This window comes from Campylobacterota bacterium, assembly GCA_040752835.1.
GTDB lineage: Bacteria > Campylobacterota > Campylobacteria > Campylobacterales > Sulfurimonadaceae > Sulfuricurvum.
The window spans coordinates 112,780-224,895 of the sequence record JBFMGG010000003.1; the positions used below are offsets into that span (position 1 = coordinate 112,780).

Genomic DNA, 112,116 nt, shown 5'->3' on the forward strand with positions numbered 1-112,116 from the left:
TCGGCCTTGCCGAAACGGTCTTCGACCTCTTCGAGGATGTCGTACACTTCGGCCATCTCCTCGCAGTGGCTGAGACGGCGGTAAAGTTCGAGGCGAAGGCGGTCTTCGTGGACCACCTCGTCGCTGATGAAGGCGCTGACGGTGAGTTTGATGTCCACTTTGGCGCGGGTCTCGGTCGTCTGGTTGGTGAGGAGTTTGATCGCATCTTCGAGCATTCTCAGATAGAGCGAATAGCCGATGTTTTTGATATGGCCGCTCTGGGCATCGCCCACGAGGTTCCCCCCGCCGCGGATTTCGAGGTCGTGGTAGGCCAGCATCGATCCGCTCCCCAGAAACGAGTTCGATTCGAGCGCCACAAGCCGTTTTTTCGCCTCTTCGGTGAGGCTCTCCTTGTCATCGACGATGAAATAGGCATACCCCTCGATGTGTCCCCGTCCCACGCGCCCGCGCAGCTGGTGGAGATCGGCCATTCCGAAACGGTCGGCCCCGTCGATGATCATCGTGTTGACGGTGGGCATGTGGATCCCCGATTCGATGATCGAGGTCGCCAGCAGCACGTCGTACTCTTTTGCGGCAAATTTGGCGATCTCCTCCTCGGTCTCGGCGGCCCCGACTTTCGAATGGAGGATCAGGATCCTCAGATCGGGGAGGATCGCTTTGAGTTCTCCCGCCTTGATCACCATCGAATCGATCGAGTTGTGGACGTAAAATACCTGTCCGCCGCGGCGAAGCTCGCGCAGGATCACTTCCTTGATAAGCTTCTCGTCGTAGTTTTTCACAAAGGTCCGCACCCCCAGCCGCTCGCTCGGCGGGGTGAGAAGTTCGGAGAGGGTCTTGATCGAGCTGAGCGCCTGGTTAAGACTGCGCGGGATCGGGGTGGCGCTCATGCTGAGGAGATGGACGTTCTCGTAGAGAGTTTTGAGCTTCTCTTTTTGCTTCACTCCGAATTTGTGCTCCTCGTCGATGATGACGAGCCCCAGCTTGGCGCAGCTGACCCCCAGCAGGGCGTGGGTTCCGACGACGCAGTCGATCTCGCCGCTCCCCAATGCGCGCAGAATCGCGTTTTTCTCCTTGGTGCTCACGAAGCGGTCGAGTTTGCCGACCCGTATCCCGAACTCACCCAGACGCTCTTTGAGCGAGCGGTAATGCTGCGAGGAGAGCAGCGTTGTCGGAACGACGAGAAGCGTCTGGTAGCCTCCCCGCACGGCGGCGAAAATCGCGTTCATCGCCACCTCCGTTTTCCCGAATCCGACGTCCCCGCTAAGCAGCCGGTCCATGATCTTGCCCGAGGAGAGGTCGGCGACGATCGCGTCGACGGCGCTTTTCTGGTCGGGAGTATAATCGAATCCCGCGTGGGCCTGAAAACGTTTGAGTTCCCCCGCATCGCATTCGATGGCCGGGGCCTTGACCAGGGCTCGGCTCGCGGCGATCCCCACGATCTCCGAAGCGATCTCGAACAACCGCGCCTTGACCGTCTCTTTGAGTTTACCGAAGCTCCCTTTCCCCAGACGGTCGAGGACGGGAAGCGAGCCCGAGGCGATGTAGCGGTCGATCGCATCGAGGTTTTCGACGGGGAGGAGCAGTTTGTCGTCCCCCATGTACTTGATGACGACGAGGTCTTTCACGCCGCCGAGGATTTCGGCCTGCTCGATCCCCTCGAAGATCCCCACCCCGTACTCTTCGTGGACGACGTAGTCGCCCACTTTGAGGTCGTCGAGCAGAATCGAGGTACGGCGACGGCGCCGTTTCTTCTCGCGGCGGTTGAGCGACACGATCACCTCATCGGGGCCGATCAGGTTGAGTACCAGCCCCGAAGTGCGTAATTCGATCCCCTTGGTATCGAATATCCCCGCCGCTTTGAGCTGGGTGTCGCTTGCGGCGATCAGAATGAATTTTTTGTTTTTGTGGACGCTGCGGAGCGTGTCGAGGGAGGGGGCGACGAGCGGCGCGTAACGGCTTGCTTCGGGGATCACCTCTACCTCAAAACGTTCCCGCGCAAGAACGGGCTGATTGAGACCGTACGCCTCGTCGATGACGCTTTTCATCTCGCGGATGCGGAGAACCTTTTTCCCTTCGCACAGGTCGTATCCCGCGTCCCCAAGCACCCAGTAGCCCAGCGAAGCGATGTCCTTGACGAAACTGTCGCTGATTGCGTTCTCCACCTCACGGGTAAACCGTTTGTACTGCTGGGCATCCAGCGAGAAAAAGGTACTGGTCACACGAATCTGGGCGACCTCTTCTTTGTACGTGCGCTGGGTCTCGACATCGAAAAACCGGATCTCTTCCACCTCGTCGTCAAAAAGGCTGATACGGCAGGGATTTTCACTCCCCGGAACGTAGATATCGAGGATGTCGCCGCGATGCGACACCTCCCCTTCCATTTCGACCATGTCGACGAAGGTGTATCCCCAGTGCAGCAGTTTCTCTTTGAGCGCGCCCAGGTCGAGCCGGGAAGCGAATTCGATCTCGAAACTTTGCAGCAGCTCCTCTTTGGGGACGGGAAAAAGAAGGGTCTTGAGCGGCGAAATTACCAGTGGTTTGCGCGAGGCGGCATAATAGGCGCGCAGCGCGGAAAAAAGGGCGAAAAGTTCTTCGCCAAAGGGGCGGAGGTCGTCCATATAGGCGGCGCGGAAATCGGGGAGCACCGCCGTCTCGATCCCGAGGAACGCGCAGACGTCGGCAAGTTCCCCCGCTTCTTTGGCATCTTCGCACAGGAGAATGTCGGGGCGTTTTTTGGGATCGGTTTTGAGATACTCGTACAGTCGTGCCTGTGCCATCAGGGGTTCATCCTTTTCAAAAACGTCTCGGCCACGCTGAACGAGCCGAAGACCAGATACTCTTTTTCCTCATCCGTCCGCTCGAAAGGAACGAAGGGGATCTGCAGTTCACCCAGCGCCGATTCGAGGTCGCTGCGCTCCGCGATCCGGGGTTCGTTTACGTCGATAATCTCGACACGTTCGACGATCGGCCTCAGAATCCGCAGGATCTCGCGGTAATCCTTGTCGCGGTAGGTGTTGTAGACAAGGTTTACCTTTTTCCCGGCGTAAGCCCGCACGATTTCACGGGCGGCAAGCGGGTTGTGGCCGACGTCGAGAGTGACGTTGTGGGAAATTTTGCTCAGCCTCCCGAACAACGCGTGCTGATCGAAGAGCTCGGCGTGCGCCTCGAATCCCAGCAGTTCGAATGCGGCCATAGAGAGGAGCAGATTATCGCGCAGATAGTCGCTGAGGCCGTTTTTCGTGGCAATATGCCATGCGTTCTCCTCCATCGCCGGAGTCACCCGTTCCCCAAGGGTATAGAGCCTCGTCCCCTTGTCGTGCGCGATCTTTCGCGCGATCGTCTCGACTTCGGAATGTTTTTGCCATCCCAGCAGCGCGAGGCGGGTCATGCTGCGCAGTTTGGTCTGCGCGACCGCTTCGATCGTCGTCCCCAAAAAGGCGGCATGGTCCAGATCGATCGGGGTAAAAACGCTCAACGCTTTCTCAAAGACGTTCGTCGCGTCGTGTTCCCCCCCAAGTCCCGCTTCGAGAACGACCCAGTCACACCCCTCAAACGCCAGCATAGAGAGCAGCGTCGTGTATTCGAAATAGCTCAACGACTCGGAAACGCCCGCGGGAAGGAGCTTCATAAGTCGGCGGTGGACCGCTTCGAGCGCCGCGTCGCCAATCTCTTCGCCCCCGATCCAGATGCGCTCGTTGAACCGGAGGATGTGCGGCGACGTGTAGTGTCCGGTCCGTTTTCCGCTGCGGCGGAGCGCTTCGGCGAGAAAACGCCCCGTGCTCCCTTTTCCGTTCGTCCCCACGATGTGGACGATGGCGGGTTTGGGGAGGCAATCGGCGATCATGGCGTACGCGCGCGGAAAGCGCTCGTAATCGATGACGTCGTAAAACAGAGGTTTGGCGGAGAGGAATTCGTCTAGGTTCATGCGGGCTCGACGCGGTTTCGCCCTTTGTGTTTGGCATCGTAGAGCCGGGCATCGGCCCCTTTGAGGAGCGCTTTTTCGCTGTCAAATTCGCTTCGCTCGGCCACGCCGATGCTGACGCTGACGTCGATACGATGATTCTGGTACATAAAATGGGCCTGCTCGACGTGGGAACGGATCTTTTCGCCGAAAATTTTCGCCCCCGCGATGTCGGTATCCAGAATCGCGATAAACTCCTCGCCGCCGTAGCGCCCGACGGTGTCGGTTCCGCGCGCCTCTTCCTTGAGGATTTTGGCAAACGCGATGAGCACCGCATCCCCCGCTTCATGGCCGTAGGTGTCGTTGATCTGCTTGAAATGGTCCAGATCGAGCATGGCGATGCTGTAACTTCGGTCGTGGCGTTCGTATTCCGCCTCTTTAAGGCTTAAAAATTCGCTCACCGCCCGTTTGTTGAACAGCTTGGTGAGAAAATCCTCCCGCGATGCCTGCTGCGCTTCGGCCAGTTCGGCTTCCAGCACGGCGATTTTTTTGCCCATCCGCTCCACTTTGTCGTTGTGGATCTTGAGGTCCTTGCCGAGCACTTCGACTTTTTCCTCCAGCGCCGTGGCAATCGTGTAGAGCCGTTTATGAGCCGTTTTGAAATCGGCGGGTTTGTCCGCTTCGAGTGCTTCAAGATCGCGTTTGACGTCGCGGATCTCGGCAGTGGAGTTTTCGCTCCGCTCGATCAGCTCGATCAGCTGTGCGGAGAGTTTCCCCAACAGACGGTCAAGCGTATGGACCATCTCCTCGACGCTCCGTTTGTCCAGGGCGATCCGCATCGCGATGGCCGTTTTGATCTCTTTTTCACACTCCGACGAGGCGAGGTATTGGGGCGAATTTTTGAGTTTTTGGGAGAGCTTGAGGGTCGCATCGTCCATTTTGGGAGCGATTGAGGGGACCAGTGACGCGACGACGAGCTGCGCGGCGCTCGCATAGTCGCCCGTACCCCCCTCTTTCGCCCGCGCAAAACGGAGCCCCTCGATCGTCCGGCGCAGATTCGCCGTATCGACGGGTCCGAATTCGGCAAGCTTCATCAGATAGGTATCGTCGTAGATCGAGAGAAAATTGCTCCACGCCTGTTTGAGCAGGTCGATCTGGGTCGCCCCGCCCCGTTCGTCGAGAACGGCGACGGTTTTTCGCGCCAGCGCGGAGGCTTCGGCGTTGTGCAGCAGCTCGACGCTTTTGGCCATCTGTTTGGCCAGCGAACTGAGCATCTCCACGAGCGCGGACGCTTCGGTGGGATTGAGACGGCTCATTTTCGAAATCAGGAAACGGATCAGTTCGGCGGTCGTTTTGACCCGGTAAAGTTTGATCTCTTCGGCCGTCTTCTTGTCCAGCAATGCGGTGTATCGCTCCACACCGCCGCAGTCTTCGACCGCAACGCCCGCTTTTTTCGCCTCCGCGCAGAAAACTTCGGCGTAGACGTCCGGCGTCCAGGTTTTTCCCTCGTTTTTAAGCCGCTCTACCGTATTGCGGACGATCTGATGTATGGTCATCGCGACTCCTCTTTCGGCGGTTTCGCCCCCTCGGCGGCGAGCTTGGCGATAAATGCGTCGATCGCTTTTTCGGCCCCTTGCGAAATCGCTTCGAAACGGGCCTGGTCGGTAATGATCGCATTGGGTTCGATGGCAAAGTCGTATACACCGGTCGTTGCGTACGAAGCCGTTTTGCTTTCCGTAACGCGGGATATGTTCATTGTCACCGTCGCGCGGTACGTAATGATGTAGCCGTTCGTGTCGTATTGCAGGGGCGAGAACCCGACGCCGCCGATGGAGATGGTGAGGTGGGTTTTAGCACTGTGCTTGGGGCGCAGCGCGGTTCGGAATTTGGTGATGACCGCTTTGTCCACGGCGTCTTTGATGATGACCGTATTCTGCGGGTCTTCCATCGAAATGATCACTTCGGTGCTGACGCTCTCCCCGACGACGTTTTTGGCATAATGCGCTGCCGGGGCATAGCCGCATCCGGCCAATGCAAGGCTCAACACGACCGATGCGACCGTTTTTTTCATCATTTATCCCTTGATAACCAGATTGACAAGCTTGCCGGGAACGACGATCTCTTTGAGGATCTCTTTGCCTTCGAGCCATTTTTCCACCGCCGCTTTCGCTGCGGCAAGGATTGCTTCGTTCGAATCACCCACTCCCACTTCGATCGTTGCACGGTTTTTGCCGTTAACCGAAACCCCCAGGGCGATGTGATCGACTTCAAATACCTCGTCGAGCACTTTTTGGGGGCCGAAATTTTTACCTCCGAAGAGCGTCCGGGAGAGTTCCCAGCACAGGTGCGGAACGATCGGCTCCATAATGGAGCTCAGGATCCAGTACCCTTCGCTCCAGACGTCGGCGTTGTTCTGCTCGTTCAGCGCGTTCATCGCTTCCATTACCCCGGCGATGAGGGTGTTGAAGGTGTGGCGTTCGGTATAGACGTCCTGGGCGCGTTTGAGCGCTTCGTACACTTTTTTGCGCGCCGCTTTCTCCTCTTTGGAGAGTGCCGCGTGATCGATCGCCGGGATCGTTTGGGTCGGGGTCACCTTTTGGCTCCGGTCGGCGAAACGCTTGAGGAAACGGAATGCCCCTTCTACCGCGCTGTCGTTCCATTCGAGTTCCTGCGTCGGCGGTGCGGCGAACAGGATGAAAAGGCGTGCCGTATCGGCTCCGTATTTGGCGACGAGTTCCCCAGGATCGACGGTGTTCCCTTTGGATTTGGACATCTTGGCCCCGTCTTTGAGGACCATCCCCTGGGTAAGGAGGTGGTCGAAAGGCTCGTCCGAACGGACGTATCCCAGATCGCGAAGCATTTTCGTAAAGAACCGCGCATAGAGCAGGTGCAAAATCGCGTGCTCGATCCCCCCGATGTAGTGGTCGACGTTCATCCAGTACGCAAGCGCCTCGGGGTCAAACGCCTCTTTGTAATCGTTTTTGACCGTATAACGGAGGAAATACCACGACGACTGGATAAAGGTATCCATCGTATCGGTCTCCCGTACTGCCGCCTTGCCGCATTTTGGGCAGGCGCAGTGTTTCCACGTCGGGTGATGGTCCAGCGGGTTCCCCTCGCCGGTGATCTCCACGTCTTCGGGAAGTGCGACGGGAAGGTTCTCTTTTTTCTCCGGTACGATGCCGCAACTCTCGCAGTGGATGAGGGGAATCGGAGCGCCCCAGTAGCGCTGACGACTGATCCCCCAGTCTTTGAGACGGAAATTGACCACTTTTTTGCCCAGTTTATTGGCCTCGAAATAGTCCATGATCGCGGCTTTCGCACTGACGTTGTCCATGCCGCTGAATTCTCCGCTCTCTCTCAAGAGCCCCGTTTCGGTGTAGGCACAGCCGCTGGGGAGTTCACCCTCGGCGGGAAAGATGACCGGGTTGAGCGGAAGGTTGTATTTGGAGGCGAATTCGTAATCGCGCTCATCGTGCGCGGGAACCGCCATGACCGCACCCGAGCCGTAATCGGTCAAAACGAAGTTGGCGACCCATACGGGGACTTTCGCGCCCGTCAGCGGATGGATCACGTCGATTCCCAGCGCCACCCCCGCTTTGGGCTGTGTGGCGCGTTCGCGCGCACCGACGCGTTGCATGGCGCGGATCGCTTCCGCGCTCGTCTCATCCAGCAGTCCGAACGAGAGCATGTGGCGAACGATTTCGTGTTCGGGGGCGAGTGCCGCGTAGCTGACACCGTAGATCGTGTCGGGACGGGTCGTAAAGACTTCGAACCCGTCATACACGGCCCCAAGCTTCGCTTCGCTTGCCTCGTCGAGCCTGAATCTAAACTCCAGCCCGTACGATTTGCCGATCCAGTTCTCCTGCATCGTCAACACCTGCTTGGGCCATTTCCCCTCGAGGGTTTTCAGCGATTCCAGGAGCTCTTCGGCGTAATCGCTGATTTTGAGATAGTACTGGTACATCTCTTTTTGCTCGATCGGAGTGCCGCAGCGCCAGCATCCCCCCTCCACGACCTGTTCGTTGGCCAGAACCGTCTGGTCATGCGGACACCAGTTCAAAAATCCCTGTTTCCGGTACAAAAGCCCCTTTTCAAACATATCGATGATAAAGGCCTGCTCGAACGCCGTGTATTCCGGGTTGGAAGTGGCGAACTCACGTTCCTCGGAAAACGACAGTCCAAGCCCGGCAAGCTCTCCGCGCATCGTCGCGATGTTTTCATAGGTCCATTTTTTGGGATGGACACCGTGTTTGATCGCGGCGTTCTCCGCCGGCATCCCGAAACTGTCCCAGCCGATCGGATGGAGGACGTTGAACCCCTGCTGGCGGTAGTAGCGCGCAAATGCGTCACCGATGGTGTAGTTGCGCACGTGCCCCATGTGGATCCGCCCCGAAGGGTAGGGAAACATGCTGAGGACGTATTTTTTCGGTTTGGAAAAATCGTTTGAAGGTTCGTAGGCTTTGGTTTCGCTCCAGAAGCGCTGCCATTTGGCTTCAATCTCTGCGGGGGAATAATTCAAAAAAGGCTCCTGTTATTCGTAATTCTCTTTGGATTTGGCACTCTCGATAAAGACCATGATAATCGAAAAAAGGTTGGCGATCAGTGCGCCGATGGCCAGTGCGACGGCCCACTGGATGCTGCCGACGACCTCCATGTAGATGAACGCGGGGATCAGGTGCAAATCGGCCACGAGCGATCCGGCGAGCAGTTCGGCGGCCAACAGGTTGCGGACACCGAGCTTGAGAATCGTCGAAATGATGTTCAGGCTCGCCGCCACGAACAGCATCATCGACGTATGATCGTACAAAAACGCCGCCGTCGACGTCAAACTCATCAGCGTGAAAAAAACGTATACTACTTTACCCCAATCCATCGTTCACTCCTTATTTAGACTACGCCCTGCTCGAATTGCGCGCGCATTTTCTCTTTTTCCGCCTCGCGGGCCGCCTTTTCGGACAGTTTCGCCCGATAACGCTTGATGTCGAAACCTAAAATTCCCAGCAGCGGGGAAGCGACGAAAATCGAACTGTACGTCCCCACTACAACCCCTACGAGCAACGTAGTCGCGAATGTGTTGATGATCTCTCCTCCGAAAAGGAAAAGAGTCACCAGAACCATCAGTACCGTCAAAGACGTCAGGGTTGTCCGGGACATGGTACGGGTAACCGAATCGTCAATGATCTCATGCAGCGTTTTCGCCGCCCCGTCGGGAATCTCTTCACGTATGCGGTCAAAAACGATAATCGTATCGTTGATCGAATACCCCAGAATCGTCAACAATGCGGCAATGACGTCGAGATTGACCTCCAGCTGCAGCAAGGAGATCGCGCCGACGGCGATTGTAAGGTCATGCGCCAAAGCCAATACCGATGCGACCGCGAAGCGCCATTCGAAACGGACCGCGACGTAGATCAAAATACCGGCAACCGCCAAAGCAAGGGCCATGATCCCCTTCTCACGCAGCTCGCCGCCGACTTTGGCCCCGACAATATCAACCCGACGAATTTCGAACTTTCCGGTTCCCTCCAGCTGCTCACGCGTCACGTCCCCGATGTCTTTCGTCATGCTCTCGGAAGTGTTTTTCAACCGGATCACCACCTCATCGGGTGAACCGAACTCGTTGATCGATGCACCTTCGTACATCGGGTTGCCCGAGAGTTTCTGGCGCATCGTATCGATCGGAGCCGCTCCGTCGTATTTCACCTGGATGATCGTTCCTCCGGCAAAATCGATCCCGAAATTGAGCCCTTTTGTAACGATCGTAAAAATCGATGCGATCACAAGCAATGCGGAAAGCCCGATCGCCCATTTCGATTTGCCCATCAGTCCTATCGGTCTGGTGTAACGAAATACTTCCATTATTTTCTCCGTTTCACGCCGAACCACAACGCGTAGTTGTTCGATTTGGCGATCCGATCCTGAATCATCAGGTAAATACCGTGGGTCCCGAGAATCGCCGTCAACATGGAGGCGAGAATTCCGATACTGATCGTAATGGCGAACCCTTTGATCGCCCCGGTCCCGTATACGTAGAGGACAACCGCCGCGATCAGCGTCGTAATGTTCGAATCGGTGATCGCGCGCATAGCGTTTTGATATCCGACTTCAATCGCCCGCTTGACCGATGAGCCCTCGGCGAGAATTTCCCGTATCCGTTCGTTGATGATGACGTTCGAGTCGACCGCCATCCCCACGGTGAGGACGATTCCGGCCATCCCCGGCAACGTCAGCGTCGCCCCGAACATCGCCATAACCGCGACGATCAGGAGGATATTGACAACCAGCGCGATGTTGGCGATAACCCCGGCAATACCGTAGTACACCATCATGAATATGACGACGGCGCCGAATCCCGATATCAATGCGATCATGCTTGCCTGAATACTGTCGGCTCCGAGGCTCGGACCGACGGAGCGTTTTTCCATCATGTAAATGGGTGCCAAAAGGGCTCCCGAGCGCAGGGCGATCGCCAGGTCATTCGCTTCGGCGGTCGTATAGTTCCCGCTGATCTGGCCGCTTCCGCCCCCGATCCGTTCGTTGATGACCGGAGCCGAATAGACTTTGCCGTCCAGAACGATTGCGAGACGTTTCCCGACGCTCTTGCCGGTAAAGTCGCCGAAAATCTGCGCCCCTTCGGAATTGAGGGTAAAATTGATGACGGGGCGGTTGTTCTGGTCGTACCCTACCTGAGCATCGGTCAGCATCGAACCGTCCAGAATGGGGATTTCGTTGACGAGGTGCTTGGTGCCCGGCTGGATCGCGTCTTCGAGGATTTGGTCGCCGTAACTCGCCGCCTCGGCGTCGCTCATGTCGCCGACGCGCATCGCGCGGTCTTCGTCCACGGCCATGAGTTCGAGTTTGGCGGCACGCGAAATCAGCTCGCGCGCCCGCTGTTCCTCTTCAGGGGTTTTGATCCCCGGAAGCTCGACGAGGATTTTATCGACCCCCTGTCGCGCGACCGTAGGTTCGGCAAGTCCGAACTGGTCAAGCCGGTTTCGGATGGTTTCGATCGCCTGCTCAACCGCCTGCTGTTTCAGTTTTTCAACCGCTTCGGGGGCGAGGGTAACCGCGTAGCGTTCGCCGGATGCACTGACCGATGCCCCTTCTACGCTTTTGAGATGTTCTTTGACCGTCGCCGCGTCATCCGCGTCAAGCAGTTCGAATACGACTTTCCCCTCCGAAACGGCAATCCCGTCGAGGAGAATATCGTTTCGCTCGCCGAAATGTTTCAGCCCGGACGCGATCGATTTGAGCTGCGAATTGACCGCTTCTTCGGTTTTGACCCCCAAAAGCATGTGCAATCCGCCCTGCAGGTCAAGCCCCAAGGTGATCTTTTTCCCCTCCTCGCTTTGCGTGAAAGAGGGAACGGAGTAGATTAATCCGAAAACGGTGGCGACGATCAGAATGATGACGCGGTAATTAAGCTTCATCCTCGTACTTTCTGGCTACCGCGTCTTTGACGAGGCGCCCTTCGGTCTCATTGTTGAATTTGACGGCAAAAAAGTTCTCTTCGACTTTTTTGATTTCGACGATCAACCCGCCGCTGGTAACGACTTTATCCCCTTTTTCAAGCGATTCGACCATCTCTTTATGGCGTTTGGCCTGCTGGTTCTGGGGACGAATGATCACAAAGTACATAATGGCGATCAGAAATACAAACGGGAGGATTTGAACGAGAAATTCCATGCGGTTCCTTCATTAATGAAAATTAGCGCATTATACTCAAAAGACATTAACAGCGCTATAATTCTCCCATGAAATTACGATCCCCCGCCTCTGTCGAGCTCTTATACCTTCCGCTTGCGATCGCCGTGTCGTTCAGCGCCTTCATCTACTTCGAACACTTCGGCCTTACGTCCAGGTTCATCAATACCCTCGCGGGGCTGGCCGCACTGTACGGAATGCTTCACGCTCCGCGCCGGAGCCTCCCCGCGGCAGGCTTTTTCATCGGCCTGGCATGGTGTTACTGGATCGGGTTTAGCTTCCAGTATTACGGGCTGGGATGGGCGCGTGAGCTCGTCGCGCTGGGTTTTGGGATCGTCTATCTCCTCTTTTTCGGTATTCTGGGGCTGAGCTCCCACCCTTTCGTTCGCGCGGCACTCCTTTTCGGCCTCACGTTCGTCTGGCCGATGGATTTCAACTGGATGCAGCCCGAACTGATCTTCGTGGAGAGCTACGTCGGCATTCACAAATGGCAGTTCGCCCTCGTCCTTGCAGCCCTCGCCGCGACGCGGTATTTCGCAAACGCGCGAAAAGCCCTCCCCCTTTTGCTGATCCTCCCCGCGCTTCAGTGGAACTATCCGCGTCCCCCGTTGCCGGAGCTGAAAATCAAACTCGTCTCTACCGACATCCCGCAGGACTTCAAATGGCAGAACGAACGCCTCTACACGACGGTACAGGAAAACTTCGACGCCATCGACGAAGCGATCGCGCAAGGATACGATCTCGTCGTCTTGCCCGAATCGGCTTTTCCCCTCTATCTCAACCACCAGGCCGAACTGATCGAAATGCTGCGGGAGCGTTCCCGCCGTATCGCCATTTTAACGGGGACCCTGCACGAAGAAGACGGCCTCAATTACAACGTCGCCTATTTCTTCGATCAGGGTACGGTACGGGTTGCGAAGAAAACGATCCTCGTCCCCTTCGGCGAATACATCCCTCTTCCGGGATTCCTGCGCGAATGGGTCAACCGGGAAATTTTCGGGGGAGGAAGCGATTTCGTCACCGCCGACAAACCGAGCGATTTTACCCTCAAAGGGGTCCGTTTCCGCAGCGCGATCTGCTACGAAGCGACCCGAGAGGAACTCTATACCCCCGAAACACGCTATCTCATCGGCATCAGCAACAACGGCTGGTTCAAACCTTCGATCGAACCGACGCTTCAGAATCTGCTGATCCGTTTTTACGCCCGTAAAAATACGACGGTGGTCTTTCATGCGGCGAACGGCGGGGGAAGCGGGATAGTTTACTGATAGAACATGCTTTCCGGGTAAACCCTTGTAAAGCGGCAGGGGCAAATCCCCCTGCCGCCCCTGTAAGGGAACCGGGGTCAGTGGTTTAGTGGCGGACGTTGAGATTGTTGGCTTTGATGACGTTGATGATTCCCTGGATCTGTTTCATCTTCGCCTCTTCGTCGTCCATGTTGTGGATCGCTTCGAGGTTGAAGGTGCTTAGTTTCGTATCGAGATACCCCGTGTCGAGTTTTCCCTCGACGAAATCCTGGTCCCGAACGATCTGACGATGCAGCGGGATGTTGGTCGGTACCCCTTCGATCAAAAATTCATCCAGCGCACGCTGCGCTTTGCGCACCGTGTCTTCCCACGTCAGTCCCGAGACAATCAGTTTTCCGATCATCGAATCGTAATTGGCGGGGATCTGATAATTGGTGTACGCCATCGAATCGAGACGAACCCCCGGTCCCCCCGGAGAAAGGTAGTTCGTAATCAGTCCGGGTGAGGGGACGAAATTGTGTTTCGGGTTCTCCGCGTTGATCCGGAATTCAATCGCGTAGCCGCGGAACTTGATCTCTTCTTGCAAGAATTTGAGTGGATCGCCCTCGGCGATCTGGATCATCCGCTGAATCAGGTCGATCCCGGAGATCGCCTCGGTGACCGGGTGTTCGACCTGAATCCGGGTATTCATCTCGATGAAATAGAAATTGTCTTCGGCATCGACGAGATATTCGATCGTCCCGACGCTCTCATACCCCAGCTTGAACATCGCCTTGGTGGAGACGCGGTAGAGCTCGCGGCGCACTTTCTCGCTCAAACGCGGAGAAGGGGCGATTTCGATCACTTTCTGGTGACGGCGCTGAATCGAGCAGTCCCGCTCTCCCAGATGAACGACGTTGCCGTATTTGTCGGCCACGATCTGGATCTCGATATGGCGGGGATTTTTGAGATACTTTTCGATGAACACTTCGCCGCGTCCGAAAAAGCGCTGCGCTTCCTTGGTCGCCGATTCGTACATCTCTTTGAAATCGGAAGCTTTTTCGACGATACGCATCCCGCGTCCGCCGCCGCCGAATGCCGCTTTGATAATGACCGGGAATCCGATGTCGGCTGCGATTTTTTCCGCATCGTTGATGTTGTCGATCGGTTCATCCGTACCCGGGAGCATCGGGACCCCCACTTCGCGCATCGCGACTTTGGACGCCATTTTGTCCCCGAACAGGGCTACGTGCTCGGGTTTCGGACCGATGAAAACGATCCCGTTGTCAATACACGCCTGGGCGAACTCGGCACTTTCGGAAAGAAAACCGTAACCGGGATGAATCGCATCGCATTCGGCTTTCTTGGCCAGCGAAATGATCCGCTCGTAATCGAGATAGGCGGCGACCGGGTCTCCGAGAATCGGGTAACATTCGTCCGCTTTGCGAACCCATACGCCGTTGAGGTCGGACTCGGAAAAGACGACAACGCTTTTGATCCCCAGTTCCTTACACGCACGGATAATGCGAAGAGCGATTTCACCGCGGTTGGCGATCAGGATCTTGTTGATTTTTTTGGTACTCACGGAATACTCCCGGTTAAAAATTTTGGACGTGACATGGTAAGGCAAAGTACATCAAAAATGCATCAAAAAATACCGTCGCTTTACCCCATTTTCAACAATCGGATATACAATGACGTTACCATTCCGCCAAAGTGACTTTATGATGAACCTACTCTACCCGTACCGGCACTATCTGGTCGTCATCGTCCTTTTCGCCGTTATCACCGCAGTGTCAAGAATCTTTACCGAACAATTGGAGATGATCAATATTGTCCTGATCCATCTTCTCCCCGTCATTGTCATCGCACTCCGCGGCAGCATGGCAGCGACGATCGCCGTTACAACTCTTTCGGTCGCGCTCCTGGCACTCTACATTCCGCCGACGCTTAGTTTCGTCGTCCACGACTTCATCTATCTCTGGAGCTTCGCCATCTTTTATGCCGTAGGTTACATTATCACGGTACAGGCCAGACGGATCCATATCAACAGTATCAAGGAGATCCTTCTCGATACCCTTTCACATGATTTGAAAACCCCTCTCGCTTCGATTATGGGAAACGCGACTTTTCTTGTCGAAACCCACACCACCGACCCGGCGGTTCGCTACAAAGCCCTCTCGCAGATCATCGAGTCCAGCCGTCGGATGAACCGCCTTATCAGCAATCTTCTCGACAGTGCCCGGCTGCAGCATTCCCGTTCACCGCTCAAAAAAGAGTGGTGCGACATGGAAGATCTGGTTGCCATTGCAGTCCGCGAATTCCGCAAAGACGCATGGTTCGAGCGGCTCCGGTGCCGTTTCGACGCCGATCTGCCCCTTTTTTACGGCGATGCGGGGCTTTTGGTCCGGCTCTTCGTCAACCTGATGGACAACGCGCTCAAATATTCCGACGAAGACAAACCGATTGCGATCGACATCAAAGCGACTTCCCGGGCGTTTTACATCGCTTTTTCCAACGAATGTCCCCCCATCAACGAAGAACATCTCCATCACCTGTTCGATAAGTTTTACCGTGCGGGCAACAGTGCCGATATTTCGGGAAGCGGAATCGGCCTTTCGATATGTCGGGACATTGCCTTGGCCCATCAGGGGCGTATCCGGGCCTATAACACTCCTAACGGCGTCAGTTTTGAAGTGACGTTGCCGATACTGCGCCACCCCGAACCTTTCGAAGCGGAGGTTGCATGAATCACCAGCCCCTTGTACTCATCATCGAAGACGACGACGCCATCAGCCGTCTGCTTTCCGACTCCCTCCGTCAGAACGGCTACAAAACACTCCTGGCAAAAGACAGGCATACCGCATTGCGCGAATTGCAAACCCGCAGTCCGGAACTGATACTTTTGGATCTCGGCCTTCCCGACGGAGACGGCAAAGAACTCATTTCCCTCATCCGTAAACACCTTCTTGTCCCCATTATCGTGGTCTCCGCCCGCAGTGACGAAAAAGAGATCATCGCTTCTCTCGACGCCGGGGCGGACGATTACGTGATCAAGCCTTTTTCCACCCACGAGCTCCTCGCCCGGGTCCGTTCCACCCAGCGCCGCTTTTTGGGCCTGCACAAATCAGGCAACATCCTGACCTGCAACGAGATCGTCATCGATCTCGAACAGTTCACCGTTTCAAAAGCGGGTGTGGCGCTCAAACTCACCCGCACCGAATTCAGTCTCCTCAAATATTTCATGCTGCACCCCAATGAAGTGCTTCCCCACACGAAAATTCTCAAAGAAGTCTGGGGGGTCGGATATCAGCACGAAATGCAATACCTGCGGACCTATGTGAACGCGCTGAGAAAAAAAATAGAAACCGATACGACCGCTCCGGCGTACATTCAGACCGAACTGGGAATCGGTTACCGTTTCATCTGCGCCTCCGCCTGATTCCACACCATCCGAATTAAATTACTAAGGATACTTTGGATTTCAGGATTTTTATGATTATAATAGGCAAAAAAACGGGGTTATACGATCATGAACATCGCCGCCAATATCACTGAACTCATCGGCAATACGCCGCTCGTACGTCTCAACAGCCTCTCCTCGCCCGAGGGGGCGAGCGTGCTCGGCAAATGCGAATTTATGAACCCGACCAGCTCGGTCAAAGACCGTATCGGCTACAACATGATCAAAACAGCCATGGAAGCGGGCAAAATCGATGCCGACACCCTCATCATCGAACCCACCAGCGGCAACACGGGGATTGCGCTCGCGTCGATCTGCGCGGCGCTGGGACTCAAACTCACCCTGACCATGCCCGAGTCGATGTCGATCGAACGGCGGAACCTCCTGCGCGCGCTGGGTGCAAACCTTGTCCTCACCCCGGCGGCGCAGGGGATGAAAGGGGCGATCGACGAAGCCGACCGCCTCGTCGCCGAAACGGGGAACGCGATCATTTTACAACAGTTCGCCAACCCCGCCAACCCGGCGATTCACCGTATCACGACGGCTCAGGAGATCTTGCGCGACACTGAGGGAAAAATCGATATTTTCGTCGCGGCGGTCGGCACCGGCGGGACGCTGACGGGAACGGGCGAAGCGCTGCGCGAACACCTCCCCAACCTGCAGATCATCGCGGTCGAGCCCCAAGATTCCCCCGTCCTCTCGGGAGGACGCCCCGGACCCCACAAAATTCAGGGGATCGGAGCGGGATTTGTCCCCGAAGTGCTCAACACCTCCCTCTACGGTGAAGTGATCCGCGTCAGCAACGAAGACGCGATCGCCGCGTCAAAAGCGCTGGCACGGAACGAGGGGCTTTTGGTAGGGATCTCGGCGGGGGCGAACGTCCATGCCGCATCGCTTGTCGCCGCACGCCCCGAAAACCGGGGCAAAACGATCGTGACGGTCTTGTGCGATACCGCCGAACGCTATCTCTCCACCCCTCTTTTCGAGGCATAAGACGTGCTGTTGGAGACGATACGGTGCGAAGGGGGGGGCGCACTGCATCTTCCCTACCATCAGCATCGGCTCGATACGACCCTGAAAAGCCTCGGGATCGAAGCTTCCTACGATCTTTCGGCTCTGATTTCGCCTCCGGATGAGCGTGTGTACCGGTGCCGTTTTCTGTACGATGCCGCCTCCGCTTCGATAGAGTTTCATCCATACGCCCTGCGTACGTTCCGATCGCTAAGACTCATTCATGCCGATACCCTCGAATATCCTTTCAAATACGCCGAACGGAGCTCTCTGGACAAGCTTTTCGAAGAACGCAAAGAGTGCGATGACATCCTGATCGCCCAAAAAGGGCTCCTTCGGGATACGACAATCGCCAACATAGCGCTCTTCATCGGGGGAAAATGGTTCACCCCGGCACAACCTCTTCTGGAGGGGACAACCCGTGCGCGCCTGATTGAGCAGGGCTTTCTCATTCCCGCCGAATTGAACGTTGAGGACATCGCAAAGGCAGATAAAATCGCCCTTATGAACGCGATGATGGGGTTCGTTGAAGTGGAAAATGGTATAATTGCCTAAAAAAACAGGTCCGTAGTCATGCTGTTCGACATCATCAAAAGCCCATCGTTCGCCCGTCTCATGGAGACCCATGTACGGGACATGCTCATTTACCTTTTCGAAAACGAGCAGAATTTCGGGATCTTGTGCAAAATCGAACACATCACGTTCGATCCGCCGCTTCCCAAACACATCAGCGAAGAATTTCGCGCCATGACGCTGTTTTTTCTGGCGGGTTACACGTTTGAAAGCGCGCGGATCGATAACGACGCCCTGATTTTCGAAGCCGGGTTCGGCCATGAAAACGTCGGCAGTTTCGTCACCGTCCCGCTTCTCTCGATCGTGCAGATCATCATCGACGATACTCCGGCGTTTGTCAACCTGTCCCTCCCCTACGAGCAGCAGCCTCTTCCCGAAATCGAGAAAAGCGAAGGGATCCAAAACTCGATGAGCGCGTTTCTCTCCAACCCCGAAAATCAGAGATTCATCAAGAAAAAATAGTCTTTAAACGCGTTATTGTGCAGAGGATGAAGTGCGTTTTACCGCCCGCGTACTTCCCGCAGGGGCAAAACGCGGAAGTTTTCGCAGCGTTACAGTTTTAATCCCAGGAGATACGTAACGACGTTGTCGATAAACGCGTCGTGCTTACGCTCTTTGCTGTAGGCAATGTAGAATTTGCGCTTGATCTTGTAGTTTTTGATCCGGGCTTCGAACAGCTTGCCCGCTTCGACCTCATCGGCGATCACGTGACGGGAAATCACCGAAACGACCGGACGCGGAGTATCTTTGGGCGAGCGCATGATCGTCTCTTTGATCGCGGTCGAGCTGGCGACGACGCCGATGACACTGAAACTCGAACACTCCACACCGATCTCTTCGAAGACTTCGGAAGTCAGTTTGCGGGTATGTGAATTTTCGTCGCGGCAGATCCAGTCGAACTTGTACATGTCTTCTTTGCGCAGCTGTTTGGGAATCGGCTGGTTCGAGAAAATGACCAGTTCGTCCTCTTCCCATTCGCGGTAGATCAACCCGTCGCGGAAGACGGGAGATTCGATCAGGGCGATATCGATCTTTTTATCCAGAAGCTGCTCGATGATCTCGTTCGAAAAGCCGACGCGGATATGGACTTCGTTGTTGATCTTCTCTTTGAGCTGTCCAAGGTAGGAAGGGAGGACGTAGTTACCGATCGCATACGATGCTCCCACCACGAACGTAAACTCTTTGTTGATGATTTTGAGTACCTCTTTTTCGGAGGTCTGAATCGCTTTTTCGAGTTTGATGGCGATCCGGTAGAGGTCTTCTCCCTCTTTGGTGAGCTTGATGCCGTTCTTTTTCCGTTCGACGATCCGGGTATCGAGGTAATCTTCGATGAACTTGATCTGCTGCGTGACAGCAGGCTGCGAAATCCCCAGTTTGGCCGATGCTTTTGAAAAACTTTTTTCCCGTACCACGGTCAGGAAAGTCATGAGTTTTGCAAAATCTTTTAACATGTAATAATTCCCATAAGTTGAATGAATAGCAGTATTATAACCCATTATTATAACTATTGCAAGGGGTTTTGTCCCATATTCCCCTCCCAGTCATTCAAAAGTCAAATAGTAGGAATTTTGGGCTATAATTAAAATAACTTAAACACAAGGGTAACCCTCGGCATGGAGAAAATTTTCTCGGATCTCAACGAAGCGCAACGCCAAGCGGTCGAGCAGATTGACGGTCCGCTGCTGATTTTAGCGGGGGCCGGAAGCGGCAAAACCAAAACGATCACCTCCCGTCTGGCCTACCTGCTCGATTGCGTAGGCATCCCTGCGGCCAACACGCTGACTCTCACCTTTACCAACAAAGCGGCCAAAGAGATGCGCGAGAGGGCGATGAACCTCATCACCCAGAATTCCTATCCTCCCCTGCTGTGTACGTTCCACAAATTCGGCCTCCTGTTTTTGAAATTCCACATCCACCTGCTTGGACGGGCCAACAACTTCGTCGTGATCGATACCGACGACAAGAAAAAAATCATCAAAAAAATCAACGCCGACCTCCCCACCGCGCTGATCGCCAGTGAAATCTCCCGCTATAAAAACTCCCTCATCGATCCGGCCGAAGCCTACGCACAGGCCGAGCTGACCAATTACAAACACATCGCCAAAATCTACGAGGAGTACGAAGCCTACCTCCTCGAAAACAATCTCGTCGATTTCGACGACCTGCTGTGCCTGACCTATCGGCTTCTCGACGAGCATCCCGAACTCTGCCGCCAGACGTCGGAAAAGTACCGCTACATCATGATCGACGAATACCAGGATACCAACGAACTGCAGCTGCGCATTCTCCAGAAGCTCTGTACGACCCACAACAACCTGTGCGTCGTGGGCGACGACGACCAGAGCATCTACGGCTGGCGCGGCGCCCATGTGCGCAACATCCTCGAATTCGACCAGGATTTCGAAAACGCGACGGTCATCAAACTGGAACACAACTACCGTTCGACGCAGCCGATTCTCACCGTCGCCAACGCCCTGATCGAACACAACCGTTCCCGTCTGGGAAAAACCCTCATCGCGACCAAAAGCGGCGGCGATGAGGTGCAAACCATCACCTCTGGGGATGAGAGCGAAGAGTCCCAGAAAATCGCCAAGGCGATCAAAAAACTGATCGAGGAGGGGGCACGCCCCAGCGAAATCGCCGTACTCTACCGGATCAACGCGCTGAGCCGTTCGCTCGAAGAGGGGCTTAACCGGGCCGGAATCGCCTACAAGCTCGTCGGCGGCCTGCGCTTCTACGACCGCGCCGAGATCAAAGACCTCATCAGCTACCTGCGCGTCGTCACGAACGTCCACGACAACTTTTCGCTGAAACGGATCATCAACAAACCCAAGCGCGGCCTGGGCAAAGCGACGATCGACAAGATCGAGCTCTCCGCGATGGAAGCGGGCAAATCGATGTTCGAATTCATCGCCACCCTTCCCGATGATCAGCTTGAAGCCCTCGTACGGAAAAAAAGCGCGCAGGAACTGCGCGATTTCGTTGCCGAGATTACCGAATTGCGCAGGGTGGCCGACGAAGCGATCTACCGTTTCATCGATCTGCTTGAAGAACGTTTCAAGATCAAAGAAACTCTCAAGGGGCTCCCCGACGAAGCCGACAAAGTCTCCAACGTCGACGAGTTTTACGGTCTTTTCCGCGATTACGTCAAACAAAATCCCGAAGCCAGCCTGTCGGAATTTCTCAACGACATTACCCTGCAAAGCGAACAGGATCAGGTGGAGGGAGAGAGCATCTACATCATGAGCATCCACGCCTCCAAGGGGCTGGAGTTCGAGCATCTCTTCGTCATCGGCCTCGAAGAGGGATTCCTTCCCCTCATCGGAGACGGCAGCGACCTTGAAGAGGAACGGCGGCTGGGCTACGTCGCCCTCACCCGCGCCAAAAGCGCGCTGACCCTCTCGAGCGTCAACAGCCGTTTTTACAAAGGCCGCCGAACCGAGCTGCAGCGCAGCCGTTTCATTAACGAAGCGGGCCTGTGCGAAGGCTCCCTCATCCTCGAAAAAAACACCTCCTACAAAAAAGGGGATCTCGTCCGTCACAAAATCTTCGGTGCCGGACGGGTCGAAGGGGTGAGCAAATCGGGACGGGAATTCAAGCTGCTCATCAACTTTGGCGGAAACAAACGCGAAATCCTCGCTTCGTTCGTGGAGAAGCTCTGACGTGAACCGCCTCTTCGTCGCCTACAAGCCCTCCGGGATCAGTTCCAATCAGCTTCTGGGAAGGATCAAACGCCGCTATAAAGTCAAAAAAGCGGGCTATTCCGGTACCCTTGACCCGTTTGCCAAAGGGGTCCTGATCGTCGCGCTGGGAAATCACGGGCGGCTTTTCCGCTTCCTCAATAAAACCCCAAAACGCTATCGGGCCACACTGTGGCTGGGGGCGTCCTCCCCGACGCTCGATATCGAAGGGATCGAAACAATCCGCGAAGTCTCCCCGTTGGACGAGTCCAGGGTCCGCGACGTTCTGCGCTCCATGATCGGGGAACTCACTTATACTCCGCCCAGCTATAGCGCCAAACACGTCGACGGGAAAAGGGCTTACGAGTGGGCCCGCGAGGGGAAAGAGGTCCGCCTGGATGCCGTCACATCGACGATCCACGACATCAGCCTCGTGCACTATACCCACCCGTTCGTGACGTTCGAAGCGACCGTTTCGGAAGGGACCTATATCCGCTCGCTCGGCCTTCTGGTTGCCCGCTCACTCGGATGCGACGGCGCCCTAAGCGCCCTCGAACGCCTTAACGAAGGGCAATTTGTCTTTGAAGGTGAAAAACCTCTGGATATCAAAACCTCCCTCTCTCTTCCGAAAAACCGCTATAATGGCGATACGACTGCCGTTGCCCTGGGCCAGAAACTCTCTCGGAACGATTTTGAATGTCCCGAGAACGGCACCTACTGGATCGACAACGGCGATACGATTTCGGTCATCGCAATCGACGACGACGGTGTCCATTACATTCTAAACAAGGTTGAAGCATGCTGATCCTTTCCCGCAAAGCCGATGAATCCGTCATAATCGCCGATACCATCACCGTTAAAGTCGTCTCGATCGAAAAAGGGGTCGTCAAACTCGGCATCGACGCCCCCCATAACATCCGGATTCTCCGCAGCGAACTGGTCAAAGCGGTCGAACATTCCAACAAAGAGGCTTCCTCTGCCGGCAGTGACGAATCGCTGCTTCAGCAACTGGTGCACAAACTCAAATTATGATCCGCTATCCCGCTTACGCCAAAGTCAACGTTTTTCTCAAAATCACCGGAACGAGAGGAGAATACCATACCCTCACATCCCGTTTCGTCCTCGTCAAAGAGCTTTACGATCTTTTGTGGTTCGAACCCAAAACGACCCCCGAATTTGAAATCCGGGGAGATTTCGACTGCGACGTCGGCTCGAATACGATCTACAAAGCCTACAAACACCTTCAGAGCGCCACCCGATCCAACGCCCTCGGCGTTTTCTTCGAAACGCACGCCGTCCGCGTCGACAAAAGAATCCCCTCGTTCGCAGGCCTCGGCGGAGGGAGTTCCGATGCCGCCACGTTCCTGCGCATGTGCAACGATGCCCTGGAGCTGGGGTTATCCAAAGACGAGCTCGCCGAAATCGGAGCCAATGTCGGGGCCGATGTTCCGTTTTTTGTCTACGGCTACGAAAGCGCCAATGTCAAGGGGATCGGTGAAATCGTCGAGCGCTACGAGGAAGCCGCAATGGCGTTCGACGTCGTCACCCCGGATATCCGCATCAGCACCCCGGCCGTGTACCGTTACTACCGGGAGCATCTCTATGCGCCGATCACCCCGGAAGAGGCGCAGCGGCTCGAATCGACCCCTTCGCGCGATATTCTCGCGTCCGTGAAGCCCAAAGAGGCCAACGATCTCTACCCCGCCGCACTCGGTTGTTATCCCGAGCTGAGTGAAAAAGAGGGATGGTTCTTTTCGGGGAGCGGAAGCAGTTTTTTTAAAATCAAGGATGAGTAACCATGGGTGAAACGATCGCCACCAATAAAAAAGCTTTTTTTGACTACCACATCGAAGAGAAGTTCGAAGCGGGACTCGAACTGATGGGGAGCGAAGTCAAAGCGATCCGTGCGGGGCGCGTCAACCTCAAAGACGGCTTTGTGAAAATCGTCAAAGGGGAAGCCTTCGTTTTCAACGTTCACATCGGCCACCTCGAAACGACCCACCGCCATTACGGCCACGAAGAGCGCCGGGCACGCAAACTTCTCCTGCACAAAAAACAGATCGACAAAATGTTTAAAGCGGTTGAGAAAGAGGGATTTACCCTGGTTCCGCTCAGCCTCTACTTCAACGACCGCAACATCGCCAAAATGCAGGTGGCGATCGTCAAAGGGAAAAAACTTTACGACAAACGCGAAGACCTCAAACAAAAAGACATCAAACGCGATATCGAAAGAGCCCTGAAGGGGGAATGACGCTCGGCACGAAACGCTCGTAGAATGGGCGTTCAAACAAAGAATGAAACGGAAGTTTTTCGAAGGAAGAAGAGAAAAGGTGCCGCCGAAGAAGCGGCGGAAAATTATTTGCGGAGTTCTTTAATACGTGCTGCTTTACCGGCAAGGTCACGGAGATAGAACAATTTGGCGCGGCGTACGCGGCCACGGCGAAGAACTTCGATTTTCTCGAGGCTGTCGCTGTAGATCGGGAAGATACGCTCGATACCGACGCCGTTGGCACCGATTTTACGTACAGTGATGGTTTTGCTGACGCCTTCGCCGCGGACAGCAATACATACACCTTCGTAGTTTTGAACGCGAGATTTTTCACCTTCTGTAATGGTTACGGCCAAACGAAGGGTATCACCTGCGCGAAAGTCAGGAATTTCTTTACCGGCGATTTGCGCTTGCTCGAAGCTAGCGATGTACTTATTTTTCATAAGATGTCCTTATTTTATGCTTTAGAAGCTGCTCCGGCCTGAAGAATTTTGTTTTGCATTCAGACAGAGACGATTTTAGTGCATGAATTTTACTATGGTTTCCCTTTAAATATTCTGATGGGACAGCCATATTCTCATAAACAGCGGGTTTTCCAAACGTCGGTGCTTCCAAAAGTGGCGTTTCGAAGCTTTCGTAATCGAGCGATTCGCTGTTTCCGAGTACCCCTTCGAGATTTCGTACGATCGCATCGGTCATCACGAGGGAGGGCAGTTCACCCCCTGTGAGGACATAATCGCCTATGCTGAAGATTTCGTCGGCAAAGGTTTCGATCACCCGCTCGTCGATCCCTTCGTAGCGCCCGCTGACGAAAACGACGTGTCTTTTGGTCGCGAGACGCTTGGCGTCGTTCTGGGTAAACTGCTTTCCGACGGGTGCGGCAAAGATGACATGAGCATCCGAGGGCAGCGTACGCAGCGCATCAAAAAGCGGCTGCGGAACCATCACCATCCCCGCGCCGCCTCCGGCAGCCGTGTCGTCGACTTTGGCATGCTTGGACGTGCTGAAATCCCTCGGATTGAGATAGTCCACATCAAACCGTCCCGCCTCGATCGCCCGCTTGAGGATCGAATCCTGGAAGTATCCCTCGATCAGGTTGGAAAAGAGCGTAACGTAAGTGAAGCGCATCAGGAGGCTTCCAGGAGGTCCAGTCCGCCCCGGACGCGAACCGTTTTGGCCTCCGTGTCGCATGCGATGACGTAATGATCGATGTAGGGGATCAGAAACGTCGGGGGAAGCCCCCGTGCCGCGAGCGCCGCATCGGTCGCTACGAGAAGATAGTCCTGCGCGCCGATCCGCTCGATTTCACGGATCGTGCCCAGGCTCACCTCCCCCTCCGTGACGCTGAGGCCGATCAGGTCGAACCAGAAGAACTCCCCTTCCTCCAGGCCGCACCGCTCACGGGTTGCTTCTTTGGTCGTAAAAAGCTTCGCGTTGGTCAGGGCTTTGGCCGCTTCGGGAGTGGTGTACCCCTCAAGACGTACGATTTCACGCTCCGGATTGTACGATTCGAGCGTAATAACGGTACCGTTTTCAAGGGTAAACGTGGAACCGGCACGGAACTGTTCGGGGAAGTCGGTGTGGAGGTTGAGTTTCATGTCGCCCTTGAGGCCGACGGTACGGCCCAGGGTGGCGACGTGCAGCCAATCGGAAGAGAGGGTGTTACGAAAGCGGTTCGACATTGATGCGGTAACTTTTTCCGTCTTTGGCCTTGCAGCCCGAGATGACCGTTTTGATCGCGCCGATCATCTTCCCTTCTTTGCCGATGAGTTTGCCCACATCCGCCTGGTTGGCGTAAAGGACGATCTCGGTTACTTCGTCGCCTTCAAACGACTCTACTCTGATATCTTCAGGATAGGCGGCGATCAGCTTTGCGAATCCCGCGACGAAGTCGGCTACCATGCTTATTTACCGGTAATTTTTTTAACGCGGTCAGACATTTGAGCGCCGACGCTCAGCCAGTAGTTCAGACGCTCTTCGTCGATTTTCGTCGTGATAGGATCGGTCATCGGGTTGTAGTATCCGATCAGTTCGATCCATCCGCCGTCACGGCGTTTGCGGCTGTCAGTTACCGCGATACGGTAGAAAGGTTGTTTTTTACGTCCCATACGGGTCAAGCGAATGACGGTTGCCATGTGTGTTTCCTTGGTGTTAATTTTCACGCTAAAAGTAGCTTAGAAGAGTGTTTTGCCCACAAAAGCAAAAGAAAAACCTCTAAACCGCTTTGAACGCTAAGCGAGAGGCTTTTCCAAGCCCTTCGCTTAACGTTCCCATCGGGGATCAGCGCGGAAGCTGCATCCCTTTCATCTGCCCCATCATGCTCTGCAGATTCTTCATCCCCTCTTTGCCCGAAAACTTTTTCGCCATTTTCGATGCGTTTTTGAACTGTTTGAGGATCCGGTTGACTTCGATGATCGACAACCCCGCCCCTTTGGCAAGACGGGCTTTGCGGCTGTTGTTGAGCAGCTCAGGGTCTTCGCGCTCTTTCATCGTCATCGACGAAACGAGGGCCTTGATCTTTTTGAGCTCGCCGGAGTTTTCCAGATCAAAATCCTTGAGCGCGGAAGCCATGTTCCCCATCCCCGGGATCATCCCGATCAGCGATTTCATGCTCCCCATTTTTTTGAGGCTCTCCATCTGCTCGAGGAAGTCATTAAAGTTGAACTCCCCCTTTTTGATCTTTTTGGTCAGCTGTTTGGCTTTCTTTTCATCGATCACCGAAGCGGTCTTCTCGGCCAGCCCTTCGATGTCTCCCAAGCCCATCAGACGGTTGACGATGCGGTCGGGAAGGAAAATCTCGAGATCTTCCATCTTCTCCCCGGCACCGATAAAGCGCAGGGGGACCTGGATCTGCGACGCGATGCCCAGGGCCACGCCTCCTCTGGAGTCGCCGTCGTACTTGGTGAGGATGACACCGTCGATCCCGATTTTCTCGTTGAACGTCGCGGCGGTACGGACGGCATCCTGCCCCGCCAAAGAGTCGGCAACGTAGAAAATTTCGTGCGGGTTGGCCGCCGCTTTGACTTCGGCAAGTTCCTCCATCAGCGCCTCGTCGATCGCAAGGCGTCCGGCGGTATCGATGAGTACGACGTCAACAAGCCCTTTACGGGCGTGTTCCATCGCCCCTTTGACCACTTCGACGGGATTTTTCGTCGCATCGTCGGCGTAGAGTTCGACGTCGATCGCGCCGCACACCTGCCGCAGCTGCTCGACCGCCGCCAGACGCTGGAGGTCGGCCGCGACGACGAGGACTTTTTTCTTCTGGCGCACTTTGAGCCAGTTCGCCAGCTTCCCGGTCGTCGTCGTTTTTCCCGATCCTTGCAGACCGGTCATCAAAATGACCGTCGGAGAGACGGGGGCGTAGACGAAACCGCTTTTCCCCGGTACTTCGAGCAGCGCATGCAGCGACGTACGCAAAGCGTCCAGGAACTGGTCCTTGCCGATTCCGTTTTGCTTGGTCTGGAGTTCGACGGAGTCAATCAGTTCTTTGACGACTTTGTGGTGAACATCCGCTTTGAGAAGCGCTTTTTTCAGCTCGCCCAGCGCTTTGGTAAGCGCCTTTTCATCGTCGTGGAAACGGATTTTGCGTATGGCCGATGTAAACGATTCTGTCAGCGTGTCGAACACCAAAAACTCCTGAATGTGACCTCAATAGGGTGTAAAAAGTTTCGAATTATACTTAATTTTTGCTTGATTTAGACTTTAGAGTCTTATCAACTCCCGAAATGGGCGAAAATCGTCGGCTCGGGCGCTTCGAACGTCTGCCCGAGCAGGGTCACCTTTTTCGCATGAAGCATCACCCGTTTGGAAGGGCGTCCGCCGTAGCTCTCGTCCCCGATGATAGGGTGTTGCGCAAATTTCATGTGCGCGCGTATCTGGTGGGTTCGGCCGTGATGGATCACGAGCTGTACCTTCGTTTTTTTCGCCGAGACTTCCAGCGGGGTCACCTCGGTGATCGCGGGTTTCCCTTTTTTCGAAACTTTGGTGTAGGCCTTGTTCCCTTTTTTCTCGGTAAAAAGCGGCTGATCGATCACGAACGGTTCGCTGACGATGCCGTCCACCCAGGCGACGTACTCTTTGTAGACGCGGTCGCGTTTGAACTCTTGAATCGCTTTGAGGCGGAACTCTTCGTTTTTGACGAGCATGAGCACCCCGCTCGTTTCACGGTCGAGCCGGTGGAGCAGCTGGCTTCCTTTGAACTGCCGCTCAATTTCATCGGAGTTCATAAACGCCGGTTTGTCGACGACGATCAGATTCCCGTCTTCGAAAATCGGCCGGATTTTTTCGACTTTCTGGACGATGAAAACGGTTTTTGGGCTGATCTCGCCGCGTGCGATCATTACTTTGGAATTGCCGACGTACACGAGTCCGCGGTCGATGAGCGATTTGGCTTCGGAGTTCGAGATCCCCTCTTGCTGGGCTAATAGTTTATACGCTTTTTCTTTCATGATTCTTTCTCCGTTTTTAAAAACTCTGTAATCCGCGCCAGATCGACGCTCCCTTCCACCTGCGAGGGGGGAAGCCTCTCGGCCCGGGTCAATGCCGGGGCGATCTCATCGCGCTCGACGAACTGGACGTGGGAGACGTATTTGAACAGCTCGCGCTGGTGAAAAATCTCTTTACCCGTAATAATTTTACACCCGAAATATGCGGGTTCGAGCGGGTTATGCCCGCCGATGGGCTCAAACGCGCCGCCCAGGATCGCCACGTCGCCGATCGCGTACAGGTTGTTCAGTTCCCCCATCGCGTCGACGAGGGTAACGTCCGGGCCGACCGTTTGGGACCGGCTCCATCGGTTCAACTCCATCTGCGGCAGCCGCTGCGCGATCAGTTCGGCCACTTTGGCGAACCGTTCGGGATGACGCGGAACGACGATAAGCTTCGCGTCAGGATTGCGGCGGCGGTATTCGGCGAACGCATCGAGAATCGCCTCTTCTTCCCCTTCATGGGTACTCCCCGCGACGATTACCGTCCCCTGCGGCTTCGGATAAACGGTGGCGGCTTCGATCTTCTGCGCCAGTTTGATGTTCCCGGCCACTTCGACGTTACGCGCGCCCAGGGCGATGAAACGGGCCATGTCCTCGGTGCTCTGGCAAAAGATCCGGTCGCATTCCCCCAGCAGGCGGCGATAAAACCACCGCATCTTGTAATACTTCGGGAAACTCCGCTCGCTGATGCGCGCGTTCAGCGCGATCACCCTTGCCCCCCGCTTGTGGGCCAGCCGGAAGAGGAGATACCAGAATTCGGCTTCGAGTACGACAAGCGTTTTGGGGCGTTCGATCCAGAACCACAGCCAGAGTTCAAAAGGGAGATAGCGCACCTGGACGGGGTATTTCGATGCCGCCTCGTACCCCGTATGGGTAATGACGCTGATCGCGAGACGTTTTTCCCCCAGCCGTTCCACCAGCGGGGCGATCGCTTTGGCTTCGCCCAGCGAACAGACGTGGAACCAGATATCGTGCGGTCCGAACGGAGGATTTTTCACGCCGAAAAACCGTGCCGGAAGCGAATGACGATATTTTTTCTTGAAGGAAAAGAGGATCAGGACCGGAAGGGTGACAGCGTATGCAAACGCTGCCAGCAGGGTATAGGCTAAATCAAAAAATAGCTTACGCACCGAGAGCGTCGGAAGTCGGTTCAAGGTAAAGGATACGTCCGCAGTGAGGGCACGTCGTAATCTCTTCGCCTTTGATGACGTCGGCGTAGATTTTGTCGCTGACCGCCATGAAACATCCCATACACGCCTGGTTGCGTACCGGAACCGCCGTCGTATTTTTCGCCCAGCGGCGGATTTTCTGGTAGAACGACAACCCTTTTTGGTTCATCGAAGAAACAAGGGTCTGTTTGCGCGCGAAAACTTCCTTGCGCTCTTCGTCGATCTGGGCCAGCTTGACGTCGACGTCGGCTTTGACGGTAGCGAGGTTCCCCTCGATCTCGACCGCTTTGGCTTCGAGCTCGTCGATTTTACCCTGTTTGTGATCAATCAGTTTTTCGAGACGTTCGATCTCCTCGTTGGCAAACGCGACCTGCTCTTTGGCAATCTCTTCTTCGAGCTGGAGCGATTTCATCTCGCGCTCGGTTTTGACTTCGGCGCTTTTCTTGCCGTTTTCGTCGAGTTTGGCGGAGAGTTCGGCCAGGTGGAGCTCGTTTTTCTGTTTTTTGAGCTGCTCGTCTTTGATCTCTTGTTTCAGTGCCGAAATCTCGTTGATAATGCCGTTTTTCGTCGCCGTCAGCGCGTCGTACTGAAGGTTGGCTTCTTCGATTTGCGGTTCAAACGCATCGATCTCTTTATCGATCTGAGACAATTCAATCAGCTGTTCAAGGTGTTTGTTCATAAGGTTCCTTTTTGGAATTACACGATTACCTAATATGGGTTACAGATAGGTGAAGGGGTTTTTCGATGGCGAAATTATAACACTCAATCCTAATTTTTCCAAATGGGGGGCCAAAACCTCCCCGAAATAGCGCTCGCTCTCGTAGTGCCCGATATCGAGCATCGAAAGCCCCAGCGTTTTGGCTTCCATCGCGTCGTGGTACTTGATGTCGCCGGTGAGAAAACAATCGGCCTGTATATTGCGCATCAGTGAAGCCCCCGATCCCGTCACCAGAGCGCAGGTCGTGATACGGTCGTGGCACCGGACTCCCCGGATGTGCGGCAGCCCCAGCGCCGTTTTGACTTTCTGGGCGAACGTGTCGTACGCTTCGTCGATTCCGAGGTAGGCGACGAAGCCCTCTTTGGCGATGATGGGATACCCCAGCACCTGCGTCGCGACGTAATCGTTGAGATGCGTCTGGTCGAAATTGGTGTGCATCGCGATGTTGGCGATGTTTTTGCGGATCATCGGGGCGAGAATCTTGGCCGGGTACTGATTGAACTGCAGCTGTTTGAGTCCCCCGAAGATCAGCGGATGATGGGTGATGAGCAGCGTGTTGTGCGGGATCGTCTCAAGAAGCTCTTCGTCGATGTCGATGGAGAGGACCACCGTCGACACCTCCTGCGAAAAATCGCCGACGAGAAGCCCCGAGTTGTCCCATCCTTCCTGCATGACGAAAGGGGAAAGCGCATCGAGGCTGGCGTAAATATCGCGTACCGTCATTTTTTGGGGTTCCTTTCGGGCCGCTTGACGCGGATGTAGATCTGGGATTTGGAAAACGGGTCGGACGCTTTGAATTCGAAAATTTTGAGTCCGATGATCAGGTCCACCAGTTTTTTGTAGCCGTACGTCCGGGGATCGAATTCGGGCGATTTGTTGATGAGTTTTTGCCCCACGCTCCCCAGATTCGACCATCCCGCTTCGTCGGCGGTATCTTCCACCGCGTTGCGCACCAGTGAGAGAAGCGCTTTATCGTCGGTCTTGATTTTCGGGACGGAGGGCTCTTTGTGGTTTTGGGCACGGCGAAGGTTTTCGGTGAAAATAAACTTGTCGCATACCCCGATAAATGCTTTGGGTGTTTTCTGTTCCCCGAAACCGTACACTTTGACACCCGATTCGCGGATGCGGCTGGCAAGACGGGTGAAATCGCTGTCGCTGGAGACGATGCAAAAGCCGTCGAAATTTTTCGTGTACAGTAGATCCATGGCGTCAATGATCATCGCACTGTCGGTCGCGTTTTTGCCGCTGGTGTAGGCAAACTGCTGAATCGGCTGCAAGCCGTATTCGAGCAGCGCGCTTTTCCAGCTTTTGAGCTGGCTGTCGGTCCAGTCGCCGTAAATCCGCTTGACGCTCGCGATACCCAGCGCGGCAATCTCATCGAGCAGCCCCTCGATCGTCGAGGGTTGGGAGTTGTCGGCGTCGATGAGAACGGCAAGCCGAGGCTGATGGTCGGTCATGACTGACGCTCCAGTTCCGCCAACGCCTCACGGGCCTGTGGGAGATCGCCGCCAAGTTCCAACGCCTTTTCGTAGTGGGCGCGGGCCTCGTCGATGCGGTTCATGTCCACCAGGAGATTGGCATAGTTATAGTGGGTCTGCGCGTAATCGGGATCGATCGCGAGCGCTTTTCGGTAATGCTCTTCGGAGCGTTCGTACACCCCTTCACCGCGGTAAAGCGACGCGATCGCGTTGTGGGTCAAATCGTCGTTGCCGTCGATTTCGAGCGAACGCTCGTAAAGCCGGATCCCGCGATGGACATCCCCGCTTTTGGCGGTGACGAAAGCGAGCTTGTTGATCGTTTCGACGTTCCCTCCCTCCAGTGCGTAGGCCTCTTCGAGGAGGCGTTTGGCCTTTTCGACGTCCCCCGCTTCGTAAGCCGCATCGGCTTCATCGACGAGGGCGGCGGGGGAAGGAGCCACGGGGGTAGGCGCAGAAGGGTTCCCCGCCGAAGGGGCGGCGGAATCCAGTTCGTGCACGTGGCGGTAGATCTGGTATGCGAAAAAAAGTGTCGCCGCCAACATTAAAATCTGAAATAAACTCATAGACGTTCCTCGTTTGTAACCATAAGTGTATTATAATCCTGGTAAACTTAACACTATAACGGTAAAAACATGCCTAGCAACTTTAAAGACCCATCGCTTTATATCAACCGCGAGCTTTCGTGGCTGCAGTTCAACACCCGCGTCCTCAAACAGGCGCAGGACGAATCGCTCCCGTTGCTTGAGCGGCTTAAATTTCTCGCCATCTACGGCACCAATCTCGACGAATTCTACATGATCCGCGTCGCGGGTCTGAAAAAACTTTTCAGCGCCGGGGTCAACGTTTCGGGAGCCGACCGGCTCACCCCGCTGCAACAGCTGCGCGAAATCCGCACCTACCTTCACGAAGAGCAAAAAGTGGTCGAACACTGCCTGCAGGGGATCATGAAAGAGCTCGAAAAAGAGGGGATTTTTTTCAAACCTTACAAAGAGCTCACCCCGGAGCAGCGCAAGTATCTCGACAAATATTTTCACGAAAACATCTATCCCGTTGTTATCCCCATCGCAATCGACGCAACCCACCCCTTCCCCCATCTCAACAACCTGGGCTTCGGGCAGATCGTCAAGCTGCGCGACAAGGATGACCCGAGCATCGAGCGCTACGGCCTGATCCGTATTCCCCGCGTACTGCCGCGCTTCGTCGATATCAACAACCGGATCTACGTTCCGATCGGGAGCATCACCGCCGAACACATCGAAGACCTTTTCCCCGGTTACGAGCTGATCAAATTCGCCGCGTTCCGCGTCACCCGCAACGCCGACATCGCGATCGAGGAAGAGGAAGCCGACGACATCATGGAGATCCTCGAAGAGGGGCTCAAACTCCGTAAAAAAGGGGAACTGGTCCGGCTGGAACTGAGCGTTCACGCCGATGATGACCTGCAAAACTTTTTCAACCGTCACGCCAACGTCTACAAAGACGACATCTACCGTTTCCAGACCTATCTCAATCTCGCCAGCTTCTGGCAGGTCGTCGGAAACAAGGATTTCGCCCACCTCACCGCGCCGACCTTCAAGCCGCGCAACCTCCCGCCGCTCGATACCGACGAAAGCCTCTACGCGACGCTGGACAAACAAGACCTGCTCCTTTTTCACCCTTTCGAGAGTTTCGAGCCGGTCGTTCGCCTGATCCAGACGGCGGCTAAAGATCCCGACGTCGTCTCGATCAAAATGACCCTCTACCGTTCGGGGTCCAATTCCCCGATCGTCAACGCCCTTATCGGTGCGGCCGAATCGGGCAAACAGGTCACCGTCATGGTCGAGCTCAAAGCCCGTTTCGACGAAGAGAACAACCTCCACTGGGCCAAAGCGCTCGAAAATGCCGGAGCCCACGTCATTTACGGGATTACAGGATTCAAGGTACACGCCAAAGCAGCCCTCATCACCCGCCGCATCGACGGCAAACTCAAGCAGTACGCCCATATCGGCACCGGAAACTACAACCCCTCCACGGCGACGATCTACACCGACATCAGCTACATGACCAGCAACGATGCGATCACTCACGACATGACGCGGTTTTTCCACTTTCTGACCGGGTTCAGCAAAAAAGGGAAATTGAGCGAACTCTACATGGCGCCGACGCAGATCAAACCGAAAATCCTCTCGCTCATCCAAAACGAAACACGGATGGGGAGCGAAGGGGTCATCATCGCAAAAATGAACGCCCTCGTCGACGAAGACATCATCAAAGCCCTTTACAAAGCCTCTCAGGCAGGGGTAAAAATCGATCTCATCATCCGGGGGATCTGTTGTCTGCGTCCGGGGATACCCGGGGTCAGCGACAACATCCGTGTCACCTCCATCATCGGAAAATACCTCGAACACGCCCGAATCTATTACTTCAAACACTCGACGCCGCAAACCTATATCGCCAGTGCCGATTGGATGCCGCGCAACCTGCTGCGCCGTATCGAGCTGCTCACCCCGATCCAGGGCGAAGAGCTCTCGGCGAAGCTGATCCAGATCCTGCAGCTGCAGAGTTCGGACAACATGCTCTCGCACGAACTCCAGACCGACGGAAACTACATCAAAGTCAAACACGAGCCCCACAACGCGATCGACAGCCATAAAATCGTCGAAAACCACACCAGCAAAGTTCACAGTTCGGTCAAAAAACATACGCCCAATTTCGTCCAGCAGTTGACGACCCGTTTGTTCAAAGAGAGTTAAAGGATATTTTCATGATCAGCAATTATCTCCATTACACCCCCGCGATGAAAGAACGGGTATGGATCGCCCCTTCCGCCGACGTGATCGGCCGCGTCGAGATGGGCGAAGACGTCAGTATCTGGTTCGGATGCGTCGTGCGCGGCGACGTCCACTACATCAAAATCGGGGACCGGAGCAACATCCAGGACCTGAGCATGGTCCACGTTACCCATCACAAAAAAGAGGATGCCTCAGACGGCTATCCGACCATTATCGGCAACGACGTCACGGTCGGGCACCGCGTCATGCTGCACGGCTGTACGATCGAAGACGCCTGCCTCATCGGGATGAGCGCTACGATTCTCGACGGTGCGGTAATCGGTAAGGAATCGATCGTCGGCGCGGGGGCACTGGTGACCAAAAACAAAGTGTTCCCTCCCCGCTCGCTCATCATGGGCAGCCCCGCCAAAGTGGTGCGGGAACTAAGCGACGAGGAGGTCGCCGAGCTCTACGCGTCGGCCCGCCGCTACGTCAGTTTCAAAGAAAACTACCGCGCGCCGAATGTCTGATTTCAATCTGGTCGTCGCCGCCGACATCCTGGGGATCACGGCATTTGCCCTCAGCGGTTTTCTCGTCGGAGTCCGGAACAACCTCGATCTGCTGGGGATCATCATTGCCGCTTCACTCACCGCACTGGGGGGCGGAGTGGTACGCGACGTCATCCTCGACCGCACCCCGTTCGCATTCAACGAATACTATCCGGCCATCACGGTCATCGCGACGATCGCGTTTGCGTTTGTCTTCCGCCTCTATCACCGCGAGCAGATCGAACGCCAATGGCTCTTCGTCATCAGCGATACGATCGGTCTGGTGGCGTTCAGCATTACCGGAGCCCTGCTGGCGATCCAGGCCGACTTCAACTTTTTCGGGGTGATGATCCTCAGCTTCCTCACGGCCGTGGGGGGAGGCGTACTGCGCGATACGATGATCAACCAGGTCCCTTCCGTCCTTATCAGCGATTTTTACGGCTCCATCGCCCTGATCGTCTCGATCCTGCTGCTACTGCTCGCAGCGTTCGATGCACTCAATACGCCCGGTGTTGCGGTCGTCGCGACGGTGGCGGTAGGGCTGCGCCTGCTGGCCTATACCAAACAATGGCATCTTCCGACACTGGAGCGACGATGAACAAAAACCTCCTCAAAAAAGTTCTGCTGCTGCTGGCAGCGGGCGGTATCATCGATATCGGACGCTACGCCTTTTATCCCGACGTTTCGGACCTCAAAGAGGAGCGTCCCGTTCCGACGGCGTTCATGGAGTACCGTCAGGACAAGTGGGCCGAAGAGAACCGAGACCGGGAGCTGCAACACAAATGGGTCAGCCTTTCACAGATCTCTCCCAACGTGCTCAAAGCGGTTCTGATCGCCGAAGACGATAAATTCTGGAACCATGACGGATTCGATGTAGGAGGGATGGAGCAGGCGATTGAACGGAGTCTTGAAAAAGGGACCATTGCGGGGGGCAGCACCATCAGCCAGCAGCTCTCGAAAAACCTCTATCTCTCTCCCAGCAAAAATCCGGTTCGCAAACTCAAAGAGGCGATCCTCACGTGGCGGATCGAAAACACCCTCTCCAAACGCCGCATCCTTGAAATCTATCTCAACGTCGCCGAATGGGGAGACGGCATATTCGGGATCGAAGCGGCGGCGCGCCATTATTACGGCAAAAGCGCCAAACACCTCAGCGGACGGGAGGCGGCGCGGTTGGCCGCAGTACTCCCCAACCCGCTCAAATACGATCCAACGGGGAACCAGAAATACGTCAAAAACCGCGCCCGCATCATCTACAAGATCATGCAGCGCCGGGGCGTCGTGATCCCCGCATACGAGGAAGTGATGACTCCGCCCAAAGAAGCCTCCGAACCGCTCATGGAATCGCGCGAGGATAACGGCAGCGTCCTTGAACTGTTCGGAACTCCCGGGCAAAACGTACCCGAAACCCCCGATCAGCCCTCCGCTTCAGAGCAAACCGGCGAATCGAACGCCTCTTCTCCCTTCTAAAGGGTTAAGCGTTTCGGGAACGGATGACGCGCCGTAAAAACGCGTACCCCAAAACGCCCGAGAAAAACGATCCGAGCAAAATCCCCAGCCGTTCGTCGCATACTCCCGCGCCGCAGGCTCTGGCGTCTTCGAATGCCAAAGAACCGATAAACAGCGACATCGTAAAACCAATCCCGCTCAAAATCGATACCCCGTACAGCCGCTTCCAGTCGACGCCCGCGGGCAAACTCCCAAAACCCATCCGTACCGCCAGATAACTGAAGAGAAAAACACCGATCTGTTTACCGAAAAAAAGCCCCAATGCGATCCCCAGCGTCACTTCATCGAAAAAATCGCTTGCCGACACTCCCGCAAAAGCGATACCCGTATTCGCAAACGCAAAGAGCGGAAGGATGACAAAACTCACCGGGACGTGCAGCGAATGTTCCAACGCATGAAAAGACGCCTGGTTGTTTTTCAAAGGGATCAGCAGCCCCAGGATTACCCCCGCGAGGGTCGCATGGACCCCCGACTTCAGCACGGCGATCCACAAAACGGTTCCAACTAAAATATACGCGGCATTATTCACGACTCCCCGGACGTTCATCGTGATCAGAACGGCAATCATCGCTGCAGCGATGAACAGGGAAATCGCCGAAAGATCGGACGTATAAAAAAGGGCGATGATAACAATAGCTCCCAAATCGTCGATGATTGCCAGCGCAAGCAAAAACAGTTTCAGCCCTTTGGGAACGCGGTTTCCCAACAACGTGAGAATCCCCAGCGCAAACGCGATATCGGTCGCCGAAGGGATCGCCCACCCCTGCAACGCCGTGGGATTGTCCCAGTTGAACCACGCATAAATGGCCGAAGGGACCATCATCCCTCCCAGCGCCGCGAAAGCCGGGACGGCTATCGCTTTTGGATCGCGCAGCGAGCCCTCGAGGGTTTCCCGTTTGATCTCCAGCCCCACCATAAAGAAAAATACGGCCATCAGACCGTCGTTGATCCACAACAATAACGGTTTGGCAATGACGAAAGAACCGACACTCACAACGACCGGAAGAGATGTAAGGGAGGAATAAAGCGAGTGCATCGGACTGTTGGCCATCATCATCGCCAATGCGGTGGCAACCACCAGCAAAATACCCGTCGCCGAATCGAGTTTCAAAAAATTCAATAACGGTGAACGGAGCATATCTTTCCTTTGTAGCAAAAGCGTTTTTTTCAGGATTGTTATAAAAATGAAGAAAACCGGAACCGTGCTGCTTTCGGACCGGTCAGGAGAACGATACGGCTGAAATACCGCTGCTTTGTTCTTAAGCCTTATGATAAATCAGTTTGGTAAACCGACGGACAACCGACCCTCATTCCTGCGGCTTTGCGATACGCCCAAGGACCCACCAGCCGAGCGCCGAAGCGATCGCGATCAGGTAAGATGGGGCATAGGGATCGGCACTGAATTCGCTGATCGACGTCATCACCGCCGGCGTGATCCCCCCGACGATTCCCGCCGCGCTTCCGAGGATCACGGCCGTAAAGGAGGCCCGGTACCCGTGGTGCGGAAGGGCTTTGACGGTGGCGGCGAAAATGGGTGCCTGGAACGCGCACAGCAATGCGACCAGCAGCGTGGTCCCCGCCATCGCTCCCCAGTACCCTCCGACGCTCATCGCATAAAAAAGCGGGAAAACGCCCAGCGCGAGCCCCAGCGCCGCGTAACGCATCACCCGCAGCGAACCGAAACGGTCGGCTACCATCGCCATGAGCGGGATAAAAACCACCCCGATCACGATGGAGAGGGTATTGATCTCGCCCGATTGTGCTTTACTGAGGCCGGCGCTTTTCTCCAGCCAAATCGGAAGGTAGACGAAAACGGTGTAATAAAAAACCCAGATTGCCGACGCGACGGAGAGAAACTGCCAGAATTCACGCCGGTGATGACGTACGATGGCAACGATCGGAACCGCTTTGTCGTGGGGCGGTTCGTAGTCGTCGGTCAGATTGCGGCGAAGATAAAGCCCCGCCGCGGCAATTACGATGCTGACCCAAAACGGGACTCTCCATCCCCATTCCATCATCGTCTCTTCGCCCAGTTGCCACAGTAGCAACCCGCAAAAACCCGATCCCAGCGCCATTCCGATTTTCGCCCCGACCGAAACGAAAGAGCCGTAAAGGTTCTGCCGCCCGGGGGAAGACTGTTCGACAAGGTAGACGATGGAGCTGGCGTATTCGCCCCCTACCGAGAGGCCCTGGATCATCCGAAGCGCCACAAGCAGGATCGGCGCGGCGATCCCGATCTGGGCATACGTGGGGAGAAATCCGATCAAAAAGGTGGGAAGCGCCATCAGGGCGAGCGAACTCATCAGTGCAAAACGCCGTCCGATTCGGTCCCCGATATGGCCGAAAACCAAGGCCCCCGCCGGACGCATCACCATCCCCGCCGCGAAAGCGCCGAACGATCCCAACAGTGACAAAAACGGATCGCTCGAAGGGAAAAAAAGCTGCCCCATCATCACGGCCAGAAAACCGATCAACGCGAAGTCGTAGTATTCGATGACGTTGCCGATGATCCCCGCGGCAATGATTTTGTGCTTGGGCCGGATCAAACGATCCACCCGCCGCCGAGCAGTTTGTCGCCGTCGTAAAAGACCCCTGCCTGTCCCGAAGCGACCCCCAGAACCGGTTCGGCCAGTTCGACTTTGGCACGGTTTCCTTCCACTTTCACGTGGCAGGGAACCGATTTGGTACGGTAGCGGAGCTTGACTTCGCAGTCAAATTCCCGGCGTTCGTCAAAAAGATTGACGTTTTCAAGCTCCACGTAACGGCATTCGAGCGCTTCGCGCGGCCCGACGACGATCTGGTTGGTTTCAGGACGGATCGCAACCACAAAATGGGGATCGTGGGCGCCGTGGACGGTGAAACCCTTGCGCTTGCCGATCGTGTAGTGCATGTACCCTTTGTGTTTGCCCACGACGTTACCCGAGAGGTCCAGCACCTCCCCCTCGCGGTCGACCTCCACGTACGGTTTCAACACGTCCATATAGGTGGTTTCGACGAAGCATATCTCGCTCGATTCCCCCTGAGCGGCGAAGGATTCAAGCCCCGGAACCGATGCGGCGTACGCTTTGATGTCGGCTTTGTGGCGTTCTCCCAGCGGAAATAAAAGCCTCGGCACCAGCGCAGGATCGATGTAGAAAAGAAAATAGCTCTGGTCTTTGGTATCGTCGCTCGCCTGAAGCAGGTATTTTCCGTCATGGCGAATGTAATGGCCCGTCGCGACGTAGTCGGCTCCGACCTCATCGGCAAACGCCACCATGGCGCCAAATTTGATATTGCGGTTGCATAGCGCGCAGGGGTTGGGCGTTTTCCCCTCTTTATAAGTTTCGATAAAAGGGGTAAACACTTTTTCGTTGAATTTCTCCTGCAAATCGAGAATATGCAGTTTCACCCCCGCAAAATCGGCCGCTTTCTGCGCGCGTGCCTGGTGAATCTCGTGATAGCCGGGTTTGGAGTGCAGCTTCATGTACACTCCTTCCACTTCATACCCCTGCTCTTTGAGCAAAAGGGTCGAAACGGTTGAATCGACGCCGCCGCTCATCCCGATCAGCACTTTTTTGCGTTTCATCAGAATTCTGTCTCCTCGATCGGATGTTTGTCGGTCATGTACGACGAAAGGGTCTCGTAGTATTTGGTGTGGTCAAGCCCCTGCTCTTCGAGCGATATCATCTGGGCGATCATCGATTTTTCGATTTCGGTCACGACGTAGTGCAGATCGTCGGTAAGGGTGAAAAATCCCAGGTCGGCCTCGTCGATCATCCCCTCGGCCAGCAGGCGTGTGCGGATGAATTCCATCAGCGGCGCGTAAAAGTCGGTCCCGATCACGAAAAGTTTGACTCCCGTCACCTTACGGGTCTGAATCAGGGTCAACGCCTCGAACATCTCATCGAGCGTTCCGAATCCCCCCGGAAAGATGACGTATGCCATCGAGTATTTGACGAGCATCACCTTGCGGGAGAAAAAATAATCGAATTGCCGCCCTTTTGTGATGTAGGGATTGGGCTGCTGCTCTTCGGGGAGTTCGATGTTCAATCCGATCGATTCGACCTCTTCGTAATCGTACGCACCGCGATTCGCCGCTTCCATGACGCCCGGACCGCCCCCGGTAATGACGTTGTAGCCGCGGGAACCGAGCATACCGGAGAGCTGAACCGCCTGCCGGTAATAGGGGTGATTCTCGTCCACCCGCGCACTCCCGAAAATCGTTACCGAGGGGCCAAGGTCTCCGAGCTCGTCGAACCCCTGCACGAAATCGGCGATAATTTTAAAGACGCTCCAGACGTCGGCGGACTTGATGTCCTGGACGTATTTTCGGCACGCCTCTTTTTTTCCGTTTCTTCTGCGGCCCATATCACCCTTTCAATTTGTTCAGACGGTCCCGTTTGGTTCCGATCGACGTTACCTGGACGCCGAAGTTTCCGTCCACGATCACCACTTCCCCCTGTGCGATGACGTTGTCATCGACCAGGATATCGAGAGGGTCATTGGCGAGCTGGTTGAGTTCGATGACCGAACCGATGTCCATGCTCAAAACGTCTTTAAGCAGCATTTTCTTCTTTCCGATCCGCACCCGTACCGGGAGTTTGACGTCCATGATGAGCGAAATGTTTTTCATTTCGTTCTCTTCGAGCTTGACCGCACGCTCTTCGGCGGGGGCATCAAAAATTCCGGCGCCTTTGGATGACGAGGCCGATCCGGGCGCACTGCTCTGTGCCGGTGCGGAAGGGCCGCTGAGAGCATCGTTGATCGCCGAATCGATCGCGAACATCATCAACGATTCGATGGTTCCCAGCGAAAACGTAAAGACGAACATTTTGGCGTAGCGGTCCAGGTGCACTTCCCCGTTTTCGGGGATGAATTCCGCTTTTTCCGGCTTGATCGTAAACTTGGGAAGCTCTTTTTGCGATCCCAACGTCGTACTCATCGCCCCGACGATGTTGGAAACGATCTCTTTGACCGCATCCATATCCTCGTCCGACATCGTGTCCTGCCCCTCGCCGTCGCCGCCGAGCATCATGTCCCCCAGCGCCGTCGCCAGCTGCGGCGGCATCATAACGATCCCTTTTCCTGACGCGTCGCCGGTGAAACTGACGTGCACCAATGCGATCGGAGGGATGACGTTGGAGACGATCGAAATGTCTTCGGCCTCTTTGAGGGCGATTCTGGGTGTCTGCCCCGTCAGCCCCTCGATCGTCGCAACCGCTTCCTGGGCATATATTCCGGCAAAATCACTCATCTTCTTCCTCCTCATCCTCTAATGGCCCGCGGATAATGTCCTTGACCCCGCTGATCCGTTCTTTGCGTTTGACTTCAAACTCTTTAAGCGCCCGTTTAACGGCATCTTTTTCGGTGTCGATGACCGAGGTGACCTGAACCGATTTTCGGAACCGGCGAAGCCCCATCTGTCCCGTGAAACGCTCTTTGCCGTCCACGCTCACCTGAACCATGTCGTCGGCGGGGACGTTGAGACGAATAATGTCCCCTTCTTTGAGATCGAGCAGTTCGTTCAGGCTCAGTTCCGCCGTCCCGAGATTGACGTCCACATTGACGTGCGCCCCCCCAAGCAGCACCTGCAGCTCCTGGTTCCGGCTTTTTTTCGAACTGGTCTCGTTGAGCATCAGGTCGCGGCTGGCGAGTTTGGGGAGAATCGGTTCAAGTGCGATGACCGGATAACAGATGTTCATCATCCCCGAACTGTGCCCGATAATGATCTCCATGACGACCATGACGACGATTTCGTTCTGCGCGACGATCTGGACGACATTGGGACTCGATTCTTTCGATTCCACCTGAGGGTAGAGATCGGTGACCGGTCCCCACGCTTCGCGCAGGGTTCCCATCATCACCCGCAAAATCGTCTCGAACAAGGAGAGCTCGATGTCGGAAAACTCGCGGTTCGTCTCGAACGGTTCCCCTTTTCCCCCCAGGATGCGGTCGAGCATCGGGAACGCAATCGAAGGGTTGATCTCCAAAACCCCGTTTCCTTCCAGCGGCTTCATCGAAAAGACGTTGAAGCTCGTGGGGTTGGGAAGCGACATCAAAAACTCCCCGTACGTCATCTGGTCGACCGAATGGAGCTGAATCTCGACGATCGAACGCATGATCGCCGAAATCTGCGATGCGATGGAGCGGGCCATCTTGTCATGGATACCCCGGAAGGCGCGCAGCTGCTCTTTCGAAACCCGGTTGGGACGTTTGAAATCGTACAGGGTGATCTGGCGCTGGGGGAAAAGGGTCTCTTCCCCCGCGTCCAGCGCCGCATCCCCCTCGTCGTCGACAACGTCGAGGAGGGCGTCGATCTCTTCTTGCGACAGAATGTCAGCCATTATCGTCCTCCTACCGCGTCTTTGATCCGTCGGATCACCGATTTATGAATCTGCGAAATGCGCGATTCGGTGATGTTGACGATCTCACTGATCTCTTTGAGGGTCAGTTCCTCGAAATAATAGAGCTGGATGATCATCTGCTCGCGTTCGTCAAAGCCCATCAAAACCTCTTTAATCGCCTCGATCAGATCCTCATGCTCGATCCGTTCCAGCACCCCTTCTTGCTCGGGAGTCCCCAGCTGGTCGTCCAGCGGCAGGACCGTATAAATGTCCGAAGCGATACGGGCTTCGTGAATTTTTTCCTCCTCGACGCCGAGCATACGGGAGAGTTCCGCATCGCTGGGCTCTTCGTCGTGATCAGCCAGATACAATTCTATCGCATTATCGATGTCTTTGATCAGGCGACGGCTGGATCGGCTCACCATATCGAGCGATCGGAGGTAGTCGAGCATCGCCCCGTACACCCGCGTTTTGGCGTATCCCCAGAACGAATCGTTCTGCGAATCGTCGTAGCGACGGGCGAGTTTTACAAGCTCTTCGGTCCCGATCGCGCACAGGTCCATGTAATCGATCGAACTGGGGAGCCGTTCTTTGAGCCGGAACGACATTGCCTTCACCGCCGGAAGATACTGGATTGCCAGCTGGTCTTCCTTGTGTTTGAGATTTTCGGTGTAGGCGTTGGCTCCGCTCATGAGGAACTCCGGGGGTTCTCGTCGAGCAGTTCGGCTTTATTGGCGTAGAACGCGTCGATAAACTGTTCGCGCTTATTGATCTCGCGGACGAAGAAATCGAGGTTGTGCTCGTGCGAATGTTTGGGGAACGAGCTGGGCTTGATCCCCAGCGCCTGGAAATAAAGTCCGACGACCAGGTGGGCGAACAGGTAGAAAAAGAGGCTCACCATGATTACGAATCCCAAAAACTCTTCCGCGTTTTCTGATTTGATGATCCCAAAAACAATGCCGATAAAAAAGCCCTGTGCCGTTATGAAAGAGACAAAATTCGAGCCCCGCATTTCTTTTTATCCTTGCTTCGGTATCTGTTCAAAAGAGACGGCCGCAACCGACGTGCGCCCCGTGGATTAAAAATGGTCCATAAGCCGTTTGAACAACCCGCCCAAACCGCTCTCTTTGGGGTCAACTAGCACATTCCGTTCCAATTTTCTCGCAATCCGCTTGACGATCATCTCCAGTTCACCCGTCGGGGTCGCCGTCGGAAAATCGCGGGCGAATAGAGCCCGTTTTTTGACGCTCGTCGAAATCTTCGGATCGTTCGACACCTGCCCCAGGTAGTTGAGCCGGAGCGAAGGTCCGATGTTGGCCTGTGCGACCTTGTTGATCTTCTCGAACAGCGCCTCGGCCTCTTTGGCGCTGCGCACCTGGTTCATGATCACGTTGATCTCCTCGCGCAGGCGCGAGGTGACCTTGATCGTCGCGTACGCGTCGGTAATCGCCGCCGGATCGGGGACCGTGACAACGATGACATCGTCGCACGCCCGCAAAAAGAGCTGGATGTGTTCGCCGATCCCCGCCCCCGTATCGATGATCATAACGTCGAGGTCCTCCAGCACTTCGGCTTCGTCCATGAAACGCTCGAACAGCCCGCCCGAAGCGTACTTGAAAATCTCTTCGCCGCTTTCGCCGGGGATCAGAACCAGATTTTTCTCGATCGGGACGAGGATATCGGCAACCCCCGCTTCTCCTTTGAGAACATGGAGAATGTTCTTCTGGATTTTGACGTTGAACATCACGTCCAGGTTCGCCAACCCGATATCGGCGTCGAAAATCCCGACTTTGAGACCGTATTTGGCCATTAGATAGGCCATGTTCGAGCTGATCGTACTTTTTCCGACCCCGCCCTTGCCGCTGGTGATCGCGATGAAACGGGTTTTTTTGGCGGTGGGCCTGCGGTTCTGACTCACCAGCGCTTCGAGTTTCGCGGCCTGATGGATCATGCGGTCGCCCCTTTACGGAAGCCGTGCAGCAGGCAATCGACCAAAAAGTCGCTGGTCGCGACCACAAGGTCTTCGGGAACTTCCTGTCCGACCGAAAAATAGCTTACCGGCACCTTCGTCTCATACACCAGCGAAAAGATGTTCCCGAAACCGCGCGTTTCATCCAGCTTGGTGAACATCATCGTATCGATCCCCAGCGGCGCGAAATTGTCGTACGTCGCTTTGAGGTCTTCGTATTTGATCGAACTGGGCATGACCAGCACGACGTCGACGCTGTATTCGGTGTCGTTGGCGCGGAGGCACTCGTAGATCTTTTCGATTTTTCCCTTGTCGTAGGGCGACGAGCCCATCGTGTCGATCAGGATGTAATCGCTGTAACGGAGCGCGTTGAGCGCATTCGAAAACTCCGGCGGGTCCACGACCGTTTCGATCCCCAGTTTCATCATCCGGGCGTACTGCATCAGCTGCTCGACCGCCCCGATCCGGTAGGTATCGAGGACCACCAGCCCCACTTTGTACTTTTTCTCGAGCAGATACGAAAAACGGGCGGCAAGCTTCGCGATCGACGTGGTTTTTCCCACCCCGGTGGGGCCCACGAGCATAATCACTTTTTTCGCTCCGCTTTTGGGGGCGCTTTCCAACCGAACCGGGACCATTTTGCGCAGCAGTACCTGGAAATAGCGTTTCACCGTTTCGGAGCTCTCCCGCATTTTGGAGGGCATATGCTCGAGGGTGAGCTGCATAATCTGGTCAAGGTGATTCTGGTCCATCCCGCTCTCGCGGGCGAGACGATAGATTTCGGCGAACTCGGGGGGAATGGCGTTCTGCAGCCGCGGTGCTTTCTCATCCCAGAACATGTTCTGGATCAGCTTCACCTTGTCGCCGAGTTTTTCGATCTCGTCCTTGATCCGCCGGATGTCTTCGGTCTCCACGGCGGGCGCTTTGCGGGCGGCCGGTTTCTCTTCTTCGGTCACTTCGGCAATTTTCGAAATCTGCTTGGCCGCTTCGGAGATGTTGTAGAGAACGTCGCTGCTTTTTTGGGCAAGAGGACGCTGCTTGGTGAGCGGTTCTTCGATTTTGGGCTTGGCTTTGGGAACGTTGCCCTCCTCGACACCGACGACAATCTCGTACAGCGCGCTCTTGCCGAGCGACTTTTTCTGTATTTCACGGGTCTCGATGAGCATCGCCTCTTCGCCCACTTCCAACTGCGCTTTTTTAAGCGCCTCGGCAGGGGTGGAACCGCTAAATGTCAAGATTTTCATATCGTCTCCGTAGAGTTTTTCCTGGCGAAGGCAGGCTTCGCAAAGGGATCAGCACGCTCAATCGTTCACTCCAGTGGGGGTGGGGAATAATCAACTCTTTGTATTGTACCACCCGATCCTCAAAAAACAGAATATCCAGATCGAGCGTCCGGGGCGCGTTGGGAAAACTGCGCGTCCTCCCGAACCGTTTTTCGAACCGCCACACGAGCCGCAGCAGCGCCCGGGGCTGCAACGACGTCGCGATCTCGATGACGGTATTGTCAAAATCGCGCTGTTGCGCGTACCCGAAGGGCGGATTACGCAAAATTGCTCCCGTCCGCGTTACCCGCACCTGCGGGGAGCGTCCCAGCGCCACGCGCAGCCGCTCGATCCGCCGGAGGGTGTCTCCGATGTTGCCGCCGACCCCGATCAGGGCGCGGTGGCGATACCCCCCGCCATTCCCGAAACGCCGGGGAAACGTGGGGGTCACATAGACGGAGTGACGGGAATCAAGCCGACGGCACAGGCGCATCAGGCTTCTGCCGTCTCCTGCGGTTGCTGCTGTGCCTGACGCAGCGCGTTGATTTCACCGAGGATCTGCATCATCCCCACCATCGCGAGATGGTATCCGAACGGGCCGAAACCGATCACCGACGAGGTGCAAACCGGCGCCGTCATGCTTTTCTGGCGGAACTCCTCGCGGCGATAGATGTTGCTGATGTGCACTTCGATCGTCGGCAGGTTCACCGCGGCGATGGCGTCACGGATCGCGATCGACGTGTGGGTGTAGGCGGCGGGGTTGATAATGATTCCGTCCGCATCCCCGTAACATTCCTGAATACGGTCGACCAGCTCGCCCTCGAGATTGCTTTGATAAAATTCGATCTCGATCCCGTTTTGCACGGCAACCTCTTTCATCTGCGCATGGATCTGTTCCAGACGCATCGGACCGTAGACCGACTGTTCCCGAACTCCCAGCATATTGAGGTTTGGCCCCTGGATTACGACTATTTTCATTGACTGACCTTTTGTTCTCTTTTTTTAGGGGTAGATTATAAAGGGTTCTACTTTATAAGCAACTAAATCGCCGGGGAGTCCGCGTATTCGACCCGGTTTCGTCCGTTTGCCTTGGCCCGGTAAAGCGCTTCGTCGGCACGGTGCAAAAGGCTCTCCTGGGTGTCTCCGGGAGCGAAGAGCGCCACCCCGAACGATCCGCTTACCCGCCCCACTTCGGCGATCGGACTTTGTTCGATGACGCCGCGCAGTTTTTCGGCGGTGTAGAGCGCACTCTCGCGGTCGACGTCGGGGAGAAGGCAGACGAATTCCTCGCCTCCCCAACGTGCCAGGATGTCGCCGGTGCGGACCGTATCGGAGAGGAGGTGGGCAATCTCGACGAGCACGCGGTCTCCGGCGGGATGACCGTAGGTATCGTTGATCCGTTTGAAATGGTCGATGTCGGCGATAATCAGCGCGAACGAGTGTTTCTCGTTCCAGCAACGGCGCTGGATCATGTTCTCGATCACTTCGTTGAACTTGTTACGGTTGAACAGTTTGGTCAACGGGTCGGTGATGGAGAGGAGCTCGATCCGTTTTTTGTCGCTAATGTCGTGGAAAATAACCGTGTGGCGCAGCGGTTCCTCATCGAGGATGGGGGTGAGCACCGCATCAAGCCACACCGTCTCTCCCCCCTTGCGGGTCGCATTGATCTCGCCCGACCACCGTTTCTGAGCGTCCACCGCCTTGCGGAACATCTGCGGATCGGAATCGGCAACCCCGTCGCTGAAGATCCGGTTGAGTGCTTTTCCGACCACCTCCTCTTCGGTGCAGCCGAAAAACTCCAAGAATGCCGACGTCGCCTCGAGTACGGTGCAGTTTTCATCGATTTTGACGATCAGCAGGTTCGCGTCGATGATCATCTGGTCGCGGTGGAGCTCGGCGTTGAGCTCGGCGATCTGACGCATCTGGGACTGGAGTGTCAGTTTCAGTTCGTGCAGGTCGCTGATGTCGTAGATCGACACCATGACCGACGATTCGGCGGGAATGTAGGGGGAGATGGTCACCTGCAGCTGCATGTTCCGCAGCAGGGAGGTCGTGATCTTCGTGCGGGGAATCTCGATAAAGCGGTTCTGAAGCGACGCGTCGTAAAACGTGGGCGACTCGAGCCGCAACGTCGTGCGGATCTTGCGGGAGAGAACCTTGTAATCGATCTGGGGGTAAAAATCACGGAGGTTCTTGCCGACGATCTCGGACGCGGGGATCGAAGTATTGATCTCGAGCCATTTGTTCCAGTAGCGGACGTCGTAGTTTTCGTCGATGATGAAAACACCGATTTCGAGCGCATCGAGAAGGACGTTCGGGTAGGGGATCACTTGCATCAGGCAAACAGCTCCTCGAGTTTACGGTCGATCAGCTCTTTGAGACGGAGAATCATCTCCCCTTTGGTGAGGATGAAAATATGGCCGCTGATCTGCTGGTTCTCAAATTCCATCTGGGTACTGATGATGATAATGCGGTGATAATTGAGGCGGTCTTCGGGGCTGATCAGATCGTTGCCTTCGACCACTTCAGTGGAAGGGACGAAAAACTGTACCCGGGTGTTGAGTTCCTCGGTCAGGCGGCTGATCATGGTCGCGCTGAGAATGTTGGTCAATTCGATCACCGCATCGAGGATATCTCCCTGCGAGGGGGTACCGATGTCATAGAGATGATGGCCCAGGTTGAGGGCCGAGGATTCGGAAATGACAAACAAAAACTCGCCGCTGAACGTCCCTCCGAAAAGCTGTTTGGTAACATAGCTGCGCTGGTCGGCGGGAACGGTCCGGTGGAGGTAGCCGTGCAGCCCTTCCATATCGCTGATCATGATGTCGGGGATATGCATTTTCCCGAATGCCTGCAATAAATCGGCGATGCTGGCGGTGGCATTCCCCATCGCGATGTTCATCAACTCCCGAAGGATGTCGAGGTGATCTTCTGAAAATCCGTTTTGGTCCATGCGTCCTCTTTTAAATGGAGAGCTGTTCGAAAATTGACGTCATTTTGTCGCTCGTAATGGGTTTGGGCACCATCGCCTTGGCCCCGAGTTCCATGACCAGAGCCTGTGCCTGGCTTTGGATATCGGCCGAAACGATCACGACCTGTGCTTTCGGATTGAGCGCCATGATCTCGCGTAGTGCCTGGTATCCGTCCATCACGGGCATCGTGAGATCGAGGAAAACGATATCGGGGGCATGCTCTTTGAACAGTTCCAGAGCCACCAAACCGTTTTCCGCCTCGAGGATCTGGGCCCCGGGTTCCACCTCTTTGAGGGTTTTGATCAGGAACAATCGGGCTACTTTGGAATCATCGACGGCCAGTATTTTCACGTTTCCTCTTTTCGTTGCATCGCCACCGTCTCCCTTTCGTCGCATCGGACGATTAAGTTCTGCGTCGGCGGTATTTGATACGATTATAGCGCAGAACCCTTTAAACCATTTTGCTTTATACTTTTCGCGTTCATACCATTCCCGAAAAGGCCTTACGTGCACATTTTACTCTGCGATGCCGTTTTCACCGACGGAACCCTTTACCGCGACCACGGGGTCGTTTTTGAGCAGAGCGTTATCGCGCTCAAACCCAACAGCGAACTCCGCAGCGAATACGGCGCGGCATGCACCGAACTCGGGGAGGGATCGGTTCTCCTTCCGGGACTTGTCAACCCCCACGTCCACCTGGAGTTTTCCGCCAACCGCTCGACGCTGACCTACGGGGGGTTCATGCCCTGGCTTCAAAGCGTGATCGCCAATCGCGACGAACTGATCGGCGACTGCGGCGAAGCGTGCATGGACGAGGCGGTAGCGCTGATGCTGCGCAACGGTATCACGGCCTTCGGAGCGGTCAGTTCGTACGGTTTCGATCTGGATGCGTGTGTGCGCGCCCCGCAAAAGGTCGTCTACTTCAACGAACTGATCGGTTCGGACCCCGCAATGGCGGATGCCCTTTATGCGAATTTTCAGGAACGTCTTTTCGCTTCGCAATCGACGGCAAGAAGAGGTTTTTTCCCCTCCGTGGCGATCCATTCTCCCTATTCCGTTCACCCCGTCCTGATCCGCAAAGCGCTCGATTATGCCAGAGCCCACCGCCTGCGGGTCACGGCCCATTTCATGGAAAGCCCCGCCGAACGCGAATGGCTCGATCAAAATGACGGCGATTTCAAGCCTTTTTTCGAAAACTTCCTCCGCCAGAGCCGCGCGGCCAACACTCCCGAGGCGTTCTTGGAATGTTTTGAGGGCTGCCCCACCCTCTTTACCCATGCGGTTCAGGCCAACGATGCCGAGCTCTCCCGGATCGCCGCGGGCAGGCACACCCTGATCCACTGCCCGGTCTCCAACCGCCTTCTGGGCAACGGGGCGCTCGATCTGGAGCGGCTGGAGCGGCTGGGGATACGGTGGGTGTGCGGAACCGACGGGTTGAGTTCGAACTACACCCTCGATCTGTTCGAAGAGATGAAAACGGCACTCTTCATGCACCCGCAGCGCGACCTGCTCGATCTGGCCTACCGTCTGTGGGACGCGTCGACACGGAACGCCGCCGATGCGCTGGGGCTCAAATGTGGTACAATCTCCGAAGGTTACGATGCCGATCTGCTCGTCGCGCGGATCGACTACCCGGTGAACGATCAGCTCCCGCTGCATCTGCTGCTGCGCCGCCCGACGATCGAATCGGTCTACATCGAAGGAAATAAAGTCAAAGGATAACGCGAATGGAACGGATCAAAACCGTCATCGAAAAAATCGGCGCACTGATCGTCTTTATCCAGAACCATTTCAAGGCGACCCTGCTGGTCCTCTTCGTCGTATGGCTTCTGATCCCCTCGGACGAGGAGACAATCGCCGCGCACAACCTCGAAAAAATCGTCCTCACCGGCCCCATCCTCGAAGCGGCTCCCATCCTTGAACAGCTCGAAGAGGTGCAGGAAAACCCCGACGTGCGTGGAGTACTGTTTTGCATCGATTCTCCCGGCGGCGCGGTTGCCCCTTCGGTCGAAATCGCCTACGCGATCAAACGCCTGCGCTCAGCCAAACCCGTCGTCGTCTACGCCTCGGGGATGATGGCCAGCGGAGGGTATTACGCGGGGATCTGGGGAAATGAGATCATCGCCAATCCCGGCAGTATGATCGGCTCGATCGGGGTGATCATCGAAGGGGCCGACATCTCGGGGCTGATGGAAAAAGTGGGAGTCAAAACCCAGGTGGTCCACGCGGGAAGCTACAAGCAGGTCGGAACGTTCGACCGGGCGTGGAAACCCCACGAAAAAGCCGAACTCGACAAAGTCATCACCGGGACGTACGATATGTTCGTGCGCGACGTCGCCCGCGCACGCCGCCTTGACCCGCACCAAAGCGGAACTTACGCCGACGCCCACATTTTCACCGCGGCACAGGCGCAGAAAGTGGGGCTCGTCGATAAGCTGGGCGTGGAGTACGACGCCAAGAAACGGCTCGCCGAACTGGCCAAAGTAAGCGATCCCGTCTGGAACCGCGAAGACCCGATGGAGAAATTTTTCAAACGGTTTGCCGTCGAGGGTGCCGCGACGGCGTACACGTGGTTTCCCGCTCTTACCCTGAAATAGGGCGCGATTCGATCACCTCGGCGCGGACAACGCGCCGGTCGTTCATCGCCTCGAAACGCTCACCGATGCCCAGGGCGTCGAGATCGACCACTTTTCCTTCCCGTGTGATCTGGGCAAAACCGCTTTTGTTTTTGTGTTTGGGATGCTGAGCCTCGTAGGCGTTTGTCATCTGAACGATCATACTCTGCTTTTCCCGCAGGCGCTGAAGGATTTCGCGCTCGAACCGTTCTTTGAGCGTCGGCAGTTCCTGAACCCCCGATCGCAGTTTTTGCGCGATCTGCATCCCGAAACGTTTTGTCAGTTCGGCGACGGCCTCTTTTTGGAGCGCCAGACGGTGCTCGATCCCGTGGCGTTTAAATGCCTCTTGCATCATGTGCAGTTGCTCACGTTTGCGTTCGAGCCGCTGGGAGATCAGATGGAAAGCGCCGTAGCGCATTTCGTCGATCGTCTGAAAGAGTTCGTTTCGATCGGGCAGCAGCATCTGCATCGCCGCGCTTGGGGTCGGCGCGCGCAGGTCCGCGACATAGTCGCTGATGACCCAGTCGATCTCGTGTCCGACCGCGGAAACGACGGGAGTCTGCATCGCGTAGATCGCGTCGGCGACAATCTCTTCGTTAAACGGCCACAAATCTTCGATACTCCCGCCTCCGCGCGCGGCAACGACGGCATCGGCTCCCAGCGTATCGGCGTACCGCAGCGCTCCGGCAATCTGGGCCGCGGCACGCTCCCCCTGTACCAGAACGTCCAGGACGATAAGCCGTACCAGCGGCCAGCGATGGACGCTCACCCGCTGCATGTCCTGAAGCGCGGCTCCGGTTGCGGAGGTGACCAAAACAATCGTCCGGGGAAATTTGGGAAAACTTTTTTTCCGTTCGGTGTCGAAATACCCCTTGGCCTCGAGACGCTGTTTGAGCTGCTCGAACGCGACCGAGAGCGCACCCTGCCCGTAAGGTTCCGCACCGAAGCAGTTGATCTGGTATTCTCCCCGGGGCTTGTAAAGCGACAGGGCACCGTGGATCACGACCCGCGCCCCCTCTTCGAGGCGGAATTTGAGCCGAGAGGCGTTGCCCCGGAACATCACGCATTTGATGGAGGATTCGGCGTCTTTGAGGGTGAAATAGATGTGTCCGCTGCCGTGGTGGGTGATGCGGGAGAGTTCCCCTTCCACGCTAACGTATTCGAACGAGGTTTCGAGCAGCGTTTTGATCTGTTCGTTGAGCGAAGAGACGCTGAGGGCGGGGGTCATTTTTTGCGGGCGATCAGCAGTGTGGAGATGTCCATCGAGAAGCTTTTGGCGTAGAGCATCTCGAACCCCGCCGCTTCCAGTTCCTGCGTCATTTTGCCGACGGTGAGAAACCCTTCGATCGAGTCGGGAAGGTAGCGGTACGCTTCGTAGTTCTTCGAGATCAGCCCGCCGACTCGCGGGAGGACGTTGTTCATGTACCAGTCACGGATTTTTCCCAGTACCGAAGGGTTCTCGTTTTTCATGAATTCCAGAATCACGACGAGCCCCCCCGGCTTGAGGACGCGGTTGAATTCATCCAGTGCTTTTTCACGCTCGACGACGTTTCGGATGCCGTAAGAGATACTGATGATGTCGGCCGAAGTGTCGTTTCGCGGAATGGCGGTCGCCGGGGCGATCGTAAACGCCAGATCGGGAAACTTTTCCCGTCCGACACCGACCATCCCCTCGCTCGGATCGACGCCGACGATTTCACCGACACCGACGCCCGCTTTTTGGGCGCGGCGTTGCCAGTATCCCATCATGTCCCCCGTGCCGCAGGCGACGTCGACGATCGCGTCGAGACGCTTGGAGGGGCAATACCCGTATGCCAGATCGCATGCCTTGCGCCGCCAGAATGTATCGACTCCCATGCTGAGGACGCGGTTCGCGGTATCGTACGTGGGCGCGATGTCATTGAACATCGAGACAATTTTTTCTTGCTTGGTCATCACTCAGGCTTCTTTCGTATGGTTTTCATCCAAAGGCGTATATCGTCAGGGATTGTAGCGTGCAGTACCTCAAACTCCTCTGTAACGCTTCGCATTCCGACCGATCCGCCCCCCGATCTTGGGGCAATGTAACTCAGATACCAGTCACAATGCGGTGCACACGCGGCCATCATACCCGCGCCCCCCTCGATCATCACGAGGCGGTAGTCGCGGATCCTCTCCAGCGTAGACTCGATGTAAACCTTCCGGCCACTGACGCTAAACAGGGGGATCGAGGGGTCAAAATCGCCCCCGCGCGAGTAGATCAGTACATCCGGGGCGCGGCCGCCGACCATCCGGGCATCGAGGGTCGGTCGGTCACAGCGTACCGTGTTGCCGCCGATGACCAGCAGATCGCATTTGTCTCGAAGATCGTGTACGTGGGTACGTGAACCATAGGAGCTGATGATGCCGCCGTCTACGGTACCGTCGAGTCTCTGGGCCCATTTGAAAAATGCAAACGTCCCGTTCTGCCACCGCGAAAACGGTTCCAGCAACGCTTTGCCTTCCTCTTCCATCACCCCCGCAGTGCATGCGATTCCCGAATCCGTCAGTATCCGGGCTCCCCCCGCGGCTGCGGGGTTGGGATCCTTGCAGGCGATGTCGACGCGTTTGATCCCCAGGTCGCGGATCAGCATCGCGCACGAAGGGGTTTTACCGCTGTGGGAACACGGCTCGAGCGTCACGGCCATGGAAACGTCGTGAAAAATACCGTTGTGGTGCGTCCGGAGGTAATCGTGGAGGAGATGCGCGTCGTCGCACTCCGCGATGTCCGTATCGCCGCTGAGGCGGGTATACGCATCGCGCAGGGCGTAGACTTCCGCATGGGGGCCGCCCGCTTTTTTGTGGGCACCGACCGAGAGGATCTCGCCCGAGGGGCCGATACAGACGGCACCGACGGCGGGGTTGGGAAAAGTGAGCAACTGATATTCCCACGCCGCATCGAGCGCGAGTCGCATCGGGTGGGCGGGGAGTGAGCGTTCCATTACCACTCGAAGTAGGTTTTGGCCTTGCTGATGGAGCGGAAAGGGATCTTTTTCTCCCCTTCAGCGGTCTGAAGAAGAATCTCTTCGCCTTCGACGGCGGAGAGTTCCCCTTCGTACTTCTCTTTTTCCATGGTCGAGAGGACTACTTTTTCGCCGATCGAACGTTTGAAGTGTTCCAGCGTCTTGAGTTTACGCTCAATCCCCGGAGAACTCACTTCAAGGCGGTACTCTCCGCCGACCGGAGGCGTGACGTCGAGCAGGGGCGAAATCAGGTGGGTCGCTTCGACGCACTGATCGAGGTTGACCCCGCCGGGCGCCGTGACGCTGACGCGGAAAATCGTGTGTCCGTTTTCATTCAGGATCGCCGTATCGTACAGGGAAAGCCCGATCGATTCGACCATTTTTTGGATATCGGTTTCGAGACTCATTCTTTCTTCTCCTTGGCGATCTGGGCGAACAGCGCTTCGATTTTTTTGCTTCTTTCGAGCGTATCGTCAAAGACGAACGCCAGCTTCGGCGAACGGAACCACCCCTGCTCGCGCATGCAGTACTCTTCGATCAGGGGGCGTGCTTTTTCGAGGAGCTTGAGGAAAACACGCTGCTCTTCGGGAGAAAAAACGCTCGGGTCAAGATAGACCTTGGCGTCACTTCGCCCTTTGGAACACTGAACGTCGACGACGTCGACTTCGCGCAGCCGCTCGTCGGAGAGTTGCGAAATCGCCTCGGGAATCAGCTCTTTGAGAACCGATTCGGTCCGTTTGAGTTTGATTTCTGCGGGTGTCACAGCGTTACTTTCGTCTCAATTTTCGTGAAAGTTTCGATAACGTCGCCAACGCGGACGTCGGTGTATCCGTCAAGTACGACACCGCAGTCGAATCCTTTGGCGACCTCTTTGACGTCGTCTTTGAAACGTTTGAGCGACGTCAGGTCGCCTTCGTGGATCACGACGCCTTCGCGGATTACGCGGACCATTCCGCCGCGTACGAGTTTACCGTCCACAACGACACAACCCGCGACGGTGCCCCCTTTGGGCAGCGGGAACGTATCACGCACTTCGGCCTGACCGGTATTCTCTTCGCGGAATTTCGGAGCCATCATGCCCGTCAGCATCGCCGTAATGTCGTCGATCAGCTGATAAATGATCGAATAGGTCTTGATGTTGACGCCCATCTGTTTGGCCATCGCGTTCACGTTTCCGGTCGGTCGTACATTGAATCCGATCAGGACGCAGTTTTCACTGTTGTTGACCAGCGCGACGTCGTTTTCGGTGATACCGCCCACGCCGCTGGAAATGACGTCGACTTTGACCTCTTCGTTACGCAGTTCGGCGAGCGAGTTCTTGATCGCTTCGAGTGAGCCGTGAACGTCGGTTTTGAGGACCACCTTAAGCGCTTTGAGGCGCCCTTCGGCGATCAGCGAGGTGAGTTCGTCCAGCGTCGTTTTCGTACTGTGCGAGAGTTCGCGGTGACGGTCGTATTCGTAGCGTTTCTGAGCGTATTCGCGCGCTTCTTTGTCGCTTGGCATCGCCAGCATGATCTCGCCTGAAGGGGGAACTTCGTTGAGACCGACGACAACGGCCGTTTCGCTCGGTCCGATTTTTTTGAGCTGCGCCTTGCGGTCGTTGATCAGGGCCCGTACCCGTCCGAATGCACTTCCGCAGACGATGTTGTCTCCGACGCTGAGGGTACCGTTTTGGACGATGACCGTCGCGACCGGACCGCGTCCTTTTTCGAGGGTACTTTCGACGACGACCGCTTTGGCCATCGCTTTGGGGTTGGCGCGCAGTTCCATCACTTCGGCCTGCAGCAAAATCGCTTCGAGCAGCTCGTCGATCCCCGTCATCGCTTTGGCCGATACGCCGACAAATTCAACGTCTCCGCCCCACTCGACGGGATTCAGTCCCAGTTCGGCCATCTGTGCTTTGACCATGTCGGGGTTGGCGCCGGGTTTGTCCATTTTGTTGACCGCTACGATCACCGGAACGTTTGCCTCTTTGGCGTGTTTGACCGATTCGCGCGTCTGCGGTTTCACCCCGTCATCCGCCGCAACGACGATGACGATGATGTCGGTCAGCTGCGCCCCGCGTGAACGCATCGCGCTGAACGCTTCGTGCCCCGGGGTATCGAGGAACGTGATAAGCTTGCCGTGCTGCTCGACCGAGTAAGCCCCGATGTGCTGCGTAATCCCTCCCGCTTCGCCGGCGGCGACGCGGGCGTTGCGGATCGCGTCGAGGAGTGAGGTTTTACCGTGGTCGACATGCCCCATGATGGTAATGACCGGCGGGCGTTCTTCCATTCCCGCTTCGTCTTCGGCCGCGATCTCTTCGTACGCCTCTTCGAGGTTGAAAGCGTCCTTGGGATCGATCGTCGTCACTTCGACGCCGAATTCGCTGGCAAGGATCTCGATCTCGTCTTTTCCGAGGAAGTCGTTTTTCGTGACCATCATTCCGAGGTTGAAAAGAATTTTGATCACTTCGGCCAGAGGCTGCCGGATCTTTTCGGCGAACTCGTATACACGGATGTCTTCGGGGATTTCGACGTGCGTGACCGCTTCTTCTTCTTTGCTCTCTTTGGTGTATTTTTTACGGGCTTCCCGCGCTACCTGGCGGGGTCTGTTTTTGTTCGCACCCTGTTTTTTGCCCGAATTGCGCCCGATCGGTTTTTTCTCTTTGGGTTTTTGCGGCTCTTCTTCGGGTTCGACTTTCGCGTTCAGGTCGCTGAAATCGAGCAATACGACCTGCTCGTCCTCGTAGTCCATCGACACGTCGGAGATATCGCCGCCGAAGATGTCGAGCTTGACACCCTGCTCTTTTTTCTGCACGGGGGCCGCGCTTTGGGCTTTTTTGGCACGTTTGGCCTCAAGCTCGCGCTGGGCTTCGGGGCTCAGCTTGCCGTACTGCGAAACGGCGGCCGCGCGCTCTTCACGCTGGATGGCCTGGATCTCTTCTTCACTGGGACGCTTTTTCTTGACGATTTTGAGGCCCGAACGTTTCTGAGGCTCGGCTTCTTCCGCCGGAGCCGATTCGGCGGCCGTTTCTTCAACCGTCTTGGGTGCCGGGGTCTCTTCTGCTACCGCAGCCGCCGGCGCTTCTTCGGCCGGAGTCGGTTTCGCCGGGGATTTGGATGCGGCGCTCTCCGCAGACGCCCCGCTCATGATATAGTTCATGATCTGCTCGGCCTCTTCGATCGAAACCGAACTCGAAGCGGTTTTGACGTTCAACCCCATTGCGGCGGCTTTGTCCACGACCTCCTTGGAATTGATACCAAGTTCCTTGGCGATTTCATGAACTCTGACTTTATCCATCATTAACGATGATCTCCTTTAACCGATTCATTAGCATCTCCGTTCCGCCGTGTTTGCACTGGCGGGCCAGCTGGCCCGGAGTTTTTTTATGGTGGGTGCACGAAGGGCAGAGGTAAAAACTTCTCCCTTCACCGCCGTAGGGTTCGAGCGAACCTTCCCGGCATTGTAGACGCAAGAGAGCCGACTGCGCGAAACGTTCGCGGCACACTACGCACATACGTACGGGCTGATGTAACTTTTGCGCCATTATAGCCAATACTTTCTTTATTAACGCTCGACGATCAGTCCGTCGTTGTCAAAGCTGAGAATTTTCACCTCAAAATCGGTAAATTCGGCTTTGAATTTCTGGGCCAGGGATTCTGCGTCCTGATCGTAGACCATATTGAAAAAGGTCGAACCGCTCCCCGAAAGGGTCGACATCAGCGCCCCGTTGTCGTACGCCATCTTCTGTACCGCGAACAGCTCGGGGAGCATCTTCATCCGTACTTTCTGATGAAACCGGTCCTGGGTCGCAAGACGGAGCATTTCCCAGTCCTCGTTGAAAAACGCCCCCACCGTCACGGCCGTATGGGAGAGGTTGAAAACGGCGTTTTCCTTGCTGTACGAACGGGGCAGCGTGGTACGGGACTTGGCCGTCGAGATCGGTTTGTTGGGGATGACGACGACCGCTTTGAGATAGTCGGGGAGATGTTTTTGCTGCGAAAAGACTTTCTGTTTTTCGACCATCGCCGCATTGAAGCCCCCCATCACGGCGGGAGTGATGTTGTCGGGATGGCTTTCGTACACAAGGGCGTGGTTGAGGATGCGGCGTTTGGAGACTTTCACTCCGGCCGCCTCGTGGGCGCAGCTGATCGCGCTGACGATCACGGCCGAAGAGCTACCCAGCCCGCGCGACATCGGAATCTGGTTGTAAAACGTGAATTTGAAATTCTGCCGTTTCTGGGTAAGACGGCGGTAGTGTTCGTTAAAAATGCTCACGAACAGATTGTTCCCTTTGAGACGGGGGTTGTTCTCCCCTTCCCCTTTGATCGAAACGGCGAAAAAGCGGGAAGGGACGAGTTCGACCTGGTTACGCAGATCGACGGCAAGTCCCAGCGAATCGAATCCGGGTCCAAGGTTGGCACTGGTGGCAGGTACGCTGACGAACAAATACTTTCCTTATCCTACGGCATCAATCCCGTAATAGGGGAGATTGTCCGTGTCAAAATTTTTTGCGTCGATCCGCTTCGGTAGGGAAAAAACTCCGCAATCGGGAGATTCGAGCGGTTCTAGCGTAATCGTTGAGCTATTTTTAACAAAATAGAGCTTTCCAACTGCTTTGATGGGGCGGTTTTCGTTGAAAAAAAACGCATCCGTCGCCAAAAGGGGGATATTTTTGACGATGCTGAGGGTTTTGAGGAACAGATAGCTCACCTTGATCCCCATGAAACTCCCCGGTCCTTTGGCGTAGATGAGGGTGCGAAAACGGTAGCGTTCCAGCAGCGGCTCGAAAATCTCGGCCAACACCTCCGAACTCATCCCCTCGCTGCGGATCTCCTCGACCAGGACACCGTTTTCATAGATGCCGACGAGAACGGGCGAAGAGAGCGCGACGATCAGCGCATCATGCATACGCTTTGGCCAGCTCTTTCGATTCGACCGACGAGAGTTCGACGATCTCGTAGTTGGCAGGATCTTTGAGCAGCGCCAGGGTGAGTTTGTGGTTGAGATCGTGGCTCCCCGCAAACGCTTCGTAGTTCCCGATAAAATTCATCCCGATCAGCGACATGTCGCCGATCGCGTCGAGGATCTTGTGACGGACGAATTCGTCCCCGAAGCGGAGCCCTTCGGGGTTGAGCACTTTTTTGTCGTCGAGAACGACGGCGTTCTCCAAACTTCCCCCCAGCGCCAGACCGACCGAGCGGAGGTACTGCACCTCGTGAACGAAGCCGAATGTCCGGGCCCGCGCGATCTCGTTTTTGTAATTCTCTTTGGTGAATTTCAGCACGTAGCTCTGACGGTCGATGACAGGATGGGAAAATTTGATCGTAAAATCGTAATTCATGTCGTTCGAGGGGATCAGCTTGACGTACTTATCCCCTTCCTGAACACTCACCTCTTTTTTGATACGCAGGATCTTCTTGGGGATGTCCTGCTGTACGACACCGGCCTCATCGAGCAGCATGCAGTAGCTGACCGAAGAGCCGTCCATCACGGGGACTTCGTCCGCATCGACGATGATGCGGAGGTTGTCGATCCCGTAGGCGTAGATCGCCGAGAGCATGTGCTCGATCGTCGAAATCGTCACCCCTTCGCGCCCGATGACGGTCGCCATTTTCGTATCGACGACGTTGGAAGGTTCCAGGGGAATCGTGACCCCCGCGTCGCTGCGGTAAAAAACGATACCGCTGTTTGGGGCCAGCGGCTCCAGTCGCAGCCGTACCGGGGAGCCTTTGTGCAAACCGATCCCGACCAGTTCGACACTTTTTCCTATCGTAGTTTGCATCATGGTCTGTTTTCCTTCTCTCGGACGGGCCGATCCTGCGGGGGGCGGGCAGGCCACCCCCCCTTTGTTGTTCTACCGGAATTATACCGTGTTTACTGCTGGTTGATGATGAGCTTCGCGTTTTCGATGACGCTGGTGATGTTGTCGTAGATCCACTTCGCGTCCATCCACTCTTCGGGACGTACTTCGATCCCCTGGACGAGGATTCCGAAATGGAGGTGGTCCCCCATTGCGTAACCGCTGAGACCCGATTTGGCGATCTCCTGCCCCGCTTTGGCGATGTCGCCTTCCTGGATGTGGACGTCCGAACAGTGGCCGTAGAGGGTGTAAAGGCCGAATCCGTGGTCGATGATGGGCAGGTTCCCGTAAATCCCGTTCATCTGCGAGAAGACGACGTTACCCCCGTTGGACGCGTTAATCTGCCCCATCTGCACGCTCGCAAGATCGAGCCCCATGTGGTACGCCTGGGAGAAATTCTTTTTCTCTTTGTAGCTGTAGATGCGGTGGTCCCCGAAATCGGCGACTTTCTGCCCGTTTGGCATCGGATAAAACGGCTGCGGGCTGAAATCGGTAATCATCGCGTTCGACACTTTCGACGTAACCCGGTGGATGATTTTTTCGTTGTTCGCCCGGACCGTTTCGTTGATGATCTTGAACTGCTCGAGCCGATCGTCCACCCCGGCGGTCTCTTCGTATTCGTTCGCCAGTTCGGCGATTTTACCGTCAAGGAAAGCGTCGCTGAGCTCGATGTTCGAAACGCGGTAGACGTGATCTTTCAGCCGCAGGGGGACGGAGCTTTTCGTTTCGTTTCCGGCACGGTCGCGGGCGACGACGGTTGCGCTGAACGTGCTTTGCTGGACCGGCCACGCCAGCAGGGAGGCGTAATACCCCTCTTTCATGAAAGGCTGGGCGATAAACGTCTTGCCGTAGTTGGTCTGGATCTTCAGGCTTTCCATGTGCGGATCGGTCGCCTTGAAAATGACGATCGCCGATCCCCCTTTTTGGATCTTGTAGGAGTGCGCGACGATGGAGAGGACCGGGCGGCGCTGATCGATGACGAGGGTCCGCTCTTCTTTGAGCGTATTACCCATAAAAAGGCCCCAGAGGCTTCGGTCAGTCGCTTCGATCGTCAGGGTAACCGACTGTGCCTCGACCCGGCGGACCCCTTTTGGCGGAAGAATTTCAAACGTTCTTTTCGATTCGGCGGCCGGCGTATTCTCCTCGGTCACGACCCACTCTTCGTGCGGCGTGGAGATCGTCGCTTTGAACGATTTGAGTCCGCTGGCGTCCTCTACGGTCACGTGCATCGGCTCTTTGAAATTCCAGTAGCCCTCATGGCTGACGGTGATTTTCGGATCCTCGCGTTCAAACATCGGTGAAAACGCCATGAATCCGATCGCCCCGATTACTGCGGCGGCAATCACCCATCCCAAAAATCCAGAATTTCTTCGGCCTCTTCTCACTGCATCTCCTTTTGTATCATCATCGTTATCTCTTTGACGAGCGCGTGGACGTCGTCGTGTTCAACCTTCGCTCCGGCCCGGTGTTTATGCCCGCCGCCGCCGAAATTTTCCATAATCCTCGCGGCATCGATTCCGCCCGTCGTCCGCAGCGAAAGCTTGATGCCGCCCCCCGGGCGTTCGACGTGCATCAGCGAGGCGCGGACATGCCGCATCCCCAGCGCTTCGTCGAGCACCGGTTTGCACTCCGCGACCGTGGCTCCCGTATCGGCCAAAAGTGCCGCATCCACACCGAAAACCGCAAGCGCACCGTCGAGGTAAAGGCGCATCGCTTTGAGCATCTTCCCTTTTGAGCGGAGCGACGCGAGCGAATTGCGCCCGTAAAGCCATTCGACGCATAACGCGTGGTCGGCACCCAGCCCGATGAGACGGTGGGCCATCTCGAAGGTCCTGGCGTCGCATCCGGGCGATCGGAAACATTTCGAATCGTCCACAAGACCCGCATAAAGCGAAAGCGCCATTTTACCATTGATTTTTAACCCGTTGGCAACAAAAAAATCGTAAACGGTCTGGGTGGTACTGATCGCATCGGTATCCAGAAAATTGTGGGTCCCGAAAAAATCGTTGCTGCGATGGTGGTCGAAGTTGATCAGCGGCAATTCCCGCTCTATCCCCAGACGCCCGTAGCTTCCGCAGTCGAAGCTGATCATGCAGTCCGCATCTTCGGGGAAACGGTCGGTCACTTTCTCAAACCACGGCAGAAACGCCAGCTTAGGGTCAATCTCGGCCGAAGCGCAAAAAAGGGTGATTTTTTTGTTCAGGCGCAGCAGGTAGGAATAAAACGCGCTCGCCGACCCGAGCGAATCGGCATCGGGGTTTTTGTGGGCGATGAGAACGATGTGTCGCGAAGACTCGATCAGTTCGTGCGCCATATCTCCCCCCTCCTCGTGAAAATGGGGGCGATTATACCATGCTTTGGGACAATCCGTGCCGCCCCGATGGTCAATATTTCATCATTATTCCGCAGCGCTCTCAAGAACCGCTTCGAAATCTTTCTGCGCCTGCATGAGTGCCGCTTTGGCTTCGGCGTCTTCGACACGCGCGCTGCTCATCCAGTTGTAAACGCCGGGGAATCCCATCACGATCTCGTCGGCGTCTTTTTTCTTGTACACCATCAGGGTACACGGAGCGAAGGCGGCCGCTTCGGGACGCGTTTTGGCGACGGTGTAGATCACTTTTAGCTTGCAGATCGAATAGGTGTCGTAAAAATGGAACGGGCTCTCTTCACCCAGGGCGAAGTTGTAGTCGGTGAAGTTCGACATGACGAATCCCGCGGGTTTGAGGCCGTCTTCGATCATCATTTCGGTCGCTTCCTTGTCGCTCGTCCAGCTCTCGGCGCTGCTCGCTTTGACGTAACGGCTGAGCAACGGCCCCGAAGCGGGGAGCGAATTCTCGCTTGCGCGTACTTTGGCGTTCGGGAGCGCTTTTTTAAGCGCGGAGAGGACCTCTTTTTCGATCAGGGCGAATTCGGGAGCGTCGAACCCGGCGATCTTTTTCATCGCATCCGCGGTCAACACCGATACGTGGAGGTTTTTGTCCCCGTTGCGCTGGTAAATCCCAAATCCCATCGGAACGAAAATCCCGGCGTCGGGATGGGCTTTAACCAGCGTCGCGGCATGATTTTTGTGGTAGGCCGTCAGCAGATTGAACACCGAAAAATCGCTCTGCTGGAACTGGATTTTGAACGGGCCGTTCATCTCGGTGTTGGCCGAAATGACGAAACCGGCGTTCTCGAGCCCTTTTTCGATCACCGCAGGGGTGATTTTCCCCTCCGCGTTGGGTACGTCGAAAAGGTGGAAATCCCCACCGAACAAGGCTGCGGCGCTCAGCGCCACGGCAAACAGATATTTTTTAAACATGATCTTTCTCCTTAGGGTTGAATGTAAAAGGCGCCTTCGGTTGCGCGCTCGATCACTTCGGCGATCCCGGCCGAAACGATTTCGACATCCTCGATGAGGGCCGATGCGCGAATTTTTTTTGTCTCCATCGTATTGCCGCAGGCGACGAATTCGACGCCGTACTGCTGCAGCGCACGTACCCGCACGGCGATCTCTTTTTCGCTCTTGAGAAGCGTGCGGATGCCGTGGTAATAGGCGACCACCCGCAGGTGTATTTTTTCGGGGCCGTAGAATTTGAGGACGTTGTTGGCCGTGCTGAGGGCATGATGGATCGATTCATCATCCCCATGACTGATCCCCATGACCACTTCGCGCGGTTTGTCGATGGAAGGTTCCGGCTGAGCGAAACGGACGTCGCCGAACGCCAGCGTACAGCAAATCACCCCCCAAAGCAGCACCGTTTTCATCACTCCCACTCCAGTACGCGATAGGAGGCTTCGACGTTCTGACGGTGCGTCCCTTCGTAGAGTTTGTATTTTTTGTAGTCGTCCATGGTCACTTTTTTGACCGTCTCGTCAATCCCCAGCCCCTCACCGATCGCGGCGCGGATTTCGTTACGCATCTGCGTAAAATAGTCCCGTGTCATCGCCGCTGCCTCTTTGTCGGTTCGGTTTCCGTGCCCGCCGATCACGTGGACGGCCCCCAACTTCTCCAGATCCTCCAGCGCTTCGAGCCAGCCGTTGATGTCGCCGCCGCGCACCGATGGGAGACGGTCGTTAAAAACCAGATCGGCCGCTATCAGCACTTTGGATTTCGGCAAAAAGACCACCATGTCTTTCGCCGTATGGGCTTTGCGTTTGGCGATTTTCAGCTCCACCGTTTGGTTTCCGACCTTCAGCGTCGTATCGGCGTTGATCATCTCGGTCGGCATGGTCGGTTTCGTTTTAGCGTATGCCTCGGGAGAGATATAGGTTTGCATTCGGGTAGGCTCGCTCATATCGGCATTTACCTTGAAATCGTCCGAACCCAAAACTCTAACTCCCTGTTCGGTAAAGAAGTTGTTTCCCAGCCAGTGGTCGTCGTGGATATGCGTATTGATCACGAGTTTGACCGGAAGCGGTTTGATTTTTTGCATCGCGTTGTAGGCCGAGCGGGCATACGCGTAGGAGGGGCCGGTGTCGACGACGACATACCCTTCCCCCGCATCGATGTAACAGCTGTTGACGATGTTGCCGTTGTTGGTTTTATCCATAATTTCGGGTTTCCCGAAAAAACAGTGAACGTCCGATGTGACCCGTACCGGCTTGAGCGCGTAATCATACGCACTCAAACTCGTGACGGCCAGCAATAAAGTTCCCAACAACGCTTTCATCATTCAGCCTTTAGAAGAGGTAGTTAACTTCGAAACGGTATTCGTTATACGAGTTGTAATCGGTTGTGGCCTGAACGGTTTGACTGGTATAGCCATTATCCGCGTTTACAATCCCCATACGGAATTTGAATTCGGTGTTCGGAAGTTCTTTAAACGTTTTCCACAGATCGACCATCAAGATATTGCGGTCAGTAAATGTAGACGTAAATGCTTTGTTCTCGTCAAAATTCATATCTTCGTATGCAACCATCGCTTTAAAGCCCGGGACCAGGCCAGCTTTTCCAAAGTCGTAATCAGCACGAAGCATCCAGTTTTTGGTGTTTGCGATCCAGTCAACCTGAGCCATCAAACGAGTGTATCCCCCCGTCGGGAATCCGCGCCATGGAGCGATGATATCCGCATCATTTGCAATCTCTGAATAACCTGCTGTCATTGTAAGCGGTCCGCCGTTTAGTACGAGGCGTCCCATGATGATGCTACCGTCAACACTGTCCCCGGTAGTATAGCCTCTTGAAGCCGCATTCGCCGCAGTTACCGCACCACTTAAAGATGCACCGCCGATTTTACCGGCGCCGTCATCCATCTGTTTCAGGTAACGAATACCCGGAGTTAGTTTCCACGTATCATTCAATTTGATCTGGTAGTTCGCTTCGGCGATCGCCGTGTTAAAGAAACCGTTCAGATCGACATATTCAAAATCAAGCTTCAGATTCGGAATCGATTTGTTCGATGCTGTGACAAGAACCATCTCTGGATCGACGTCACCGTTTCCACGTGCACGGATATTGGCAGGAGTCAGACCCTTATGGACACCCGAATCGTCGTTTTCGTTGTATTTTTGATATGCGATGATGCTATGGAACGTCTGGTGGTCACGAAGTTTTTGCTCCATAATGTATCCCGCTCGTACTGTTGTATCCGGAATATCTTTATTTTCGATAACAGCCGCTTCGAATGTGTTCGGGATCATTTTGGTATCATTCGTTGCCAACATGATGCTATCAATTCCTTGACGACCTACTTTCACGTTCGTTTTGCCGTTTTTGTATTCCAAATAGGCTTCGGCAAAATTCCCCATTGCTCCTTCACTGCCGTCTGCACGGGTATGATAGGTATCTTTACCGGCTTTACCGTAGTTAGTCGTCCCTGAACCTAAAGTATTATCGTTGTGCATCGGAACCGTACCGTAGAATCCTGCCGTTGCGCCGAAACCGTGGAAATAGCCGGTCTTATAAATGAGGCTGCCCCCCAGACCCCACATATTGTTGTCCTGGACGGCAGAGTTTTCGTTTTCCCAATCCCACCAAAACATGTTCGAACGGAGACGTCCGTATACTTCGCCTTCGGTGAACATTTCGGTGATTGAGTTTACCTCGCCAGGAACCTTGGTGTACTCCACCTGCATACTTGGTTTGATATCACGATCTTCGCTTTTAAGGGCATACGCCGACGTAGAAAGTACGCAGACCGCTGCGGCTGCGATACTAAGATTAACCAATTTCATCATTCACTCCTTAAGTTGATAGATTACAGAAAGAGTGCTGTTAGCACCCTTTCGAGCCTTTTTTCGGACACCCACAGTTATAATCCATAATACGGACGTTGCTGTTGCCGCTGATGTTGAGTGTTTTCTGACGGCGGATGTACTCTGCCGTCACATCGTACACGGGACGGGTAAGCTGATCTCTCAGATTACGTCCCGCATTTTGCAGATTGCCCCCCCAGGAAGAGACTTTATAGGTCTTGCCATCGTCAAGCGCCTTGCCCCCTACCATGAGATTGCTGATCCGTTTGCCGCTCTCGGCCCCGATTTTGATGTCGTACGTCACGTTGCCCAGACGGCTCATGTCGCCGCCTTGCTGATAGAGCGGGTTGGCGTTGAACACGTTGTCGGCGATGTCTTCGAGAAGGGTGCGGATCTGTTTTCCCCCCAGCTCGAACGTATAAACGTTCGGATAGGTGATCCCCGTCATCTCATAGACGTTGTCCATTGTGATCGGATCGCCGCCCAAAACGGTCGTCCCCCAGCGGTATCCGGGGGTGAACGAAATGTCCGAATCCATCGCGGAGAGGATGGCGTCGTTGATCAGTTCGTCGAACGTCGAATGGAACGTATCGCGTTTGTAGAGGGTGTTTTTGGTCACCCCCAGAATCTCGCCGAACTCACGGTCGTAAGGCTTGTACCATTTCGCGATCAGCGCATCCCCTTCGGGATCGGCGGGGATCAGGTTCGAAGCGACGGGGATGAGTTTGTACTCGTACCCTTTGACCTTGTGGTTCTGGATGTCGATGTCCAGGCGCCCGACGTATTTGCCGTGGCTTCCCGCGATCACGATCACCGTACCGTTAATGACCGTCGGACGCGGCGAAGGATCGTGCGTATGGCCGCTGAGGATGAAATCGATCCCCTTGACCTGGCGCGCAACCTCCTGGTCGACGCTGAAGCCGTCATGCGATAGGACGACGACGCAGTCGACTTTTTCCTCTTTACGGAGCTTGTCGACGTACTGCTGCAGCGTATCGAGGCGCAGACCGAAGCTCCACCCCTGCGTAAACTCTTTGGGGTTCGCCGTCGAGGTAAACGGGAACGACTGCCCGATAATGCCGATCTTGGCACCGCCGCGTTCCATCACCGTGTAGGGTTCGAAAATCAGTTCTTCGAAATCGTCGGCAAACGAATCGTCCCCGATGATGTTCTGGGAGATGAATTTGGCGTTGAGCTTTTCGATCAGTTCTTTGACCCGCTGTTTGCCGTACGTAAACTCCCAGTGACCGACCATGACGTCGACCCCCAGATAGTTCTGCGCGTCGACGATCGCCTCGCCCTGCGTTTTAAGCGCAACGCCGGTCCCCTGCCAGGTATCCCCTGAATCAAGGAGGAGGACGTTGTCCGCGCCGCGCTCTTTTTTGATGTGGTTGATGAGGGTTTTCATGTGCGAAATCCCCCCCATTTTCCCGAACTTGTGCGCAAGCGCGTCGAAGTTCATGTAGGTATCGAAATAGGCGTCCAGGGTTTTCCCCTTCATCCCGTAATAATTCAGAAACGACTCCCCGCACAAAAAGCCCGGGGTCCCGGTGAGGTTCGGCGCCGAAATCAGCGTTGAGGGCTCTCGCCAGTACAGCGGTTTGATGTGGGCGTGCATATCGCAGATATGCAGCAGCGTCACGTTCCCGCGCGCTTTGAAATCGTAAATATCCTTGAGGGTCACCTCATCGGCACGTTTGGTGCTAGAAGCCGCCGATGCCGCAGCCGGAAGCCCAAGCCCCAGTGCCGCGGCAATCTGGAAAAAATCTCTTCGTGACAGATCCATGACGATACCTTTTAACGTTTCACGCTCGGGATGCTGATCGCGTTCCCTTTGGTTTTGTTGGTGACGTACACCTCCAGTGCGACCATTTCACGCGATCCCAGAGGAATTTCCGCGAGAAGGGCATTTTTCATACACTGCTGCATCCGTTTGTCGAGCGTAACCATCTGACTCTGCGTCATACGGTATGCCGGCCACGTTCCCGCGGCTGCGGTCTCTTTGGCTCCGAGATCCGGTAGCGGCTGCATCCGCAGACGCGATCCGACGATGTCCGCACTGTGGCAGCTGTTGCACGAAAGGCCACGGCCGCCGCGGCGTTCTTCAAATACCTGCTGCCCGAGCTTGTGCATCTCGGCCATGTGTTTGTTCGCTTTGACGTCGATGGAGGTTTTTTGCCCGTTTGCCAAAGATTTGACGTACGCGGACATTTTCACCATCTCTTTGCTCTCCAGTTTGGGAACCGGTTTGCCTGCGGCCATCGCCGCCATCTGGATCGACTGGGCGATCGTGACGACTTTTTTGGCCGAATCCAGATAACGGGGGAACCCCGCAAGGTATTTGGGAAGGTCTTTTTCCTTGACTCCCAGCATTTTGGCGTAGCTTGCCGTTCCGATCAGGTCGGAAAAAAGCTGCTCGCCCTCAGCCACGTCCATTTCCGCCGGGTTGCTCTCGAGCAGTTCGGCGTACATCGCCTTGTCGGCGTCGCTCATACTCAGTTTCTCTTCGGCCTGCAGTGCGCCGCACAGTACCGCCGACAGTGCCAGGGCACACAAAGTTACGCTACGCATGCTTTATCCTTTGGGAGTAATTTTCGCGGTACTCTCGACGCTTTGCCCTTTGTTATCTTTGGCGATAACTTTCAGCGTCCCCTCACCCGGGACTTTGAAGCTGATGCTCATCAACGGGTTGACCGACAGTGATTCCCAGATCACCATTTTCGTAACGAGCTGGTCGTTGAACATGAATTTGACTTCGTCGATGTAGTGCGCGGGGATCAGCTGGCCGCTGTCTTTGTCTTTACGCATCCCCGTTTCCATCGGATGCATCGCCATGAAATCGATTTTGACGATTTCGCCTGCTTTGTAATCTTTGGGTTTGATTTTGATCAGTGTTTTCATTGCGGTATTCCTTATTCGTTTTTCTTGTACTCGTTATTCGCGGTTATCGATCAACCGCACCCGCCGATGGTCACTTTGACGTTTTGTTTCGCCGTAAGGAACGTTCCGTCGCTCATTTCCGCGATCGCAACGACGTCCTGCGTTCCGCCGAGTTTGACACGGGTTCCGAAAAACGCTTCGCCGTTTGCCGGGGTGAGGTAGATGTTCGCGCAGCGGACGTTACCGTTTTTCGACGCGAGGACGTGGATCGCCTTGACGTAATCTTTCTGGGTCATCGGGCTCTCAACCGTCACTTTCACCGGCACGACCGCACCGTTTTCGGCGATCTCGGGAGCTTCCATTTTTACTTTTGCCGAAGCAACAAGGGGTTTTCCGCCGGTAATGGCGGCAACCGCCGTGTTATAGTTCATTTCATTCGGGCCTGCGGGGCGTTTTTCCTCCGCGGCCGATGCGATGTGCGGCAGAACCGCGGCACACGCCGCGGCTACTCCGAAACCTTTTAAAAATGATCTGCGTTGCATTGTGTATTCTCCTTGATGTTATTTTTTGACAGCCATGATATACGATGAAAGATCGCACACTTCGCGCTCGTTCATCAGACCGTTGGTGAGGTTTACCGTCATGTGCGTTTTCGCGTTGTCGATACGGGGATCGGCGATTTTCTGGTAAACGAACTGGGCGTTACGGACGCCGCTGTTGACATACAGTTCTTTGTAATTGGTCAAATCCGGACCGATGTTTCCGTATCCGACGGCACCCTCGATGTTGTGACAGGCGACACAGTTGCCCATTTGTTTCTCTTTACCGTTGGGTAAAGTACGGCTGAGCCCTTCGGGGGGATTCTCTTTCGCGTCTTTGCCGTTGAGGTTGTGGAAAATGTATTTTCCGCGTGCAATCGCTGCGGGATCGTTACTGATGCACCCTTCGGGCATCACATAGGCTTTCGCCGCCGGTAGCGCGTCTTTTTTGAGTATTGCCGTCGCGTCGGGACTTTCAATCGCCTGCGACAGATCGGCGGCACTCAACAGCGTCGCGAATCCGAGCATCATCACTTTTCGCATGGGCTCTCCTTGATCTTTTGTATGTTCAGGGAGCATTGTAAAGAAGCTGTGTAAAATTTGTGTAAAAAAACGGAAAAATCAGTCGGGCAGATAAAGAGGAGGGGTGAAACGATACGAAAAGGTACTCCCTTTTCCGTAGACCGAATCGATGGAGAGCTCGATCCCGGCTTTGTCGACGATCGATTTGACGATGTTGAGCCCGATCCCGAAGCCCCCCTTGTCCTTGTTTTCGCGGTAGTAGCGTTCGAAAATCCGCTCCACGTCTTCGATCCCGATCCCTTTGTCCCGGAAACGCATCGCGCACCCCTCGCCCGTCCGTTCCAGAATCACGTCGATGGTTCCCCCCTCGTGGGAATACTTGATCGCGTTGGAGAGGTTGTTGTCGATGATCCGCTGCAACTGGGTCGGATTGAAAAAGATCCGGACCCCCTCCTCGATCCGGGGAAGAATGGTGATGTTTTTGAGTGCGGCCACTTCGACGAAATAGTCGCACCGTTCCTGCAGATAACCGCTCAGATCGATCATGTCGTATTCGAACGAGAGGCGTTCGTTCTTGATCAGGTAATCCATGTCGTTGTAGAGCGTGGCAAGCGTTTTCGTCGCCGCCTTGATCCTCTGGAGATATTTGTTCGGCGGGTTGGAACGGTTGTAGAGGTCGATGTTGACGTTGATGATGGCCAGCGGCGTGTTGATCTCGTGCATCGAATCTTTGATGAAGCGGTCCAGCCGTTCGTTCAGCCGCTGAAACGGCAGGGCGAACCGGTCGAGAAAAAAAAGCGAGAGTACAAAGATGAGCGCCGCGATGGAGAAGAGGATCATCACAACATCCTGATAAATGTGGACGTAGGAGAGTTCACCCCGCAAAACGAGATACGTCGCGTCAAAGTAGCGTCTCTCCGGGAGCGGAACGATCAGGTAGGCGTATCCTTCCCGTATGTGGTACCCCGCTTCCTGAAACTCGATGGGGGTTTTGATGAGGGTGAAAATCGGATTGAAATGGACGTCGTAAAGCCCCGACTGAAACGAGCGGAAACGGGGGTATTCGAAAACGCTCTGCTCTTTGGGATCGAACTCCTCCATCGCCCGCAAAATGAGGTGGGACTGGCGCTTGAGCTTGTGCTCGTACTGGATTTCGTGCACGTATTTCATATAGGTGACGTACACGTAGGTCGGTACCAGCATCAGTACCGCCACGAGCATCGTATACAAAAAAGCGTTTTTGATCGCGTAACGGTTATCGTTCAAGGATGTACCCCAGTCCGCGACGGTTTTGGATGATGTCGATCGGCAGTTTTTTGCGCAGGTTGTTGATCTGGACGCGGATGTTGGCGGGATCGACGTACTCGCCCCATATCTCGTCCTGGAACATCTCGACGGAGACAACCTGATTGGTGTGCTTGAGCAGCACCGAAAAGATCTCTTTTTCGGTTTTGGAGAGGGCGATACTCTCCCCGTTGTGGGTCAGGGTGAAATTTTCGGTATCGTAGACGAGGCCGCCCCCGAAATCGATGACGTTTTCCCCCTGGTGATAATAACTTTTGAGCGCGTGCATGATCCGCAGCTGCAACTCGGTGAGATCGAACGGTTTGCGGATGTAATCGCAGCATCCCGATTTGTACCCCTCCTGCAAATCCGAGACGTTGACCATCGAGGTAAGAAAAATCGCGGGGGTCTTATTCCCCTCTTTGCGCAGCGTCCGCAACAGCGAGAACCCGTCGATTCCCGGAACGTTGACGTCGAGCAGATACAGATCGTAGTGGGTCTCGTAAATCGCGTCGTAGGCTTTTTCACCGTTAGCAAAGCCGTCAACCTCGAATCCCATCTCTTCGAGAAATTCGGTAATGCTGACGCGCAGCATGTATTCGTCTTCGAGCAGCAACACTTTCATCGTATCTCTCCTTTGATCTCTTTGCTCACTTTATAATCGAGCATGATCCCGATCAGTTCCTCTTTTGAATAGGCGTTCAAACGCTCCCTCGCCTCTTCCAGAAACAGTTCTCGGTCTTCCGCCGGAACCACGTCTTTGAGATAGAGCAGCTCTTTGTCGTAGCTGCTCTGGAATTGCGCGTTATCAAAGGTCTTTTTCGTCATGACGTCGTAGAGCTCGTTGCGGGTGAGGTGGATCAAAAACGAAATATCCTCCTCATCCGAATGGGCATAGGTCGAAATCTGTTTGGGGGTGAGCGAAAAGACAAACGCCCCGATCGTCTCTCCCGAACCGTTTTTCATCGGTTCGTAAAACAGGTAGCGCCCCCCGCTGTAAAGTACCCGGGCATGACGGAGCGCCTTGAAATCGATCCCCTCGAGGAGCTTGAGATCGCTTTGGGTATATTTTGGGTTGGCCAGAATGTACTCTTTGCCGATGGCGGGGTTTTCCTGCATAAAGACGGCGGTATTGAAAAAACGGTCTTCCATCAGGATGTAGAGATCGATCCCAAGCCGTTCGAAATACTCTTCGGTCGTTTCAAAAAACGAAACGACTTCGACAAACCCGATCATCTTCTCCGCATGATACACCGGAACCGTTGCTTTTACCCCCAGTTTACGCCCCACTTCGATCGCGGAACGGGGCTTTTTATGGTTTTGGAAATAGAGGAGATCGGGACGGTGAAAATCGAGCGGCATCCCCGCATACGAATTGTCCCAGCTGCGGGCAAAAATCACGTAATCGGCGGTGATGACCTGCGATCGGATCAGCGCGTCGGTGTAGAGTTTGATCGACTCCATCACCTCCGAGAGAATCTCGAATCCCCGGTCTTCGTCTTCTTGTTCGAGTGCGTCGCTGAGTGCGGTGTTCTGGCTTAAAATGAGCGCATAGCGCAGCGCCGAGGAACGCTCTTTCTCGAGCTGGTTTTCCAGTGCCAGTGAGAGCTGATCGCTCAGGCGTTCGAGCGTCTGCGACGTCACTTTTTTCTCCAGGTACCAAAACACCCCGCCCAAAACGACCATGATCGCCAAAAAGACGGCGGCAATCACCCTTTTATCGGCAAACAGGCGTACGATTCGGTCCATCATCCCCTACCCCTTGCGCTTCTTGCCCATTTTGTAGACGTATGCCAACACTTCGGCCACCGCGGCGAACAGCATCTCGGGGATCGGGCGGTCGATGTCGACCTCTTTGTAAAGCGATCTTGCCAGCGGCGGATTCTGCACGATGTGCACCCCGTTTTCACGGGCGATCTTTTTGATCTGGATCGCGATGTTGTCCACCCCTTTGGCGACGACGACGGGGGCGTGGTGTTTGGTTTCGTCGTAGACGATGGCGACGGCGTAATGGGTGGGATTGGTGATGACGACATCGGCGGTGGGGACGGCGGCCATCATCCGCTTGCGCGCCGCCTGGAACTGGATCTGGCGGATTTTGGCCTTGACGTGCGGATCCCCTTCCATGTTTTTCATTTCGTCTTTTATCTCCTGCTTCGACATTTTGAGTTTGTCGAAGTATTGCTTGCGGGTCAGGAACAAATCGGCGATCGCGTAGACGAAAATAATGATGAGCATGACCGATGCGAGGACGATCGCCTTGTCCCGCAGCCAGGAGAGCTGGTCGCCGAGCGAGAAGAGCGCGACGGTAGGCAGTTCCTGGATGTAGTACCAGAAAAACAAAAACCCTATCCCCATGGCAGTCATGGATTTGAGGGTAATCTTGATCGATTCCATCAGTTTGTGCAGGGTAAAAAGATTCGCAAACCCTTTGATCGGATCGAGCTTGGAAAAATTGGGAAACAGCGGCTTGGTCGTAAAATTGAATCCGAACTGAATGACGTTGCCGGCAACCCCGGCAATGGCGACGATGAGGCTGATCGGAAGGGCCATGATCAAAAATTCCCGAAACGTGATCACCGCCATGTCCATCAACAGTTCCCGGTCGATTTCGCGCGTCATCAGCGAGAGGTAGTACCGCGAAAGGTCCAGCACCCTCTCGGCAATAAAGTTGAACATCATCAGCAATCCCAGGATTGCCATGAACAAAGCGACGACGCCGACGATGTCCTGACTTTTGGCGACGTTCCCCTCGGCCCGGGCGTCGGAGAGTTTCTTGGCGGTGGGGTCTTCGGTTTTTTCCATATCGTCTGCCATGACCTGTCCCTCCCGCTTTTAACTGCCCCTTTGCCGGAGGCTCAATCCATTTTCATCGACAGGTCGATCCAGGCGGCCTGATGGATGAGCGATCCCGTACTGATCGCATCGACTCCGGTTTTGGCATAGCCCTCGATCGTCTCAAGCGATATGTTCCCGCTCGCTTCGAGCAATACGCCCGGATGGTTTTCGCGTTTGTACGCGACGATTGCGGCCAACGCCTCGGGCGTCATGTTGTCGCACATGACGATATCGGCTCCCGCCGCCATCGCCCGCTTGGCCATATCCGCATCTTCGGCTTCGATCTCGATTTTGGAGGTGAAGGGGATCTTTCGGCGCGCTTCGGCCATAAAGCCTTCGAGGTCGGAAATCGTCTTGAGATGGGTATCTTTGAGCATCAGCGCATCATCCAGCCCCATCCGGTGATTCGTCGCCCCGCCGATGCGGGTGGCGTATTTTTCAAAATTGCGCAGCAGCGGCCGGGTTTTGCGGGTATCGAGGAGTTTGGTCCCGTAGGGGGCGATGAGATCGACGTACCTCCGCGTCAGCGTTGCGATCGAGCTGGCATGCAGCAGCATGTTCAGCAAAGTCCGCTCAATCCGCAGCAGCGTATGCGAATCTCCCGAAAGCTCCATCAGCACGTCCCCTTTGACGAAACGTTCGCCGTCGTGCACATGCCACGTCAGCGTGAAATTTTCCATCTTTGCAAGAACCCGGAGATACTCTTCGCCCGCCAGCACCCCATCGCTTTTGGCGATGATTTTCGCGCTTGCGGGAACAGGCGCCGAAACGCGGGCGTAGAGGTCGCCGCGTCCGACGTCTTCGGCCAGCACTTCGCGGATGAATTGTTCGATCATAGCGCCATCATCCTCTCGAGGGCGACTTTTGCCCAGTATGCCGTATCCTCGTCCACTTCGATCTCGTTGATCGGGTGCCCCTCTTCGATCGCTTTGAGGGCGTTGTAGAGGTCTTCGAGCGTCGTTTCGTTCATCGTCGGGCACTCTGGCTTCGTGGATGAAAGGACGTAGGTGTTTTCGGGACGCAGGCGGTTGACCATGTTAAATTCGGTCCCCACCGCCACTTTCTGCTCCGCGGGAAGCTCGGTGATGTATTTGATCAGCTGCGACGTCGACCCGACGAAATCGGCCTTCTCGCAGACGGCGGGATCGCATTCGGGATGGACTGCGATCAGGATTCCGGGATATTTGGCGCGGAAAAAATCGACGTCGTCGGGGGTAAAGAGCTGATGGACCGAGCAAAACCCGTCATAGCAGATGATGTCCGCCTCTTTGGGGTCACTCCCGTCTCCGATGACGCACGATTTGAGCCCCATCTGACGTGCGATGTTCTGTCCCAGGCAGCGATCGGGGACGAACAGGATCTTTTTCCCCTCCGCAAGCGCCTTGGTGATGATTGTTTTGGCGTTGGAACTGGTACACACCATCCCGCCCATCTTGCCGACGCGGGCTTTCACGCTCGCATCGGAGTTGATGTAGGTGATGGGCAGAATATCCTCCGCTCTGATTCCCGCGTCTTCGAGCTTCCGGATCGACTCGTCGTAGTAGAGCCCGTCGATCATTTTTGCCATCGCGCAGCAGGCGATGCGGGGCATGACGACCCGTTTTTCGGGGCTGAGAATCTTGACGCTCTGCCCCATGAACCCGACACCGCAGAAAACGACGAACTCCTTGTCGTCGGCCATCGTCCGTTTGGCCAGTTCGAGCGAATCGCCGGTAATGTCCCCCATCTCGAACACTTCGTCGCGCTGGTAGTAATGGGCAACGACGGTAACGCTGAGACGTTTTTTCAGGTCGATAATCTTTGCTTTCAGTTCTTCGGTAGTCAAACCTCTCATCCTTCATTCAACGGTAAAGGGGATATTATAACGAACTCGCCGTTGCACCCATGTTAAAGTGTTACGTAAATGCCACTCATTTTTAGTTCCATGTAACGAATGGTACACTATAATGACGCACTTACTCACCCCGTAGTGAAAGGATAACATGGATTTTCTCTATAACCTCAATGTCCAGTTTTACCTGGCGGCCTACCTGATCGGAGGGATCCCCTTCGGGCTGATTCTGGCCAAGGTCTTTGCCGGCGTCAACGTCAAAGAAGCGGGATCGCAGAGCATCGGCGCGACCAACGTCCTGCGCGTCGTCAAAGAGACCAACCCTTCGCTGGCCAAAAAGCTCGGCGCGGCGACGCTCGCGCTCGACGCCCTCAAAGGGATGGCCGTCCTGTTCGCCGGACAGTATGCGGGGCTTGCCGAAAGCGCCCTGTGGCTCATCGCCGTCCTTGCGGTTCTGGGACACTGCTACAGCCCCTACCTCTGGTTCGAAGGGGGCAAAGGGGTCGCGACGGGAATGGGCGTCATGGCCGTGATGCTCCCCGTAGAAACCGCCGTCGCGCTGGCCGTGTGGCTGATTACGGCCAAAACCATCCGTATTTCGTCGCTCTCGTCGATGCTGGGGCTGCTCTCGCTCGTCGTCGCATCCTTCGTCCTCCATCCGCAGATGTTTCACGCGCCGGTCCTGTTTATCGCGTTTATCCTTTTTTACAAACACATCCCCAACTTCGTCCGCCTCATCAGAGGGGAAGAGAAGCGGGTCGTATGACGATCCTCATCGAGGATTTGACGTTTGAAGCGATCCTCGGCATCCTTCCTCACGAGCGCACAACGCCTCAGCGGGTGCGGGTCGACTGCCGTATCGATTATACGTATGCCCAGGGGCGCTTCATCAACTACGCCGAAGTGGCCGATCAGATCGTCGAAACGATGCGCAACCTGCAATTCGAGCTCATCGAAACGGCCCTCGAGACACTGGGTTCCATCCTGCACGAACGGTTCAGCCTCATCGAAACGCTGGAGCTGACGATCCGCAAACCCGACATCCTCCCCCACTGCACCGTCGGAATCAGCCGCCGCTTTACGTTCGGCAATTAATCCCCGTCGGTTAACCCTCCCTTTGCCGTCGTCTTGCTATAATTGCTCCGTCACTATCGAACCAACGGAGGGAAACCCATGAAAAACACTATTGCCGCATGTGCAGCCGCTGCGCTGCTGATAGGATGCGCGGGAACCGATACGGGCCTCTCCAAAACGCAGACCGGCGCAATCCTCGGCGGGCTTGCCGGGGCCGCGGCCGGGGCCGCGACGGGAGATCACAGCGCCAAACGCGTCCTCATCGGAGGAGCGTTGGGAGCCGCCGTCGGCGGCGGAATCGGCTATTATATGGACAAACAGGAAGAAGAGCTGAAAAAAGAGCTCAAAGGGAGCGGCGTCTCGGTGGAGCGAAACGGCGACACCATCAGCCTGAGCATGCCGGGCAACATTACGTTTGACAGCGGAAAAGCCAACATCAAACCGGCGTTCAATCCCGTACTCAACGATATCGCCGCCGTTATGGTCAAATATCCCGAAACCAAAATCGAAGTACAGGGGCATACCGACAACGTCGGAGACAACGCCAGCAACCTCACCCTCTCCCAGCTGCGGGCGCAAAGCGTGAGCTCGGCGCTGATGCAGCGCGGGGTCGCTTCGGATCGGATGCGTGCGGTCGGGTACGGCGAGAGCATGCCGGCGGTTTCGAACGATACCCCCGCGGGGCGCGAAGCGAACCGCCGCGTGGAAATCGTGATCATCCCCAACCCCGCCAAATAACTGAATATTATGCACTCAACGGGTAAAGCCCGTTGAGTGGGAGGGACGATTTGTCCCCTGCCCACCCTTATGTACAGCGTATTTTTTTACACCGAACCCTTGTCCGCAAAACAAATCTTTTCTCGATTGCAAAAGTTTTTTTAAAAAAAATTGAAAAAAAGTTTAAAATTTTCTAAAAGTGTGGTATCATTTCGGGAAAATTTCCGCACCGAGGAACGTGAATGCGTATTCTGATCATTGAAGATGAAGTAACCCTCAACAAAACTCTGGCCGAAGGGCTCAAAGAGTTCGGTTACCAAAGCGACGTCGTAGAGACTCTCAAAGACGGTGAGTATTACCTCGATATCCGCAACTACGACCTGATTTTGATGGACTGGATGCTCCCCGACGGCAACAGCGTCGACATCATCCCCGACATCAAAACCAACACCCCCAAAACGGTTATCGTCGTCCTTTCGGCCCGCGATGACAACGAAAGCGAAATCGAAGCGCTCCGCGCCGGTGCCGATGACTACATCCGCAAACCGTTCGACTTCGACGTCCTCGTCGCCCGTATCGAAGCCCGTCTGCGCTTCGGCGGAAGCAACATCATCGAGATCGACGACCTCACCATCAATCCCGAAGAAGAGAAAATCATCTATAAAGAAAAAGAGATCGAACTCAAGGGTAAACCGTTCGAAGTGCTCACCCACCTCGCACGCCACCGCGACCAGATCGTCTCCAAAGAGCAGCTGCTCGACGCCATCTGGGAAGAACCCGAACTGGTCACCCCCAACGTCATCGAGGTCGCGATCAACCAGATCCGCCAGAAAATGGACAAACCGCTGGGAATCACCACCATCGAAACGGTCCGCCGCAGAGGATACCGCTTTTGTTTTCCAAAAGAAGCATAAGACGACGCTTTCTCTTTCAGCTCATTGTCGCTTCGGCGGCACTGGTGCTCCTTTTCTCCTCCTTTTTATACCTTTTTATCAAGCAATCCATTTACGACGAAAAACAGGCCGAACTGATCGGATATGCCGAAAACATCTCCTCGTACCGTTCGCTCCTCTCTTCGCAGCAGGCCAACGCCGATACCCTGATGGGGCTCTCGGTCGAGCTCATCACCCTTAACCCCGACGAAGAGTACCTGGAATTCCACGAAACGACCCATCACGACAAAACGACGACCCTGACCCTGATTTATCCGTTCGATTTTGCCAAATCCTCCTATCTGAAAATCAGCCGGGACATCACCCCGACAAAACGGCTGCTGCGCAAAATCCTCAATTCGATCTTTCTGATCAACGCGGTCGGTTTCGTCGTCATCATCCTGTATGCGATCGCCTTTTCGAAAATGTTGATCGCCCCGATCAGCGCTCTGAGCCGACGTCTGGCCAATATGAACGAGCACCTCATCCGCCCCATCAAGGTCGAACAGCTCCCCGACGAGTTTGAACCGCTGGGGGAAACTCTCAACCGTCTCATGGGGCGGATCCAGAACTTCGTCAAATACCAAAAAGAGCTCTTTATCGGTGCCGCGCACGAGCTTAAAACGCCGCTGGCGGTCATCAAACTCAAAAACCAGGTCACCCTCCTCAAAAAAAGGACTCCCGAAGAGTACATCGAAGCGATCAAGGTGACCAACCAGAGCGTCGACGACATGAACCGCATCGTTGCCAACATCCTCAACATCGGACGGCAGGAAGGGGCCCAGCTCGAAGCTCCCGCCGAAGCCGACATCATCGCGATCCTCCGCAAATGGGAAGGGGACTTCTCGCTGCTGGCCCAGAGCGAAAACAAAAAGCTCCGCTCCCGTTTCGAGCCCGACGCCTTTATCGCGGTGCTGCAGGTGACGCTCCTCAACCAGATTCTCCAGAATTTTCTTCAGAACGCCCTGAAGTTCACCCCCGAGGGGAAAACGATCCTCTTCCAAAGCTACCTCAGCGGAGCCGACATCGTCATCGAAGTGCTCGACGAGGGGTGCGGCATCGACGAAAGCATCGACCTTTTCGCCCCCTTTATCCGCCAGGGAAACAAATCGGGCGTCGGGTTGGGGCTCTTCCTGGCCAAAAGCGCCGCCGAAGCGATCGGGGCGCAGATCAGCCTCACCAACCGTACCGACGGCATTGACGGGACGCTGGCCCGCCTTGTCCTCCCCTCCAAGCTCTGCTGCCTGCTCCCGCAGCGCTGACCTCCGAATCTGAGCTCGGAAGACCCGGGCGCGACAAATCAATAAACTTAAAGGTTCGTTTCGCTATAAATCGCGCATCAACGAAAAAAATCGAGGTTTATACGATGCCACTAATGATTATCGATGAATGTATCGCGTGCGACGCCTGCCGCGAAGAGTGCCCTATGGAAGCGATCGAAGAGGGAGACCCTATCTATATCATCGATCCCGACCGCTGCACCGAGTGTGTCGGTACCTATGACGAGCCCGCGTGTATCGCCGTATGCCCGGTTGACTGTATCGTTCCGGACAAAGACAACGTCGAAACCATGCAAGAACTTCTCTACAAACACCAGCAGCTGATGGAGGAAATGCAGTAAATGGCCAAATGTACGGCCATTATCGACATCGGAAGCAATTCGATGCGGATGGCGGTCTTTCAAAAGACGAGCCGTTTTGCGTTTCACATCATTCACGAAGTCAAAAGTTCCGTCCGCCTGAGCGAAAACGCTTACAAAAACGGCGGATATCTGCAGGACGCTCCGATGGAACGGACCGCCGCGGCGCTCGAAGAATTTCTTGCCGTCGCCGCTTCTTTCGGAGCCCGTAAAATCCTCTGCGTCGCTACCTCCGCCTTGCGCGATGCTCCCAATGCCGACATTTTCATACGCCGCATCCGTCGCGATCTTGGTCTCTCGATCAAAGTGATCGACGGGGAGAAAGAGGCCTACTACGGCGCTCTGGCCTGCGCCAACCTCCTCCCTCGCCTCGATGCGGTATGCGTCGATGTGGGAGGGGGGTCGAGCGAAATCACCCTGCTCAAAGAGGGCAAAGTCCAAACTCTCTGTTCCCTCAACCTCGGTACCGTCCGGCTCAAAGAGCTGTATTTGGACAAAGGGGACCTCAAAGGGGCCGTCCGCTACATCGACGATGCCCTCGCCACTCTACCCCCCATGAATGCCGATACCCTGATCGGAATCGGTGGGACCTACCGCGCCCTGACCCGTGCGATAATGAAGCGGGAAAACTATCCGATCAAAAAACTGCACGCCTACACGACAAGCGCGGAGACGTTCAACGCTTACTGCGAAGATGTCCTCGATGCAAGCCCCAAAAAGCTCAAAGCCCTCTGGATCAAACCCGAACGGTTCGATACGATCAAGCCGGGGACCCTGATCCTGCAACGCATCGTCCGCCATTTCAAGAGCTCATCCCTTGTATGCAGCGGCGTCGGAGTGCGCGAGGGGGTCTACCTCGCAGACCTGCTGCGCAACAGCGGAGGAATGTTCCCCTCCAATTACAATCCGAGCCTGCGCTACCTCCTCGACACCTATGCCCGTCACAGCGATCACGGCGAGCAGTGCGCCCGCCTATCAGGCCGTCTCTACGATCTGATGGGAGAATCGCTCGGGCTTCGGGGGCGCTGGCGCAGCGAACTCGTAATGGCTGCCAAACTCCTCCCCGTCGGGCTCGGTGTGCGTTACTACGCCTATCAACGCCACAGCCATTACCTGGTTCTCAATGCCCTCGACTACGGCCTCAGCCACAGCCAGATCGCACTGATCGCCCATCTGCAGCTGTTCAAAAAAGGGCACGCTTCCTCCGAACTCCTCCCCCGAAACGGTTACGAGTCACTGCTCCCGGGTGCGGGGGAGCTCGATGCCCTCTATGCACTGCTATGGCTCTCGCACATCCTCCTGGCCGCCCGCAGACGGGGCGAGGAGATCGCGCTCGAATACGTGCGGGACACCCTGATCGTCCGGGGAAAAGGACTTTATCTGGCTGCCGAACAGGCCAAAAATATTGTGATGCCCCAGAATATCTCCCTACAAATCAATCCCTAAAGGAACCCGACCATGGCCGGAAGCAGCCTCTTAATCCTGATCGACGATATTACCCTTCTCCTCGACGACGTCGCGGCGATGAGCAAAGTCGCCGCCAAAAAAACGGCCGGCGTCCTCGGTGACGACCTCGCCCTCAACGCCCAACAGGTCTCGGGTATCCGTGCCGAACGCGAACTCCCTGTCGTGTGGGGCGTTGCCAAAGGGTCATTGAAAAACAAAGTGATTCTCGTGCCCGCCGCGCTGGGGCTCAGCGCTTTCGCGCCGTGGTCGATCACCCCGATCCTGATGGTTGGCGGGGCCTACCTGTGTTTTGAAGGATTCGAAAAGATCGCCCACCCGTTCCTCCACGCCAAAGAAGACGAAGATCACGGCCGCGAGCTGATCGAAGCATTCCACAACCCCGACGTCGACCTCGAAGCGTTTGAGAAAGAGAAAATCGAAGGGGCGATCCGGACCGACTTCATCCTCTCGGCCGAAATCATCGTTATCGCGCTGGGAACCGTCGCCGACAAAGACATCATGACCCAAACCATGGTGGTCTCCGGGATAGCCGTCGCGATGACCGTGGGGGTTTACGGCCTGGTCGCCGCCATCGTCAAAATGGACGATGCGGGGCTGCACCTTCTCCAAAACGCTCCTGAGGGGAAACGGGGAGCCCTGCAACGCAAAATAGGGTCCGGTCTGCTGAGCTTCGCCCCCAAGCTGATGAAAATCCTCACCGTCGTCGGTACCGCAGCCATGTTCCTGGTGGGGGGAAGCATCCTTCTGCACGGCATCCCCGCCGCCCACCACGTCGTCGAAGGGGCCGTACATGCCGTTCAGGGCGTTCCCGCCATCGGAGGGGCGCTGGGATGGGTTACCCCGGTTCTTCTTGACGGCGTTGCCGGCGTCGTTGCCGGGGGAATCGTCCTCGCAGCGGTGAGCGCTGCTGCCAAAATCATCGGATTGTTCAAGAAAGCCTGAATACGAAGAGCCGTTCCCGTATGAGGGAGCGGAGAGGGAAGGAAAAAGCGGACCGTCCCTTTGAGGTTTCACACCCCGCCCGGGCCGGCTGTATCGGCGGTTAAAACCGCTGACCGATCGTAAACTCGAAGTGGGTGACGTCATCTCCGGGCTTGTCGCCGATCGGGTTGGCGAAGACCAGCTGCAACGGTCCGACCGGACTGAACCACTCCAGTGCCAAACCGTAACCGCCCCGCTTGATCTCGCTGAGGCTGTTTTCCCCGATCATACCGTAATCGACGAACGCCGTCGCCCGCATCCGTGCTTCGGGCACCAGCGGAACGCTGAACTCCAGACTGTTCGAGAACGTCTGCGTGCCCCCGATTTTGAACGGATCGCCGTCACTGTCGACGCCGTTGACCGGAGAGAGCGAATACCCCTGGTAACCGCGCACCGATCCGATCCCCCCCATGTAGAATTTTTCGCCCAGCGGGAGATAACCGCTGTCATCGACGTAGTTGAAACGGGCTTTGTATCGGAGGATCAGGTCAAAATCGGTCAGCTTCTGCAAACCGCGGTACGCACCGAACGTCGTCCGGCTCTTGACGAAATCGGCATCCCCGCCGACGCCCGCTTTTTCAATACTCTGCGAAAAGGTCATCCCTTCGCGCGGAATGTAGTAGTCGTCGGTATTGTCAAAGGTGGCCGAAAGGACAACCGAGCTTTTGGCGTAGTTTTCGTAATAACGCGGATCGAGGGTGGTTACCGTCGGATCGATGTCGCTGTAGTTATTGGTCGAGTAGTTGTACCCCATATAACCGCTCCAGTGGCGGTTGAAGCGGTGCCCCGTCCCGACGCTCATACCGGTCGAGGAGACGGTGTAGCTGTCGTACTCGGTCGAACTGTCGTAAATCGAGAAGTTCCCGCTGAAATCGCTGTCGTTGAGGCGCGGGTTGGAGATGTTGAACGAGTAGTTGCTGGTACGCTGCGAACGCTCCAGGTTGAGCCCGACGTTGATCCCCGATCCGAAGATGTTGCGGTCGCTGATTGCGACGCTGACAAGGATGCCGCCGAAGCTTCCGTAGCCGCCCCCGAGCTGGATGTTCCCCGTCGGTGCCTCTTTGGCCTGGACGATCAGATCCATCGTCTCGTCGTCCACCCGTTTCTCTTCGATGGTGTTGCTTTCGAAATATCCCGTCCGGCCGATCGCGTTGCGCGAGTCTTTCAGGTTGGTCAGGTTGTACCAGTCGCCGGGTGCGAGGAACAGTTCGCGGCGGACGACGCGGTCAAGGGTGCGGTTGTTCCCCGAAACGATGACGTTGCGAATTTTGACCTTTTTCCCCGGAATGATCCGGTAGACGACGTCGACGCTTTTGGCCTCTTTGTCTTTGCGCAGATCGGGCTGAACCTGTACGTAGGCGTATCCCAGGTCGGCAATTTTCGTTTTGATCCGCTCGGCGTCCTCGCGGAAGGTTTTGATGTTGAACGGTTTGTTTTTCTCCAGCGCGATGACGTCGAGCAGCTCCTGATCGGCGATCACCGCGGTGTCCTGGAATACGAGGATGTCGCTGACGCGGTAGACGTCCCCCTCGAAAACGTTGTAATCCATCTGGGCCGTGTAATGGTCGAAGTCGACCTGCACGAACGGCTCGTCAATCTTCGCGTCGAGGAAACCGTTTTGCATGTAGTAATCGCGGATCCGCAAAGGGTCGTACTGGAGTTCGGCGAGTTTCATTTTCCCGTCGTTACGGCCCCACATCCACCCCATGAACTCCTCTTGCTTGTTGGCGATCATGCTGTCGAAGTCGTCACTGTCCAGGGCGCTGACGCCGGCATACCGGACCTGCTTGATGATGATCTCTTCCCCTTCGTTGACGATAAACGAGACCCGCATGCTTCCGTTGTCGAGTTTTTCGCTGTCGATTTCGACGACCGAATCGATCTTGCCGTCGCCGCTGAGTGCGTCGATGATCCGTTTTTTGGCGTTTTCAAGCCGTTTTTCGTCGTAGAGGGAACCTTTTTCGATCTGAAGCAGCTCTTTCTGGGCGGCTTCGTCGTTCTCCTTGTACCCTTTGAGTTCGATTTTGGAGATAACGGGCTTCTCTTTGAAGTGGAACGTCACCTTGCCGTCCGCTTCGTCGACCCAGATGTCTTCAAAATACCCCTGGTCGTAAAAGTTTTTGATCGTTTTATCGACCGCGGCAGGATCAAGAGGTTCCCCCACTTTGACTTCGTTGAGCCGCTTGGCTACCGTTTCGGAGATGTGGACCATGCCGTCGTACTGGACCGATTGGACGTTTTGTGACGCAGCCTGTACGAGGACGCTTGCGACGATCAAAGAGAGGGGTATTGTTTTCAAGCCGAAATCCGTTACGTTAAGATAAGTCTCTGATTGTATCACCCGATAAATTAATGTGCGGTAAATTAAACGCTCCCTAACCATTCGAAGTGTATGATGACACCACAAAAGCACAAAGGGTTACGATGAAAATAGGTATTGTGGGACTGGGGCTGATGGGAGGATCGATGGCGATGGCCCTCAAACATCTCTCGTTCATTTCTTCCGTTGTCGGCAGCGACCACAATCCCGAACACCAGCGTATCGCGTTGCAGCGCGGGCTGGTGGAACGGTTCGTTTCGTTCGACGAACTCAAACGTACCTGCGACGTCATTTTTCTCGCCGTCCCGGTAGACGGTGTAATCGCGCTGCTGCAGGAATCAACCGATCTGGAGGGGAGCGACAAAACCCTCATCGATCTGGGAAGCACCAAAGCCCTCATCGTCGACGCGGTCCCCCCCAGCATCCGGCGCAATTTCGTTGCCGCCCACCCGATGACGGGGACCGAGCATTTCGGTCCGAGCGCCGCGCTCGAAGGGCTCTACTCCGAAAAAGTGGTGGTCCTGTGCGACCTCGAACACAGCGGCGATCCGCAGCGCGATACCGCCCTGCGGATTTTCCGCGCGATCGGGATGCAGGTGCATACGATGGGAGCCGCCCAGCACGACCGCCATGCCGCGTTCATAAGCCACATGCCCCACGTCATCTCCTACGCGCTGGCCAACACGGTACTGGCGCAGGAAGAAAAAGAGAATATCCTCGCCCTCGCCGCGGGGGGATTTCGCTCCATGAGCCGTCTGGCGAAAAGTTCCCCGGCGATGTGGGAAGACATCTTCCGCCAAAACCGCGGCAACGTCCTCGAGGCCGTCGAGCTGTTCGAAGCCGAACTGACCACCCTCAAAGAGGCGCTTAAAAACGAAGACTATGCCTCGCTGCGGCGCGAAATGGCCGGGGCGAACAAACTGTACGAAATTTTCTCCTAATCGAGCGGGTAAAGGGGAGTCGTAAAAGCCCCCATCCCCTGCGACGAGGCGGGTTTGGGCCGTTCAGGCTTCCCGATCCGATCGGCGGAGGGAAGTTTCTCCCCGCCTTCGCCCAATCCTGTCCGTATACGGGTGAGGGAAAGGTTGAACCGTCTGCGTGCCTCGAGTACCGGGTCCCCGGAGACGGCCCGTTCGTACCATCGCTGCGCTTCGCGATAGCGTCCCGCTTTGTACAGCGCGTTTGCCTCATTGTAACGCACCTGCGGCGTATCGTGACTGAGCCGATAACGTTCAAACAGCGCCGCGCTTTTGGCGTATTCCCCCTTCTCGTACGCTTCCCGGGCCTCATGCAGTACCCAAAAATCGAGCACTCCCGCTACCGAGGGGGAGGGAACGCCCGCCAACACCGTTAGGGCCGCCGCAACCGTCACGCTGCGGCGGGGGCTCATCGACGAGAGGGCGATCCAGATCAGAAACATTGCCAGCCCCAGCGGGTAAAAAAAGAGCGGTATGTGGTTTTTGAGTTTTTGTTCCCGTGCCAGCGATTCGAGCGCCTCCGTCACCGAGACGATATCGGATGCATCCCGCACATGGAGGATGTTCCGCCCATTTTCCGCACCCCGCGAACCCGAAACGAGGATCACCGCGTCGCCGGGCATTTTCTGCGCGATGTTCTGAGCGACCCGATCGGCGTCGGATGATTCGCCCGTTCGGGGAAGATGCCCCACGAGGTACCGCAACAGCGCGACGTCGTCGGTAAGGGGGGAGACCCGGTAAAGCCGCGTATCGAAAGCCGCAACCGCGATCTCGGCCCCCGCCAGTCTGCCGATCAGTTCGCTTCCGAGGCGTTTGGAACGTTCCAGCGCCGCTTCGTCGCCGCCCGTTTCCACCGCCACCACGATCTTCAAAGGAGACTCTCCCGCCGGTTGAGGCTCGATGGCAACGGGCTGGGCCATCGCCGCGATCAAGGCCGCCGCGGCAACCAGGAAAAGCCGGTTGCGCGCCTTGAGCCCCATGGTGGTCGGTTCGGGACGAAGTTTTTCCAGCACCTCGGCGCTCAGCCACCGTATCGCCACCGGTTTTTGGGTCTGCCAGAAATAAAACAGCGCAAGCGTCGGGGGGAGCATCCAGGTGAAAAATTCGGGATGCAAAAAGGTCAGCGTCATCCCAGTCCCTTTTGATTACGCCCGTAGAGGTAGAGCAACATCGCCACAAATCCCAGGAACAGCGGATAGACGTAGTAATAGTCGTAATAACGGTACACCGCACCCATGCGGTAGGGGGGGAATTCCCGTTCCATTCGCTCTTCCCAGCCGGCCTCCGCCGCAGGCCGTACGACCGAGCTTTGCACCCCTACGGGAAGCGAATAGACGAACGATTCGGGGGTGTCGGAGAGGATCAGAGCCCATCCCTTCCCTTCCGAAGAGGTCGCAAAAAAACGGCTGATCCGGGTATTCACCGTCCCCCGGGACTTTTCGGGCGTCAATCCGTTCACGATTTCCGCGATGACCGCGCGCTCACGGGTCAGCGGGACGATGACCTCGCGGCGGGCGGGGACCCAGAGGGCGAAACGGTCTTCGCCCCTGCGTGCGATGAATCCCGCGAGCTGATCCTTCAGCGCCGGGGAGAGTGCCGCGGGATCGATCACGAGGAGGGTGTCCCGTCCCCCCTCGGGAACGATCTCCTTTTCGCGCACCGGAGACATCAGGGCGATGATCAGAAACGTAATCATCGCCCATTTGGCAATCCACAACCATAGGGGGGCTTTGACGTCGGCTTCGCCGAAAAACGCGGGTCTTGGAAAATAGACGGGGTTGGTGCGCAGCGGACAGAGCGCTTCGCAGGCCAAAAAGAAAAAGAGGATAAAACCAAGCTTGGGGAACTGGAACGAAATCCCCTCAAGCATCGATAATCTCGAGATAGAGACGGTAATAGCCGACCGTCTCCGGATCGATTGCATCAACGTGGGGGGCGTATTTGTAGCGTTCGAGCCGTTCGAAAAGATTCTCATACGCTTTGCGCGTCCGCTCGTTGTCGGCGGCAAATATCCGGCCGATCTCGCTGATGGCGTACGCCGAGGCTTTGGGATCGCTAAAATCGATCGCACGTAGCCGTTCTAGCGCCGCTTTTCGGGGATCGGGACGCCGGTTTCGGCGCCGTTTGATCCACCCTATCGCAATCGCCGCGACCACCGCGGCGCCGACGAGCAGCAGCATCAGGAAGTAATAGAGCGAGTAATCGTTCACTTCGACCAGCGGGGCGATATCGTGCAGAGGAATGTCGGGCGATCTCATAATCTCCCCTCAAACAGCCGGCGCAGGGTCACGAGGGGTGCCGCATCGGTATAGAGCTTGGTGAAACGGACCCCGTCCTTGCGAAAACGTTCGAACAGCGCCGTGTCGTGGAGACGCACTTTTTCGCGGTAGCGCTTGACGCTTGCGGCATTGAAATCCCCTTCCGCCACAGCCCCGGTTTCGGGGTCCATCAATGCCGAAAATCCCATCGGCTCGGGTTTTTCTTCGGCGTGGTCGCGGACGATGACCGCCACCACTTCGTGTTTTTTCGCCAACAGCCGCAAATCGGGAATCTCGAAAAAATCGCCGATCACGACGATCAGGCTCCGGCGTTTCAAACGGCGGTACAAAACGGAGGCCATCGCGTTATAGTCGGCGCGGCGCCCGATCAGTTCGGATGCCATCACCTTCTCGACGCTCTGGGCGACGGCAAAAGGTTTTTTGCTCGATCGCACCTCATCGTCCAGACTCTGCGAAAAATTGATATGGGTGAACAGATCGCCGTTGGCGACCGCCGAATAGCCCACCAGCGCAACCGCCTCGGCGACGACATCGTGTTTGAACTTTCCGCTCCCGAAATAGAGGCTCCCCGAAAGCATCGCGACCGTGACGACGGAGAGTTCGCGCTCCTCGCGGAACACCTTGACGTAGGGGCGCTGCATTTTGGCCGTGATGTTCCAGTCGATGTGGCGGGTGTCATCGCCCGGGACGTACTCGCGCAATTCGATGAAATCGTATCCCTCCCCGCGAAACATCGACGGGTTGTTTCCGATACGGTCGCCGATGATCTGGCGGCGCGCTTTGAGGAGGATATGCTGTGCCGTATTCATGGTTACGGAATCGGTACCGCTTTGAGGATTTTTTCGATCAGTTCGTCGGTCGTGATCCCCTCCGCTTCGGCTTCGTACGAAAGGACGAGGCGGTGACGCATCAGTTCCTTGGCGATCGAAGCGATGTCTGCGGGGGTGACGAACTCTTTACCCTTCAAAAACGCGACGGCGCGGACCGCCTTGAACATGTCGATGCTCACCCGCGGACTGGCACCGAACTGCAGGTAGCGAGAGAGTTCGGGGAGACCGTATTTCTCCCCTTCGCGACTGGCGGTGATCAGGTCGATCATGTACCGCTCGACCGGCTCGTCGATGTGGACTTTTTTCACCGCTTCTTTGAGCTCGATGAGCGCCTGCGGTTCGAGAACGGCACGGATCGCCTCGTTCATCCCCGAAGCGACGCGCCGGGCGATCGAGAGCTCTTCTTCAGGGGTGTTGTAGCCTACCTTGATTTTGAGCATGAAGCGATCCAGCTGCGCTTCGGGCAGCGGGTAAACCCCCTCCTGCTCGATCGGGTTCTGGGTCGCCATGACCAGAAACGGCGGCGGAAGGCGGAAACTCTCGTCCCCCAGCGTCACCTGCCGCTCCTGCATCACTTCCAGCAGCGCCGACTGCACCTTCGCGGGGGCGCGGTTGATCTCGTCGGCGAGGAGGAGGTTGGTAAAGATCGGCCCCTGCTTGATCTTGAACGTGTTGCTCTTGGGATCGTACACTTCGGCACCCAGAATATCGCTGGGGAGCAGATCGGGGGTGAACTGCACCCGTTTGAACCCGAGCCCCAGCGTCTGGGAGAGGGCCTTGACCGTCGTCGTTTTCGCCAGCCCCGGGATCCCCTCGATCAGGATGTGCCCTTCACACAAAAGCCCGATCAGCAGCCCGTCGATCATCTTCTCCTGGCCGACGACGACCTTGGAAACTTCGGTACGTATTTGATTAATCATCGTATTCATGCTTTGTCCTCATTGTCTGATGTGAGTGTACTCAATTTCTTTTTCGCTTCCCTTAAACCGATTGTTTCGGCTTCGAGGGCTGCAATCACCTCTTCGTACCGTTTCTCCCCCGAAAGGGCAAGGACCACCGCCAGCTCCTTGGGGGTTTTCGCCCCGTCCCAGAACCGTTTCGCCCGGCGGCGCGGGCGGAGCTTCCACAGCCGCCGCAGCGCTTCGCAGAGGATCGCCCCCAGCAGCACGAGGGCGGCATAAAGGGCATAGCGTTTCTGGGTGGCCGTATCGCTCAGGTCGGGGGGATCGAGCAGTGCCGCACGCTCATACCCTTCCCCCACTTCGACCGCGATGGGGGTTGTTCTGAGGATCACGGGCTTGCGGGCGGCCGTATCGAACACGCTGAGACTAAATGCGGGAATCGTAAAGTTTTTCTGCGCCACGAGGGCAAATTCCTGGCGTATCTCCCCCTCAAACCCTTCGCTGGAGGGGGTCAGGTTTTTCTGCGCCGGTTCGGCGAATACCCTAACGCCGCTGATGTTGAGTTCATAAGGGACGAAACGGTCCAGATTGCCGCTCCCGCGCAGATAGAGGCTCAGGTGTACCGGTTCGTGGGCACGGACCATGTTTTTGTCGATTTTCGCTTCCAGCGTCACCCGTCCCGTCAGCGCCGCCGTGTTGGCTTCGGCCCGGATCCGCACGACCGGAAGCGATGCGTTCTCGTCGACGAAATCGTAACGCCGGACATTGTCGCGCCCGATGGTGGCGTTTTCGATCGAGGCGAACGTCGTATGGCGGATCAGCGCGCTCAGCGCGACCGAGAGTTCCCCGCTCCGCGCGGGGGTAATAAGGACGTCGAATGTCTGGATCCGTTTCCCCGCGCTCACCCGGTCGCGCTGGGTCAGGACCTCGGCTTTGTAGGCGTCGGTCCCTTTGGGCTTGAAGTCGATCGTGTATTCGGCCGCACTGTCGGAAAAACCGCATTCGTACCGTACGACTCCCGGTTCTCCGACCCGCAGCGATTGGGGGGAGTGCAGGACTTTCCATTCGTACGTCGCCCCCCACAGCCCCGAGGCGAGCATCAATACCAGCACCGCCGTCCTACCAGGGTTTCGTTTCATGCACACTCCTTTGGTTGATCAGTTCGTATTGCTTCGAGCCCAGCTGCGCTTTTCCCTGCGACGTCGAAAAACGGGGGTCCCCCTCCGACTTTTTCTGGGCATCCCCCGCACCGGAGGAGGCGATGTCGGTTTGCATGTTCGATCCGCCCCCCTCTTTCCCTTTTTTACCTTCGCCCGTCGGCTTGTTCTCATCGGCGGAGAATTTGTCGTTTTTTTCCTTGCGGACATTCAACGTTTTCTGTTCCTCCACCCCCGCAATCGCGCGGAGATTGTCGTCGGCTTCTTTGGTGTAGCGCAGCGTCAGCGATTTGAGCAGCGAATTGCGGGCGTTTTCGAACTCTTTGAGCCGGATCTGGCAGTTTCCGATGTTGTAGTAGATTTTCGACTTCAATAGCGCATCACCCGAACGGATGGCACGAAACTGCGCGAGGGCCTCGGAATATTTCCCCGCCTTGTACAGCGAACAGGCTCGGTTGTACTTCGCCTCCGGCGAATCGGGCCGGCCGTACCATGAGGCCGCGCGCTCGTACTCCCCCTGAACGTACGCATATTTTCCGGCGGCCATGTACGGGTAATCGAGCACCCCGGCGTTGGCCCCGACCCCGATCAGCGCGAGCAGCATCATCCCTTTTGCCGAAAGCTTTTCGCCGATACGGGTGAACGCCGCAACAAACGCCAACAAGGCGAGCGCGAGGGGGACGTAATAAAGTTCCCGGTAACGCGCTATCGTCGTCGACCCCGCGAAATCGTCCCCCCGCTCCCGCTCGATCCACTCCGACACCGCCGACGCGTCGGCTCCTTCGATCACCCGCCCCCCGCTTTGCTCGGCGATCAAGCCGATCGCGTCGTTGCGGGAGCTGACGACGAGGTGCCCCTCTTCGTCTTTGAGCGATCCTTCATCGGCGGGGAGGGTGCTCCCCTGCGACGAAGCGAGGATCACGACGCACACTTTGAGGCCGTTCTCCGCGGCGAACGCCGCCTCCTTTTCATAGGAGAGTTCATCCCCCCCGTCGGTAAGAAGGACCACCAAAGGGCGTTTGGCGTGCGACATTTTCCGCGCGAGTTCAAGGGCGCTCATCACGTTCGTCCCCTTGGTGATGATCTGCGATTCGTCCAGGGACGCAAAGAGGTGCAGCAGCAGTTCGGTATCCTTGGTGAGCGGGGAGAGGACGATCGCGCTCGTCGTATGGGCCAGCACCCCGAAACGGTCGCGCCGATCGGCGCGGACGACGGCACCGAGGATGCGCTTCGCCGCATCCAGCCGCGTGGGGGCAATGTCGGTTCCCCGCATCGAATACGATACGTCCACGGCCAGGATCACGTCGCTGCCGCGCTCTTCGACGGTGACCGGTTTTTCGGGGAGGACGGGGCGCGACAGCGCGAGGATCAGCATCGCCACGGCAAACAGGAGCCACCCTTGCGTATGCCACCCAAAGCGGCGGACCATCCACGCATACGCCGGAACGATGACGAGCGCCAAAAGCCAGAGGGGAGAGAGAACGCTCATCCGCGTACCCTCCGCTTATTCATCATCCAGAGTATCAGCGCCAGCGCTCCCGCGAGCGGCCACTGGAAATAGGGTTCGGCAAAGGTATGTTCGGCACTCTTGATCCGTGAACGTTCCAGCGTATCGATCCGCTCATAAACCCCTTCGAGTTCCTTTTCATTCGCCGCGGTGAAATATTCCCCGCCTCCCTCTTGCGCCATTTGCGCGAGGAGTTTCGAATCGTATTCGCCCCTCTCCCCGATCCCGATCGTGTAAAGCCGGATTCCCGCTTTGCGCACCATCGACACCGCCTCTTTCGGGGAGATCGCGCCGCTGTTGTGTTCGCCGTCGGTGAGCAGCACGATCACTTTGGATTTGGCTTTGGACCCCTGCAACGCACGAACCCCCTGCGCCACCCCCTCGCCGATGGCCGTGTTCTGCCCCGCCATCCCGAAGCCAAGGTAACCGATCATCTCGGCGATGATCTCTTTTTCATACGTTACGGGAGTCGCGATGAACGCAAAATCCCCGAACAGCACCACCCCGACGTTGTCCTCGCGCCGTTTCATCACGAACTCCGACGCGATCTTCTGCACCACCTCAAACCGGGTCGCGCGACTCTCCCCCTGTGCAAACCCCGACGCGTTCATCGACCCGCTCCCGTCGATGGAGAGGACGATGTCGATCCCGTTGCGGTTGCGCGGATCGGAAAAATCGGTCACGACGGGGCCGGCGAGGGCGGCAACCATCAGCGTCACCGCCAGCACTTTCAGCAGCCAGTCAAGATTACGCCATCTGCCCGGTCTGCCGAAAAAATGAAGATGGGGAAAATAGCGCCGCACCGTCGCGATTTTGCAGCGATAAAGGCAGTACAGAACCGGTATCAGGAGCGCAAAGGCCCACGGGTATTCGAATGACCAGATATTCATGGAAGGGATTATAACTTTTTATACTAATGTCTTGCTGATTCAGCGGCACGTTACGTTCGCATCCAGCAACGCTTCCTCTTTTTTTGCCTGAGCGCACTGCGCTTTGCTCATTACCGTCTCGGAAAATTTGGTCTGCCACAACAGCGCGTTTTTAAGCTTGCTACGGCGCAGATCGGTACGGATGAATTTCGCATCCCCCAGCTCCGCATCCCTAAAATCGGTCTCCTCCAGTTTCGCCCCGGTAAAATCGGCTTTCCAGCTCTTCGTCCCTCGCAGGTCGGCATGGCTTAGATCACTGTGGGCGAGATGCGTTCCTTTGAAATTGGCTCCGCGAGCGCTCAGGTAGCGCAGATCGCCCCGTTCCAACGACCCTTTCCAGAAAATCGCTTCTTCGGCTTTGGCACGGCTGAGGTTGGCGTCATCGATCGAGCACATCACAAAGACGCTTTTGCGCAGATCGGCACCCGAGAGGTCGCTTCGGCTGAGATCCCCTCCGCTGAAATCGATGTCGCGCAGATCCGCTCCGCGCAGATCGCACCCGATGCACTCTTTCTCCTCCAGCGCTTTTTTCACATGGGCCGCATCGTACGCACCCAAAGAGACCCCCATCAAAAGAGCCAACATCGCCCCTCTCATTTCATCCCCCGGATACGATGCAGCTCTTTGGCAAATTCCGGCGCCCTTTTGCTCCCGATGAGCGTCTCTTTTTTATGGCCGCTTTTATCGATGAAAAACATCGTCGGTATCCCGAAATAATCATACCCGTCGGGGAGTTTGTCGCGCTGGACGTTTTTTTCGACGATCACGTAATTCGTATTCAGATATTGTTCTACTTTCGGATCGTGAAATACTTTTTTCTTCATGTAAGCACATTCGGGGCAGTCGTCGGCGGTATAGATCATCAGCACCAGCTTGTCGCTTTTCCCCATCGACGACACTGCAGCTTTAAACGCGTCATCGTTTTGAATATTCCCAGCCCATAAGCCAGTGAACAGCATCGCCCATACAAAAGTTTTCAATATCATTTATTCCCTTTTTTCAAACAATTTTATTGTGCCAGAATATTATGTTATCACACTTATATTTTCGCTTCTAAACATAACAACAAAAAAACAATGTTACCCCATAACTTTTTTTTATGTCAAATGATTTTTCGTTAATCAAACATTCAAAATAATTGAATCTGTCCGGCACGTCGAATAGGACCGATTGCGCATAAGATTTTCTTTTGGTAACGGCCTCAAAACCGGATAACCCTTTTTGCGCTACAATCGCCTCACGATTTTAATACCGAAGGGGAATGGGTGAAAGTGCTGGAGATACTGTGGCGGTTTTTCCTGTTGGGGCTGATCAGTTTCGGCGGTCCCGCCGCCCACATCGGCTATTTCCGAGCCGCCTTTGTCGACAAACTCCGCTGGCTGGACGACGCCGCATATGCGCGCCTCGTCGCACTCAGCCAGTTTCTCCCGGGTCCCGCTTCAAGCCAAGTCGGTTTTGCGATCGGATTGGAGCGGGCGGGATTGGCCGGAGCAATTGCCGCATTCGTCGGGTTCACCCTCCCCTCCTTCGTCCTGATGGTCACCCTCGCTGCACTGCCGATCGAACCGACGCCGCTTATTTCGGGGATTATCCACGGCCTCAAACTCTTCGCCGTCGTTGTGGTCGCCGATGCGGTTCTCTCGATGTACCGCTCGTTTTGTACCTCCGCGGCAACGGCGGCCCTCACGGTAGGAAGTGCGGCCGCACTGTGGCTGTTCCCCTCGCTTGCGACCCAGATGATCGTACTGATCGCGGCTGCGCTGGCGGGAACTGTGTTTCTGCGCACCTCCCTTTACGCCCCTGTTCTCCCGATCCGCGTCTCGTACGCGCCGCTGATCCTTTTTGCCGCTCTTTTCGCCCTCGTGCCGTTTTTCACCGATGTTTCGGCATGGATCGCCCTCTTCAACACCTTTTTCCAAAGCGGCAGCCTCGTCTTCGGGGGGGGACACGTCGTCCTTCCCCTCTTGCAGCACGCTTTGGGAGATGCGATCTCGACGGAACGTTTTCTGTCCGGCTACGCCGCGGCGCAGGCAGTACCGGGACCGATGTTTAGCCTCGCCGCGTTTCTGGGTGCCGATCTCGCCGCTTCCTCTCCGCTGTCGGGGGCGGCGGTCGCGACGCTGGCGATCTTCCTTCCCGGATTTCTCCTCGTACTGGGGCTTTACCGGGGGTGGGAAGCCCTTGCCCGGCGTCCCCGCATCGCCGCAGCCGTAGCGGGGCTAAATGCCGCCGTAACAGGCATCTTGCTGGCGGCTCTTTATGATCCGGTTTTTACCAGCGCGGTCGCCGGCGCAGCCGACATGGCCCTTGTCGTCACCGGATTTTTTCTTTTACGTACACGCAAAATGCCGATCTTTGCGTTGTTACCCATATTCGCTATTATCGGAATATTTCTATAAAAAAATTTTCTTTTTTATAGAGGGGGTTCCAACCGCCTCACGCGGTTCGCTTATCTGAATTTCACCCTCTAACGATTGTGTCGTTTTATTTGAGTGCCAGCTTGTCATCGAAAAACAGTTCACGGTTTTCGTCGAAGTTTTTGACCAGCGTCGTAAAACACCCCGCCATCTCACGGATCGTCTCGATGTTGGGTTCAATATAGACTTTGTTCCCTTTTTTCTCTACGGTAATGATCTTTGCCTCTTTGAGTTCTTTGATATGGGCCGAGATCGTCGGGAGCGAAAAGTTGAAGTGCTCCGCGATGGTACTGACACACGTCGCGATCGGATTGACTTCGACACCGGGCTGTTTTTTGTCCAGGGAGCACGTATACCCTCCCGTAAAAACGTTTTTAAAAATCAGAAAACGGGTCTCATTGCTCAATGCTTTAAAGATTTTGAGTTTTTGTTCCATATCGAGCATTAAAAACCTCGCTTGTTTTATCAGTTGAGAAATTATAACACATTCAACTATTTAGCCAATTAGCAAAATAGTTTATCTATTGACATGTGCATCAGAACTTACTATAATCATAAAACTTAGTTAATTAGCTAATAGACTAAATATAGGGGAATAAAATGACAATTATTATTCTAAACCACCAGCCCTACGACGGATCGGACGTGACGTGGAACGCGTTACGTCTGGCAAAAACCCTCCACAAAAGCGGCGAGAAAGTCAACCTCTTTTTGATGAATGACGCCGTCGATCTGGCACGTGATATTATCCAAAAACCCGAGAGCTACGATCACGATCTGGTCGAGACGGTCAAAAAGCTCCATGCCGAAGGGGTCGCGGTCCAAGCGTGCGGCACCTGCAACGCCCGTTGCGGTCTCTTTAAAAACGCCCCCTATTTCGACGAATCGGTCTCCTCTACGATGCAGATTCTTGCCGACTGGGTCATCCAAAGCGATAAAGTATTAACGTTTTAAAAGAGGATCAACAAGCCCCATGAAATATTTTCTATTTGTTGTATTGTTTTTCAATACCCTGATATTCGCCGAACCCAAATTTCTGATGCCCGAAGAGGCATTCAAAGCTTCAGCACACATGAAAAAACGGTGCACCGCATCGGTAACCATCGAGTTGGGCAAAGATATCTATCTCTACCACTCCAAAATCACGGCCAAAGTTCTGGAAAAAAACAGCGGGATCATCATCGACCGCCTCGTCCTCCCCGATCCCGTCGATCACGACGGTGAAAAAGTGTACACCACGTCACCGACTTTCGATATCCCTTTGGTGAAAATCAAAGAGATGAACGACATTGTCCCGATCACCCTCGTTATCGGCTATCAGGGGTGTTCCGAGCAGGGGTTATGCTATGAGCCGATGGAGTCCAAATTTACCTTTGAGATTGAAACTGCAAAGCTTCCGCTCAAAGCAACGAATAAGGAACCTGCCCAAAGCCCGATCCATGTTTCCGAAACCGACCGAATCACCCAGAGTTTCATTGAGGGGAACGTACCTCTGATTCTCCTCACCTTTTTCACTTTCGGTCTGCTCCTCTCTCTGACGCCGTGTATTTTCCCGATGATCCCGATCCTCTCTTCGATCATCGTCGCTCAGGGGAAAAACATGAACGCCAAGCGGGGCTTTCTCCTTTCACTCGTTTATGTCCTCTCGATGTCAGTTGCCTACACGATCGCGGGAGTATTGGCGGGATTGTTCGGCGGAAATCTGCAAATCGCGATGCAAAATCCGTGGGTTATCTCGACGTTTGCGCTACTTTTTGTGGGACTGGCGATCTCGATGTTCGGATTTTTCAAAATCGGCCTCCCCTCATCATGGCAGACCCGTCTGACAAAATCTTCCGAAGAGGCCAGTGCCAAGGGGGGCTATCTTGGCGTTGCAATCATGGGCTTTTTATCGGCGCTCATCGTCGGTCCCTGCGTCGCCCCTCCTCTGGCCGGGGCGCTCGTCTATATCGGTCAAAGCGGCAACGCACTGCTGGGGGGTGCGGCATTGTTCGTCCTGAGTATCGGGATGGGGATTCCTCTACTGCTGATCGGTACGGGTGCGGGCAGATACATGCCGCGACCCGGCGGATGGATGGACACGGTATCGCATATCTTCGGCGTCGTGATGCTCGCCATTGCCATCTGGATGCTCAGCCGCATCATCGCTCCCTCCCTCACGATGATTCTGTGGGCGGCATTGCTCATCATTATCTCCATCTATCTTGGGGCACTGGAACCGCTACACGGCCGCCACAAAGGGATGAAAGCATTTGCCAAAGGAGTGGGAATCATCACTCTCGTATACGGTCTGATGCTCTTTTACGGCGGGGTGAAGGGCGAAGAGAACCTTCTCTCACCGCTCGGAAGCAATGCGGCGACAAGTGCGGTTGCCGCACCGACCGAAACTACTCTGTCATTTCAAACTATTCACTCTTCCGAAGAACTCGATACCTTGCTAGCTCAGAGCAAAGGGAAAAAAGTGATGCTCGACTTCTACGCCGACTGGTGCAGTTCGTGCAAAGAACTCGATGAAATCACGTTCAAAGACCCGCAAGTAATCGCATCGCTCAAAGACTACGTTTTGGTACGCGCCGACGTCACTGCCGACACCGAATCCGAAAAAGCGCTAACCAAACGCTTCGGGCTGTTTGGCCCTCCGGCGATGATCTTTTTTGATGAGAACGGACAAACGGTCCAAGGTGCCGATCTTATCGGTTACAAAGACCCGCAAAACTTTATCACCCATATCAACGCACTGGAGACCAAATGAAAAAAATCATCCTTACCCTGCTGTTCCTCACCGCATCCCTGTTCGCCGAACTCGATTGGGCCCCTTCGTACGAGCAGGGATTGGCCCAAGCCAAAAAAGAGCACAAAATCGTCATGCTGATGTTCTCGAAAAGAACCTGCAAGATGTGCAACGTGATGAAAACCAAAGTCTACGAAAATGACGAAGTCGCCGAATACGTCAAAAACTTTTTCGTCCCCGTCGAGATCGATATCGAGGTGCATCCCGACAAATACGGCTATGCGGTTTTCGGCACGCCGACCTATTATTTTCTGGATTCGAACAGCAAACAGATCGGCCGGATGATGGTCGGCGGAGCGAGTGTAGAGGGATTTTTGCAAAAGCTCAAAGACGTAAAGCAGGGCAAGTAAGCGATGTTCAAACGCTCCCTCTTTTTATCACTGCTAATTACCGCTTCGGGTTCCGCCCAGAGCCTTGATCAGATCTTCAAAGAGGGGAAGGCAAGCGGCCAGCTCCGCGCCTTCTGGTATGATGGCGACCGGGAGCTTAGAACCGACCGAACCGCCCTCACCCTCGGGGGGATTTTGAGCTACCAAACGGCTCCTTATGCGGGGTTCAGCGGCGGCGTTTCGTTCTTTTCGAGCAACGGGGTTTTGCCCGTGACACGGATGCCCTACTCGGGACAGACCCATAATCTCAACCTCGATGGAACGTCCATCAATACCCTCGGCGAAGCGTATCTGCGGTACAGCAGATATGATACCCAAATCAGATACGGACGCCAGCGTCTTGATCTGCCGCTCGCAAACGATTACTACAACCGTATGCTTCCCAACAGTTTTGAAGCGCTCAGCATCGAAAACCGATCTCTGGAACACACGACCATCAAAGCGGCCTACATCACCGGATGGAAGTACAAAGCCTCCGAAACCTTCGTCTCACCAACCCACTCGCTCGGGATTGACCGCGACATTACCGTCCTCGGAGCGCTCTATTCCCCAAAGCCCTCACTGAAAATTGAACTGTATGATACCTACGTGCGGGATGTGATAAATGCCCCTTATCTGCAGATTATCGACCATGAAATTTGGAAATTGTCGGAAGGAACGACTTTTTCAGGGGCATTGCAGTATCTGAACGAACAAAGCGTCGGAAAAGAGGCCGCAGGCGAGGTCGATACCTATCTGCTAGGGCTAAGAGGGACTGTGACTCAAGGGGCCTGGAGTCTAAGCGCTCTGTATACCCGCATCGGCGATCAGAGCCTGTTGGGCACGGGCGGACGGTATGAGCACATGGGATGGGGAGGATTCATCACCTATACCGACCTCCAGATCGACGGGGAGAGCGAAAACGCCGGGGCGCAAGCCTACGGTGGCATTGTCGCGCATCGTCCGAACCCCGGCTTCGAAATCTCCGCTAAATACATGCGGATCGATCAAAGCGACTCGGTGCAAAGCGACCCCGCATCCCTCACCCAAAATCCCCGCCCCGATTCGGACGAATACAACATCGACGCGACGTATCAGCCGCGCAAAGAGATGCGGCTGCGCACCCGCCTCGCCCGTATCGATTACGACAGCGGCAGCACGTCACTCTATAAAGCCAAAGCCTACGACGAGACCAACGTCCGCATCATCGCCGATTATTTTTTTTAACGGACGCTATCAGAGTTTGATACCGCAGCGGCCCAAAAGAGTTACCATCCCCCAATAGCATACGACAGTCACACTCAGCGAGAGGGCAAGGCTCAGGTAAAAATGCAGCCCCTGCCTGAGCAGCAGCGGCAGGAGGATAAACAGCACCAATGATGGCAAGACCAGCCAAAAAACGCTTGTCGAGAGGGCGCTGATTTTGGCCACGTCTTTCGTATCGATGTAGAGCCAGATCATCGCCAACACCGACACGAGAGGAATCGACGCCAGCACCGCACCCCAAAACGAGCTGCGTTTGGCGATTTCGGAAATCACGACGATGAGCAGCGTCGTGAGGACGATCTTGACAATGTAATAGAGCACGGCTTTCTCCTGGCATAATCGCATAATCATCCCGTATCATATCCCAAAAGGGAGTTTTCAACAATTCGGAGCTATTTTTTTCGCAAAACCATTGACAAAAAAGTTCATAACCGCTATAATTCCCGTCCACAAATTGTGCTGGACAGTTTGTTTTGTTGTCTCGTTAGCTCAGCCGGTAGAGCATCTCACTTTTAATGAGGGGGTCGATGGTTCGAATCCATCACGGGACACCACATATCAGCCGCTTTACGTGGCCCCATCATCTAATGGTTAGGATTCCAGATTTTCATTCTGGCCATAGGGGTTCGAATCCCCTTGGGGTCACCACTTTAAACTCCCTGTTTTTGTACTTTCAAACACTTTAAAATTTTACGTTCGACCGCTTGGGTATCCGCTTTGGCGTTTATCTTTCCCCTCATCCCGTTAACACTCTTTCGCTACACTGACGCACAATCCAATACCGTGAGGAAACCCATGCCCTCTTTGTTCTCGATTACGATCGCCGTTTTCCTGATCACCGGATGTTCCGCCACCTGGAGCGGGGTGAAACAAGACTCTTCCGACGCCTGGGACTGGACGAAATCCAAAGTCCATCAGGGTGCCGACTACGTCCGCGAAAAGACCGAATAATGTGTTTCGTCCTCACCCTCGTCCTGGGCGTCGCGACGGTGGCGTTTTACCAGCACGCCCTGATGCTCCAAAGCGCCATCAGCGCTTTGATGTGTGCGGGGGCCCTTTTCTTTTTCGTCCGCAAGCTGATCCGCAACGGCGGCTGCATCTTCGGCGGCAGACGCGACTGCTAGCGTCCCGAAGCGATGATGCGCGGGACGATCGTATTCACCGTATCGACGGGGATCGCGAACCCTACCCCCGCATAGGCCCCCGAAGGGCTGAAAATTGCCGTATTGACCCCGATCAGCCGTCCCGCGCTATCAAGCAGCGGCCCTCCCGAATTCCCCGGGTTGATCGCCGCATCGGTCTGAATCAGGTTGCGGATGGCGCGTCCGTTGTCCCCTATGGTGCGATCGAGCGCCGAGACGATCCCCGTCGTCAGCGTCCAGTCGAGCCCGAAGGGGTTGCCGATCGCCAACACTTTCTGCCCCACTTTGAGCTTTTTGCTCTCCCCCAGCGCGACCGGGCGCGGAGGCTTGAATGCGACGTCGATCCGCAAAACGGCGAGGTCGTGTTCGGGCGCCGCCCCCACCAGCGAGGCCGGATAATCCCGCCCGTCGCTCAAGCGCACGTGCGCTTCGCTCGCCTCGGCGATGACGTGGTAGTTGGTGACGATGTGCCCTCTCTCGTCCCAGACGAATCCCGACCCCGTCCCGCGCGGAATATTGTAGACGTTACGGGTCCACACGTCCATCACCGCCTGGGCGGTGGCGATGTAGACGACCGAGTTTTTGTTCTCCTCAAACAGCGCGATGGTCGCAGCCTCCTCGTCGCTTACCGCCCCCCGCGGCGTCACCGCACGCGGCTGCGGGGAAGGGACGAACGCGTCCATCGCCCATCTTGCCGCCTCCCACGAAAGTATCGCGGCGGCGGCCACCGAAACGACCAGCAAAAAATAGCCGCCGAAACGCTCCTGCATCGCATCTCCTTTTCGCTAAAATGGCGTATCTAACTTTACTACGGAACAGCCAATGCGTCAATTGTCCTTTATCCCTTTTCTCCTTCCGCTTTTGCTGTGGAGCGGCGAACCCGTGCAGTGGGGGGAAAACGTCACGGGAGTCACAACCCGTTTCGCCACCGACAAAAAAGAGATCGCCCTCACCTTCGACGCCTGCGGCGGGAGCGCCAAAAGTTCCCAGTACGATGCCGAACTGATCGATTACCTCGCCCGGAACAAGATCCCCGCCACCCTTTTCATCAACGCGCGATGGATCAGAAGCAATCCCGAAACGTTCGCCCGCCTGGCGGCCAATCCCCTGTTTGAAATCGCCAACCACGGCACGGCGCACCGCCCCCTCTCGATCAACGGCCGCAGTGTCTACGGGATCGCGGGAACCTCCTCGCCCGAAGAGGTTGTAGCGGAAATCGAAGGCAACGGCGAGCTGATCGAAAAACTGACCGGCAAGCGCCCCCTCTTTTTCCGCTCCGGAACCGCCTATTATGACGAAGCGGCGGTGAGAATCGCCCGCGAGCGTGGAGTCGAAATCGGCGGGTACAGCGTCCTGGGGGATGCTGGGGCGACGTTTGGCGCCGAAAAAGTAGCGCATCAGATCACCAACGCCAAAAGCGGCGACATCGTCCTGCTGCACATGAACCACCCCGAAAGCGGCACCCGCGAGGGAACGGTCGCGGCGATCGAAGCACTCCGCTCGGCAGGCTATTCGTTCGTCCGCCTCGGCGACGTCAAAAACCGTCTGATCCGTATCCCGTGATGGTATAATTCGCCACTTTTTTTATCGGAGTCAATGTGGAAACTTTGCTGTTACTGGCCCTTGCGCTGGCCATGGATTCGGTCGCCGTCTCGATCGCCATCGGGTCAAAATACCGTGACCTGCTCCTCTCCCGCACCCTTTTCGCCGCGGCCGTTTTCGGATTTTTCCAGGGAGCGATGCCGCTGGCAGGGTATCTCGTAGGAGCGGCCTTCGCCGAAAGTGTCCGCGCTTTCGACCACTGGATCGCCTTCATCCTTCTCTCGGGGCTGGGAGCCAAAATGCTGTACGAAGCCTACAAGGACGAATTCGACGAAGAGGTCACCGATCTCTCGAACAAAACCCTTCTTTCGCTGGGGATCGCCACCAGCATCGACGCAATGGCGGTCGGCGTCACGTTCGCATTCATGCAGACCGATATCCTCAGCGCTTCGGCACTGATCGGCGGTGTCACGTTCGTCCTGTGTGTGGCCGCCGTGTACGTCGGCAAAAAACTGGGTTCGATCCTTGAATCCAAAGCCGAAATTCTCGGCGGGCTCATTCTCATCGCGCTGGGGTGCAAAATCCTCGCCGAACACACGGGGTGGCTCTAAATCCCTATTCCCATCCGTCGTCGCGCCGAGAGGCGTGTTTGGCTTTTTTGTAGCGGCGGGCGTTCACTTTTTTTTCCCACTGGTTCTGCGCGTAAAAGAGTTCGGAACGGATCGTTTCGATCTCCTCGTCCGATGACCGGTAATCGAGGATCTTCTGCGCCAGCGCTTCGAGCTCGGTGTATTCGTCCTTGTAGAGGGTTACCGCTTCGTTCTGGGCAAGGAAGCGGAAGTTCGCATCCACGCGGCGGTCGTATTCCTCTTTGGTCGGCGCTTCGCTTTTGGCCAGAAACGACAGTATCCCGCTCGTAAACCGCCCCAACAGGCGAATGTAACGGTTCCGTTTTGAGTTTTCGAATTTAGATCCCGCCATAAAACCTCACGTTAAACATACCTAGATACAATTACGCCATTATACCTATCAAGGACTGTGTATGCGTCTATGGATTCTCTCTTTTTTGCTTATGGGAACGTTGCTGAACGCCGATTACATCCGCCAGCCGATCGACCAGAAGCTCGTCGATTCGAAAATCAAGATCATCGATATCCGCACCCCCGGCGAATGGAAAACTACGGGGCTGGTCAAGGGCTCGATTCCCATCATGTTCTTCGACGAGCAGGGGAACTACAACGTCGAGGCGTTTTTGGGGCAGCTAGGCCGCCACGTCAAGCAAAACGAAAAATTCGCGCTCATCTGCAACAGCGGCAGCCGTACCCAGGTGGTCGGCAACTTCCTGGGCAAACAGCTCGGGTACAACGTCATCGACCTTCAGGGCGGCATCCAGTATGCGATCCAGAAAAAAATCACGATGGAACCCTACAAACCCAAAAAATAAATGGGGCGGTTTCTCGTTTTTCTCTTCACGCGGCTTCTCCTCACCGCACTCTTCATCCTGCTGCTCACCGGAGCGGCGGGGTATGCGACATACCTGCTTTTAACGTAAAAATGCCAGCAGATCGATGTATTCTTTTTCGATGACGCCGAGATTCTCGAGCATCCGCATCTCGTCGATGCCCGGGTTCTCGCTCAAAAATTCGCGCCTCCACTCGATGTTCTCCTGCAACTCGGCCAAACCGGTCGAGAGATACTCGATCATCGCGTCGATGTCCGCTCCCCGAATCACCCCTTCGGTATCGGCGCGGTAAAACAGCAGCGCGTAATCGCCGGTCTCGTGTGAAAAGCGAAAATCCTCCGCGATATTGCGTACGATCGTTTTGATCCGTTCGTCTTTGATAACCCGTTTTGCCACAAGCTCCCTCCCACTCAAAATCTCCCTTATTGTAGTCGCTTTTGGTATAGGAGTTGCTTAGTTTACGCATCTTGAAGCGGGGGTACGTGCCGGGGATGTCACCGTCAAAGTTCAAAAGCAAACTCGTATACCTCCTTTTCCTCGTCGGCGGCGGGCTGGTCGCGATCGGCCTCATCGGCTATCTGAACCTTCAAAACATCAAACGCGACATGGACACCCTCTATTACGGTTCGCTTCTCCCCCTCGGCGAACTCCACGGCATCACCGACACCTACCGTTCCCAACTCGAAACAAGCCTCTACCGATGGAAAAACGGGATGATCCCGGATGACGAGGCGGCCGAAAACATCACGCAGGCCCTCAGCCACATAGACCACCTTTGGGCCAACTACCTCTCCCGCCACAAACGTCCCGACGAGGGGGCCTACGTCGATTACACCGAGACCCAAATCACGGCGATCAAACGCTATTTCGAGCAGGTACGCGACATCGTCCTCAGCCCCTCGCGCGCGCACGAACTCTCATTGAACACCCTCTCCGAAAACGTCGAACTCATCCACACAACGATCGAGAAGCTGATCGCGTACGAAAGTGCCGCGGCACGCTATGAGCATTCGGTGCTCAAAGCCCATTACGAGAACGCCCTCATGCAGCTGGTCCTTTTTCTGGGGGTTGTCTTGTTGCTGGTGATGGGGTTGGCATGGAAGATTTTCACCCGGATCGAAATCCAGCAGCACCAGCTCGTCGCCTCGGCCGAAACCCTCAAACACCTCAACTTCAAGCTCGAGCAGGCATCCTACACCGATTCACTCACCGCTCTCTATAACCGCCGTTATTTCAATCTGCTCCACGAACGGGAATTCAAACGGGCGATGCGCAGCGGCAACCCGTTCGTCTTTATGATGCTCGACATCGATTTTTTCAAACAGTATAACGACACCTACGGCCACATCCAGGGAGACCAGACCCTCCAGGCGGTCGCCAAGGTACTCAAAACGACGCTGCAGCGTCCGGGAGATTACCCTTTCCGTCTGGGAGGCGAGGAGTTCGGGGTCATCATCACCGATACCGACTGCGCAAGTGCAAGAACCATGGGGGAGAAAATCCGTGCCGCCGTCGAAGCGCTGCAGATCGAGCACAAAGGGAGCAAAGTGTCGCGGACGGTGAGTATCTCGATCGGGGGAATCTGCGTCGTCCCCACGATCCACATGAACGAAGAATCCATCATCCACGCCGCCGACACAAACCTTTACGCCGCAAAAGAGAGGGGGCGTAACCAGGTCGTCTTCAGCAACAAACTCTGATGAGGCTAACGGTTATTTTTTGAAACGGTAGGAGAGTTTTTCGAGCCCGGCGCGAAGCTGCGGTGCAATATCGCCTTGAAATTCCATCCACCCCTCTTTGTACGCGCCGCCGCAGGCGAGGGACTTTTTGAGGGTCGAGAGCGTTTTTTGCGCCTCATCCCCCGCGATGCTGAAAGGACCCACGAGCGTGACGGGTTTTCCTTTACGCTTCTCTTTCTGGAATACAAGACGATGCTCCGAAGGGGAGAGGATTGCAAGCGCGGCATCCTTTTTTTCCTCTTCGAGGCTCCACCCCTCGTCCCACGACGCCCCGATATCGAGACTCAGCTTTGTTCCCCGGCTCAAGACGCGTCTCCGCAATATTCAAACCGCTTGACGCCGCCCGCCAACGTTTCGGTAAACATTTTCAGGGGGCGGACCCACAATCCCCGTTCGCCGTAAAGCGGACGGTACACGACCAGCTCTTCGGAGGTTTCGGAGTGCTTGGCAATCCCGATCACCTCGTAATGCTTCCCTTTGTAATGGCGGTAAAGACCGTTTTTAAGCACGTACGACCTTCTGGACGAGAGCACTGACCCCCTCTTTCCCGATCAGTTCGCCCTTGTTCGCCATCGAGAGGACGGGGTTCATGCAGTAGCGGTCGTTGTCGTAGACGACGACGATCACCTCATCCCCTTCTTTGAGAAAATTCGTCTCTCCGAAGTGAGTATAGCGGGTCGCCCCGATGCTGATGATCGCCTCTTTGGGAGATCCCGCGGCTTTAAGATACTCCCCCACCGCTTCAAGGGGACCGAAGTCGTTTTGGGTATTGATCTGGTTTTTGAGCCACTCGGTCAGTTTGCCGTAAAAATAGCTGTACCCGGGCAGTTCGACGTCTTCGCCGTAGCGGAACAGTCCCCCTTCGCGCCGCAGAAACGACGCGATGCGGTAACGGTCCATGATCCCCCCCTCTTCGAAACGATCGATGGGGATCAGGGTCTCCGAGAGCCCTTTGCTCTTGGCTCCCCAGTTTTTCTTGTGGCTGATTTTCGCCGCCCCCTCTTTGCGGAGCGAACAGTCGTTGTAGGCACCGAACGCTTTGGGGGTGATGGAGGCGATTTCCCCCGAGCCGTCGTACTCCAGCGCACAGACAAGGGCCACTTCGGGTTCGGGCTGAACGTTGCACTCTTCCCGGGGCAAAACGATTGTGTCGGAACTGAGGGGATAAACCCCGAGCGCCCCCTCACGTCCGGGGAGATAAAACGGGAACACCCCTTTGGGGCCGTTGGGATCGTCTGTGACGACGTCTTTGAAATCGGCGCTTTCGCCGGCCTGTTCGAGATGCAGGGCAAAATTCCCGGCGACTCCGAGCCCCGCGTAGTCTTTGTAATCGCTCATTGCTTACCTTTCGGACCGATGGTTACAGTGCGCCGTTGGCTTTGGCTTCGGCAAACTCTTCATACGTTCCGACGAAATCGATGTAGCTTCCATCGGCGTGCAGCTCGATGATCCGCCCCGCGAACGCGTCAAGAAGCTCACGGTCGTGACTGACGCAGATGACGTTTCCGTCGAATTCGTACAGCGCTTCGCCCAGCGCGATAATCGCTTCGAGGTCAAGGTGGTTGGTAGGTTCGTCGAGAACGAGGAAATTCCCCCCTTCCAGCATCATTTTGGAGAGCATCATCCGGTGTTTTTCACCCCCCGAGATTTTCTCGATGCTTTTCTCCTGCTGTTCGCCGTTGAAGAGCATCCGTCCCAGACAGTTGCGGATTTCGCTGATTTCGCGTTTGGGATCAAACGCACGGAGCCAGTCGTAGAGCGTTTCGGTCCCTTTGATACGGTCGGTCGTATCCTGCGGAAAATAGCTCGGCTCGATCGTCGCTCCCCATTTGACGCTTCCCGCGGTAGGTTTCATCTCTTCCATGATGATTTTGAGCAGGGTCGTTTTACCGACGCCGTTGGCGCCGATGACGGCGATTTTCTCACCCGGGACGATTTTGAGGTCGATGTTTTTGAGCACCTCCTGCTCGCCGTAGCTGTGCGATACGCCGATCACGTCAAGCGCTTCATCACCCATCTGCCGCTTGGCTTTGAAGACAATACTCGGATCGCGGCGGCTGGACGGCTTGATATCGTCGATGACCAGTTTGTCCAGCTGCTTTTGGCGCGACGTCGCCTGTTTGGCTTTTGAGGCGTTCGCCGAGAAACGGCGGACGAACGCTTCGAGCTGCTCTTTTTCTTTGAGTTTTTTGTCCCGCTCCAGCTGAGCCTGGTTCGCCATGACCGTAGAAGCCAGATACCAGTCGTCGTAGTTGCCGGTAAATTCGCGGATCTTCTGGAAATCGACGTCGAGGATATTGGTCACGACGGCGTTGAGGAAGTGGCGGTCGTGCGAAATGACGACCATGGTCCCCTCGTGGCGCTGCAGCTCGTGTTCCAGCCATCCGATCGTATCGATATCGAGGTTGTTGGTCGGCTCGTCCAGGAACAAAACGTCGGGTTTCGGATAGAGCACCTGCGCGAGCAAAACCTTGAATTTCTCGGATGAGGGGAGCGTCGACATCAGGTTGTGATGCTGATCCGCCGGAATTCCGACGTTTTCAAGGATCTTCGCGATCTGAACGTCGTATTCGTAGGTCGGGTCCTCCTCGACGCAGATCATCTCCAGTTCGGCCAGGCGGTTATTGACGGCGTCGTCTTCGAAATCTCCGGTCGTGTAGAGGTGTTCTTTCTCTTTGATCGCATCGTAGAGGCGCTTGTTTCCCCACAGTACCGCATCGGCGATCGTGAAATCTTCGAAGGCAAACTGGTTTTGCCCCAACACGCCGACTTTGAGGCCCGGCTCGATCGAGATTTCTCCTTCGTATTCTTTGATCTCTCCGCTGAGAATTTTCAGAAACGTCGTTTTCCCCGCACCGTTCGCACCGATCAGGCCGTAGCGCTTGTTGCGGTCGAGTTTGAGGTTGATCCCCTCGAACAGAACCCGGCTTCCGAAACGCATTGTTAACTTTGTGACTTGTACCATTGTGAAACTCTTTACTTTAATTAATTTCGCGATTATAGCGAAAATTCGCCGTTATCCCTAATCTGACGAAAGAAGCGATGTTTAACCCGTGTTTTGGTAAAATATCACAAAACCATCACTTTAAACGGCCGGCCATGCATACCGAATCTTCCCATTACCCGCTGTTCAACCGCCTCCCCGAAGGGGTCGTCGTCGCCGACGAGCGGGGGGTGATCCTCTTTGCCAACGACGCGTTCGTCGAGCTGCTCGGCTACGATAACGATATCCTCGAAGGGCTGAATCTCCTCAGCCTGCTCGAAGACGTCGATGTCTTCGCCGAATGCGTCGCACGGGTGATGGAAAAAGGGAAAACGCTCAATGCCGATACCGCGTTCGTCCATCGCGACGGAACGGTGATCCATACGGTCAAAAGCGTACAGGCCGTACGCGAAAACGGTGAAAACCGATTTTACATCACCGTGCGAAACCTGACCGAAGCCGACCGCCTCAACCGGGAACTGCGCCATTCCAAAGAGCTGATCGAGCATCAGGCCGGAGAGCTCTCCACCCTGCTCAATTCCAAACATCTCGAACTCGAAGAGATCCTCGGCAGCATCAGCGAAGTAATCTGGTACATCGACGATACGACCCTCGAGCTGCGCTATGTCAACCAGGCCGTCGAAGAACTTTTCGCCCTTCCCAAAGAGATGTTCCTCGCCAACCAGACCCTCTGGCAGCAGCGGATCCATCCCGACGACCGCGCCCTGGTCAAAACCTTTTTCGAGACCCTGCTCCCCGGACAATCCCAGAAAATCCGCTTTCGCATCCTACGCTCCGACGAGGAGCTGCGCTGGATCAGCAGCCGCATCCACCACCACCCTACCCTCCGGTTCTTTATCGGAATCACCAGCGACGTCACCGCATCCGTTTCCGCTTCCTGATCCCGTCTTTACACCGAAGAAAGCATAGGCTATACTACGTTTCATCACCGGGCGGAGTTTCCTCCCCCGAGTTTGCGGAGTCCGAATGCTCGAATCCCAGCTCTATCCCTACCTGAAACAGGGAGGTTTTCGTACCCCCCGCTTCCGCCGTTTCGGCATCGGCGAAATCCCCGACATCGATTTTTTCCCCGTCGCATTGAAAATCGAATCCCCCCGCGTCGTCCACAAAAGCGACGTCGGCGGCGTCGTCCTTTCGGTCTGTGACGCCGCCGGGCTGGCCGACGCCCGTACGCGGATCGTCCGTAGCCTCGAAGCGCACGGAATCGTTTTCGATCCGGCTTCGGACGGTTTTATCGCGACTGAAATGGTGCGCGGGGAGGAGCTTTTCGCCGGCGTCGTGGACGATCCGATTTTCGGCAAAACGATCCTTTTCGGAAAAGGAGGGGTGCTGCTCGAACTTTACCGCGACGTCTGCTACATCGATCTGCACGCCCCCGAAGCAGAGATTCGGCGTGCGCTGCACTCCACCCGGATTTCGCGCCTTTTCGAAGGGTACCGCGGGGGTAAAACGACCCTCGATTCGGCGGTCGGTTTGATCACCGCATTCCAGAAATTTCTGATCGACCGGCCCGAAATCGCCGAATGCGACCTCAATCCGCTCATCCTCAACGACGAGGGATTCACCGTCGTGGACGCACGTATCCGCATCCATGACGCGCTCCCCGCCGCACCCCGGCCGCCGCGCCGCCGCAGCAACTTTTTCGACAACCGCACCGTCGCGGTCATCGGCGCTTCGCTCAACCCCCAGAAGGTGGGTTACGCCATTGCCAAAAACGCCCTTTCGTTTCAGGGAAAACTCTACCTCGTCAATGCGCGCGGCGGCACCTTCGAGGGGCGCGAGATCTACCGCTCCATCGACGACATCGACGACACGATCGATACCGCCGTCATCACCATCCCTTCGGCACACGTCCTCGAAACAATCCGGGCGCTGATCCCCAAAGGGGTCAAAAACATCATCGTCGTTTCCGCCGGATTCAAAGAGGTAGGCGACACCGAAAGCGAAGAAAAACTTCTCTCACTGGCACGTGACCACGACCTCAACATCGTCGGCCCCAACTGCCTGGGATACTATGCCGCCCGCCATTCGCTGAACCTCACTTTCGGCTCGGGGGCGGTCCGCAGCGGATCGCTCGCGCTTGTCGCCCAGTCGGGAGCGGTCCTCTCGTCGCTGATGGACAAAGCGGTCGAACTGGGAATCGGGTT

At 55.7% G+C, this 112,116-nt stretch carries 123 protein-coding genes, 2 tRNA genes and 1 pseudogene (2 of these 126 cut by a window edge); 41 read left to right on the top strand and 85 right to left on the bottom strand.

Features of this window, described 5'->3' with window-relative positions; all coding sequences use genetic code 11:
- The 9 genes in view from mfd to yajC are tightly spaced (at most 14 nt apart) and all read right to left on the bottom strand, a layout consistent with a single transcriptional unit that may run on beyond the window.
- A protein-coding gene (mfd, locus tag AB1763_00815) for a transcription-repair coupling factor (GenBank protein ID MEW5831364.1) crosses the window boundary here: on the bottom strand, positions 1-2,777 show its 5' portion. The gene continues 211 nt to the left of window position 1, outside the view; 2,777 of the gene's 2,988 nt are visible here — the first part of the coding sequence; it begins with the start codon at positions 2,775-2,777; its stop codon lies beyond the left edge, outside the window.
- Entirely contained in the window at positions 2,777-3,925 is a 1,149-nt protein-coding gene (locus AB1763_00820) for a Mur ligase family protein (protein ID MEW5831365.1), read from the bottom strand. The genes mfd and AB1763_00820 overlap by 1 nt, the downstream gene beginning before the upstream one ends.
- Complete coding sequence (locus tag AB1763_00825; GenBank protein MEW5831366.1) at positions 3,922-5,457, bottom strand: diguanylate cyclase; 1,536 nt, start codon at positions 5,455-5,457, stop codon at positions 3,922-3,924. The genes AB1763_00820 and AB1763_00825 overlap by 4 nt, the downstream gene beginning before the upstream one ends.
- Positions 5,454-5,972, bottom strand: coding sequence for an LPS assembly lipoprotein LptE (gene lptE / locus AB1763_00830; GenBank protein MEW5831367.1), 519 nt, complete (start codon positions 5,970-5,972; stop codon positions 5,454-5,456). Before lptE ends, AB1763_00825 begins: the two co-directional genes overlap by 4 nt.
- Positions 5,973-5,975: 3 nt before the next feature.
- Positions 5,976-8,423 carry a leucine--tRNA ligase gene (leuS, locus tag AB1763_00835; protein ID MEW5831368.1) on the bottom strand — a complete coding sequence of 816 codons (2,448 nt, stop codon included), beginning with the start codon at positions 8,421-8,423 and terminating at the stop codon, positions 5,976-5,978.
- Between the two features lie 12 nt (positions 8,424-8,435).
- Positions 8,436-8,777 (bottom strand): DUF6394 family protein, encoded by a 342-nt coding sequence (locus AB1763_00840; protein MEW5831369.1) that lies wholly within the window; start codon positions 8,775-8,777, stop codon positions 8,436-8,438.
- Between the two features lie 14 nt (positions 8,778-8,791).
- The gene (gene secF / locus AB1763_00845) at positions 8,792-9,763 is read right to left on the bottom strand and encodes a protein translocase subunit SecF (protein ID MEW5831370.1); all 972 of its coding nucleotides are present in this window, start codon (positions 9,761-9,763) and stop codon (positions 8,792-8,794) included.
- Positions 9,763-11,334, bottom strand: coding sequence for a protein translocase subunit SecD (gene secD, locus AB1763_00850; GenBank protein ID MEW5831371.1), 1,572 nt, complete (start codon positions 11,332-11,334; stop codon positions 9,763-9,765). Before secD ends, secF begins: the two co-directional genes overlap by 1 nt.
- Positions 11,324-11,590: a preprotein translocase subunit YajC gene (gene yajC / locus AB1763_00855; GenBank protein ID MEW5831372.1), complete on the bottom strand. Its 267-nt coding sequence runs from the start codon at positions 11,588-11,590 to the stop codon at positions 11,324-11,326. Before yajC ends, secD begins: the two co-directional genes overlap by 11 nt.
- A 68-nt stretch (positions 11,591-11,658) precedes the next feature.
- On the opposite strand from yajC, the gene AB1763_00860 reads away from it, so the two are divergent.
- Complete coding sequence (locus AB1763_00860) at positions 11,659-12,876, top strand: apolipoprotein N-acyltransferase (protein MEW5831373.1); 1,218 nt, start codon at positions 11,659-11,661, stop codon at positions 12,874-12,876.
- An 85-nt stretch (positions 12,877-12,961) separates the two neighbouring features.
- Here the strand turns inward: AB1763_00860 and AB1763_00865 are convergent, their stop codons facing one another.
- On the bottom strand, positions 12,962-14,419 hold the full coding sequence (locus AB1763_00865; GenBank protein ID MEW5831374.1) for an acetyl-CoA carboxylase biotin carboxylase subunit: 1,458 nt from the start codon (positions 14,417-14,419) through the stop codon (positions 12,962-12,964).
- 139 nt (positions 14,420-14,558) lie between these two features.
- Between AB1763_00865 and AB1763_00870 the strand changes: the two genes are divergently transcribed.
- The 5 genes from AB1763_00870 (at position 14,559) to AB1763_00890 (ending at position 18,343) form a co-directional block, all read left to right on the top strand.
- A complete protein-coding gene (locus AB1763_00870; GenBank protein ID MEW5831375.1) occupies positions 14,559-15,584 on the top strand; it encodes an ATP-binding protein in 1,026 nt (341 codons plus the stop codon).
- Entirely contained in the window at positions 15,581-16,276 is a 696-nt protein-coding gene (locus AB1763_00875; GenBank protein MEW5831376.1) for a response regulator transcription factor, read from the top strand. Before AB1763_00870 ends, AB1763_00875 begins: the two co-directional genes overlap by 4 nt.
- A 90-nt stretch (positions 16,277-16,366) precedes the next feature.
- On the top strand, positions 16,367-17,290 hold the full coding sequence (gene cysK, locus AB1763_00880) for a cysteine synthase A (GenBank protein ID MEW5831377.1): 924 nt from the start codon (positions 16,367-16,369) through the stop codon (positions 17,288-17,290).
- A 3-nt stretch (positions 17,291-17,293) separates the two neighbouring features.
- Positions 17,294-17,863, top strand: a complete 570-nt coding sequence (locus AB1763_00885; GenBank protein MEW5831378.1) for an aminotransferase class IV — start codon at positions 17,294-17,296, stop codon at positions 17,861-17,863.
- A gap of 18 nt (positions 17,864-17,881) precedes the next feature.
- Positions 17,882-18,343, top strand: a complete 462-nt coding sequence (locus tag AB1763_00890) for a hypothetical protein (protein ID MEW5831379.1) — start codon at positions 17,882-17,884, stop codon at positions 18,341-18,343.
- An 89-nt stretch (positions 18,344-18,432) separates the two neighbouring features.
- On the opposite strand, the gene AB1763_00895 is transcribed toward AB1763_00890, so the two are convergent.
- Positions 18,433-19,332, bottom strand: coding sequence for a LysR family transcriptional regulator (locus tag AB1763_00895; protein ID MEW5831380.1), 900 nt, complete (start codon positions 19,330-19,332; stop codon positions 18,433-18,435).
- Positions 19,333-19,494: 162 nt separating this feature from the next.
- Between AB1763_00895 and AB1763_00900 the strand changes: the two genes are divergently transcribed.
- From AB1763_00900 to smpB, 5 genes are read left to right on the top strand one after another with little or no spacing between them, the layout of a single operon-like run.
- Positions 19,495-21,543: a UvrD-helicase domain-containing protein gene (locus tag AB1763_00900; protein MEW5831381.1), complete on the top strand. Its 2,049-nt coding sequence runs from the start codon at positions 19,495-19,497 to the stop codon at positions 21,541-21,543.
- Between the two features lies 1 nt (position 21,544).
- Positions 21,545-22,366: a tRNA pseudouridine(55) synthase TruB gene (gene truB / locus AB1763_00905; protein ID MEW5831382.1), complete on the top strand. Its 822-nt coding sequence runs from the start codon at positions 21,545-21,547 to the stop codon at positions 22,364-22,366.
- Positions 22,360-22,593, top strand: a complete 234-nt coding sequence (csrA, locus tag AB1763_00910; protein ID MEW5831383.1) for a carbon storage regulator CsrA — start codon at positions 22,360-22,362, stop codon at positions 22,591-22,593. The genes truB and csrA overlap by 7 nt, the downstream gene beginning before the upstream one ends.
- Positions 22,590-23,357 (top strand): 4-(cytidine 5'-diphospho)-2-C-methyl-D-erythritol kinase, encoded by a 768-nt coding sequence (locus AB1763_00915; protein MEW5831384.1) that lies wholly within the window; start codon positions 22,590-22,592, stop codon positions 23,355-23,357. The genes csrA and AB1763_00915 overlap by 4 nt, the downstream gene beginning before the upstream one ends.
- Before the next feature lie 2 nt (positions 23,358-23,359).
- Positions 23,360-23,812 carry an SsrA-binding protein SmpB gene (gene smpB / locus AB1763_00920; GenBank protein ID MEW5831385.1) on the top strand — a complete coding sequence of 151 codons (453 nt, stop codon included), beginning with the start codon at positions 23,360-23,362 and terminating at the stop codon, positions 23,810-23,812.
- 104 nt (positions 23,813-23,916) lie between these two features.
- Here the strand turns inward: smpB and rplS are convergent, their stop codons facing one another.
- The 12 genes from rplS to AB1763_00980 all read right to left on the bottom strand — a co-directional run bounded on the left by rplS (position 23,917) and on the right by AB1763_00980 (position 32,245).
- Complete coding sequence (rplS, locus tag AB1763_00925) at positions 23,917-24,273, bottom strand: 50S ribosomal protein L19 (protein ID MEW5831386.1); 357 nt, start codon at positions 24,271-24,273, stop codon at positions 23,917-23,919.
- Positions 24,263-24,958, bottom strand: a complete 696-nt coding sequence (gene trmD, locus AB1763_00930) for a tRNA (guanosine(37)-N1)-methyltransferase TrmD (GenBank protein ID MEW5831387.1) — start codon at positions 24,956-24,958, stop codon at positions 24,263-24,265. Before trmD ends, rplS begins: the two co-directional genes overlap by 11 nt.
- Positions 24,958-25,512 carry a ribosome maturation factor RimM gene (gene rimM / locus AB1763_00935; protein MEW5831388.1) on the bottom strand — a complete coding sequence of 185 codons (555 nt, stop codon included), beginning with the start codon at positions 25,510-25,512 and terminating at the stop codon, positions 24,958-24,960. Before rimM ends, trmD begins: the two co-directional genes overlap by 1 nt.
- Positions 25,493-25,732, bottom strand: a complete 240-nt coding sequence (locus tag AB1763_00940; GenBank protein ID MEW5831389.1) for a KH domain-containing protein — start codon at positions 25,730-25,732, stop codon at positions 25,493-25,495. The genes rimM and AB1763_00940 overlap by 20 nt, the downstream gene beginning before the upstream one ends.
- A gap of 2 nt (positions 25,733-25,734) precedes the next feature.
- Complete coding sequence (gene rpsP, locus AB1763_00945; protein MEW5831390.1) at positions 25,735-25,965, bottom strand: 30S ribosomal protein S16; 231 nt, start codon at positions 25,963-25,965, stop codon at positions 25,735-25,737.
- 145 nt (positions 25,966-26,110) lie between these two features.
- Positions 26,111-27,457 (bottom strand): signal recognition particle protein, encoded by a 1,347-nt coding sequence (ffh, locus tag AB1763_00950; GenBank protein ID MEW5831391.1) that lies wholly within the window; start codon positions 27,455-27,457, stop codon positions 26,111-26,113.
- Between the two features lie 86 nt (positions 27,458-27,543).
- Entirely contained in the window at positions 27,544-28,281 is a 738-nt protein-coding gene (locus AB1763_00955; GenBank protein MEW5831392.1) for an RNA pseudouridine synthase, read from the bottom strand.
- Entirely contained in the window at positions 28,275-29,447 is a 1,173-nt protein-coding gene (waaA, locus tag AB1763_00960; GenBank protein MEW5831393.1) for a lipid IV(A) 3-deoxy-D-manno-octulosonic acid transferase, read from the bottom strand. The genes AB1763_00955 and waaA overlap by 7 nt, the downstream gene beginning before the upstream one ends.
- On the bottom strand, positions 29,440-30,165 hold the full coding sequence (locus AB1763_00965) for a zinc ribbon domain-containing protein (protein ID MEW5831394.1): 726 nt from the start codon (positions 30,163-30,165) through the stop codon (positions 29,440-29,442). The genes waaA and AB1763_00965 overlap by 8 nt, the downstream gene beginning before the upstream one ends.
- 39 nt (positions 30,166-30,204) lie before the next feature.
- Positions 30,205-30,927: a Nif3-like dinuclear metal center hexameric protein gene (locus AB1763_00970; protein ID MEW5831395.1), complete on the bottom strand. Its 723-nt coding sequence runs from the start codon at positions 30,925-30,927 to the stop codon at positions 30,205-30,207.
- Entirely contained in the window at positions 30,924-31,661 is a 738-nt protein-coding gene (locus AB1763_00975; protein ID MEW5831396.1) for an NYN domain-containing protein, read from the bottom strand. The genes AB1763_00970 and AB1763_00975 overlap by 4 nt, the downstream gene beginning before the upstream one ends.
- A complete protein-coding gene (locus AB1763_00980; GenBank protein MEW5831397.1) occupies positions 31,658-32,245 on the bottom strand; it encodes a tetratricopeptide repeat protein in 588 nt (195 codons plus the stop codon). Before AB1763_00980 ends, AB1763_00975 begins: the two co-directional genes overlap by 4 nt.
- A gap of 69 nt (positions 32,246-32,314) precedes the next feature.
- On the opposite strand from AB1763_00980, the gene AB1763_00985 reads away from it, so the two are divergent.
- The 4 genes from AB1763_00985 to mtgA are packed head-to-tail and all read left to right on the top strand — an operon-like array spanning position 32,315 to position 36,450.
- Positions 32,315-34,414: an RNA degradosome polyphosphate kinase gene (locus AB1763_00985; GenBank protein ID MEW5831398.1), complete on the top strand. Its 2,100-nt coding sequence runs from the start codon at positions 32,315-32,317 to the stop codon at positions 34,412-34,414.
- 11 nt (positions 34,415-34,425) lie between these two features.
- Positions 34,426-34,962: a gamma carbonic anhydrase family protein gene (locus AB1763_00990; GenBank protein MEW5831399.1), complete on the top strand. Its 537-nt coding sequence runs from the start codon at positions 34,426-34,428 to the stop codon at positions 34,960-34,962.
- Positions 34,955-35,578 carry a TRIC cation channel family protein gene (locus AB1763_00995; protein ID MEW5831400.1) on the top strand — a complete coding sequence of 208 codons (624 nt, stop codon included), beginning with the start codon at positions 34,955-34,957 and terminating at the stop codon, positions 35,576-35,578. Before AB1763_00990 ends, AB1763_00995 begins: the two co-directional genes overlap by 8 nt.
- Positions 35,575-36,450, top strand: coding sequence for a monofunctional biosynthetic peptidoglycan transglycosylase (mtgA, locus tag AB1763_01000; GenBank protein ID MEW5831401.1), 876 nt, complete (start codon positions 35,575-35,577; stop codon positions 36,448-36,450). The genes AB1763_00995 and mtgA overlap by 4 nt, the downstream gene beginning before the upstream one ends.
- 4 nt (positions 36,451-36,454) lie before the next feature.
- Here mtgA and nhaA read toward each other — a convergent pair whose 3' ends face one another.
- The 15 genes from nhaA to AB1763_01075 all read right to left on the bottom strand — a co-directional run bounded on the left by nhaA (position 36,455) and on the right by AB1763_01075 (position 49,366).
- Positions 36,455-37,627: a Na+/H+ antiporter NhaA gene (nhaA, locus tag AB1763_01005; protein MEW5831402.1), complete on the bottom strand. Its 1,173-nt coding sequence runs from the start codon at positions 37,625-37,627 to the stop codon at positions 36,455-36,457.
- Between the two features lie 169 nt (positions 37,628-37,796).
- Positions 37,797-39,044 (bottom strand): MFS transporter, encoded by a 1,248-nt coding sequence (locus AB1763_01010; GenBank protein MEW5831403.1) that lies wholly within the window; start codon positions 39,042-39,044, stop codon positions 37,797-37,799.
- A complete protein-coding gene (mnmA, locus tag AB1763_01015; GenBank protein ID MEW5831404.1) occupies positions 39,032-40,054 on the bottom strand; it encodes a tRNA 2-thiouridine(34) synthase MnmA in 1,023 nt (340 codons plus the stop codon). Before mnmA ends, AB1763_01010 begins: the two co-directional genes overlap by 13 nt.
- Positions 40,054-40,836, bottom strand: a complete 783-nt coding sequence (locus AB1763_01020) for a TIGR00730 family Rossman fold protein (GenBank protein MEW5831405.1) — start codon at positions 40,834-40,836, stop codon at positions 40,054-40,056. Before AB1763_01020 ends, mnmA begins: the two co-directional genes overlap by 1 nt.
- Before the next feature lies 1 nt (position 40,837).
- Positions 40,838-41,722, bottom strand: coding sequence for a flagellar motor switch protein FliY (gene fliY / locus AB1763_01025; GenBank protein MEW5831406.1), 885 nt, complete (start codon positions 41,720-41,722; stop codon positions 40,838-40,840).
- Positions 41,715-42,812, bottom strand: a complete 1,098-nt coding sequence (fliM, locus tag AB1763_01030) for a flagellar motor switch protein FliM (protein ID MEW5831407.1) — start codon at positions 42,810-42,812, stop codon at positions 41,715-41,717. The genes fliY and fliM overlap by 8 nt, the downstream gene beginning before the upstream one ends.
- A complete protein-coding gene (locus AB1763_01035) occupies positions 42,812-43,504 on the bottom strand; it encodes an RNA polymerase sigma factor FliA (GenBank protein MEW5831408.1) in 693 nt (230 codons plus the stop codon). The genes fliM and AB1763_01035 overlap by 1 nt, the downstream gene beginning before the upstream one ends.
- Positions 43,501-43,824 (bottom strand): hypothetical protein, encoded by a 324-nt coding sequence (locus tag AB1763_01040; GenBank protein ID MEW5831409.1) that lies wholly within the window; start codon positions 43,822-43,824, stop codon positions 43,501-43,503. The genes AB1763_01035 and AB1763_01040 overlap by 4 nt, the downstream gene beginning before the upstream one ends.
- Before the next feature lie 66 nt (positions 43,825-43,890).
- Positions 43,891-44,763, bottom strand: coding sequence for a MinD/ParA family protein (locus AB1763_01045; protein MEW5831410.1), 873 nt, complete (start codon positions 44,761-44,763; stop codon positions 43,891-43,893).
- Positions 44,760-46,025, bottom strand: coding sequence for a flagellar biosynthesis protein FlhF (flhF, locus tag AB1763_01050; GenBank protein MEW5831411.1), 1,266 nt, complete (start codon positions 46,023-46,025; stop codon positions 44,760-44,762). The genes AB1763_01045 and flhF overlap by 4 nt, the downstream gene beginning before the upstream one ends.
- Positions 46,006-46,536: a 2-amino-4-hydroxy-6-hydroxymethyldihydropteridine diphosphokinase gene (gene folK / locus AB1763_01055; GenBank protein MEW5831412.1), complete on the bottom strand. Its 531-nt coding sequence runs from the start codon at positions 46,534-46,536 to the stop codon at positions 46,006-46,008. Before folK ends, flhF begins: the two co-directional genes overlap by 20 nt.
- Complete coding sequence (gene aroQ, locus AB1763_01060) at positions 46,536-47,021, bottom strand: type II 3-dehydroquinate dehydratase (GenBank protein ID MEW5831413.1); 486 nt, start codon at positions 47,019-47,021, stop codon at positions 46,536-46,538. The genes folK and aroQ overlap by 1 nt, the downstream gene beginning before the upstream one ends.
- Positions 47,022-47,083: 62 nt before the next feature.
- Positions 47,084-48,379 carry a diguanylate cyclase gene (locus tag AB1763_01065; GenBank protein MEW5831414.1) on the bottom strand — a complete coding sequence of 432 codons (1,296 nt, stop codon included), beginning with the start codon at positions 48,377-48,379 and terminating at the stop codon, positions 47,084-47,086.
- Complete coding sequence (locus AB1763_01070) at positions 48,379-48,996, bottom strand: chemotaxis protein CheC (GenBank protein MEW5831415.1); 618 nt, start codon at positions 48,994-48,996, stop codon at positions 48,379-48,381. The genes AB1763_01065 and AB1763_01070 overlap by 1 nt, the downstream gene beginning before the upstream one ends.
- A 10-nt stretch (positions 48,997-49,006) precedes the next feature.
- Positions 49,007-49,366: a response regulator gene (locus AB1763_01075; protein ID MEW5831416.1), complete on the bottom strand. Its 360-nt coding sequence runs from the start codon at positions 49,364-49,366 to the stop codon at positions 49,007-49,009.
- A 156-nt stretch (positions 49,367-49,522) separates the two neighbouring features.
- On the opposite strand from AB1763_01075, the gene AB1763_01080 reads away from it, so the two are divergent.
- The gene (locus AB1763_01080) at positions 49,523-50,737 is read left to right on the top strand and encodes an aminofutalosine deaminase family hydrolase (GenBank protein ID MEW5831417.1); all 1,215 of its coding nucleotides are present in this window, start codon (positions 49,523-49,525) and stop codon (positions 50,735-50,737) included.
- Positions 50,738-50,742: 5 nt separating this feature from the next.
- Positions 50,743-51,612, top strand: coding sequence for a signal peptide peptidase SppA (gene sppA / locus AB1763_01085; GenBank protein MEW5831418.1), 870 nt, complete (start codon positions 50,743-50,745; stop codon positions 51,610-51,612).
- Here sppA and xseA read toward each other — a convergent pair.
- The 27 genes from xseA to nadA form a co-directional block, all read right to left on the bottom strand.
- Positions 51,599-52,858: an exodeoxyribonuclease VII large subunit gene (xseA, locus tag AB1763_01090; GenBank protein MEW5831419.1), complete on the bottom strand. Its 1,260-nt coding sequence runs from the start codon at positions 52,856-52,858 to the stop codon at positions 51,599-51,601. The two genes, sppA and xseA, sit on opposite strands and share 14 nt — an antisense overlap.
- Positions 52,855-53,565 carry a bifunctional demethylmenaquinone methyltransferase/2-methoxy-6-polyprenyl-1,4-benzoquinol methylase UbiE gene (gene ubiE, locus AB1763_01095; protein MEW5831420.1) on the bottom strand — a complete coding sequence of 237 codons (711 nt, stop codon included), beginning with the start codon at positions 53,563-53,565 and terminating at the stop codon, positions 52,855-52,857. The genes xseA and ubiE overlap by 4 nt, the downstream gene beginning before the upstream one ends.
- Positions 53,565-54,590, bottom strand: coding sequence for a bifunctional diaminohydroxyphosphoribosylaminopyrimidine deaminase/5-amino-6-(5-phosphoribosylamino)uracil reductase RibD (gene ribD / locus AB1763_01100; protein ID MEW5831421.1), 1,026 nt, complete (start codon positions 54,588-54,590; stop codon positions 53,565-53,567). The genes ubiE and ribD overlap by 1 nt, the downstream gene beginning before the upstream one ends.
- Positions 54,590-55,018 (bottom strand): ribosome maturation factor RimP, encoded by a 429-nt coding sequence (locus AB1763_01105; GenBank protein MEW5831422.1) that lies wholly within the window; start codon positions 55,016-55,018, stop codon positions 54,590-54,592. Before AB1763_01105 ends, ribD begins: the two co-directional genes overlap by 1 nt.
- Entirely contained in the window at positions 55,015-55,374 is a 360-nt protein-coding gene (gene rbfA / locus AB1763_01110; GenBank protein MEW5831423.1) for a 30S ribosome-binding factor RbfA, read from the bottom strand. Before rbfA ends, AB1763_01105 begins: the two co-directional genes overlap by 4 nt.
- Entirely contained in the window at positions 55,371-57,893 is a 2,523-nt protein-coding gene (gene infB / locus AB1763_01115; GenBank protein ID MEW5831424.1) for a translation initiation factor IF-2, read from the bottom strand. Before infB ends, rbfA begins: the two co-directional genes overlap by 4 nt.
- Positions 57,886-58,140: a DUF448 domain-containing protein gene (locus tag AB1763_01120; protein ID MEW5831425.1), complete on the bottom strand. Its 255-nt coding sequence runs from the start codon at positions 58,138-58,140 to the stop codon at positions 57,886-57,888. The genes infB and AB1763_01120 overlap by 8 nt, the downstream gene beginning before the upstream one ends.
- A 20-nt stretch (positions 58,141-58,160) precedes the next feature.
- Positions 58,161-59,042, bottom strand: a complete 882-nt coding sequence (gene thrB / locus AB1763_01125) for a homoserine kinase (protein ID MEW5831426.1) — start codon at positions 59,040-59,042, stop codon at positions 58,161-58,163.
- A gap of 9 nt (positions 59,043-59,051) precedes the next feature.
- Positions 59,052-59,504 carry a hypothetical protein gene (locus tag AB1763_01130; GenBank protein MEW5831427.1) on the bottom strand — a complete coding sequence of 151 codons (453 nt, stop codon included), beginning with the start codon at positions 59,502-59,504 and terminating at the stop codon, positions 59,052-59,054.
- Entirely contained in the window at positions 59,497-60,381 is an 885-nt protein-coding gene (gene lpxC, locus AB1763_01135) for a UDP-3-O-acyl-N-acetylglucosamine deacetylase (protein MEW5831428.1), read from the bottom strand. Before lpxC ends, AB1763_01130 begins: the two co-directional genes overlap by 8 nt.
- A gap of 89 nt (positions 60,382-60,470) precedes the next feature.
- The gene (locus AB1763_01140; protein ID MEW5831429.1) at positions 60,471-61,841 is read right to left on the bottom strand and encodes a M23 family metallopeptidase; all 1,371 of its coding nucleotides are present in this window, start codon (positions 61,839-61,841) and stop codon (positions 60,471-60,473) included.
- The gene (locus AB1763_01145) at positions 61,838-62,770 is read right to left on the bottom strand and encodes a DHH family phosphoesterase (protein MEW5831430.1); all 933 of its coding nucleotides are present in this window, start codon (positions 62,768-62,770) and stop codon (positions 61,838-61,840) included. Before AB1763_01145 ends, AB1763_01140 begins: the two co-directional genes overlap by 4 nt.
- A gap of 84 nt (positions 62,771-62,854) precedes the next feature.
- Entirely contained in the window at positions 62,855-63,757 is a 903-nt protein-coding gene (locus tag AB1763_01150; protein MEW5831431.1) for a DUF302 domain-containing protein, read from the bottom strand.
- Positions 63,758-63,768: 11 nt separating this feature from the next.
- Positions 63,769-64,203: a DsrE family protein gene (locus AB1763_01155; GenBank protein ID MEW5831432.1), complete on the bottom strand. Its 435-nt coding sequence runs from the start codon at positions 64,201-64,203 to the stop codon at positions 63,769-63,771.
- Positions 64,203-65,108 (bottom strand): MBL fold metallo-hydrolase, encoded by a 906-nt coding sequence (locus AB1763_01160; GenBank protein ID MEW5831433.1) that lies wholly within the window; start codon positions 65,106-65,108, stop codon positions 64,203-64,205. Before AB1763_01160 ends, AB1763_01155 begins: the two co-directional genes overlap by 1 nt.
- A gap of 10 nt (positions 65,109-65,118) precedes the next feature.
- On the bottom strand, positions 65,119-66,612 hold the full coding sequence (locus tag AB1763_01165) for an OprD family outer membrane porin (protein MEW5831434.1): 1,494 nt from the start codon (positions 66,610-66,612) through the stop codon (positions 65,119-65,121).
- Between the two features lie 40 nt (positions 66,613-66,652).
- A complete protein-coding gene (soxB, locus tag AB1763_01170; protein ID MEW5831435.1) occupies positions 66,653-68,419 on the bottom strand; it encodes a thiosulfohydrolase SoxB in 1,767 nt (588 codons plus the stop codon).
- Between the two features lie 11 nt (positions 68,420-68,430).
- Positions 68,431-69,204, bottom strand: coding sequence for a sulfur oxidation c-type cytochrome SoxA (gene soxA, locus AB1763_01175; GenBank protein MEW5831436.1), 774 nt, complete (start codon positions 69,202-69,204; stop codon positions 68,431-68,433).
- Positions 69,205-69,207: 3 nt separating this feature from the next.
- A complete protein-coding gene (gene soxZ, locus AB1763_01180; GenBank protein MEW5831437.1) occupies positions 69,208-69,534 on the bottom strand; it encodes a thiosulfate oxidation carrier complex protein SoxZ in 327 nt (108 codons plus the stop codon).
- Between the two features lie 50 nt (positions 69,535-69,584).
- Positions 69,585-70,055, bottom strand: coding sequence for a thiosulfate oxidation carrier protein SoxY (soxY, locus tag AB1763_01185; protein MEW5831438.1), 471 nt, complete (start codon positions 70,053-70,055; stop codon positions 69,585-69,587).
- Positions 70,056-70,073: 18 nt separating this feature from the next.
- The gene (soxX, locus tag AB1763_01190) at positions 70,074-70,595 is read right to left on the bottom strand and encodes a sulfur oxidation c-type cytochrome SoxX (GenBank protein ID MEW5831439.1); all 522 of its coding nucleotides are present in this window, start codon (positions 70,593-70,595) and stop codon (positions 70,074-70,076) included.
- A gap of 78 nt (positions 70,596-70,673) precedes the next feature.
- Complete coding sequence (locus tag AB1763_01195) at positions 70,674-71,840, bottom strand: HAMP domain-containing sensor histidine kinase (protein ID MEW5831440.1); 1,167 nt, start codon at positions 71,838-71,840, stop codon at positions 70,674-70,676.
- Positions 71,830-72,483, bottom strand: a complete 654-nt coding sequence (locus AB1763_01200) for a response regulator transcription factor (GenBank protein MEW5831441.1) — start codon at positions 72,481-72,483, stop codon at positions 71,830-71,832. Before AB1763_01200 ends, AB1763_01195 begins: the two co-directional genes overlap by 11 nt.
- Positions 72,480-73,610 carry a cache domain-containing protein gene (locus tag AB1763_01205; GenBank protein ID MEW5831442.1) on the bottom strand — a complete coding sequence of 377 codons (1,131 nt, stop codon included), beginning with the start codon at positions 73,608-73,610 and terminating at the stop codon, positions 72,480-72,482. The genes AB1763_01200 and AB1763_01205 overlap by 4 nt, the downstream gene beginning before the upstream one ends.
- Positions 73,611-73,613: 3 nt before the next feature.
- Positions 73,614-74,675, bottom strand: coding sequence for a flagellar biosynthesis protein FlhB (gene flhB / locus AB1763_01210; GenBank protein MEW5831443.1), 1,062 nt, complete (start codon positions 74,673-74,675; stop codon positions 73,614-73,616).
- A gap of 41 nt (positions 74,676-74,716) precedes the next feature.
- Positions 74,717-75,532, bottom strand: a complete 816-nt coding sequence (gene nadC / locus AB1763_01215; protein MEW5831444.1) for a carboxylating nicotinate-nucleotide diphosphorylase — start codon at positions 75,530-75,532, stop codon at positions 74,717-74,719.
- Positions 75,529-76,521: a quinolinate synthase NadA gene (gene nadA, locus AB1763_01220; GenBank protein MEW5831445.1), complete on the bottom strand. Its 993-nt coding sequence runs from the start codon at positions 76,519-76,521 to the stop codon at positions 75,529-75,531. The genes nadC and nadA overlap by 4 nt, the downstream gene beginning before the upstream one ends.
- Positions 76,522-76,678: 157 nt before the next feature.
- Here nadA and plsY point away from each other — a divergent pair, with 157 nt between their 5' ends.
- The 8 genes from plsY to AB1763_01260 all read left to right on the top strand — a co-directional run bounded on the left by plsY (position 76,679) and on the right by AB1763_01260 (position 83,298).
- Positions 76,679-77,293: a glycerol-3-phosphate 1-O-acyltransferase PlsY gene (gene plsY / locus AB1763_01225; GenBank protein ID MEW5831446.1), complete on the top strand. Its 615-nt coding sequence runs from the start codon at positions 76,679-76,681 to the stop codon at positions 77,291-77,293.
- Positions 77,290-77,622: a dihydroneopterin aldolase gene (locus tag AB1763_01230; GenBank protein ID MEW5831447.1), complete on the top strand. Its 333-nt coding sequence runs from the start codon at positions 77,290-77,292 to the stop codon at positions 77,620-77,622. The genes plsY and AB1763_01230 overlap by 4 nt, the downstream gene beginning before the upstream one ends.
- A gap of 78 nt (positions 77,623-77,700) precedes the next feature.
- The gene (locus AB1763_01235) at positions 77,701-78,339 is read left to right on the top strand and encodes an OmpA family protein (GenBank protein ID MEW5831448.1); all 639 of its coding nucleotides are present in this window, start codon (positions 77,701-77,703) and stop codon (positions 78,337-78,339) included.
- 221 nt (positions 78,340-78,560) lie between these two features.
- Positions 78,561-79,232 carry a homeostatic response regulator transcription factor HsrA gene (gene hsrA / locus AB1763_01240; protein ID MEW5831449.1) on the top strand — a complete coding sequence of 224 codons (672 nt, stop codon included), beginning with the start codon at positions 78,561-78,563 and terminating at the stop codon, positions 79,230-79,232.
- Positions 79,211-80,512 (top strand): HAMP domain-containing sensor histidine kinase, encoded by a 1,302-nt coding sequence (locus AB1763_01245; protein ID MEW5831450.1) that lies wholly within the window; start codon positions 79,211-79,213, stop codon positions 80,510-80,512. Before hsrA ends, AB1763_01245 begins: the two co-directional genes overlap by 22 nt.
- Positions 80,513-80,616: 104 nt before the next feature.
- Complete coding sequence (locus AB1763_01250; protein MEW5831451.1) at positions 80,617-80,871, top strand: YfhL family 4Fe-4S dicluster ferredoxin; 255 nt, start codon at positions 80,617-80,619, stop codon at positions 80,869-80,871.
- The gene (locus AB1763_01255) at positions 80,872-82,335 is read left to right on the top strand and encodes a Ppx/GppA phosphatase family protein (GenBank protein ID MEW5831452.1); all 1,464 of its coding nucleotides are present in this window, start codon (positions 80,872-80,874) and stop codon (positions 82,333-82,335) included.
- 12 nt (positions 82,336-82,347) lie between these two features.
- A complete protein-coding gene (locus AB1763_01260; GenBank protein MEW5831453.1) occupies positions 82,348-83,298 on the top strand; it encodes a DUF808 domain-containing protein in 951 nt (316 codons plus the stop codon).
- A 100-nt stretch (positions 83,299-83,398) separates the two neighbouring features.
- Here AB1763_01260 and bamA read toward each other — a convergent pair whose 3' ends face one another.
- Positions 83,399-85,636: an outer membrane protein assembly factor BamA gene (bamA, locus tag AB1763_01265; GenBank protein MEW5831454.1), complete on the bottom strand. Its 2,238-nt coding sequence runs from the start codon at positions 85,634-85,636 to the stop codon at positions 83,399-83,401.
- A 125-nt stretch (positions 85,637-85,761) separates the two neighbouring features.
- Here bamA and AB1763_01270 point away from each other — a divergent pair, with 125 nt between their 5' ends.
- On the top strand, positions 85,762-86,598 hold the full coding sequence (locus AB1763_01270) for a prephenate dehydrogenase (GenBank protein ID MEW5831455.1): 837 nt from the start codon (positions 85,762-85,764) through the stop codon (positions 86,596-86,598).
- Here the strand turns inward: AB1763_01270 and AB1763_01275 are convergent.
- Genes AB1763_01275 through AB1763_01320 form a run of 10 tightly spaced genes read right to left on the bottom strand, consistent with a single transcriptional unit; the run spans position 86,595 to position 95,224 of the window.
- Positions 86,595-87,764 carry a hypothetical protein gene (locus AB1763_01275; GenBank protein MEW5831456.1) on the bottom strand — a complete coding sequence of 390 codons (1,170 nt, stop codon included), beginning with the start codon at positions 87,762-87,764 and terminating at the stop codon, positions 86,595-86,597. The genes AB1763_01270 and AB1763_01275 overlap by 4 nt on opposite strands.
- Positions 87,761-88,504, bottom strand: coding sequence for a hypothetical protein (locus AB1763_01280; GenBank protein MEW5831457.1), 744 nt, complete (start codon positions 88,502-88,504; stop codon positions 87,761-87,763). The genes AB1763_01275 and AB1763_01280 overlap by 4 nt, the downstream gene beginning before the upstream one ends.
- On the bottom strand, positions 88,497-88,892 hold the full coding sequence (locus AB1763_01285; protein MEW5831458.1) for a hypothetical protein: 396 nt from the start codon (positions 88,890-88,892) through the stop codon (positions 88,497-88,499). Before AB1763_01285 ends, AB1763_01280 begins: the two co-directional genes overlap by 8 nt.
- Complete coding sequence (locus AB1763_01290; protein MEW5831459.1) at positions 88,889-89,722, bottom strand: DUF58 domain-containing protein; 834 nt, start codon at positions 89,720-89,722, stop codon at positions 88,889-88,891. Before AB1763_01290 ends, AB1763_01285 begins: the two co-directional genes overlap by 4 nt.
- A 2-nt stretch (positions 89,723-89,724) precedes the next feature.
- Positions 89,725-90,672, bottom strand: a complete 948-nt coding sequence (locus AB1763_01295) for a MoxR family ATPase (protein MEW5831460.1) — start codon at positions 90,670-90,672, stop codon at positions 89,725-89,727.
- The gene (locus AB1763_01300; protein MEW5831461.1) at positions 90,669-91,784 is read right to left on the bottom strand and encodes a BatD family protein; all 1,116 of its coding nucleotides are present in this window, start codon (positions 91,782-91,784) and stop codon (positions 90,669-90,671) included. The genes AB1763_01295 and AB1763_01300 overlap by 4 nt, the downstream gene beginning before the upstream one ends.
- Entirely contained in the window at positions 91,765-93,291 is a 1,527-nt protein-coding gene (locus tag AB1763_01305) for a VWA domain-containing protein (protein ID MEW5831462.1), read from the bottom strand. Before AB1763_01305 ends, AB1763_01300 begins: the two co-directional genes overlap by 20 nt.
- Positions 93,288-94,199 carry a VWA domain-containing protein gene (locus AB1763_01310; GenBank protein ID MEW5831463.1) on the bottom strand — a complete coding sequence of 304 codons (912 nt, stop codon included), beginning with the start codon at positions 94,197-94,199 and terminating at the stop codon, positions 93,288-93,290. The genes AB1763_01305 and AB1763_01310 overlap by 4 nt, the downstream gene beginning before the upstream one ends.
- 39 nt (positions 94,200-94,238) lie before the next feature.
- Positions 94,239-94,823, bottom strand: a complete 585-nt coding sequence (locus AB1763_01315) for a pentapeptide repeat-containing protein (protein MEW5831464.1) — start codon at positions 94,821-94,823, stop codon at positions 94,239-94,241.
- Between the two features lie 8 nt (positions 94,824-94,831).
- On the bottom strand, positions 94,832-95,224 hold the full coding sequence (locus tag AB1763_01320) for a thioredoxin family protein (GenBank protein MEW5831465.1): 393 nt from the start codon (positions 95,222-95,224) through the stop codon (positions 94,832-94,834).
- Positions 95,225-95,503: 279 nt separating this feature from the next.
- Between AB1763_01320 and chrA the strand changes: the two genes are divergently transcribed.
- Entirely contained in the window at positions 95,504-96,637 is a 1,134-nt protein-coding gene (gene chrA, locus AB1763_01325; protein ID MEW5831466.1) for a chromate efflux transporter, read from the top strand.
- Between the two features lie 85 nt (positions 96,638-96,722).
- On the opposite strand, the gene AB1763_01330 is transcribed toward chrA, so the two are convergent.
- Complete coding sequence (locus tag AB1763_01330) at positions 96,723-97,100, bottom strand: metalloregulator ArsR/SmtB family transcription factor (protein ID MEW5831467.1); 378 nt, start codon at positions 97,098-97,100, stop codon at positions 96,723-96,725.
- A 155-nt stretch (positions 97,101-97,255) separates the two neighbouring features.
- Between AB1763_01330 and AB1763_01335 the strand changes: the two genes are divergently transcribed.
- The 4 genes from AB1763_01335 to AB1763_01350 are packed head-to-tail and all read left to right on the top strand — an operon-like array spanning position 97,256 to position 101,041.
- Positions 97,256-97,609: a DsrE family protein gene (locus AB1763_01335; protein MEW5831468.1), complete on the top strand. Its 354-nt coding sequence runs from the start codon at positions 97,256-97,258 to the stop codon at positions 97,607-97,609.
- 19 nt (positions 97,610-97,628) lie between these two features.
- Positions 97,629-99,407, top strand: coding sequence for a protein-disulfide reductase DsbD (gene dsbD / locus AB1763_01340; GenBank protein ID MEW5831469.1), 1,779 nt, complete (start codon positions 97,629-97,631; stop codon positions 99,405-99,407).
- The gene (locus AB1763_01345; GenBank protein ID MEW5831470.1) at positions 99,404-99,796 is read left to right on the top strand and encodes a DUF255 domain-containing protein; all 393 of its coding nucleotides are present in this window, start codon (positions 99,404-99,406) and stop codon (positions 99,794-99,796) included. The genes dsbD and AB1763_01345 overlap by 4 nt, the downstream gene beginning before the upstream one ends.
- Positions 99,797-99,799: 3 nt before the next feature.
- A complete protein-coding gene (locus tag AB1763_01350) occupies positions 99,800-101,041 on the top strand; it encodes an OprD family outer membrane porin (protein ID MEW5831471.1) in 1,242 nt (413 codons plus the stop codon).
- Between the two features lie 9 nt (positions 101,042-101,050).
- Here the strand turns inward: AB1763_01350 and AB1763_01355 are convergent, their stop codons facing one another.
- Positions 101,051-101,401 carry a DUF3147 family protein gene (locus tag AB1763_01355; protein MEW5831472.1) on the bottom strand — a complete coding sequence of 117 codons (351 nt, stop codon included), beginning with the start codon at positions 101,399-101,401 and terminating at the stop codon, positions 101,051-101,053.
- 157 nt (positions 101,402-101,558) lie between these two features.
- On the opposite strand from AB1763_01355, the gene AB1763_01360 reads away from it, so the two are divergent.
- The 4 genes from AB1763_01360 (at position 101,559) to AB1763_01375 (ending at position 102,204) form a co-directional block, all read left to right on the top strand.
- Positions 101,559-101,634 (top strand) — tRNA-Lys (locus AB1763_01360).
- 19 nt (positions 101,635-101,653) lie between these two features.
- A tRNA-Glu gene (locus AB1763_01365) sits at positions 101,654-101,728 on the top strand.
- A gap of 147 nt (positions 101,729-101,875) precedes the next feature.
- Positions 101,876-102,031, top strand: a complete 156-nt coding sequence (locus AB1763_01370) for a hypothetical protein (GenBank protein MEW5831473.1) — start codon at positions 101,876-101,878, stop codon at positions 102,029-102,031.
- The gene (locus AB1763_01375; GenBank protein MEW5831474.1) at positions 102,031-102,204 is read left to right on the top strand and encodes a hypothetical protein; all 174 of its coding nucleotides are present in this window, start codon (positions 102,031-102,033) and stop codon (positions 102,202-102,204) included. Before AB1763_01370 ends, AB1763_01375 begins: the two co-directional genes overlap by 1 nt.
- On the opposite strand, the pseudogene AB1763_01380 reads toward AB1763_01375, so the two are convergent.
- Positions 102,204-102,992, bottom strand: a pseudogene (locus tag AB1763_01380) (trypsin-like peptidase domain-containing protein). The gene AB1763_01375 and the pseudogene AB1763_01380 sit on opposite strands and share 1 nt — an antisense overlap.
- 52 nt (positions 102,993-103,044) lie before the next feature.
- On the opposite strand from AB1763_01380, the gene AB1763_01385 reads away from it, so the two are divergent.
- Complete coding sequence (locus AB1763_01385; GenBank protein MEW5831475.1) at positions 103,045-103,785, top strand: polysaccharide deacetylase family protein; 741 nt, start codon at positions 103,045-103,047, stop codon at positions 103,783-103,785.
- Between the two features lie 35 nt (positions 103,786-103,820).
- Complete coding sequence (locus AB1763_01390; protein ID MEW5831476.1) at positions 103,821-104,375, top strand: manganese efflux pump MntP family protein; 555 nt, start codon at positions 103,821-103,823, stop codon at positions 104,373-104,375.
- 4 nt (positions 104,376-104,379) lie between these two features.
- Here AB1763_01390 and AB1763_01395 read toward each other — a convergent pair whose 3' ends face one another.
- Complete coding sequence (locus AB1763_01395; GenBank protein MEW5831477.1) at positions 104,380-104,745, bottom strand: hypothetical protein; 366 nt, start codon at positions 104,743-104,745, stop codon at positions 104,380-104,382.
- Between the two features lie 61 nt (positions 104,746-104,806).
- Between AB1763_01395 and AB1763_01400 the strand changes: the two genes are divergently transcribed.
- Positions 104,807-105,208: a rhodanese-like domain-containing protein gene (locus AB1763_01400; GenBank protein MEW5831478.1), complete on the top strand. Its 402-nt coding sequence runs from the start codon at positions 104,807-104,809 to the stop codon at positions 105,206-105,208.
- A gap of 99 nt (positions 105,209-105,307) precedes the next feature.
- Here the strand turns inward: AB1763_01400 and AB1763_01405 are convergent, their stop codons facing one another.
- A complete protein-coding gene (locus AB1763_01405; GenBank protein ID MEW5831479.1) occupies positions 105,308-105,622 on the bottom strand; it encodes a hypothetical protein in 315 nt (104 codons plus the stop codon).
- Between the two features lie 95 nt (positions 105,623-105,717).
- Between AB1763_01405 and AB1763_01410 the strand changes: the two genes are divergently transcribed.
- A complete protein-coding gene (locus AB1763_01410; protein MEW5831480.1) occupies positions 105,718-106,926 on the top strand; it encodes a diguanylate cyclase in 1,209 nt (402 codons plus the stop codon).
- Positions 106,927-106,938: 12 nt separating this feature from the next.
- Here the strand turns inward: AB1763_01410 and AB1763_01415 are convergent, their stop codons facing one another.
- From AB1763_01415 to AB1763_01430, 4 genes are read right to left on the bottom strand one after another with little or no spacing between them, the layout of a single operon-like run.
- A complete protein-coding gene (locus AB1763_01415; protein ID MEW5831481.1) occupies positions 106,939-107,271 on the bottom strand; it encodes a translation initiation factor in 333 nt (110 codons plus the stop codon).
- The gene (locus AB1763_01420) at positions 107,268-107,474 is read right to left on the bottom strand and encodes a DUF1653 domain-containing protein (protein MEW5831482.1); all 207 of its coding nucleotides are present in this window, start codon (positions 107,472-107,474) and stop codon (positions 107,268-107,270) included. The genes AB1763_01415 and AB1763_01420 overlap by 4 nt, the downstream gene beginning before the upstream one ends.
- Entirely contained in the window at positions 107,467-108,303 is an 837-nt protein-coding gene (locus tag AB1763_01425; protein ID MEW5831483.1) for a DUF5718 family protein, read from the bottom strand. The genes AB1763_01420 and AB1763_01425 overlap by 8 nt, the downstream gene beginning before the upstream one ends.
- 22 nt (positions 108,304-108,325) lie before the next feature.
- A complete protein-coding gene (locus tag AB1763_01430) occupies positions 108,326-109,930 on the bottom strand; it encodes an ATP-binding cassette domain-containing protein (GenBank protein ID MEW5831484.1) in 1,605 nt (534 codons plus the stop codon).
- 134 nt (positions 109,931-110,064) lie between these two features.
- Here AB1763_01430 and AB1763_01435 point away from each other — a divergent pair, with 134 nt between their 5' ends.
- Positions 110,065-110,850: a PAS domain S-box protein gene (locus AB1763_01435; protein ID MEW5831485.1), complete on the top strand. Its 786-nt coding sequence runs from the start codon at positions 110,065-110,067 to the stop codon at positions 110,848-110,850.
- 85 nt (positions 110,851-110,935) lie between these two features.
- Positions 110,936-112,116, top strand: the 5' portion of a protein-coding gene (locus AB1763_01440) for an acetate--CoA ligase family protein (protein MEW5831486.1). 754 nt of this gene lie beyond the right edge of the window; only the first 1,181 of its 1,935 coding nucleotides appear in the window; the start codon lies at positions 110,936-110,938; its stop codon lies beyond the right edge, outside the window.

Bases quoted from the DNA above. Each gene is read 5' to 3' on its own strand.
- AB1763_00820 (MEW5831365.1), bottom strand. From the start codon at position 3,925: ATGAACCTAGACGAATTCCTCTCCGCCAAACCTCTGTTTTACGACGTC.
- AB1763_00825 (MEW5831366.1), bottom strand. From the start codon at position 5,457: ATGACCATACATCAGATCGTCCGCAATACGGTAGAGCGGCTTAAAAAC.
- lptE (MEW5831367.1), bottom strand. From the start codon at position 5,972: ATGAAAAAAACGGTCGCATCGGTCGTGTTGAGCCTTGCATTGGCCGGA.
- AB1763_00840 (MEW5831369.1), bottom strand. From the start codon at position 8,777: ATGGATTGGGGTAAAGTAGTATACGTTTTTTTCACGCTGATGAGTTTG.
- secF (MEW5831370.1), bottom strand. From the start codon at position 9,763: ATGGAAGTATTTCGTTACACCAGACCGATAGGACTGATGGGCAAATCG.
- secD (MEW5831371.1), bottom strand. From the start codon at position 11,334: ATGAAGCTTAATTACCGCGTCATCATTCTGATCGTCGCCACCGTTTTC.
- yajC (MEW5831372.1), bottom strand. From the start codon at position 11,590: ATGGAATTTCTCGTTCAAATCCTCCCGTTTGTATTTCTGATCGCCATT.
- AB1763_00860 (MEW5831373.1), top strand. From the start codon at position 11,659: ATGAAATTACGATCCCCCGCCTCTGTCGAGCTCTTATACCTTCCGCTT.
- AB1763_00870 (MEW5831375.1), top strand. From the start codon at position 14,559: ATGATGAACCTACTCTACCCGTACCGGCACTATCTGGTCGTCATCGTC.
- AB1763_00875 (MEW5831376.1), top strand. From the start codon at position 15,581: ATGAATCACCAGCCCCTTGTACTCATCATCGAAGACGACGACGCCATC.
- cysK (MEW5831377.1), top strand. From the start codon at position 16,367: ATGAACATCGCCGCCAATATCACTGAACTCATCGGCAATACGCCGCTC.
- AB1763_00890 (MEW5831379.1), top strand. From the start codon at position 17,882: ATGCTGTTCGACATCATCAAAAGCCCATCGTTCGCCCGTCTCATGGAG.
- AB1763_00895 (MEW5831380.1), bottom strand. From the start codon at position 19,332: ATGTTAAAAGATTTTGCAAAACTCATGACTTTCCTGACCGTGGTACGG.
- AB1763_00900 (MEW5831381.1), top strand. From the start codon at position 19,495: ATGGAGAAAATTTTCTCGGATCTCAACGAAGCGCAACGCCAAGCGGTC.
- csrA (MEW5831383.1), top strand. From the start codon at position 22,360: ATGCTGATCCTTTCCCGCAAAGCCGATGAATCCGTCATAATCGCCGAT.
- AB1763_00915 (MEW5831384.1), top strand. From the start codon at position 22,590: ATGATCCGCTATCCCGCTTACGCCAAAGTCAACGTTTTTCTCAAAATC.
- smpB (MEW5831385.1), top strand. From the start codon at position 23,360: ATGGGTGAAACGATCGCCACCAATAAAAAAGCTTTTTTTGACTACCAC.
- rplS (MEW5831386.1), bottom strand. From the start codon at position 24,273: ATGAAAAATAAGTACATCGCTAGCTTCGAGCAAGCGCAAATCGCCGGT.
- trmD (MEW5831387.1), bottom strand. From the start codon at position 24,958: ATGCGCTTCACTTACGTTACGCTCTTTTCCAACCTGATCGAGGGATAC.
- rimM (MEW5831388.1), bottom strand. From the start codon at position 25,512: ATGTCGAACCGCTTTCGTAACACCCTCTCTTCCGATTGGCTGCACGTC.
- AB1763_00940 (MEW5831389.1), bottom strand. From the start codon at position 25,732: ATGGTAGCCGACTTCGTCGCGGGATTCGCAAAGCTGATCGCCGCCTAT.
- rpsP (MEW5831390.1), bottom strand. From the start codon at position 25,965: ATGGCAACCGTCATTCGCTTGACCCGTATGGGACGTAAAAAACAACCT.
- AB1763_00965 (MEW5831394.1), bottom strand. From the start codon at position 30,165: ATGAACAAACACCTTGAACAGCTGATTGAATTGTCTCAGATCGATAAA.
- AB1763_00970 (MEW5831395.1), bottom strand. From the start codon at position 30,927: ATGACGGTACGCGATATTTACGCCAGCCTCGATGCGCTTTCCCCTTTC.
- AB1763_00975 (MEW5831396.1), bottom strand. From the start codon at position 31,661: ATGACCGACCATCAGCCTCGGCTTGCCGTTCTCATCGACGCCGACAAC.
- AB1763_00980 (MEW5831397.1), bottom strand. From the start codon at position 32,245: ATGAGTTTATTTCAGATTTTAATGTTGGCGGCGACACTTTTTTTCGCA.
- AB1763_00985 (MEW5831398.1), top strand. From the start codon at position 32,315: ATGCCTAGCAACTTTAAAGACCCATCGCTTTATATCAACCGCGAGCTT.
- AB1763_00990 (MEW5831399.1), top strand. From the start codon at position 34,426: ATGATCAGCAATTATCTCCATTACACCCCCGCGATGAAAGAACGGGTA.
- AB1763_00995 (MEW5831400.1), top strand. From the start codon at position 34,955: ATGTCTGATTTCAATCTGGTCGTCGCCGCCGACATCCTGGGGATCACG.
- mtgA (MEW5831401.1), top strand. From the start codon at position 35,575: ATGAACAAAAACCTCCTCAAAAAAGTTCTGCTGCTGCTGGCAGCGGGC.
- nhaA (MEW5831402.1), bottom strand. From the start codon at position 37,627: ATGCTCCGTTCACCGTTATTGAATTTTTTGAAACTCGATTCGGCGACG.
- mnmA (MEW5831404.1), bottom strand. From the start codon at position 40,054: ATGAAACGCAAAAAAGTGCTGATCGGGATGAGCGGCGGCGTCGATTCA.
- AB1763_01020 (MEW5831405.1), bottom strand. From the start codon at position 40,836: ATGGGCCGCAGAAGAAACGGAAAAAAAGAGGCGTGCCGAAAATACGTC.
- fliY (MEW5831406.1), bottom strand. From the start codon at position 41,722: ATGAGTGATTTTGCCGGAATATATGCCCAGGAAGCGGTTGCGACGATC.
- fliM (MEW5831407.1), bottom strand. From the start codon at position 42,812: ATGGCTGACATTCTGTCGCAAGAAGAGATCGACGCCCTCCTCGACGTT.
- AB1763_01035 (MEW5831408.1), bottom strand. From the start codon at position 43,504: ATGAGCGGAGCCAACGCCTACACCGAAAATCTCAAACACAAGGAAGAC.
- AB1763_01040 (MEW5831409.1), bottom strand. From the start codon at position 43,824: ATGCGGGGCTCGAATTTTGTCTCTTTCATAACGGCACAGGGCTTTTTT.
- AB1763_01045 (MEW5831410.1), bottom strand. From the start codon at position 44,763: ATGATCCATCAGGCCGCGAAACTCGAAGCGCTGGTGAGTCAGAACCGC.
- flhF (MEW5831411.1), bottom strand. From the start codon at position 46,025: ATGAAAATCTTGACATTTAGCGGTTCCACCCCTGCCGAGGCGCTTAAA.
- folK (MEW5831412.1), bottom strand. From the start codon at position 46,536: ATGCGCCTGTGCCGTCGGCTTGATTCCCGTCACTCCGTCTATGTGACC.
- aroQ (MEW5831413.1), bottom strand. From the start codon at position 47,021: ATGAAAATAGTCGTAATCCAGGGGCCAAACCTCAATATGCTGGGAGTT.
- AB1763_01065 (MEW5831414.1), bottom strand. From the start codon at position 48,379: ATGCAAGTGATCCCCTACCCGAACGTCCTTCTCGATGCGCTCGAAATC.
- AB1763_01070 (MEW5831415.1), bottom strand. From the start codon at position 48,996: ATGGACCAAAACGGATTTTCAGAAGATCACCTCGACATCCTTCGGGAG.
- sppA (MEW5831418.1), top strand. From the start codon at position 50,743: ATGGAACGGATCAAAACCGTCATCGAAAAAATCGGCGCACTGATCGTC.
- xseA (MEW5831419.1), bottom strand. From the start codon at position 52,858: ATGACCCCCGCCCTCAGCGTCTCTTCGCTCAACGAACAGATCAAAACG.
- ubiE (MEW5831420.1), bottom strand. From the start codon at position 53,565: ATGACCAAGCAAGAAAAAATTGTCTCGATGTTCAATGACATCGCGCCC.
- ribD (MEW5831421.1), bottom strand. From the start codon at position 54,590: ATGGAACGCTCACTCCCCGCCCACCCGATGCGACTCGCGCTCGATGCG.
- AB1763_01105 (MEW5831422.1), bottom strand. From the start codon at position 55,018: ATGAGTCTCGAAACCGATATCCAAAAAATGGTCGAATCGATCGGGCTT.
- infB (MEW5831424.1), bottom strand. From the start codon at position 57,893: ATGGATAAAGTCAGAGTTCATGAAATCGCCAAGGAACTTGGTATCAAT.
- AB1763_01120 (MEW5831425.1), bottom strand. From the start codon at position 58,140: ATGGCGCAAAAGTTACATCAGCCCGTACGTATGTGCGTAGTGTGCCGC.
- AB1763_01130 (MEW5831427.1), bottom strand. From the start codon at position 59,504: ATGCATGATGCGCTGATCGTCGCGCTCTCTTCGCCCGTTCTCGTCGGC.
- lpxC (MEW5831428.1), bottom strand. From the start codon at position 60,381: ATGATGCAAACTACGATAGGAAAAAGTGTCGAACTGGTCGGGATCGGT.
- AB1763_01145 (MEW5831430.1), bottom strand. From the start codon at position 62,770: ATGGCGCACGAACTGATCGAGTCTTCGCGACACATCGTTCTCATCGCC.
- AB1763_01150 (MEW5831431.1), bottom strand. From the start codon at position 63,757: ATGTTTAAAAAATATCTGTTTGCCGTGGCGCTGAGCGCCGCAGCCTTG.
- AB1763_01155 (MEW5831432.1), bottom strand. From the start codon at position 64,203: ATGAAAACGGTGCTGCTTTGGGGGGTGATTTGCTGTACGCTGGCGTTC.
- AB1763_01160 (MEW5831433.1), bottom strand. From the start codon at position 65,108: ATGAAAGCGTTGTTGGGAACTTTATTGCTGGCCGTCACGAGTTTGAGT.
- AB1763_01165 (MEW5831434.1), bottom strand. From the start codon at position 66,612: ATGAAATTGGTTAATCTTAGTATCGCAGCCGCAGCGGTCTGCGTACTT.
- soxB (MEW5831435.1), bottom strand. From the start codon at position 68,419: ATGGATCTGTCACGAAGAGATTTTTTCCAGATTGCCGCGGCACTGGGG.
- soxA (MEW5831436.1), bottom strand. From the start codon at position 69,204: ATGCGTAGCGTAACTTTGTGTGCCCTGGCACTGTCGGCGGTACTGTGC.
- soxZ (MEW5831437.1), bottom strand. From the start codon at position 69,534: ATGAAAACACTGATCAAAATCAAACCCAAAGATTACAAAGCAGGCGAA.
- soxY (MEW5831438.1), bottom strand. From the start codon at position 70,055: ATGCAACGCAGATCATTTTTAAAAGGTTTCGGAGTAGCCGCGGCGTGT.
- soxX (MEW5831439.1), bottom strand. From the start codon at position 70,595: ATGCGAAAAGTGATGATGCTCGGATTCGCGACGCTGTTGAGTGCCGCC.
- AB1763_01200 (MEW5831441.1), bottom strand. From the start codon at position 72,483: ATGAAAGTGTTGCTGCTCGAAGACGAATACATGCTGCGCGTCAGCATT.
- AB1763_01205 (MEW5831442.1), bottom strand. From the start codon at position 73,610: ATGATGGACCGAATCGTACGCCTGTTTGCCGATAAAAGGGTGATTGCC.
- flhB (MEW5831443.1), bottom strand. From the start codon at position 74,675: ATGGCAGACGATATGGAAAAAACCGAAGACCCCACCGCCAAGAAACTC.
- nadC (MEW5831444.1), bottom strand. From the start codon at position 75,532: ATGATCGAACAATTCATCCGCGAAGTGCTGGCCGAAGACGTCGGACGC.
- plsY (MEW5831446.1), top strand. From the start codon at position 76,679: ATGGATTTTCTCTATAACCTCAATGTCCAGTTTTACCTGGCGGCCTAC.
- AB1763_01230 (MEW5831447.1), top strand. From the start codon at position 77,290: ATGACGATCCTCATCGAGGATTTGACGTTTGAAGCGATCCTCGGCATC.
- AB1763_01235 (MEW5831448.1), top strand. From the start codon at position 77,701: ATGAAAAACACTATTGCCGCATGTGCAGCCGCTGCGCTGCTGATAGGA.
- hsrA (MEW5831449.1), top strand. From the start codon at position 78,561: ATGCGTATTCTGATCATTGAAGATGAAGTAACCCTCAACAAAACTCTG.
- AB1763_01250 (MEW5831451.1), top strand. From the start codon at position 80,617: ATGCCACTAATGATTATCGATGAATGTATCGCGTGCGACGCCTGCCGC.
- AB1763_01255 (MEW5831452.1), top strand. From the start codon at position 80,872: ATGGCCAAATGTACGGCCATTATCGACATCGGAAGCAATTCGATGCGG.
- AB1763_01260 (MEW5831453.1), top strand. From the start codon at position 82,348: ATGGCCGGAAGCAGCCTCTTAATCCTGATCGACGATATTACCCTTCTC.
- AB1763_01270 (MEW5831455.1), top strand. From the start codon at position 85,762: ATGAAAATAGGTATTGTGGGACTGGGGCTGATGGGAGGATCGATGGCG.
- AB1763_01275 (MEW5831456.1), bottom strand. From the start codon at position 87,764: ATGACGCTGACCTTTTTGCATCCCGAATTTTTCACCTGGATGCTCCCC.
- AB1763_01280 (MEW5831457.1), bottom strand. From the start codon at position 88,504: ATGCTTGAGGGGATTTCGTTCCAGTTCCCCAAGCTTGGTTTTATCCTC.
- AB1763_01285 (MEW5831458.1), bottom strand. From the start codon at position 88,892: ATGAGATCGCCCGACATTCCTCTGCACGATATCGCCCCGCTGGTCGAA.
- AB1763_01290 (MEW5831459.1), bottom strand. From the start codon at position 89,722: ATGAATACGGCACAGCATATCCTCCTCAAAGCGCGCCGCCAGATCATC.
- AB1763_01295 (MEW5831460.1), bottom strand. From the start codon at position 90,672: ATGAATACGATGATTAATCAAATACGTACCGAAGTTTCCAAGGTCGTC.
- AB1763_01300 (MEW5831461.1), bottom strand. From the start codon at position 91,784: ATGAAACGAAACCCTGGTAGGACGGCGGTGCTGGTATTGATGCTCGCC.
- AB1763_01305 (MEW5831462.1), bottom strand. From the start codon at position 93,291: ATGAGCGTTCTCTCTCCCCTCTGGCTTTTGGCGCTCGTCATCGTTCCG.
- AB1763_01310 (MEW5831463.1), bottom strand. From the start codon at position 94,199: ATGAATATCTGGTCATTCGAATACCCGTGGGCCTTTGCGCTCCTGATA.
- AB1763_01315 (MEW5831464.1), bottom strand. From the start codon at position 94,823: ATGTTGGCTCTTTTGATGGGGGTCTCTTTGGGTGCGTACGATGCGGCC.
- AB1763_01320 (MEW5831465.1), bottom strand. From the start codon at position 95,224: ATGATATTGAAAACTTTTGTATGGGCGATGCTGTTCACTGGCTTATGG.
- AB1763_01330 (MEW5831467.1), bottom strand. From the start codon at position 97,100: ATGCTCGATATGGAACAAAAACTCAAAATCTTTAAAGCATTGAGCAAT.
- AB1763_01335 (MEW5831468.1), top strand. From the start codon at position 97,256: ATGACAATTATTATTCTAAACCACCAGCCCTACGACGGATCGGACGTG.
- dsbD (MEW5831469.1), top strand. From the start codon at position 97,629: ATGAAATATTTTCTATTTGTTGTATTGTTTTTCAATACCCTGATATTC.
- AB1763_01345 (MEW5831470.1), top strand. From the start codon at position 99,404: ATGAAAAAAATCATCCTTACCCTGCTGTTCCTCACCGCATCCCTGTTC.
- AB1763_01350 (MEW5831471.1), top strand. From the start codon at position 99,800: ATGTTCAAACGCTCCCTCTTTTTATCACTGCTAATTACCGCTTCGGGT.
- AB1763_01370 (MEW5831473.1), top strand. From the start codon at position 101,876: ATGCCCTCTTTGTTCTCGATTACGATCGCCGTTTTCCTGATCACCGGA.
- AB1763_01375 (MEW5831474.1), top strand. From the start codon at position 102,031: ATGTGTTTCGTCCTCACCCTCGTCCTGGGCGTCGCGACGGTGGCGTTT.
- AB1763_01385 (MEW5831475.1), top strand. From the start codon at position 103,045: ATGCGTCAATTGTCCTTTATCCCTTTTCTCCTTCCGCTTTTGCTGTGG.
- AB1763_01395 (MEW5831477.1), bottom strand. From the start codon at position 104,745: ATGGCGGGATCTAAATTCGAAAACTCAAAACGGAACCGTTACATTCGC.
- AB1763_01400 (MEW5831478.1), top strand. From the start codon at position 104,807: ATGCGTCTATGGATTCTCTCTTTTTTGCTTATGGGAACGTTGCTGAAC.
- AB1763_01410 (MEW5831480.1), top strand. From the start codon at position 105,718: ATGTCACCGTCAAAGTTCAAAAGCAAACTCGTATACCTCCTTTTCCTC.
- AB1763_01425 (MEW5831483.1), bottom strand. From the start codon at position 108,303: ATGAGCGATTACAAAGACTACGCGGGGCTCGGAGTCGCCGGGAATTTT.
- AB1763_01430 (MEW5831484.1), bottom strand. From the start codon at position 109,930: ATGGTACAAGTCACAAAGTTAACAATGCGTTTCGGAAGCCGGGTTCTG.
- AB1763_01435 (MEW5831485.1), top strand. From the start codon at position 110,065: ATGCATACCGAATCTTCCCATTACCCGCTGTTCAACCGCCTCCCCGAA.